Origin of the sequence: Paenibacillus sp. FSL H8-0537 (assembly GCF_038051995.1) — a bacterium.
Classification (GTDB): domain Bacteria; phylum Bacillota; class Bacilli; order Paenibacillales; family Paenibacillaceae; genus Pristimantibacillus.
In genome coordinates this window covers 1,969,457-2,084,799 of sequence record NZ_CP150290.1, presented here as the reverse complement: position 1 = coordinate 2,084,799, position 115,343 = coordinate 1,969,457, and the positions used below count along the sequence as shown (strand labels likewise).

At 49.3% G+C, this 115,343-nt stretch carries 105 protein-coding genes, 1 tRNA gene, 1 riboswitch and 1 other annotated feature (2 of these 108 running past the window's edge); of the genes, 16 read left to right on the top strand and 90 right to left on the bottom strand.

The window, feature by feature from the left end; all coding sequences use genetic code 11:
- Positions 1-270 carry the 3' end of a hypothetical protein gene (locus MHB80_RS08785; RefSeq protein WP_341281789.1) on the top strand. Its footprint begins 411 nt before the window's first position, so the window shows 270 of its 681 coding nt (coding positions 412-681); its start codon lies beyond the left edge, outside the window; the stop codon is at positions 268-270.
- A gap of 36 nt (positions 271-306) precedes the next feature.
- On the opposite strand, the gene dtd is transcribed toward MHB80_RS08785, so the two are convergent.
- The 8 genes from dtd to MHB80_RS08745 all read right to left on the bottom strand — a co-directional run bounded on the left by dtd (position 307) and on the right by MHB80_RS08745 (position 9,637).
- Entirely contained in the window at positions 307-753 is a 447-nt protein-coding gene (gene dtd, locus MHB80_RS08780) for a D-aminoacyl-tRNA deacylase (RefSeq protein ID WP_341281788.1), read from the bottom strand.
- A 414-nt stretch (positions 754-1,167) separates the two neighbouring features.
- Positions 1,168-3,348, bottom strand: a complete 2,181-nt coding sequence (locus MHB80_RS08775) for a bifunctional (p)ppGpp synthetase/guanosine-3',5'-bis(diphosphate) 3'-pyrophosphohydrolase (RefSeq protein ID WP_341282910.1) — start codon at positions 3,346-3,348, stop codon at positions 1,168-1,170.
- Between the two features lie 241 nt (positions 3,349-3,589).
- Positions 3,590-4,102 (bottom strand): adenine phosphoribosyltransferase, encoded by a 513-nt coding sequence (locus tag MHB80_RS08770; RefSeq protein ID WP_338556641.1) that lies wholly within the window; start codon positions 4,100-4,102, stop codon positions 3,590-3,592.
- 55 nt (positions 4,103-4,157) lie between these two features.
- Positions 4,158-6,191, bottom strand: coding sequence for a single-stranded-DNA-specific exonuclease RecJ (gene recJ / locus MHB80_RS08765; RefSeq protein ID WP_341281787.1), 2,034 nt, complete (start codon positions 6,189-6,191; stop codon positions 4,158-4,160).
- Between the two features lie 31 nt (positions 6,192-6,222).
- Entirely contained in the window at positions 6,223-7,152 is a 930-nt protein-coding gene (locus MHB80_RS08760; RefSeq protein ID WP_341281786.1) for a cation transporter dimerization domain-containing protein, read from the bottom strand.
- A gap of 20 nt (positions 7,153-7,172) precedes the next feature.
- Complete coding sequence (gene secF / locus MHB80_RS08755) at positions 7,173-8,093, bottom strand: protein translocase subunit SecF (protein ID WP_341281785.1); 921 nt, start codon at positions 8,091-8,093, stop codon at positions 7,173-7,175.
- Positions 8,083-9,315: a protein translocase subunit SecD gene (secD, locus tag MHB80_RS08750; protein ID WP_341281784.1), complete on the bottom strand. Its 1,233-nt coding sequence runs from the start codon at positions 9,313-9,315 to the stop codon at positions 8,083-8,085. The genes secF and secD overlap by 11 nt, the downstream gene beginning before the upstream one ends.
- Positions 9,316-9,397: 82 nt before the next feature.
- Positions 9,398-9,637 carry a post-transcriptional regulator gene (locus MHB80_RS08745; protein WP_341281783.1) on the bottom strand — a complete coding sequence of 80 codons (240 nt, stop codon included), beginning with the start codon at positions 9,635-9,637 and terminating at the stop codon, positions 9,398-9,400.
- Positions 9,638-9,797: 160 nt separating this feature from the next.
- On the opposite strand from MHB80_RS08745, the gene spoVB reads away from it, so the two are divergent.
- Positions 9,798-11,363, top strand: coding sequence for a stage V sporulation protein B (spoVB, locus tag MHB80_RS08740; RefSeq protein WP_341281782.1), 1,566 nt, complete (start codon positions 9,798-9,800; stop codon positions 11,361-11,363).
- Between the two features lie 56 nt (positions 11,364-11,419).
- Here the strand turns inward: spoVB and MHB80_RS08735 are convergent, their stop codons facing one another.
- Positions 11,420-12,244 carry a DUF421 domain-containing protein gene (locus MHB80_RS08735; protein WP_341281781.1) on the bottom strand — a complete coding sequence of 275 codons (825 nt, stop codon included), beginning with the start codon at positions 12,242-12,244 and terminating at the stop codon, positions 11,420-11,422.
- Between the two features lie 137 nt (positions 12,245-12,381).
- Positions 12,382-13,698, bottom strand: a complete 1,317-nt coding sequence (locus tag MHB80_RS08730) for an ArsB/NhaD family transporter (protein WP_341282909.1) — start codon at positions 13,696-13,698, stop codon at positions 12,382-12,384.
- 153 nt (positions 13,699-13,851) lie between these two features.
- Between MHB80_RS08730 and MHB80_RS08725 the strand changes: the two genes are divergently transcribed.
- On the top strand, positions 13,852-14,244 hold the full coding sequence (locus MHB80_RS08725; RefSeq protein WP_341281780.1) for a TIGR04086 family membrane protein: 393 nt from the start codon (positions 13,852-13,854) through the stop codon (positions 14,242-14,244).
- A gap of 142 nt (positions 14,245-14,386) precedes the next feature.
- On the opposite strand, the gene yajC is transcribed toward MHB80_RS08725, so the two are convergent.
- The 14 genes from yajC to MHB80_RS08655 form a co-directional block, all read right to left on the bottom strand.
- Entirely contained in the window at positions 14,387-14,707 is a 321-nt protein-coding gene (gene yajC / locus MHB80_RS08720; protein WP_341281779.1) for a preprotein translocase subunit YajC, read from the bottom strand.
- A gap of 15 nt (positions 14,708-14,722) precedes the next feature.
- Positions 14,723-15,859: a tRNA guanosine(34) transglycosylase Tgt gene (gene tgt / locus MHB80_RS08715; protein ID WP_341282908.1), complete on the bottom strand. Its 1,137-nt coding sequence runs from the start codon at positions 15,857-15,859 to the stop codon at positions 14,723-14,725.
- Between the two features lie 38 nt (positions 15,860-15,897).
- Complete coding sequence (queA, locus tag MHB80_RS08710; RefSeq protein ID WP_341281778.1) at positions 15,898-16,944, bottom strand: tRNA preQ1(34) S-adenosylmethionine ribosyltransferase-isomerase QueA; 1,047 nt, start codon at positions 16,942-16,944, stop codon at positions 15,898-15,900.
- Between the two features lie 10 nt (positions 16,945-16,954).
- Positions 16,955-19,051, bottom strand: a complete 2,097-nt coding sequence (locus MHB80_RS08705; RefSeq protein WP_341281777.1) for a SpoIID/LytB domain-containing protein — start codon at positions 19,049-19,051, stop codon at positions 16,955-16,957.
- Position 19,052: 1 nt separating this feature from the next.
- The gene (locus MHB80_RS08700) at positions 19,053-19,520 is read right to left on the bottom strand and encodes a DUF393 domain-containing protein (RefSeq protein ID WP_341281776.1); all 468 of its coding nucleotides are present in this window, start codon (positions 19,518-19,520) and stop codon (positions 19,053-19,055) included.
- A 1-nt stretch (position 19,521) separates the two neighbouring features.
- The gene (gene ruvB / locus MHB80_RS08695) at positions 19,522-20,526 is read right to left on the bottom strand and encodes a Holliday junction branch migration DNA helicase RuvB (protein WP_341281775.1); all 1,005 of its coding nucleotides are present in this window, start codon (positions 20,524-20,526) and stop codon (positions 19,522-19,524) included.
- A 20-nt stretch (positions 20,527-20,546) separates the two neighbouring features.
- On the bottom strand, positions 20,547-21,185 hold the full coding sequence (ruvA, locus tag MHB80_RS08690) for a Holliday junction branch migration protein RuvA (RefSeq protein WP_341281774.1): 639 nt from the start codon (positions 21,183-21,185) through the stop codon (positions 20,547-20,549).
- Complete coding sequence (gene ruvC / locus MHB80_RS08685; protein WP_341281773.1) at positions 21,182-21,685, bottom strand: crossover junction endodeoxyribonuclease RuvC; 504 nt, start codon at positions 21,683-21,685, stop codon at positions 21,182-21,184. The genes ruvA and ruvC overlap by 4 nt, the downstream gene beginning before the upstream one ends.
- Before the next feature lie 178 nt (positions 21,686-21,863).
- The gene (locus MHB80_RS08680) at positions 21,864-22,571 is read right to left on the bottom strand and encodes a BofC C-terminal domain-containing protein (RefSeq protein WP_341281772.1); all 708 of its coding nucleotides are present in this window, start codon (positions 22,569-22,571) and stop codon (positions 21,864-21,866) included.
- A 118-nt stretch (positions 22,572-22,689) separates the two neighbouring features.
- On the bottom strand, positions 22,690-23,523 hold the full coding sequence (locus tag MHB80_RS08675; protein ID WP_341281771.1) for a dipeptide/oligopeptide/nickel ABC transporter ATP-binding protein: 834 nt from the start codon (positions 23,521-23,523) through the stop codon (positions 22,690-22,692).
- The gene (locus MHB80_RS08670) at positions 23,520-24,296 is read right to left on the bottom strand and encodes an ABC transporter ATP-binding protein (protein WP_341281770.1); all 777 of its coding nucleotides are present in this window, start codon (positions 24,294-24,296) and stop codon (positions 23,520-23,522) included. Before MHB80_RS08670 ends, MHB80_RS08675 begins: the two co-directional genes overlap by 4 nt.
- A 1-nt stretch (position 24,297) precedes the next feature.
- Complete coding sequence (nikC, locus tag MHB80_RS08665) at positions 24,298-25,125, bottom strand: nickel transporter permease (RefSeq protein WP_341281769.1); 828 nt, start codon at positions 25,123-25,125, stop codon at positions 24,298-24,300.
- Between the two features lie 15 nt (positions 25,126-25,140).
- On the bottom strand, positions 25,141-26,070 hold the full coding sequence (nikB, locus tag MHB80_RS08660; protein ID WP_341281768.1) for a nickel ABC transporter permease: 930 nt from the start codon (positions 26,068-26,070) through the stop codon (positions 25,141-25,143).
- Between the two features lie 19 nt (positions 26,071-26,089).
- A complete protein-coding gene (locus MHB80_RS08655) occupies positions 26,090-27,664 on the bottom strand; it encodes an ABC transporter substrate-binding protein (RefSeq protein WP_341281767.1) in 1,575 nt (524 codons plus the stop codon).
- A 281-nt stretch (positions 27,665-27,945) separates the two neighbouring features.
- Positions 27,946-28,215, bottom strand: a riboswitch (cobalamin riboswitch).
- A 274-nt stretch (positions 28,216-28,489) separates the two neighbouring features.
- Between MHB80_RS08655 and MHB80_RS08650 the strand changes: the two genes are divergently transcribed.
- Entirely contained in the window at positions 28,490-29,521 is a 1,032-nt protein-coding gene (locus MHB80_RS08650; protein ID WP_341281766.1) for a hypothetical protein, read from the top strand.
- Between the two features lie 72 nt (positions 29,522-29,593).
- On the opposite strand, the gene MHB80_RS08645 is transcribed toward MHB80_RS08650, so the two are convergent.
- The 14 genes from MHB80_RS08645 to rplU form a co-directional block, all read right to left on the bottom strand.
- Positions 29,594-30,589, bottom strand: coding sequence for an ABC transporter substrate-binding protein (locus MHB80_RS08645; protein ID WP_341281765.1), 996 nt, complete (start codon positions 30,587-30,589; stop codon positions 29,594-29,596).
- A gap of 116 nt (positions 30,590-30,705) precedes the next feature.
- On the bottom strand, positions 30,706-31,866 hold the full coding sequence (locus MHB80_RS08640; RefSeq protein ID WP_341281764.1) for a helix-turn-helix domain-containing protein: 1,161 nt from the start codon (positions 31,864-31,866) through the stop codon (positions 30,706-30,708).
- A 303-nt stretch (positions 31,867-32,169) separates the two neighbouring features.
- Positions 32,170-34,140 carry a LysM peptidoglycan-binding domain-containing protein gene (locus MHB80_RS08635; protein ID WP_341281763.1) on the bottom strand — a complete coding sequence of 657 codons (1,971 nt, stop codon included), beginning with the start codon at positions 34,138-34,140 and terminating at the stop codon, positions 32,170-32,172.
- A 282-nt stretch (positions 34,141-34,422) separates the two neighbouring features.
- Positions 34,423-35,316 (bottom strand): prephenate dehydratase, encoded by an 894-nt coding sequence (gene pheA / locus MHB80_RS08630; RefSeq protein ID WP_341281762.1) that lies wholly within the window; start codon positions 35,314-35,316, stop codon positions 34,423-34,425.
- Entirely contained in the window at positions 35,313-36,290 is a 978-nt protein-coding gene (gene thrB, locus MHB80_RS08625) for a homoserine kinase (RefSeq protein ID WP_341281761.1), read from the bottom strand. Before thrB ends, pheA begins: the two co-directional genes overlap by 4 nt.
- 35 nt (positions 36,291-36,325) lie before the next feature.
- Positions 36,326-37,612 (bottom strand): homoserine dehydrogenase, encoded by a 1,287-nt coding sequence (locus MHB80_RS08620; protein ID WP_341281760.1) that lies wholly within the window; start codon positions 37,610-37,612, stop codon positions 36,326-36,328.
- Between the two features lie 45 nt (positions 37,613-37,657).
- A complete protein-coding gene (locus MHB80_RS08615; RefSeq protein ID WP_341281759.1) occupies positions 37,658-38,095 on the bottom strand; it encodes an ACT domain-containing protein in 438 nt (145 codons plus the stop codon).
- 217 nt (positions 38,096-38,312) lie between these two features.
- Positions 38,313-38,870: a hypothetical protein gene (locus MHB80_RS08610; protein ID WP_341281758.1), complete on the bottom strand. Its 558-nt coding sequence runs from the start codon at positions 38,868-38,870 to the stop codon at positions 38,313-38,315.
- 116 nt (positions 38,871-38,986) lie between these two features.
- A complete protein-coding gene (locus MHB80_RS08605; RefSeq protein ID WP_341281757.1) occupies positions 38,987-39,514 on the bottom strand; it encodes a hypothetical protein in 528 nt (175 codons plus the stop codon).
- A 265-nt stretch (positions 39,515-39,779) separates the two neighbouring features.
- On the bottom strand, positions 39,780-41,099 hold the full coding sequence (obgE, locus tag MHB80_RS08600) for a GTPase ObgE (RefSeq protein ID WP_341281756.1): 1,320 nt from the start codon (positions 41,097-41,099) through the stop codon (positions 39,780-39,782).
- A gap of 13 nt (positions 41,100-41,112) precedes the next feature.
- Positions 41,113-41,850, bottom strand: a complete 738-nt coding sequence (locus tag MHB80_RS08595) for a Spo0B domain-containing protein (RefSeq protein WP_341281755.1) — start codon at positions 41,848-41,850, stop codon at positions 41,113-41,115.
- Between the two features lie 126 nt (positions 41,851-41,976).
- Positions 41,977-42,288: a 50S ribosomal protein L27 gene (gene rpmA, locus MHB80_RS08590; RefSeq protein ID WP_046229372.1), complete on the bottom strand. Its 312-nt coding sequence runs from the start codon at positions 42,286-42,288 to the stop codon at positions 41,977-41,979.
- Between the two features lie 14 nt (positions 42,289-42,302).
- Positions 42,303-42,638: a ribosomal-processing cysteine protease Prp gene (locus MHB80_RS08585; RefSeq protein WP_341281754.1), complete on the bottom strand. Its 336-nt coding sequence runs from the start codon at positions 42,636-42,638 to the stop codon at positions 42,303-42,305.
- A 10-nt stretch (positions 42,639-42,648) separates the two neighbouring features.
- On the bottom strand, positions 42,649-42,960 hold the full coding sequence (gene rplU / locus MHB80_RS08580) for a 50S ribosomal protein L21 (protein ID WP_046229374.1): 312 nt from the start codon (positions 42,958-42,960) through the stop codon (positions 42,649-42,651).
- 369 nt (positions 42,961-43,329) lie between these two features.
- Here rplU and MHB80_RS08575 point away from each other — a divergent pair, with 369 nt between their 5' ends.
- Positions 43,330-44,208, top strand: a complete 879-nt coding sequence (locus MHB80_RS08575; protein ID WP_341281753.1) for a GyrI-like domain-containing protein — start codon at positions 43,330-43,332, stop codon at positions 44,206-44,208.
- 96 nt (positions 44,209-44,304) lie between these two features.
- Here MHB80_RS08575 and MHB80_RS08570 read toward each other — a convergent pair whose 3' ends face one another.
- The 37 genes from MHB80_RS08570 to MHB80_RS08390 all read right to left on the bottom strand — a co-directional run bounded on the left by MHB80_RS08570 (position 44,305) and on the right by MHB80_RS08390 (position 86,944).
- Positions 44,305-45,552, bottom strand: coding sequence for an Rne/Rng family ribonuclease (locus MHB80_RS08570; RefSeq protein WP_341281752.1), 1,248 nt, complete (start codon positions 45,550-45,552; stop codon positions 44,305-44,307).
- An 86-nt stretch (positions 45,553-45,638) separates the two neighbouring features.
- Positions 45,639-46,520 carry a M50 family metallopeptidase gene (locus MHB80_RS08565; RefSeq protein ID WP_341281751.1) on the bottom strand — a complete coding sequence of 294 codons (882 nt, stop codon included), beginning with the start codon at positions 46,518-46,520 and terminating at the stop codon, positions 45,639-45,641.
- Positions 46,513-47,451 (bottom strand): M23 family metallopeptidase, encoded by a 939-nt coding sequence (locus MHB80_RS08560; protein ID WP_341281750.1) that lies wholly within the window; start codon positions 47,449-47,451, stop codon positions 46,513-46,515. Before MHB80_RS08560 ends, MHB80_RS08565 begins: the two co-directional genes overlap by 8 nt.
- A 157-nt stretch (positions 47,452-47,608) precedes the next feature.
- Positions 47,609-48,754 carry an FtsW/RodA/SpoVE family cell cycle protein gene (locus MHB80_RS08555; protein WP_341281749.1) on the bottom strand — a complete coding sequence of 382 codons (1,146 nt, stop codon included), beginning with the start codon at positions 48,752-48,754 and terminating at the stop codon, positions 47,609-47,611.
- Positions 48,755-48,761: 7 nt separating this feature from the next.
- Positions 48,762-49,553 carry a septum site-determining protein MinD gene (gene minD, locus MHB80_RS08550; RefSeq protein WP_046229380.1) on the bottom strand — a complete coding sequence of 264 codons (792 nt, stop codon included), beginning with the start codon at positions 49,551-49,553 and terminating at the stop codon, positions 48,762-48,764.
- Positions 49,554-49,556: 3 nt separating this feature from the next.
- Positions 49,557-50,222 (bottom strand): septum site-determining protein MinC, encoded by a 666-nt coding sequence (locus tag MHB80_RS08545; RefSeq protein ID WP_341281748.1) that lies wholly within the window; start codon positions 50,220-50,222, stop codon positions 49,557-49,559.
- A gap of 65 nt (positions 50,223-50,287) precedes the next feature.
- Positions 50,288-50,821, bottom strand: a complete 534-nt coding sequence (gene mreD, locus MHB80_RS08540; RefSeq protein ID WP_341281747.1) for a rod shape-determining protein MreD — start codon at positions 50,819-50,821, stop codon at positions 50,288-50,290.
- The gene (gene mreC, locus MHB80_RS08535) at positions 50,818-51,699 is read right to left on the bottom strand and encodes a rod shape-determining protein MreC (RefSeq protein ID WP_341281746.1); all 882 of its coding nucleotides are present in this window, start codon (positions 51,697-51,699) and stop codon (positions 50,818-50,820) included. The genes mreD and mreC overlap by 4 nt, the downstream gene beginning before the upstream one ends.
- A gap of 52 nt (positions 51,700-51,751) precedes the next feature.
- The gene (locus tag MHB80_RS08530) at positions 51,752-52,786 is read right to left on the bottom strand and encodes a rod shape-determining protein (protein ID WP_046229382.1); all 1,035 of its coding nucleotides are present in this window, start codon (positions 52,784-52,786) and stop codon (positions 51,752-51,754) included.
- 42 nt (positions 52,787-52,828) lie between these two features.
- Positions 52,829-53,518 (bottom strand): DNA repair protein RadC, encoded by a 690-nt coding sequence (gene radC, locus MHB80_RS08525; protein WP_341281745.1) that lies wholly within the window; start codon positions 53,516-53,518, stop codon positions 52,829-52,831.
- A 40-nt stretch (positions 53,519-53,558) separates the two neighbouring features.
- Complete coding sequence (locus MHB80_RS08520) at positions 53,559-54,167, bottom strand: Maf family protein (protein ID WP_341281744.1); 609 nt, start codon at positions 54,165-54,167, stop codon at positions 53,559-53,561.
- Between the two features lie 25 nt (positions 54,168-54,192).
- Positions 54,193-54,435 carry a DUF4321 domain-containing protein gene (locus MHB80_RS08515; RefSeq protein WP_338555257.1) on the bottom strand — a complete coding sequence of 81 codons (243 nt, stop codon included), beginning with the start codon at positions 54,433-54,435 and terminating at the stop codon, positions 54,193-54,195.
- A 63-nt stretch (positions 54,436-54,498) separates the two neighbouring features.
- The gene (locus MHB80_RS08510) at positions 54,499-55,971 is read right to left on the bottom strand and encodes a hypothetical protein (protein ID WP_341281743.1); all 1,473 of its coding nucleotides are present in this window, start codon (positions 55,969-55,971) and stop codon (positions 54,499-54,501) included.
- Positions 55,972-56,507: 536 nt separating this feature from the next.
- On the bottom strand, positions 56,508-57,908 hold the full coding sequence (gene murC / locus MHB80_RS08505; RefSeq protein WP_341281742.1) for a UDP-N-acetylmuramate--L-alanine ligase: 1,401 nt from the start codon (positions 57,906-57,908) through the stop codon (positions 56,508-56,510).
- Between the two features lie 7 nt (positions 57,909-57,915).
- The gene (locus MHB80_RS08500) at positions 57,916-59,289 is read right to left on the bottom strand and encodes a folylpolyglutamate synthase/dihydrofolate synthase family protein (protein WP_341281741.1); all 1,374 of its coding nucleotides are present in this window, start codon (positions 59,287-59,289) and stop codon (positions 57,916-57,918) included.
- A gap of 29 nt (positions 59,290-59,318) precedes the next feature.
- Complete coding sequence (locus MHB80_RS08495) at positions 59,319-61,979, bottom strand: valine--tRNA ligase (protein ID WP_341281740.1); 2,661 nt, start codon at positions 61,977-61,979, stop codon at positions 59,319-59,321.
- 75 nt (positions 61,980-62,054) lie between these two features.
- Positions 62,055-62,287: a binding site (T-box leader), on the bottom strand.
- A 102-nt stretch (positions 62,288-62,389) separates the two neighbouring features.
- Positions 62,390-62,635 (bottom strand): hypothetical protein, encoded by a 246-nt coding sequence (locus MHB80_RS08490; RefSeq protein ID WP_341281739.1) that lies wholly within the window; start codon positions 62,633-62,635, stop codon positions 62,390-62,392.
- A gap of 390 nt (positions 62,636-63,025) precedes the next feature.
- Positions 63,026-64,501, bottom strand: coding sequence for a LysM peptidoglycan-binding domain-containing protein (locus MHB80_RS08485; protein WP_341281738.1), 1,476 nt, complete (start codon positions 64,499-64,501; stop codon positions 63,026-63,028).
- 117 nt (positions 64,502-64,618) lie between these two features.
- A complete protein-coding gene (locus MHB80_RS08480; protein WP_341281737.1) occupies positions 64,619-65,593 on the bottom strand; it encodes an RluA family pseudouridine synthase in 975 nt (324 codons plus the stop codon).
- A 54-nt stretch (positions 65,594-65,647) separates the two neighbouring features.
- Positions 65,648-66,949, bottom strand: coding sequence for a glutamate-1-semialdehyde 2,1-aminomutase (gene hemL, locus MHB80_RS08475; protein ID WP_341281736.1), 1,302 nt, complete (start codon positions 66,947-66,949; stop codon positions 65,648-65,650).
- Positions 66,950-66,952: 3 nt separating this feature from the next.
- Entirely contained in the window at positions 66,953-67,951 is a 999-nt protein-coding gene (hemB, locus tag MHB80_RS08470; protein ID WP_341281735.1) for a porphobilinogen synthase, read from the bottom strand.
- Between the two features lie 215 nt (positions 67,952-68,166).
- The gene (cobA, locus tag MHB80_RS08465) at positions 68,167-69,714 is read right to left on the bottom strand and encodes a uroporphyrinogen-III C-methyltransferase (protein ID WP_341281734.1); all 1,548 of its coding nucleotides are present in this window, start codon (positions 69,712-69,714) and stop codon (positions 68,167-68,169) included.
- A 5-nt stretch (positions 69,715-69,719) separates the two neighbouring features.
- Positions 69,720-70,691 (bottom strand): hydroxymethylbilane synthase, encoded by a 972-nt coding sequence (hemC, locus tag MHB80_RS08460; RefSeq protein WP_341281733.1) that lies wholly within the window; start codon positions 70,689-70,691, stop codon positions 69,720-69,722.
- Positions 70,692-71,336, bottom strand: a complete 645-nt coding sequence (locus tag MHB80_RS08455; protein WP_341281732.1) for a bifunctional precorrin-2 dehydrogenase/sirohydrochlorin ferrochelatase — start codon at positions 71,334-71,336, stop codon at positions 70,692-70,694. It lies immediately after the preceding gene.
- 16 nt (positions 71,337-71,352) lie between these two features.
- The gene (ccsA, locus tag MHB80_RS08450) at positions 71,353-72,165 is read right to left on the bottom strand and encodes a cytochrome c biogenesis protein CcsA (RefSeq protein ID WP_341281731.1); all 813 of its coding nucleotides are present in this window, start codon (positions 72,163-72,165) and stop codon (positions 71,353-71,355) included.
- Positions 72,166-72,211: 46 nt separating this feature from the next.
- The gene (gene hemA / locus MHB80_RS08445; RefSeq protein ID WP_341281730.1) at positions 72,212-73,594 is read right to left on the bottom strand and encodes a glutamyl-tRNA reductase; all 1,383 of its coding nucleotides are present in this window, start codon (positions 73,592-73,594) and stop codon (positions 72,212-72,214) included.
- 188 nt (positions 73,595-73,782) lie between these two features.
- The gene (gene speD, locus MHB80_RS08440) at positions 73,783-74,181 is read right to left on the bottom strand and encodes an adenosylmethionine decarboxylase (protein ID WP_341281729.1); all 399 of its coding nucleotides are present in this window, start codon (positions 74,179-74,181) and stop codon (positions 73,783-73,785) included.
- Between the two features lie 197 nt (positions 74,182-74,378).
- Entirely contained in the window at positions 74,379-75,041 is a 663-nt protein-coding gene (locus tag MHB80_RS08435) for a YjgB family protein (protein ID WP_341281728.1), read from the bottom strand.
- A 235-nt stretch (positions 75,042-75,276) separates the two neighbouring features.
- A complete protein-coding gene (locus MHB80_RS08430; RefSeq protein ID WP_341281727.1) occupies positions 75,277-75,867 on the bottom strand; it encodes a non-ribosomal peptide synthetase module in 591 nt (196 codons plus the stop codon).
- 275 nt (positions 75,868-76,142) lie between these two features.
- Positions 76,143-76,730, bottom strand: coding sequence for a ribosome biogenesis GTP-binding protein YihA/YsxC (gene yihA / locus MHB80_RS08425; protein WP_341281726.1), 588 nt, complete (start codon positions 76,728-76,730; stop codon positions 76,143-76,145).
- The gene (gene lon, locus MHB80_RS08420) at positions 76,727-79,258 is read right to left on the bottom strand and encodes an endopeptidase La (protein ID WP_341281725.1); all 2,532 of its coding nucleotides are present in this window, start codon (positions 79,256-79,258) and stop codon (positions 76,727-76,729) included. The genes yihA and lon overlap by 4 nt, the downstream gene beginning before the upstream one ends.
- 37 nt (positions 79,259-79,295) lie before the next feature.
- On the bottom strand, positions 79,296-80,999 hold the full coding sequence (gene lonB, locus MHB80_RS08415; RefSeq protein WP_341281724.1) for an ATP-dependent protease LonB: 1,704 nt from the start codon (positions 80,997-80,999) through the stop codon (positions 79,296-79,298).
- Positions 81,000-81,269: 270 nt separating this feature from the next.
- A complete protein-coding gene (gene ispG / locus MHB80_RS08410) occupies positions 81,270-82,382 on the bottom strand; it encodes a flavodoxin-dependent (E)-4-hydroxy-3-methylbut-2-enyl-diphosphate synthase (RefSeq protein ID WP_341281723.1) in 1,113 nt (370 codons plus the stop codon).
- A 94-nt stretch (positions 82,383-82,476) separates the two neighbouring features.
- Complete coding sequence (clpX, locus tag MHB80_RS08405) at positions 82,477-83,733, bottom strand: ATP-dependent protease ATP-binding subunit ClpX (RefSeq protein ID WP_046229405.1); 1,257 nt, start codon at positions 83,731-83,733, stop codon at positions 82,477-82,479.
- A gap of 23 nt (positions 83,734-83,756) precedes the next feature.
- Positions 83,757-84,341, bottom strand: coding sequence for an ATP-dependent Clp endopeptidase proteolytic subunit ClpP (clpP, locus tag MHB80_RS08400; RefSeq protein WP_056039867.1), 585 nt, complete (start codon positions 84,339-84,341; stop codon positions 83,757-83,759).
- A 217-nt stretch (positions 84,342-84,558) separates the two neighbouring features.
- On the bottom strand, positions 84,559-85,866 hold the full coding sequence (gene tig / locus MHB80_RS08395; protein WP_341281722.1) for a trigger factor: 1,308 nt from the start codon (positions 85,864-85,866) through the stop codon (positions 84,559-84,561).
- Between the two features lie 88 nt (positions 85,867-85,954).
- Entirely contained in the window at positions 85,955-86,944 is a 990-nt protein-coding gene (locus MHB80_RS08390; protein WP_341281721.1) for a hypothetical protein, read from the bottom strand.
- A 211-nt stretch (positions 86,945-87,155) separates the two neighbouring features.
- On the opposite strand from MHB80_RS08390, the gene MHB80_RS08385 reads away from it, so the two are divergent.
- Together MHB80_RS08385 and MHB80_RS08380 are read left to right on the top strand one after the other, a co-directional pair.
- Positions 87,156-87,229 (top strand) — tRNA-Arg (locus MHB80_RS08385).
- A gap of 253 nt (positions 87,230-87,482) precedes the next feature.
- Positions 87,483-88,682 (top strand): acyltransferase, encoded by a 1,200-nt coding sequence (locus MHB80_RS08380; RefSeq protein ID WP_341281720.1) that lies wholly within the window; start codon positions 87,483-87,485, stop codon positions 88,680-88,682.
- A gap of 347 nt (positions 88,683-89,029) precedes the next feature.
- Here the strand turns inward: MHB80_RS08380 and MHB80_RS08375 are convergent, their stop codons facing one another.
- From MHB80_RS08375 to MHB80_RS08360, 4 genes are all read right to left on the bottom strand, one after another.
- Positions 89,030-90,601 (bottom strand): trypsin-like peptidase domain-containing protein, encoded by a 1,572-nt coding sequence (locus tag MHB80_RS08375; protein WP_341281719.1) that lies wholly within the window; start codon positions 90,599-90,601, stop codon positions 89,030-89,032.
- Positions 90,602-90,814: 213 nt separating this feature from the next.
- Complete coding sequence (locus tag MHB80_RS08370) at positions 90,815-92,074, bottom strand: TraB/GumN family protein (RefSeq protein WP_341281718.1); 1,260 nt, start codon at positions 92,072-92,074, stop codon at positions 90,815-90,817.
- 402 nt (positions 92,075-92,476) lie between these two features.
- A complete protein-coding gene (locus MHB80_RS08365; protein ID WP_341281717.1) occupies positions 92,477-92,611 on the bottom strand; it encodes a hypothetical protein in 135 nt (44 codons plus the stop codon).
- Positions 92,595-92,975, bottom strand: a complete 381-nt coding sequence (locus tag MHB80_RS08360; RefSeq protein ID WP_341282907.1) for a hypothetical protein — start codon at positions 92,973-92,975, stop codon at positions 92,595-92,597. Before MHB80_RS08360 ends, MHB80_RS08365 begins: the two co-directional genes overlap by 17 nt.
- 159 nt (positions 92,976-93,134) lie before the next feature.
- On the opposite strand from MHB80_RS08360, the gene asnB reads away from it, so the two are divergent.
- Complete coding sequence (gene asnB / locus MHB80_RS08355) at positions 93,135-94,982, top strand: asparagine synthase (glutamine-hydrolyzing) (RefSeq protein WP_341281716.1); 1,848 nt, start codon at positions 93,135-93,137, stop codon at positions 94,980-94,982.
- 153 nt (positions 94,983-95,135) lie between these two features.
- Here the strand turns inward: asnB and rdgB are convergent, their stop codons facing one another.
- From rdgB to MHB80_RS08340, 3 genes are all read right to left on the bottom strand, one after another.
- Positions 95,136-95,771 (bottom strand): RdgB/HAM1 family non-canonical purine NTP pyrophosphatase, encoded by a 636-nt coding sequence (rdgB, locus tag MHB80_RS08350; RefSeq protein WP_341282906.1) that lies wholly within the window; start codon positions 95,769-95,771, stop codon positions 95,136-95,138.
- Positions 95,771-96,520 carry a ribonuclease PH gene (gene rph, locus MHB80_RS08345; protein WP_341281715.1) on the bottom strand — a complete coding sequence of 250 codons (750 nt, stop codon included), beginning with the start codon at positions 96,518-96,520 and terminating at the stop codon, positions 95,771-95,773. The genes rdgB and rph overlap by 1 nt, the downstream gene beginning before the upstream one ends.
- Positions 96,521-96,687: 167 nt before the next feature.
- Positions 96,688-97,749, bottom strand: coding sequence for a GerMN domain-containing protein (locus MHB80_RS08340; protein ID WP_341281714.1), 1,062 nt, complete (start codon positions 97,747-97,749; stop codon positions 96,688-96,690).
- Between the two features lie 139 nt (positions 97,750-97,888).
- Between MHB80_RS08340 and MHB80_RS08335 the strand changes: the two genes are divergently transcribed.
- Both MHB80_RS08335 and MHB80_RS08330 read left to right on the top strand, forming a co-directional pair.
- A complete protein-coding gene (locus MHB80_RS08335) occupies positions 97,889-98,428 on the top strand; it encodes a phosphatidylglycerophosphatase A (protein WP_341281713.1) in 540 nt (179 codons plus the stop codon).
- 601 nt (positions 98,429-99,029) lie between these two features.
- Positions 99,030-100,856, top strand: coding sequence for an APC family permease (locus MHB80_RS08330; protein WP_341281712.1), 1,827 nt, complete (start codon positions 99,030-99,032; stop codon positions 100,854-100,856).
- On the opposite strand, the gene MHB80_RS08325 is transcribed toward MHB80_RS08330, so the two are convergent.
- Positions 100,841-101,830 carry an MBL fold metallo-hydrolase gene (locus MHB80_RS08325; protein ID WP_341281711.1) on the bottom strand — a complete coding sequence of 330 codons (990 nt, stop codon included), beginning with the start codon at positions 101,828-101,830 and terminating at the stop codon, positions 100,841-100,843. The two genes, MHB80_RS08330 and MHB80_RS08325, sit on opposite strands and share 16 nt — an antisense overlap.
- Complete coding sequence (locus MHB80_RS08320; protein ID WP_341281710.1) at positions 101,830-102,579, bottom strand: class I SAM-dependent methyltransferase; 750 nt, start codon at positions 102,577-102,579, stop codon at positions 101,830-101,832. The genes MHB80_RS08325 and MHB80_RS08320 overlap by 1 nt, the downstream gene beginning before the upstream one ends.
- A 169-nt stretch (positions 102,580-102,748) precedes the next feature.
- Between MHB80_RS08320 and MHB80_RS08315 the strand changes: the two genes are divergently transcribed.
- The 3 genes from MHB80_RS08315 to MHB80_RS08305 are packed head-to-tail and all read left to right on the top strand — an operon-like array spanning position 102,749 to position 106,280.
- A complete protein-coding gene (locus MHB80_RS08315) occupies positions 102,749-104,080 on the top strand; it encodes a spore germination protein (RefSeq protein ID WP_341281709.1) in 1,332 nt (443 codons plus the stop codon).
- On the top strand, positions 104,077-105,177 hold the full coding sequence (locus tag MHB80_RS08310; RefSeq protein WP_341281708.1) for a GerAB/ArcD/ProY family transporter: 1,101 nt from the start codon (positions 104,077-104,079) through the stop codon (positions 105,175-105,177). The genes MHB80_RS08315 and MHB80_RS08310 overlap by 4 nt, the downstream gene beginning before the upstream one ends.
- Complete coding sequence (locus MHB80_RS08305) at positions 105,174-106,280, top strand: Ger(x)C family spore germination protein (protein WP_341281707.1); 1,107 nt, start codon at positions 105,174-105,176, stop codon at positions 106,278-106,280. The genes MHB80_RS08310 and MHB80_RS08305 overlap by 4 nt, the downstream gene beginning before the upstream one ends.
- Positions 106,281-106,319: 39 nt before the next feature.
- Here the strand turns inward: MHB80_RS08305 and fni are convergent, their stop codons facing one another.
- On the bottom strand, positions 106,320-107,399 hold the full coding sequence (gene fni, locus MHB80_RS08300) for a type 2 isopentenyl-diphosphate Delta-isomerase (RefSeq protein ID WP_341281706.1): 1,080 nt from the start codon (positions 107,397-107,399) through the stop codon (positions 106,320-106,322).
- Between the two features lie 166 nt (positions 107,400-107,565).
- Between fni and nagB the strand changes: the two genes are divergently transcribed.
- From nagB to MHB80_RS08285, 3 genes are all read left to right on the top strand, one after another.
- Complete coding sequence (gene nagB / locus MHB80_RS08295; protein ID WP_341282905.1) at positions 107,566-108,291, top strand: glucosamine-6-phosphate deaminase; 726 nt, start codon at positions 107,566-107,568, stop codon at positions 108,289-108,291.
- Position 108,292: 1 nt separating this feature from the next.
- Positions 108,293-109,486, top strand: coding sequence for an N-acetylglucosamine-6-phosphate deacetylase (gene nagA, locus MHB80_RS08290; protein ID WP_341281705.1), 1,194 nt, complete (start codon positions 108,293-108,295; stop codon positions 109,484-109,486).
- A gap of 201 nt (positions 109,487-109,687) precedes the next feature.
- The gene (locus MHB80_RS08285; RefSeq protein WP_341281704.1) at positions 109,688-111,187 is read left to right on the top strand and encodes a glycosyltransferase family 39 protein; all 1,500 of its coding nucleotides are present in this window, start codon (positions 109,688-109,690) and stop codon (positions 111,185-111,187) included.
- Positions 111,188-111,318: 131 nt separating this feature from the next.
- On the opposite strand, the gene MHB80_RS08280 is transcribed toward MHB80_RS08285, so the two are convergent.
- The 5 genes from MHB80_RS08280 to recQ all read right to left on the bottom strand — a co-directional run.
- A complete protein-coding gene (locus MHB80_RS08280; protein WP_341281703.1) occupies positions 111,319-111,891 on the bottom strand; it encodes a TetR/AcrR family transcriptional regulator in 573 nt (190 codons plus the stop codon).
- A gap of 142 nt (positions 111,892-112,033) precedes the next feature.
- On the bottom strand, positions 112,034-112,831 hold the full coding sequence (locus MHB80_RS08275; RefSeq protein WP_341281702.1) for a DeoR/GlpR family DNA-binding transcription regulator: 798 nt from the start codon (positions 112,829-112,831) through the stop codon (positions 112,034-112,036).
- Positions 112,832-112,833: 2 nt separating this feature from the next.
- Positions 112,834-113,790 (bottom strand): sugar kinase, encoded by a 957-nt coding sequence (locus tag MHB80_RS08270; RefSeq protein ID WP_341281701.1) that lies wholly within the window; start codon positions 113,788-113,790, stop codon positions 112,834-112,836.
- Positions 113,791-113,870: 80 nt separating this feature from the next.
- On the bottom strand, positions 113,871-114,302 hold the full coding sequence (locus tag MHB80_RS08265; RefSeq protein WP_341281700.1) for a hypothetical protein: 432 nt from the start codon (positions 114,300-114,302) through the stop codon (positions 113,871-113,873).
- 238 nt (positions 114,303-114,540) lie between these two features.
- Positions 114,541-115,343 carry the 3' end of a DNA helicase RecQ gene (gene recQ / locus MHB80_RS08260; RefSeq protein ID WP_341281699.1) on the bottom strand. It continues 1,405 nt past the right edge of the window, so 803 of the gene's 2,208 nt are visible here — the last part of the coding sequence; the start codon falls outside the window, past its right edge; it ends in the stop codon at positions 114,541-114,543.

Here is a 115,343-nt window from a genome sequence, read left to right as displayed (position 1 = left end):
GTCTTGTTTTTGAAAAAAGCACAGACTAAGGATGTGTTTGGCCCCTCTTCAGTACCCTTTCAAGTGGAAGTGGATTCTTTTGGCAGCGTTGCTTTGAAAGTGAATACAGAAAACAAGGAGCTTTCCTTAACAACTGAGCAAAACGATACGATCCATTTCCAAACGGAACAGATTGAACTAGCCTCTATTGATAAAATAACCGGTTTGACTAAAGAAGGATTATTTACAGAAATTAAAACGGAGGTTGCTGCCAAAGAGGAAATGAATTAAGGAATTCCTCTGCGAATGCAATTCTTCTTTACGGCTCTATTCCTTGCTGTCCAAAATCAATGTAACAGGCCCCCAATTGACGAGCGATACATCCATCATGGCGCCAAAACGCCCCGTCTCCACTTGCAGCCCATGCTGCTGGCGAAGATAGGCATTAAACTGCTCATAGAGCGGCTCAGCCTGTTCTGGGCGTGCAGCAGCCATAAAGTTAGGTCGTCGGCCTTTGCGACTGTCTCCATACAATGTAAACTGCGATACGGACAAAATAGCGCCACCGGTTTCGACGATGGACAAATTCATTTTGCCAGCCTCATCTTCAAAAATGCGCAGGCCCGCGATTTTATCGGCCATCCATTTGATGTCTGCTTCTGTATCTTCGTGGGTAATCCCAACAAGCAGCACGTATCCGAAGTTGATTGCTCCTGTTATTTCCCCTTCGACGGTCACGCTCGCCTGCTTGCTTCTCTGAATCACAACCTTCATGCTTTCCCATCCTCCCTTAAAAAAGAAGAAGGCGGCTAAGTACGCCGCCATCCCTCTGTCATTCTTCCCTGCTTTGCGCATGCGAAGCAGGTGTAATCAATGTATGCCTATTGAACTACACAATAACAGTCAACTAAGTGTAGTCATTATCTTTTGGCTTTATCTTTATCTTTATCTTTAGCTTGTTGCCTACTGGCAATAGCTAAACTTGCTTTTTAAAACCTTTTCGGGGAAGAGGAGGGGGAGAGAGTGGAGTGAAAGGTTTGGGATAGAGGAGCGGAGCGTTCGCTTTTGCTGATGGATTTTAACCGCTACGGTTATATTCCAAAATCCATCAGCAATGGCGACCGAAACCCAAACCTTTCACGCAGCGTCCCCCCGCCCTTCCCCACCAAGGCTTTTACAGCAGTAAAATCAGCTATTCATAATCCTTTGGACGGAATATATATCCTGCACCCGTTTAATCTTCTCCACCACAGATGAGAGATGCTCAACGTTCTTAATCAGCACGGTCATATGAATCATGACCATTTTATTTTTCACGGAACGACCGGTTACTGCTGAAATATTCGTCTTGCTGCCGGATACGACTTGCAGCACTTCATTGAGCAGACCATTACGGTCATGGCCGGCAATTTCAATATCGACGCTGTAATTAGCCTCGACAGATTCTTCCCACTCCACCTCAATGACGCGATCAGCTTCCTCTCCGTCCATGCCAAACGGAATGTTCTGGCAATCCATACGATGCACCGAGACGCCGCGTCCACGCGTAATGTAGCCAATAATAGCGTCGCCAGGCACCGGATTGCAGCAGCGAGCAAAGCGAATGAGCAAATTATCAATGCCTCGTACCGTAACGCCAAGGTGCTGGCGATTTTTGCGGCTGACTCCCGATTTCGCATCTTTATCCGTTCCGAGCTCAATCGTATTGTTTTTCTCAGCTTCCTTGCGCAGCTTCTCCGTTAGACGAGTACAAATCTGTGCAGCGGTCACGCCGCCAAAGTTAACGCCTGACAGCATGTCCTCCACATCGTTAAATGAAAACTTGGACGCAACCTCCTGCAGCTTGTCCTCGGTCAGCCAAGCCGAAGGCTCTAGACCAAGGCGCTTGAGCTCACGCTCGACAGCCTCACGACCCTTCGCCACATTTTCCTCGCGCTGCTCCTTCTTGAACCACTGCCTGATTTTGCTGCGGGCATGCGACGATTGTGCGATTTTCACCCAATCCTGGCTCGGTCCATACGAATGCTTAGAGGTGAGAATTTCAATAATATCACCCGTTTTGAGCTTATGATCAAGCGGCACAATACGGCCGTTCACCTTGGCGCCAATCGTGCGGTTGCCAACCTCCGTGTGAATGCGGTAAGCAAAATCCAGCGGCACAGAGCCGGCTGGCAGCTCAATGACTTCACCGCTCGGCGTAAATACAAATACGAGGTCGGAGAAGAAATCCATTTTCAGCGATTCCATAAACTCCGATGCGTCGCGAGCGTCATTTTGCAGCTCCAATATTTCGCGGAACCAAGACATTTTATCTTCAAAATTGCGGTTTGGCACGACCGTGCCTTCCTTGTACGCCCAATGCGCCGCAATCCCGTATTCTGATGTACGATGCATATCCCATGTCCGAATTTGCACTTCGGTCGGCTCGCCATTCGGCCCTACAACCGTCGTATGCAGCGACTGGTACATATTCGCCTTCGGCATCGCGATATAATCCTTGAACCTTCCCGGCATCGGCTTCCACAGCGTGTGGATAATGCCGAGCGTCGCATAACAATCTTTAATATTTTCGACAATAATCCGAATCGCCATGAGATCATAAATCTCATTAAACTGCTTGTTGCGGTCGGTCATTTTTTTGTAAATGCTGTATAAATGCTTCGGGCGCCCGGAAATATCGCCTTCAATGCCCATTTCGCCAAGCTTCTCTTCAATTCGCTCAATAACATCGGCAATAAACTGCTCGCGCTCTGCCCGTTTTTTCTTCATCAAGTTGGCGATGCGATAATATTGCTGCGGATTTAAATACCGAAGTGCAATATCCTCCATCTCCCACTTAATCGCGGAAATACCTAGCCGATGCGCAATGGGGCAAAAAATTTCCAGCGTCTCATACGCAATCCGCCGCTGGGCTTCCTCTGACTGGAATTTCAGCGTCCGCATATTGTGCAGGCGATCGGCAAGCTTAATCAAAATAACGCGAATATCCTGCGCCATCGCCACAAACATTTTTCGATAATTTTCGTTTTGCTGCTCTTCCTTGGAACGAAAACGGATTTTCTCCAGCTTCGTCAGTCCGTCAACCAGCATCGCGCAGGTTTCGCCGAATTTCGACCGAACCGTCTCCAGATCGACTGTCGTATCTTCAACCACGTCATGCAGCAAAGCTGTAATAATGGACAGCACATCCATCTGCATATCCACCAATATATCTGCTACGGCAATCGGATGTAAAATGTAAGGTTCGCCTGATTTCCGCACTTGTCCATGATGAGCCTGATCTGCAAAATGATAGGCTTCCCTTATGCGTAATAAGTCCTGTTCCTTCATATAGGCCGATGCCTTTTCAATTAACTGCTCTATGCCCATGAACATCCCTTTCCGAAATGAGCCCTGCTTCGGCTCCCCTTCGCGCATTTTCCGAGTTTTCTAATATTATGCCTGTAAGCATAGCATGACGTCAACTACGCTGTCGATTGAAGTGTCGATTTAAGTCATGGAAATTTAAATTTTTCAACCGGTAACGCGGACTTTATAGTGCAAAAGCCAACCAGCAGCAGCTGGTTGGCTTAAACGTTCAAACGATTTTATTTCATCCTTCAAGATATTTCTAGTAAGTAACGAGTGAAACGACGTCCATATCGCCAAGCTTCTCACGGCCTGTCAAATAAGAGAGCTCGATGAGAAAAGCCGAACCGACAATTTCCCCGCCAAGCTGACGAATCAAATTAATGGAAGTTGCGATCGTGCCGCCCGTTGCAAGCAGATCATCGGCAATTAGAACGCGCTGTCCCGGCTGGATGGAGTCCTTGTGCATAGCGAGCACATCTTTGCCATACTCCAGGTCATAGCTCGCTTCAATCGTTTCGCCGGGCAGCTTGCCGCTTTTGCGAATGGGCGCAAAGCCTACGCCTAGTGCAAGAGCAAGCGGAGCGCCGATAACGAAGCCGCGTGCTTCCGGTCCTGCAACGATATCAATTTTCAAATGCTCAACCGCTTTGCGCATTTCTTCAATGGCAGCACGATAAGCTGGGCCGTCCTTCAGCAAAGTAGTAATATCCTTAAAGCGAATGCCTGGCTGTGGGAAATCGGGAATGACCCGAATGTAATCTTTAAAATTAATTTGTGACTCGCTCATCAATTATTCGTCCCTTCTGTCTATCGCCATTGCGGTGCTGTCAAACCAATATTGTAGCTGCAAAGAGTGGAGATTGCAATTGCTCTGCTTTACTTTTTGCCTCCTGATAGGAAGGCGCCGTGCTTAGCTCTCGCTTCTCCGGTGCCTCTGCTACGATTGCAATTCCATCCTCAATGCGGATAAACGCAAGCTCGGTAAACACGCGCAGCATAACCTCGGTCATTTCCTGCGGCCATCCGCTCAGCTCCGCGAGGCGCTTCGCAAGCCCCTCAAGCGGTGCCCGCTTCATTCTCCGCAGCATTTGATACACTTGACCGAAATGCTCACGTTCAGGAAATTTTGCATACACGCCTCCGCTGAACAGGTCATGAATATGCAGCTGCGGCTTGCGCTGGCCGTTCCATTCATTGATTGACAGCGCGCCTACCAGATCGACCGTGCTGCTCGCAATCAGCCGGTCAGCGATAGCTCCCATGCTGAAGCCTACCGCTTCCAGCACAGCCTGCCCACTCTTCACCGTCAGCTTGAGATGCTTCGCTTCCTTGCCCATCGTTCGCTTGTCTGCAAGCGCGGCGCCCTGAAAGAGCAATCGTGGCGATGGATTGCCCGCCCCGAACGGCTCCAGCTGCGCTAGCTCATTGATTGTTTGCAAATTAGCTTCTTCAACCTTGCACTCTAGATCAATGCCCGTTTTTGGAATCCAATCCTGCTCGCTGAGCCATTCCAAAGCAAGCTCCCCCAGCTGGCGTTCAAAATCAGCCAGCTGGTCACGATGCAGACTCATGCCTGCCGCCGCCTGATGGCCCCCGTAATGGTCCAGCAGCTCATCGCAGGCGGTAAGCGCTGCATGCAGGTCGTAGCCTTCAATGGAGCGCGCAGACCCCTTGCACATGCCGCTCTCTCCATCTATGCCGAGAATAATGACGGGCTTGTAATGGCGTTCCAGCAGCTTGGAGGCTACAATGCCGATAACGCCCACATTCCAGCCTTCACCCGCAAGCACTATGACTGCCGGCTCTGCTTCGCCCGCTTCCAAAGCTTGCGCTTGCTTCTGCGCCCACAGCTCCTCCGCCTCTTTGACGATGCCTTCCACAATGCGCTGCCGCTCGCGGTTCAGCATATCGAGCGAGGTCGCCGCCAGTATAGCCTCATCGTAGTTATCGCTGATGAGCAGCTCGACAGCGCGCCGCGCATGATCGAGCCTGCCAGCCGCATTAATGCGCGGTGCCATGCCGAAGGCGACGGTCGTAGATGTAATCGACGGCAGCTCAATGCCCGTCGACTCGGCAAGCGCGAGAAATCCGGTATTCGTCGTCTGGCGAAGCCGTTCCAGCCCGCTTTTGACTAAAATCCGGTTTTCGCCAGTCAAAGGCATTAAATCAGCAATCGTTCCCAGACAAACGATGTCCGTCAGCTCCATAGGTGGGCGTTCCAGCAGCGCTTGCGCCAGCTTGAATGCGACACCAACGCCTGCCAGCCCTTCAAATGGATAAGTGCAATCATGACGCTTCGGGTTAACAACGGCGCAGGCATCCGGAATACGTGCTGGCGGTTCGTGATGGTCGGTGACAACGACATCTAGCCCAAGCTCCTTGGCGTAAGCAATTTCATCGTAAGCGCTAATGCCGGTATCAACGGTCACGATTAAGCCAACGCCCTCAGCGGCCGCCTTCTCCAGTGCCGCCTTGTTTAATCCATAGCCCTCGAGCGCCCGATGGGGAATATAATAATCAAAATGAAGGCCGAGCTCGCGAAAAACATGCACGAGCAGCGAGGTGCTCGATACGCCGTCGGCATCATAATCGCCATAAATACGTACTTTTTCGCCAGCTGAGGCCGCCTCCCGAATACGGGCGACAGCCTCCCTCATATCTTTTAGCAAATAAGGGTCATGCAAATGCTCAGAGCCGCCTCTTAAAAACTGCTCCGCCTGTGCGACCTCCCTGTAGCCGCGCTGCACCAAAAGCTTGGCGGCAAGCGGCGACAGGCGCAGAGCTGTCGAAAGCTCCTGCGCCGCCGCGTCTGCCTGCTCGTCCCAAGGTGCAAGATTCCAACGTGTTTTAGCTTGAATCACGCCGACTTCAACTCCTTTCTGCCTTGCTGCGCTATTGCAGCAGCGTAGGCATATGTTCCTGATTCGGATCGTGATTGGATTTATAAGGATAACCGGGGTCATACGGCTCGACATGAACGGTTGCGTCCGTTAGGTGGGTAAAGCGTGTCAGCAGCAGTCGTTTCACCCTTTTCGCCACTTCATGGCCCTCAAGTACGGTCACGCGCGGATTAACACTGATAACGGCCTCCGCAACGACATAATGGCCCTGCTCGCGAGCGTTCAGCGACTGTACCGTGACGACGCCTTCCACCCGTTGAACGAGCTGCATGAGCTCCTCGGTATTTTCGCTATATACCTCTGTTGATGCTTCCTCCTTGTGAGAGGACGGCACAATAATACGATAGCCGCCATTCATGACGATAACCGAAATGACGATAGCTGCTGCCGAATCAAAATAATAAAGCACTGGAAGCGAAATCAGCTTGCCCAGCCACGCGGTCCCTGCACCAATGAATACCGCAAGCGTCGCATACAAGCTGCTGCCATGCTCCCTCTGTTTCCAGATGAGCTCCTTCACGAGCAGGCAACTAGCCAAAGCAGCAAGCGCGCTCCAATGAGGCGGCTTGCTGATTCCCTCAGCAATGTCGCGAACGGCCGAAATGCCAATCTCCAAACCAATTAGAAGCAGGGCTGCTGCTAAAACAACATTCATGAAGGTTTCTGTCTTCCTTGTTTCCTTGTGCTTTATAGCAGCAGCGCTGCCAGAAGATGTTTCGCTGCCTTTGCCACTGCGCTGCGTAACGACCTTTTCCGCGAAAATAGCCGCCGCCTCCGCCGCAGATCGGCAACCATCTGCAAGCAATGCTTTGCTGCCGGACAGCCAGCCTGCTGCCCCTTTCAACAACGCCAACGCCGCATTACCCCATATTCCTGACCAGTTGGCCGGTTCTGCTTTTGTATATCGTTGGTTCATTGTCATGACTGCCTCCTCCTACGCTGTTAGACCGCAGTCTTGGCAGGCTGCTTTGCTTTAGGCTTTTGTTTGCTTTTAAGAAGAAGCCAAAGCGGGCTCGCAATACAGATCGACGAGTATGCGCCGCTTGTCAGACCAATAATTTTTGCCAAAGCAAACAGCTTGATCGACTCGCTTCCAAATAGGAACAAACAGACCGCGATAATGAGAACGGCAAGCACCGTATAAATATTACGCGCCATCGTCTGCCATAGGCTCTGATTGACCATTTCTGCGAGCTGGTCACGCGTTTTCAGCTTGCCAAAACGAAGATTTTCACGAATTCGGTCGAAAATAACGATTTTATCATTAATCGAATAACCAATTGTCGTGAGCACCGCCGCAATAAACGGCAGGTCGACTTCCAGACGGAAAATGGAAAACACAGCGACTACAACAAAAGCGTCATATAAAATGGCAATATTCGCTGCTAAAGCAAAGCGCCATTCGAAACGAATCATCACATAAATCATGATCGCAATACTTGCAATAATAACGGCATAAATCGTCTTGAAGCCTAGCTCACGCGCCATATCTGGAGATACGACACTGACCTCTGCAGATACTTGATCGCCAAATTTTGCTTTAAAGGCATTTTGAATTTCTGTTACCTTCGCTTGCTCCAATACTTCTTCAAACCGAGCGGAAACGCGGTCGCCGTTCGTGCCGCCAACCGTCGGTGTAACGTTCGTAATGCCAGCTGTGGCCAAAACTTCCTTCGCATCCGCTTGGGTAAGCGCTTTGCCGACTACGATATCCATATTCGTACCCGCTTTAAAATCGACGCCATAGTTCAGATTAAACAGGAACAGCGAAATAATTCCTATAACCGTTAAAATAATAGAAGCCATGAAAAACTTTTTGCTATGCTTGATAAAGTCAAAATGCACCGTTGTTTTAAAGTTCACGGATGTCCGCCTCCTTCACGCCGAAATAGCTAGGTTTAGTAAACAGGTTGCTGCGAATCAGCAAATGAATCAGCAGGCGTGAGAAGAAAATGTTTGTAACGATACTGACCAAAATACTCAAAATCATCGTCAGTGCAAAGCCTCTGATCGCACCGTTTCCGATGTAATAAAGCACGCCGCAGGAAATCATGTTTGTAATATTCGCATCCATAATTGTGCGGAACGAGTTTTTGGAGCCGGCTTTAAGCGAGGAAAGCAAGCTTTTTCCGCTGCGAATTTCCTCTTTAATCCGTTCATACATAATAATATTCGCGTCAACCGCCATCCCGATCCCGAGAACAAATGCGGCAATACCAGGCAGCGTTAAAGTCACATTCAACATCTCGAATACGAGAACCAGCATCCAAGTAAAGGTAATAACCGTAATACCTGCTACAACGCCCGGTATGCGGAACAAAATAATCAGGAACACCAAAATGATCGCCGAGCCGATGATGCCGGCACGAACGGTATCTTCAAGAGACTGCTGTCCAAGCTTTGCGCCTACGCTTTGCGTGTATTTCTCAGTCAGCTTAAGCGGAAGTGCGCCCAGATTAATCGTATCTTTCAAGTTATTTGCCTCATCCAGCGTGAAGTTACCGCTAATTTGCGCGCTTCCGCCGCTGATTGGCTGGTTGACGTTCGGATTCGACAGCATTTCATCGTCGAGATAAATGGCTAGCGTCTTGCCTGTCAGTCTCCTCGTCACATCCTCAAACTTCTTTGCATCTTTCAGCTTAATCGAAACGACCGGATTATTCAGCGAATCATATTCGACCGTAGCTGCATTTTGCACAAAATCATCACCTTGAAGCTCTACCGTGCCATCTGGCGCTTTAAACGTCAGATTAACCGGCTTTTTGATGATGTCTCTTACCTCATCCTCATTCGTCACGCCAGCAAGCCTGACGCGAATGCGGTTCGTTCCTTCAGTCGTAATCTCCGGCTCGGAAATACCGATCTTGTCGGCACGAGCCTCCAGGCTTTTCGCCGTATCCTTCAGCAAAGTAGGCGTTACTTTATCGCCGGCCGTAAGCGGTTCTGCCTCATAAAGCACCTCGAATCCGCCCTTCAAATCCAGGCCTAGCCGAATGCCGTTTACCAGCGATGGGCTCGTCCAAGCGATCACGCCAAACATGATGACTACGATCCCAAGGAAGGCAAATAATCTTTTCCCGTTCATATTTCCTAAGTCCCCCTTATGATCTCAATATTCCTATTATACTTGCGAGCAATTTTTGAGTCAAAAAAAAGAAACCCTTCCCTTAGAAATGGGTTCCCCGGTAAGCGCTAATCGTCAAAAAGTTCATAAAGCTCGTCACCTTCAGCGACAAAATGTCGTTGACCAGCTTGTGCAGCTCTGGCTGCCCGCTCTTTTTATAACCCGCGCTTACGCATGCCCAAATATCTTTGCCATTCGCATGTTCATAGCCAATAAGCCGAAACTCCTCTGCCTTGCTGTTGCACAGCTGTTCAATTACCTGAGCCAGGTCCTGTTCCTCCATAGCCGCGCCTCCCGTGCTTTTTCGCCTTGACTGCTACTATTCGCTGCCTAGGGCGCATATTCCTGCACACGGAGAGATGTTCATAATCCAATCATGATTCGGACATGCCGTGCATAACTATGATACTGCAACAATATGGCTAATGGAATGAGGGGCGAGTATGACCAAGCAAACATTTATAAAAGGGGCCATGATTTTACTTGCGGCGGGCGTCATTAATCGAATTCTCGGCTTCATCCCGCGCATCGCGCTGCCGCGAATTATAGGCGCCGAAGGCGTGGGGCTTTATCAGCTGAGCTATCCGTTTTTGGCCGTCATGCTGACAATTATTACCGGCGGCATTCCGCTCGCCGTTGCCAAATGGATTGCCGAAGCCCAGTCAAACGGGGACGAGGGACGGGTCCGCCAAATTTTTCGCAGTGCGATGCTGCTTACGATCTTTCTTGCCATTACGCTGACCAGCCTGCTGCTGCTATTCTCGCCTTGGATAACCGCGCATTTGCTGCCGGACAAGCGTGTACAGCGCACGTTTCTGTTCATGACTCCGATGCTGCTGATCGTCGGAATTTCATCTGTATTTCGCGGCTACTTCCAGGGCAAGCAAAATATGATTCCATCTGCGGCCTCCCAAATTGTGGAGACGGTGCTGCGCATTATTTTCTCGCTTGGCTTCGCGATGCTCCTCATGCCCAAAGGCTTGGAATGGGCAGCGGCTGGCGCCATGCTTGGCGTTGTGGTTGGAGAAATAGGAGGCCTAGCTGTACTGCTATGGAAATACGCAAGGGAAAAAAGGACTCCCGCTCAGCTGGCTGAGGCAAGCAAGCCATCTACAACTGAAGATAAGGCACCCATTATGGGCAAGCTGCTTAGCCTTTCCATACCCGTTACAGCCAGCCGCCTTGTCGGCTCGCTCTCCTATTTGCTGGAATCCATTTTCACCGCTCGCAGTCTGGCTACGGCAGGTATCGCTACAGGCATTGCTACAGCGCAATACGGGGCGCTGCAAGGAATGGTCATACCGCTCATCCTGCTGCCTACCGCTTTGACCTACTCCCTTGCCTCCTCGCTTATTCCGTCGCTTTCCGAAGCGGCGTCAAGGGGGGATATGGCTACGATTCATAAGCGTTTGCATCAATCCATGAGGCTGGCACTTGTCGCAGGAGCACCCTTCGTCGTTATTCTTGGCCTATTTGCCGAGCCGATCTGCCGGATGCTGTACAACCACAGTGAAATTGCTCCTATGCTGCAACTGCTTGCCCCTGTAGGCCTTTTTATTTATTTGCAGGCTCCACTGCAAGCCACTCTCCAGGCGCTGGATAAACCGGGAAAGGCGCTTATGAACACGTTAATAGGGGCAGCTATTAAGCTGGGCTTCATTATTTATCTCGCCTCCAAGCCCGAATTTGGTATATACGGCGCTTTGATTGCGATTAATTTGAATATTGTACTAGTCACTGCGCTGCATGGCATTAGCGTTCTCAAGCTAATCGGCTTCCGCATGAAGCTGCGCGATTTTATGAAGGTCATCTCTGCTATGGTGATTATGGGGGCTGCTGCTCGCTTCGTCATGAACCGGGAGCCGCTCGCCGCGGAATGGGTGAATTTGCTCGTTGCTTGTGCATGCGGGGCTATTGTATATTTGGCGCTAATGGTATGGACCAACATTATTGACCGGCATGACCTCACCCGCCTGCCCAAAATCGGTCATTGGTTTTCACGGACCTAGGGGCATACATGTACAAAAAAAAGCCGCGAACAGGTTGGGACATTATGGCTCCCAAACTACCTTCGCGGCTTTTTCGTTTTATCCAAAAACAGCTTGCCTTTATGATCTATTGTACACAGGAATACTTCCTTGAAGTCGGTCACACCTTCTTCCTGCAGTACATTTTTCAACCAAAAACGGGTTTTTTCCAGCTTCTCCAAATTTTCATCCTGTACTTTGCCATCCATAATGAGCGGAATGGGCAAAATTTCAAAACGATATTTAGGCGGAATGACTTTAGATTCTTGCCTTGTGCTAAGCTTGCTTGTTAATTCCTGAATTTGCTCAGTCCTATTGCCTTCTTCCATCCGCAGCTGATGCTCTGCTTCGCTGCTGCTCAGCTGCGGCTCAGCATTCAAGCGCTCCTCCGACATTTCTGGCGGGGCCCCATCCGTATTTTTAGGAATAATCGACAGCTTGCCGCTCGTCTCCAAAATCGCAAATTCCACATCCGAGATCCTTGTAATTTGATTTTCTCTAAGCTGAAGCATAAAATCATCCAGATTGTAGCGCTGCTTGCGCATCACATCGCGATTGAGCTTGCCCTTCGCCATAATGATGCTGGGCTTTCCGTCAAACAAGAGCCGCAGCTTGCGATTTTTCAGCGCCACAAAAGCCATGCCCACCTGCACGAGCATTAAAATAACCATCGGCACAATGCCTTCCCACATCGTTCGATCCAAATCCTCTATAACGATCACGGCTATTTCGGCAATCATGACCGAGATAACCAGGTCAAAAACCGACAGCTTGCCGATTTCCCGTTTCCCCATAAACCGCATAATGAGAAATACGATGAAATAAATCAATACGGTACGCAGCACAAGGGTCAGAAATTCCAAGTGATCCCGCCTCCTTCATCGCTCGCGCCTGCTGCATTTTGGCCTGAGCAGTCTGTACACGTATTCTCACCTGCCGCCATGTCCCTCATACGAAACGGCCAGGCACGAATTTATGGTAAAGGCGGGAAAACATAAAATTATGGAATCAGAATAAAATACACATAAGCTGTGGAGACAAGCAGCGACATGAATGCAATCGGCGCTCCAACTTTAAGAAAAGCTCTAAAATGAAAACTTTTTCCTTCCCGCAGAGCAAGGCCAGCGGCAATTACGTTTGCGGAGGCGCCAATAAGCGTGCCGTTGCTGCCGAGATTTGCACCAAGCGACAGCGACCACCACAGCGGCTCCATTTGACCCGCGCTCAGTCCAAGCTCAGCACCCATCGCGTGAATGACTGGCACCATTGCCGTCACAAACGGCACATTATCCATCGTAGCGGAGGCAATACCGGAAATCCACAATAGCAGCACTGATGCTATATCCGCATTACCGGAAGTCATTTGCAGCAAAACCAAAGCGATTTGGCTTGTCCAATTCGTCGCCGAAAGCCCCGCTACCATAATAAATAAGCCGATAAAAAATAAAATCGTGCCCCAATCCACCATGCGGAAGGCGATTTCTGCCTCCTTGCGCTTTAAACCGATAACCATGAGCAATGCCGCGCTGCCGAGCGCAATAGCCGCCGGCTCTATGCCTAATATCGAATGGAGCGTAAAGGCAATGATGGTTAGCAAAAATACGATGACTGATTTGATCATCAGCGGGCGATTTTTAATATAGGAGCTGGCGGAAAGCTTCATTAGCTCGTCTGCTTCCTTGCTTTTATGCGTAGGCTTAAAATGCTTGCGGTACACGAACAAAAATAAACCAATAGTAACGATCAAAATAAACAACGATACGGGTCCTAAATGGACGATAAAGGCATTAAACGTCAACTGCTTGTTGGCAGCGCCAATAATCATATTAACCGGATCACCGATTAAAGTAGCAGCTCCACCAATGTTCGAAGCCGCAATTTCTGCAAAAATAAATGGGTAGGGATTCAGCTTAAGCAATTTTGTAATCGACATCGTTACCGGAATAACGAGCAGCATAATCGTTACATTGTCCAAAAACGCTGAGCTAATGCCAGTTAAGGCAATGAGCAGTATAAATATTTTCCACGAGCTTCCTTGGGCCCACTGGGCCAGCTTAATCGCTATGTATGGGATGACGCCTGCTCGGTTCAAAATGCCGACAAGCAGCATCATGCCGATGAGCAGCATAATAACGCGCCAGCCGACCGCCTCCGTAAATGCATACCGCAGATCCAATATGCCCAGCACCAATATGAGAAATGCGCCTGCCAGCGCCGCCGCTGCCCGATTGATTTTATCCGTAATGACAAAGGCATAGGTTACCAAAAAAATAACTGCTACTGCGATAACCTGCCAAGCCGCCGGATTGTAAAGCATTCCTGCTGCCTTGGTTTCCATCTCGCTTCACCCTTTCTTATCCCTCACATTATACGTAATCGGATAGAATTTCGTCCACCCTCCCACTTGTTTGTACTATTCCACACAGCCTGGCCATATGGTTTAAGTAAAAGGAATTTAAGGAGGAAATCGATGAATCCCATTAAACATGTGCCGCGGCCGCCCCAGATCGCTTCGCCTATGCTGGCGGGTCTCCTTTATGCCATCGTTTGGCTTGCTTTAGGCGCTTTGCTGCTCTCGCTTCTGCTGCACTTCGGCAATATGAAGGAAAGCAGCCTGCCAACCTTCGCAACGTGTATTCATGGCTTGTCCGCTTTTGCCGGCGGATTAACGTCGGGCAAGCGTTCCGGTATGAAAGGCTGGTACCAGGGCGGATTGCTGGGACTGCTCTATGGTGTGATCATATTGTTAATCGGCTTTCTTGCTGCCGATGCCGGCTTTTCCCTGCATACCGCGATTGTGCTTGGCATTACTTTGCTGCTTGGTGCTTTCGGGGGCGTTATTGGCGTCAATCTCAAGAAGTAATTCGGTGGCTGGCAAAGCTAACATTTCGAGGTTGAAACATAAGCCCATTATAAGGGAGTAACTTATACTTGTTTATATCTTAAAAAAAGCTTGCGCCTTGAAGGTTAGACCTTCAAGGCGCAAGCTTTGTGGAGCTATCCTACTAATCTTTCGAAATCGTAGGCGCACTGCTAACGACCGAGCTAATTGCGCTGCGTTCAAACGTCAGCTTAACCGTATCACTGACGCGAAGTACGACTGTGTCATCCGTCAATTCTGTGATTGTACCGTGCATACCGCCGATTGTTGAAATTTTATCGCCTTTTTTCAGTTGCGACAACAGCGCTGTACGCTGCTTCTGTTTCTTCTGTTGCGGACGAATAAGCAAGAAGTAGAACACGGCGAACATGAGTAGTATCGGCCATGCCATTCCCCAAATGCTATTCGTAGGCGCTCCAGCTGCATCTGCTAACCATAGTGACATTGAAATCCCCCCTTTCTAAAATCCTTTATCGTTATCCCGCAACCCATAGCTGTCAAAAAACTCATCGCGAAAATCAAGGAGCCGATCTTCGGTAATCGCCTGACGCACATCCCTCATGAGTTGAAGCAGGAAATGTAGATTATGATAAGTCGTCAATCTCATACCGAATGTTTCATCGGCCTTCATCAAGTGGCGAATATAAGCGCGTGAATAATTCGTGCATGTGTAGCAAGAGCATTTTGGATCAAGTGGCCCAAAATCCTCTGCATACTTGGCATTGCGAATAACGAGTCTTCCCTCGCTTGTCATCGTAGTTCCGTTGCGCGCAATTCTCGTAGGCAGCACACAGTCGAACATATCGATGCCGCGAATAGATCCTTCCAGCAGCGCATCGGGCGAACCAACTCCCATTAAATACCTTGGCTTGTCGGTTGGAAGCAGCGGTACCGTATACTCAAGTGCTTGATACATCAAGTGTTTCGGCTCTCCGACACTTAGTCCTCCAATAGCATACCCCGGGAAATCCATGGAAGTCAAATCTTTCGCACTCTGGATGCGCAGGTCCTCATACATGCCTCCCTGGACGATTGCGAACAGACCTTGGTCTTGTGGACGAGCATGGGATTCAAGGCAGCGCTCAGCCCAGCGTGTCGTGCGCTCAAGCGACTGTTTTACATAAGCATGCTCAGCCGGATATGGCGGGCATTCATCAAATGCCATCATAATATCAGAGCCGAGCGCATTTTGAATTTCCATCGCCTTTTCCGGTGACAAAAACATCTTATCTCCGTTCAAATGGGAACGGAACTGGACGCCTTCCTCGGTAATTTTACGCATTTCGCTCAAGCTGAACACCTGAAAGCCGCCGCTGTCAGTCAAAATCGGACGGTCCCAGTTCATAAACTTATGCAATCCGCCTGCGCGTTTAATCAAATCATGTCCGGGACGCAAAAACAGATGGTACGTATTGCTCAAAATAATATGAGCATCCATTGTCTTCAGCTCTTCCGGGCTCATTGTCTTTACCGTCGCCTGGGTTCCCACCGGCATAAAAGCCGGCGTCTCGATTACGCCATGGGGTGTATGGACGCGGCCGAGCCGCGCTCCAGACTGCTTGCACACTTTTAACAATTCATAGGTTACAGCCACAATTCACGCTTCCTGTCCTCTTTAATTTTGTTGCTCTACTATTAATAAATAAACATCGCATCGCCGAAGCTGAAAAAACGGTATTCCTCACGAATCGCTTCCGCATACGCGCCCATTACTGCATCGCGCCCAGCAAGCGCGCTGACGAGCATAACCAGCGTCGACTTGGGCAAATGGAAATTGGTCAGCAGCGCATTAACAAGCTTAAAGGAATAGCCCGGAAAAATAAAAATATCAGTCCAGCCGCTGCATGCCTGAATGAATTCATTCTCAAAGCGGGTCGCAACGGTTTCCAGCGTCCGCGCAGAGGTTGTCCCTACCGCAACGATTCGCGCGCCCTCGGCCTTCGCCTGATTCAGCAGCGCCGCCGTCTCCTCGCTAAGCTCGTAATATTCCGAATGCATGACATGCTCTTCCACAACGTCAACCGACATCGGCCGAAATGTTCCGAGTCCTACATGCAGCGTCACATAGGCAATTCGCACACCTTTATCCGCAAGCTGCTTCAAAAAATCGGCTGTAAAATGCAGCCCCGCCGTCGGTGCGGCTGCCGAGCCATCATGCTTGGCATAAACGGTCTGATAGCGCTCACGCTCCTCCAGACGTTCCCGAATGTAGGGGGGAAGCGGCATTTCGCCAAGCCGCTCCAGCAGCTCCTGAAAAATGCCGGAATAGGCAAATCGAATCGTGCGGCCGCCCATATCGCCTTCCTCTTCTACAAAGGCACGCAGCAGAGGCTGGCCGCTGCCATCGTCGCCAAACCAAACCTCTGTACCGATCTTCATGCGTTTGGCTGGCTTCGCGAGCGCCTCCCAGCGGTCTCCTTCGAGCTGCTTAAGCAGCAGAAGCTCGATCTTCGCCCCCGTATCCGCCTTCGCACCAATTAAACGAGCAGGCAGTACCCTAGTGTCATTAAGCACCAGCACATCGCCGGCATGCAAATGCTGTGCCAGATCGGTGAAGCTTTCATGGTTCACCGCGCCATTGCTGCGATCCAACGTCAAGAGCCTTGATGAGGTCCGCTGCAGCAGCGGCGTCTGAGCGATTAAATGCTCCGGCAGTTCAAAATCAAACATTTCTACGTTCATCTGTCAGTCATCATTCCTTAGCGATAGTTACATCATTATAATAGTATTTCAGAATATAAGAGTAGTCATACCCTTGCTCGGCAAGGCCTAGCGCCCCATATTGAGACAAACCGATGCCATGACCGAAGCCTGTGCCGACGAAACGGAAGCTCGGCGTCTTGGTTGCTTCACGGACTTGGCCTTTGCTGCCCATAATATACAGCTTGGCATCCATTTGCTTCACTTCGCCGCCTGCCCCAACCGTATAGACCGCACCTGCGCTCTCCGGCTTTGTTGTCGTTTTCTTATTCGCTCCAATTACGGTCACACGTGCCGTCTCATCGATTTGGAACAAGGTGCTTGGCAAGCTTCCAAGCGCCGTCCGCAGCATATCTGGATATTTGACCTCCAGCTTTTTGCCGTTTGCCAGCAATTCCGTAGCGCGTCCAGACTGCCCTGTCTTGCTCACTTGAAGCGAATGAATCGGTCCGGATATCGTGGTGACGCTTTTGAGTGAAGCAACCAGCTCTTCTGAGCTGAACGGGCCTCGTACCCAAGACATCGGGCCCGATTGCACCGATTTTTCCAAAACGACAACCTTAGCGCCCGAATTAACCTGGCCTACTAGCGGAACATCATCCTGAATGAGCGGTATTTTCCGTACCTTTACGCCGTCCGTATTAACCTTCATCAGCTTAATTCCTGCAGGATTCGTTTCGCTTGTTGCCGTAAGCAAATCCTCGCGAATATAGCCTGTCAAGCCGCTTGGGAGCACCACGCGGTACCAGCTGAACAGCCCTTTTTCCGCCGAGCTGTCGGTCGGGCTTTTGACGCTGGTCAAATAGGGGACTGCATTGCCCCATACTTCCTTCGCATCCGCTGTAGCGCCGCCGCCATTAGAGGAATAAAGCGCCTCGATCAGCTTGCCCTTGTACAGTACAACCTCGCCTTGCGTCGCATCTACCGCTTGAATCGTTGATTGCTTCTCCGTGCTTGTGCCAGCATAGGCTTGGCTGCTCACACTATCGACCACATGGGCGATTTGAAAACCCGAGCCCTGATAGAGTGCATACGTTCTAGCGGCTACCGCCTGAGCTTTCAACGCCTCCTGGGGCCAAGAGGAAACCATTTCCGCACCTACAACCGAATACAAATACTGCTCAAATGGAAGTTCATTTACGACTGCAAGCTTGCCATTAAAATCACTGAATTCAAACGCTCCGCGATACGTGCGGCTGTAACGCTCCGTCAGCTTAATGGTTTCTTTGCCTGCCGGCTCTACCCACACTTTGGCGCTTGTTACAGGGAACGTATACATCGTAAGCGGGCTTCCCGCCTTGCCTGTCAGCGTGTGATCGCTCTTCAGCAGCAAATACGGCGTTTTTACATCGGCCTGCAGCAGGCTGATGCCAGCTGCTCCAGTCGCTACCTTAATAAGGTCCAGGTCAGCACTGCTCGCAGCAGCACCTACCATAACCGAATAACGCAGCCCGCTTGCAGGCTTGCGTACAGCGATATACGTATCAATACCTGCTGCCTCGAATGCTTCGGCCGCCTTGTCAGCCGCAGCTTTAGAAGCGTAGCCTGTGCTTTCCAGATGAAGCGGACCTTGCAGCTCCGGCTGGGAGCCGCCGGCAAGCTTCGTTAGCTCGCTGTCTGTCTTCCATTTGCTTAGCGCTGTTTTCGCTTCGTCAACGGTTTTGTAGGTACCTTCTGTTACCTGGTACACCGTCTTGCTTTTCTTCGTTAAGGAAGTAATAAAACCGCTGCCCATGGCCGTTTGCACTCGTTTATATGCGCTTAGGGCCGTTTCGAAGCTGGTCGTTTCCAGCACCTTGACCTTATAATCATCCTTGGCAAATCGGGCCTGTACATTGCCTGATTCCCGCAGCCATTCCTCCGCGCCGGATGGCTGCTTCACGCCAATGGACAAGCCGCCCGCCGAGCTGAGTGTAGCCGCGGCCGTATTCACCTGATATTTCCCCGGAAATTGCAAAAAAATAGCGACTCGTATCGAATCAAGCTGAGGTACGGCTCCTTGTGAAGGCTGTACATGCCACATTGAAATGAGCAATAACCCAGCTAAAGTTAGAAGCGACAGCCGTCTGATCGAAAAGCGGGTGTTCATCTCACCTTCCCCCTTCTGGGTGATTATTGTTCTGCCTTGGCGGCTTATATTCGCAGCCGTCAACCGAGCAGCTTTGCTCCGTTCTGCCAAACCATTCATAACGTCGGCTCGCAATGATGCGATAAATAGCATCCGCTATTCGGCTCATGCCTGGTATTCGGTAAAGCAGAGAAAGCACGCCCAGACCTTTAACCGTCCGCAGCACACGAATAACGCCATCTGCTCCGGCATATAGCACCCCATTGCTGTCCGCAACATGCATTTTCTCATAAAGCTGCTGCACACTCACCTGCTGAATGCCGGGGACGCTCACCGTCCCTTGCTGCTCCAATTGCTGAATTTGCACAAATTGCAATTCGGCCCGCGACGGTAGCTCCTTGAGCCTTGCAACCGTCGCAATACAGAGATTGCACTCGCCATCGTAGACGACAAATAGCTTTTCTGCTAAACGCTGCCTTGCTCCAGCCATTCTAATTTCTCTCCGGATAAGGAATGCCTAAATGGCGATAAGCCTGTTCGGTCGCCATCCGTCCGCGCGGTGTACGCTGGAGGAAACCGATCTGCATTAAATAAGGCTCATACACATCTTCTATTGTCTGGCTTTCCTCGCCAATTGTAGCCGCAATTGTATCCAAGCCTACTGGGCGCCCGGCAAATGTCGTCATCATGGATTGCAGCATTTTATGGTCGATGCTGTCCAGGCCCATCGGATCCACCTGCAGCAGCTCCAGAGCTGAGCTTGCTATTTCGTCTGTTATAATGCCATCGCCGCGCACTTGGGCAAAATCCCTTACCCGCTTAAGCAGGCGGTTGGCAATCCGCGGTGTTCCACGGGAGCGCAGCGCAATTTCTTGAGAGGCTTCGCCTACGATGGAAATATCAAAAATTTCCGCCGAGCGCGAAATAATATAAGCAAGCTCATCGACCGTATAAAACTCCAGCCGGCTGATGACGCCGAAGCGATCCCGCAGTGGAGCGGAAAGCAGCCCCGCCCTTGTCGTCGCGCCAATCAGTGTAAAAGGCGGCAAATCAAGCCGTACAGACCTTGCGCTTGGGCCTTTGCCAATCATAATGTCGAGCGCGTAATCCTCCATTGCCGGGTAAAGCACTTCCTCCACTGTACGGTGCAGCCTATGGATTTCATCGATAAACAGCACGTCGCCCTCCTGCAAATTCGTCAGCAGAGCAGCGAGATCGCCTGGGCGCTCAATGGCTGGTCCCGATGTCGTGCGCAGGTTTACGCCAAGCTCATTGGCGATGATGTTCGACAGCGTTGTTTTCCCAAGTCCGGGCGGTCCGTAGAGCAATACATGATCGAGCGCTTCCTTGCGAAGCTTTGCTGCGTCTATGTACACTTTCAAATTTTCCTTCGCCTTCGATTGACCGATATATTCAGCCAAATAACGAGGACGCAGACTTAGCTCCACCGCCTGATCATCCATCATAAGGTTGGCGGAAATAATTCTTTCGTCCATCCGTGCTCAGCTCCTTTTCGTCAACCTTTAAACAGCTGCTGCAAAGCGCGCTTCATGAGGGAATCGACCGTCTCCTCTGGAACAACCGTCTGCTGCAAGCCATGCCAAGCCCGATCAAGCTCCGCAGCTGTATATCCGAGCGCTGCGAGCGCCTCACGCGCCTCTTCCCAAGCGGTTCCCGCTCCCTGGCCGCTGCCGCTTTGGAATAAATCGGGCTCCAGGTAAGCGCCCGCCGCCGACAGCACCGCCGCATCGCTTGCGATGCCCGCAAGCTTGTCCTTCAAATCCAAAATCATCCGCTGCGCCGTCTTCTTGCCAATTCCGGGCAGCTTCGTAAGAAACGTAATATTTTCCTGCTGAATGGCAGCAATAACCGTTTCCGGCTTGCCTCCTGCGAGTATGCCCAGCGCCACGCGCGGACCAATGCCCGATACTTCCAGCAGCTTGCGGAACAGCGTCTGTTCCTCGCGCGTTGCAAACCCGTACAACAAAATCGCATCCTCACGGACGGAATGATGAATATAAAGGGTGACGGCTTCTTCCTTTTTCGCTAACGCATACGAATTCGGCGTAAACACCCGGTAACCGACATCCCGTACATCCAGCACCACATACTCCAGCTCGACATGGGACACTATACCTCGTAAAAAATCAATCATGATCGTCCCGCCTCATTTATTTTTTGGACTAAAACCGCCGAATGAGCATGGCAAATAGCCACTGCCAGCGCATCTGCTACATCATCGGGTTTCGGAATGGCCGATAAATTCAAGAACATTTTAACCATCTCCTGCACTTGGCGCTTCTCCGCCTTGCCATAGCCTACAACGGCCTGCTTAACTTGCAGCGGCGTATATTCCGCAACCGGAAGCCCGCGCTGCGCCGCCGCCAAAATAATAACCCCGCGCGCCTGCCCAACCGCAAACGCCGTTGATACGTTCCGGTTAAAGAACAGCTTCTCCACCGCAACCGAATCGGGCTTGTACTTATCCATTAGAGCAACAGCTGAATCATAAATTTGAATGAGCCGCTCCTCGGGCGGCGTATGCGCCTCCGTCTGAATACAGCCATACTGAACGGGCTTAAGCTTATGACCCTCTTTATCAATGAAACCAAAACCCGCTATCGCAATACCGGGATCTATGCCTAGAACGCGCAAACCGCCAACTCCTTATTCCTGCCGTTTATTTCTCCTATTATACCAAAAGACAGAAAGGATGAGAACATGCGTTTGAGGAAAGTGCTTAGGAGCAGTCGCTTTTCTTTGCACCATCATTCATTATACAACAAGAAGAGGACGTCCTCTATAAGAACGTCCTCCGGGCTGCTATTTTCATCTAATAAGCCGATCGTTTAGTGGATTTGCCATGTCCCAGCTCATAGTCGCTAAAGGTAGACAGGACGCTGTTAAATTCATCGATGTCATTAATTTTAATCCCATGCGACAGCTGTTCTACTTTATCACGAGGCAAGCTGCTTTCCATATACCGAATATCCAGTTGAAAAAAAGTTCGCAGCACCTTCTCCTGCTGGGGCGCCCCTTCAAACAGCGATAAATTCCCCTGCTTATCTACGCCCATATACGCTTCATTCTGGCAATGCTTCGAAAACTCATCCACCGTCTGCTCCACCAGCACCCGGTTCTTCGTTTTATCGAAGGTGGCGTGCCAACCGCTATTTGCCTCCAGCAGCCGGATCAACTGGAGCGAGGTCATACGGCCAAGCGGCCTGCTCTCCTGCCCACATAAATAGTAGCGGCGCAGCATGACGCTCACTGGCTCCTGCTGCTCTCGCAGCTCGCGCCGCAAGTCAGCAGAGGGGCCGCTGACGGCTCCTGAACTAAAAGCTGCTCCTACGGCATTAGCCACAGACGCTGAATCGGCAAAATTGGCGACGACGCTTGTCAAGTGGACGGCGGCAGCCGCTTTCCCAAGAGGCCAGACAGCACCCGCTAGCGTTATGGTAAGCAAGGCGATACTGCCCAGCGTCCATAGCGGACGGCGGCGAAGCTTTCTTTTTAGCTGCTTCCATAAGCTCATTAGCATTATGATTGAACCCCTTTGTGCTCTTTTATTGCATAGGGTTCCACTGAGCTTCCAATATTATGCGCGTAAGAGAAACGCAGCGGGCGAGCTAGCTTTTCTTCGTTCTACCGACAACCTTCTACTCAGCGTTTTCCACGTATTCAGCAGAACCCACATTTACAGCCTCAGCAAGCGTCGCAAATAAAGCATGGGTATACGGATGCTTGAGCTTGCCTTCCTCCCACTGGCTAAACGTTTCTACGATTTCGCCCTGATACATGACGGCAACTCGGTCGCACAGCTGACGGGCAAGCCCCAGATCATGCGTAATGAATAAGTAGGACAGCTCTTTCTGCCGCTGAATTTGCTGAAGCATCTTCACAATAGATGCCTGCGATAAAGGATCGAGACTGGCTAACGACTCGTCGAAAATAATTAAATCCGGCTGCACGGCCAGCGCTCTTGCGATGCATACACGCTGCTTCTGTCCGCCGCTTAGCTGATGCGGCAGCTTCTCCAAGAAGCTTTCATCCAAGCCGACGGCACGTATAAGCTGCACGCTGGCCTCCCGAATTTCCGGCGGACGCTTCGCGTCAAAATTGCGCAGCGGCTCCGCAAGTACTTCCTTCACAAGCATTCGGGGATGCAGCGAGGATGCAGAATCCTGAAGCACAAGCTGTACGCTTTTGTATACCTGCAGATCCTTCATATGAGGTCCATGAATAGACTGGCCGCCGAGCAAAATTTGCCCGGAGCTCAGCGTTTCAAGCTTCATAATGAGCTTGGCCAATGTGCTTTTCCCGCTGCCGCTTTCTCCAACAAGCCCAAGCGTTTCACCAAGGTGCAGCGCAAGATCTACCTGCTTCACAGCTTGAACGGACGCCTTGCCATCCTTCGCCTTGAGCCCGCCCCGCCTTCTGAGCAGCCGCAGCGGATATGCCTTGGACACCTGACGCAACTCCAATATGATCATAGGGCGCTTCCTCTCGCTTGGACTGAGGTTATCCCGCTGGGCTGCATCGTAATCACACGATCCGCGAATTTGCGGACGCTTTGCTCGTCATGCGAAATGAGCAGCACCGTCAGGCCAAAATCCGCCTGCAGCTGCTTTAGCAAAGCTAAAACCCGGTCGCGATTGAGGGCATCCAGCGCCGTCGTTGGCTCATCGGCAATAAACAGCGTCGGCTCCGTGCTCAGCATCATCGCAAGCAGCACCCTCTGGCGCATGCCTCCGCTTAGCTCAAAAGGGTATGCGTCCAATATCAGTTCAGGGTCCGCAAAGCCAATACGTTCCAGCAGCATATACAAATACGATTCCATTTCTTTGCGCGATCGCTTCGCCTGCAGCTTCAGCGTCTCGACCATCTGCTTGCGCACCGTGCGGATCGGATCAAGTCCGCTTAGCGAATGCTGAATGAGCAAGGCGATTTCCTCTCGGCGAAGCTGCTGCATGCGGCGCTCATCATAACGGGAAATATCATCGCCCCCGTAAAAAATTTGCCCGCCTGTCAGGCACAGCCCGGTTTCCAGCAGCCCGACAAGCGCATGGGCCGTCATGCTTTTGCCACAGCCGCTCGGCCCTACAAGCGCAGCCATTTCACCAGCATGAAGCTCCAAGGAAACATTTTGGACGATAGGGCACCATTTTCCAGCCTGCTGCCGGGAAATTTCTATATTTTGAACGCAGAGCAGCGGGGCATCGTTAAGGCCCACGCTATTGATAATGTTCGTGCTGCTTTCCGCCATCTTACACCTCTTTCGGAACGTAAGCGTTCTGCTCTTTAAATCGGTCGCCAATTAATTGGCATGATAACACGAAGCTCACGATCGCAAGCCCCGGAAAAATCATGACATGCGGCGCCAGCTGAAAATAACGTGTAGCATCATGCAGCATGACGCCCCATTCAGGAGTCGGCGGCTGCACGCCTAGGCCAAGGAAAGATAGACCGGCGATGAGCAGCACGATTTTGCCAATGTCCAGCGTACTAAATACAGCAATTGGCGCTGCAATCTGCGGCAAAATATAACGGCGCATAATTCGCAAATGCGAATTACCCGACATGCGCGCTGTAATTAAGTAATCCTCCTTGCTCACCTTAAGCACAAGCCCGCGGATAAGCCGGACATAATTGGCCCACCTCACGATAACAATCGCAAGGATCATATTCGTAAACCCGGGTCCGAGAATGCCCACAATCGCAATCGTCAGCACAAAATCGGGAAAAGCGAGCGTGCCGTCCATCAGCCGCATGAAAAAATGATCGGTGCGTCCGCCAAAATAGCCGGTCAACAGCCCGATCGGCAAGCTAATGCATAAGCTCAATCCCAAAATAACAAAAGCAATCGAAACAGTCGTCCGAATGCCGTATAAAATACGAGATAAAATGCAGCGCCCCAAATGATCGGTGCCGAAAGGGTATTCGCCGCTCGGCGACAGAAGCCGATTGGATAAATTGACCTGCAGCGGGTTATGAGGCGCGAGCCATGGGGCAAGCAAGCCCAGCAGTACGATGACTGCAAATAGGCCGATGCCAAGCAGCAGGCTTGTATTCTTTTTCTGAAAAAGGGTCTGCATAAAAAAGGGTACCTCCTAGCTTGCCCGCAGCCGCGGGTCCAAGCGCACATAAAAAACTTCCACCGCTAAATGGATCGCGACAAACAAGAAGGAAGTGAATACCACATAACCTTGAATGACCGGATAATCCCGCGCCGTTATCGCTTCAATAATATATTTGCCTACGCCGGGCCAAGAGAAGATCGTCTCAACGATCACATTCCCCCCCAGCATAAAAGCAAAGCTTGTCCCCAGCATCGATAAAATCGGCAAAAATGCATGCTTAAACACTTGGAAGATTAAAATCCTCCCCTTGGACAAGCCTCGCGCACGCGATGCCTTGACGAAGTTCTGGCTGTTCATCTCGAGCATATTCGTCCGCAAAACCCGGGCATATACCGCACCAAGTCCGAGCCCAAGCGTAACCGCCGGCATTAAGAGGTGAGCAAGGCCGCCGCGTCCCATGGAAGGCAGCCAGCCAAGACGGACCGAGAAAAAATAAATCAATAAAAAACCGAGCCAAAAGGAGGGGATCGAGGCGCCAAGCAGCGCCATCAATCGGCCCATCCGGTCAAGCAGCCCTGTTGAAAAGATTGCGGTGGCGAGGCCGATGAGGCAGGTTGCCAGCAGCATGACAAATGCACCAGCCGAGGCCAGCTCCAGTGTGGCGGGCAGCCTTTTAAGCAATTCGCCGGCAACTGGCTCCTTGGACATATAAGATGTCCCCCACTGCCATGTAAATACATCGCCAAGCCAGCGTATATATTGGCTCCATAAGGAGTCTGTCAGCCCCATTTCCTCCCGCAGTGCGTCAATCGCCTCCTGAGAAGCCGGGATATTGTGCGTGGTCAGCAAAATTCTCGCCGGATCGCCCGGAGATACCCTCATTAAAATGAAGGTCAGCGTCGCTACGCAAAAAATGACAAGCAGCATTTGCATGGCGCGTTCGAGCCAAAAACGAAGCATACTTAGGTACACCCTTTACTTAGGTGATATCAACTTCAGCTGTCACATAATAATATTCGATCGGATGCGGAATAAAGCCCGTTACCCCTTTTTTCACGCCAAATACATTGTCGGGGTGTACGATAAACGACTGCGGCAAATCTTCATTAATAATGTCCTGAGCTTCTATCGCAAGCGCATTGCGTGCTTCTGTAGCAGACGTTTCGTTCAGCTTGTTAATAACCGTCTCAAGCGGCTTCGATACATAATGGCTGACATTCGATTCGCTAGCTGATTGATAGAAAATGTTCAAGAAATATTGCGGATCGCCTGTATGTGCTGTCAGCATGCTGTACATAGCAAGATCCCAATCGGACTTCGCAAGCTCAGCATCAATATTTTCAACCTTGCGAATTTTCACGGTAATGCCTTCATTAAGCAGTTGGTTCTGAATAACCTCTGCCATTACGGACAGCTCTGGGCGGTGCGGGAACGTAAGGAGCGTCGCCTCGAATGGCTTGCCTTCCTTCTCCCACATGCCTGCAGCATTTTTCTGCCAGCCGCCAGCGCTCAGCAATTGCTCCGTCGTTTCCCCTGCTGCTTGCTCCGCTACTTTGCCAAATGGCAAAATTTCCGGGAACGGGCTTTTCGCTTTCGTGCCATAGCCACGCATAACCGATTCAATAATCGCCTCGCGCGGAATGGCTTGATCTACAACCTCGCGGTTCGCCTTTTCTTTAAACAAAGCAGAATTCATATTAAATAATACCATATGTGTACGAACCGATGGTGCAGACAGCACTTCCAGCTTACTGTCCTTCTCTACCAGCTCAATGCTGTCAATCGGAATGTCCGTTGCAACATCTACTTCGCCAGCTTGCAGCGCCATCAGTCGGGTATTGCCATCGGTTACAAACTTCATTGTCACTTCCTTAAGCTTCGCCGGTTGTCCCCAATACCCATCATAACGCTCAACAACAAGCGATACGTCTTTCGTAAACTGCTTGATTTTGAAAGCTCCCGTCATGGCCGGGTAGCTGCCCGCTTCCTTTATGCTGTCGACATCAAGAATAATCGTGCTTGGATCAGCCAAGCTGGAAATAATAGCCGAGTTCGGCTGTGTTGTTATAATTTTCAGCTCATCCGGTGCAACCACTTCAATATCTTTCACCAGCAGCAAATCCTTCGCCAAATGGCTATTTTCAATGGAACGAAGCAGTGAAGCTTTCACGCTTTCTGCATCCATCTTTTTGCCGTCGTGGAACGTTACGTTGTTCTCCAGCTTGAGCGTCCACGTGTTAGCATCCTCCTGCTTCCACTCCTTCGCAAGCCAAGCAGCCGGCTGCAGCTGCTCATTCAATTTAATAAGCGTTTCCCCTGCGCCAGAGCGCATAACGTCCCAGCTGTCATCGCCATGCGGGTCAACGCCTGCTGGGTTCCAGGTGTACGCCATTGTCAGTGTTTTATTTGCGGCAGAAGCATTGTTTTCCCCGGCAGCATTGGTGCCCTTCCCTGTGTTTGAGTCAGCATTCGTGCTGCATCCTGCAAGCACCAGCATCAAGCAAACGATCATCATTCCAAGTGAAAAGCTAAATGGCTTCTTCGTGTTGTTCATTTTTCTTTTGTCTCCCCTTTAAGTAAGCGTAAACGGCCGAAAGCCGTCCTGTGGCGGCAAAGCTACCGTTTCGCGTAGAAATATAGAGAAAGGATAGAAAAATCATATCCTTTCCTATATTTAAAAAAAGCATCCCCGACCCTTAAGAAAGCAGTCAGAAATGCTTTTATGATAAATAACTAAACCTTATCTGCGTCTGCTCGTCATGGAGCAGCAAATAATCGTTAGACATTTTGCAATAAATGGGCATAACCAACCACCTCCCTAAGCACCGTAGGTCAAACAGTGATGTTAAAACAGGCAGGTCTCCTGACTTGGGGCCTCCCTCTCTTCCCTTCCCGGCTAGCGCGAGCCTCTGCAATTCGTCCTGCGACGAAAAGAAGCTCATCAGCCAGTGGTTCATTTGTGAGGGGAGCGCAGCTTAATTAATGATTAGCTGCTGCCCTATACAGTGGCGGGTCCGTGTCGGCCTTTAACCGAACTTCCCTTTTAAGCGAACTAAGGCGTATATGTCCTTGCCTTCGTACCGCACCTATTTTCATTCAATTATGAAGTTTTGCAGGCTAATCAGCCTGTCTTGTCCGTAATCCACTCTTAATCTTAGGGAGGAAGTGCTGATCTGTCAACATTTTGATTTAAGTAAGCTATAGCTCCATCATAATGCACACGCCCCAGTGCCTTAAACAAGCTAAATGAAAGTATTTTCAATATAAAACTTTCATATTTTTTCCAGTAATGATATATTGAAAATACTTCACGCATGATGAGCTTATTTATTAAATTAGTCCAATAGGTACTCTATCAATTAGAAAAGGAATGATCACATTGTCGGTGAAAATCCTTCCAGTCGAAGTAAAGCAAATTATTGATTCCTATTGGTTTTACAGTGATTTTTATTCGATTATATCTCGCGTAGATTCGAAAAAAATGTGGTTTATGAATAATTATATTAATTTATTCGATATTCCAGATCCAAACCAATTATATACCTTTTTCTACAATGGTTATTATAGAGATAAAATGGTTGAGTTTTATGACTGCCCTTTTATTGATTTTCAGCGGATAGCGATAGACAGGCGAAGCTCGACTATTTTGAATAATGACCTGCTTGATTTTATTAAAGCATCGATTGACGGCGGCTATTATGTGATCGTTATGATCGACCGTTTTTATATAAAAGAATATGAAATTACTGCGAAGTCTCCACATGAAGTCATGATAAATGGGTATGATGATGCCAATAAAAAGCTGTATTTCTGCGACAATAATGCCAATGGAAAATACACAACGAATATCACCTGTGATTACGAGGCTTTTAGCAGAGCGTTTCATTTATTGGAAATTGAAGCCCATGATTTTAAACAGCATCTTTATTTATTGAAGCCTCTCGAAAATAACGACTATGCTTTTTCTCTAAAATACGTAAAAAATACGATGAAAGCCTATCTCTTGTCCAGGTCACATACAGATGAATATTACAACGAGGCTTTAGGCACACCTGGGCTAACCTTTGGCATTAATGTATACGACAAGGCCTCCGACTATTTAAAATATTTGGCTCAAGAGGAGGTAGTATTTGATATTAGATCGTTTCACCTGCTTTACGACCATAAGAAATGTATGACTATGCGATTAGACTACATGATTAATAACAAGCATTTGATTGATGATAATCAAATTTTGAACAGATGGAGAAAGCTCGAGGCGGATGTGCATGCTCTAAGAAATTTCATTTTAAAATATTTGTTTACTCGAAGCTCGGATGCTTTGTACAAGCAAATGGAGCAATTGCATAAATTAAAGGAGACGGAAATGGTTTTGCTTCAAGAGGTTGTGGACCAGTTGAAGGATGGCTAGAAGACCGTTTATGGTGACTGCATGGCTTCTATTAGACGTTTTAGGCTAAGTGAATGATGAGCATGGACGAGTTTACTTTTTCCCACCAGAAGCTAGCAAGTCAGCCACTTCTTTCATCGTTTCTCTAATTGTAATACTGTCTGCCAGATAATATTTGTCTTGGTCGAGTAGATATACATTTCCATTCTTGACTGCCGGCAATCCTTGCCATAAGCCTGATTTCAGAAGCTCATTGTAGTCTTCCTCATCCTCTACAATGAGCAGCAGATGATCCCCAACATACTCTGGAAGCAGCTCCTGCGAGACGACAACCGCATTTTTCCAACGATCCTTATTCATTTCTGCCTGAACCTTATCGACTGCTTTGGCTTGCAAGGCTGTCCTCACGACATACCCGCCAAAGTTTGTACTCAAATAAATTCGCAGTCCGCCTTCCTCGATAAGGAGAATAGAAACCGATTCATCTCCGATGGACTGTTTCACCTTCGCTCGCAAAACATCCCTCTCTGCCTCGTAATCTTTGATCCAACCACTCGCTAACGACTTCTTACCCAATACATCCGCAACTTTAGGAAAAACATCATAAATCGGATCGCTGAACTTGATGTACACAATCGGAGATACTTTTTCTAATTTATCCATAATATCTGGATAGATTTCTGGATAGACAGAACTGAAAATCATTAAATCCGGCGAAAGCTCTACTATTTTCTCAACATTTGGCGGATCACCGATAGAATCAACGCCTGCCAGTGATGGTTTTATGAACGAGTTAAGAAAATCATTATCGCAAACCGCAATCGGCTGAATGCCAACCGTTATGGCCACCGAAGAAAATTCGCATACAGCAACCTTTTGCGGCGAGACTGGAATTTCTACATCCCTCCCCATATCGTCGGTGAATACTCTTGTCCCCGCAGCCGCATCGGCTTGTGCTGCGTTCAGAGCAGTGTTGCTTCCTCCGTCCTCCAACGGCTTGTCTGTCATTGAACCACATGCCGCAATAACGAATAAAATGACCAGCATTCCTGCTATATATAATCCTCTGCTGCTGCTTAACTGTTTCATTTCTTCTTATTCCCCTTCAGTCCTATGATTAATAATGATTATCATAATCGATTATAGGGCTTCCTTCTTGATAATATCCATACACTATCATGATTGCTGATGGATTGTTATGTATCTTATTCATATTCTTCTCCCTCAATTCCTGCGCCTAATAGCACAGCCGCTTCTTCCATTTGCGCCATAATAGACAACGGATCATAAGCCAGCCACTGGTGTACATCAACTTGATAAATATTGCCGCTGCGCACGGCGGGGAAGGATAACCATACAGAAGACTCTTGAATGTCGGCCCATACTTGGCGAGTCTCCTCATCAGGCTGCACGACGACGATAAGGTGATCCGCCCTGAAAAAAGGCAGCTCATCCAGATTTATGACTGTGGAGTGATAGCTACCGTTTATTTCGAATTGCTTCGCAAGCTTATAAGGTGGTGTCAAACCAAGCGAATGGTACAACGAATAGCCCATAATTTGGTTTCCATACATTTGAAGAAAATCAGCCCGAACACGGAAAACCGCAATCGTCTGCCCTTCCATCTTCCTAAACAACCTGTTTCTAAGCTCAAGAGCTCTCTCTTCATAATTCCGCAGCCATTCCTCTACCTGTCGCTCCAAACCTAAAGCACTTCCAATTGCTTTAAATTGAATATATAAAGGATCTTTTTTGTCATCCACCTCTATAACCTTAGCTCCGCACTGCCCACGCTGCAGCCAGGAAGGTGGACCTATCACAATATCGGGCTTTAATTGATCTGTTGCATCCGAGTCATAATAGGGGAATTCATCTATTCCTACATCTAGAGCATCATCAGACCAGTCCGCAAGCAGCCCTCTAAGTCCGACCATGCCTGCGCTGACACCTACAGGACGAATACCAAGCGCTCGTATATGCCCATAGTAGTCAACCGCTACAACACGCAATGGCTTTTCTTGTTTGTACGCTGAAGGTGCGGCGCCCGTATTTAACTTAAAGCGGCGGCTAAAATAATAAGGATCGTCGAAGCCAACCATTCTTCCAACCTGTTTGACTGTGATGCCCGGACGCTGCAGCAGCAGCTTGGCTGCCTGTATTCGCAGTTCCGTCAAAAAGTCAACGGGAGATTGCCCCTTATATGTTTTGAATAATCTTGAATAATGCTCTGGATTTAGCCCAGCCATTTGTGCAAGTTGATTCCTTGTCAATCTATCGCCAAAATGTGCTTCCATATACAGAGCCGTTTCCTCAATTCTATCCTTTAACAATCTTTTTGTTCCTGTCGTTTTTTCACCTTTACTCATTGCAACCATGCTAACCTCCAAGTCAACGAAGCTTCTGTCAGTTGTCCAAGTAGAATGCCGCCATTTACAGTGGTTTGAGCTTTCTAATGACTTGATTATAGCATCAACCTCATGAACAGTATCAAATAAATGAAACTAAGCAGAATCGAAAATGACATGCGCTTCTAAACCGTTGTGATCCGCAAAGAAAATGAAACAAGCTGTCTTCGGTTCGATACCGAAGACAGCTTGTTGGGCAGCGCTCTTGTTAATGGTCTGCCAGTTGTAGACTTGACTAGGAGACAAGATGCTTCATTACGTTTTTTAACGGCTAATCCAAGGGCTGCTGTTTTGCTTACTCGTTCTCGAGCGAGGGGCAACGGTGCGAATAACCGCTTTTTTATTGGATTTGCGTTGCGTATTGTTTTTGCCGTTTTTCACATTGATTGTCGTTATTTCTTTTACTTCCTCATCTTCTTCACGCTTATCCTTGCAGCCGCAATTGCATGGTTTTTGTGTCTCTACTCCAGCGGTTTGCATAGGATAATATCCGTACGGTGGGAATGGAGGAAATGCTGAAACGGGATAGCCGTTGCAGTTGTTGCCAATTGGCGATACGGCTCCACCATAGCCATAGCCTTGCGTGTTCGCTGGCGATACGGCTCCGCCATAGCCGTAGCCTTGCGTTTCTGACGGCGATACCATTCCGCCGTAACCTTGCGTGCTTGCTGGCGATACGGCTCCACCATAGCCGTAGCCCTGCGTTTCTGACGGCGATACCATTCCGCCGTAACCTTGCGTGCTTGCTGGCGATACGGCTCCACCATAGCCGTAGCCCTGCGTTTCTGACTGCGATACCATTCCGCCGTAACCTTGTGTGCTTGCTGGCGATACGGCTCCACCATAGCCGTAGCCCTGCATTTCTGCTGGCGATACCATTCCGCCGTAACCTTGTGTGCTTGCTGGCGATACGGCTCCACCATAGCCGTAGCCCTGCATTTCTGACGGCGATACCATTCCGCCGTAACCTTGCGTGCTTGCTGGCGATACGGCTCCACCATAGCCGTAGCCCTGCGTTTCTGACGGCGATACCATTCCGCCATAACCTTGCGACTCCGCAGGTGATACCATTCCACCATAGCCGTAGCCTTGCGTTTCTGACGGCGATACCATTCCGCCGTAACCTTGCGTCGCCGCAGGTGATACCATTCCACCATAGCCGTAACCTTGCGTTTCTGACGGCGATACCATTCCGCCATAACCGTAACCATGTGTCTCAGCTGGCGACACTTGACCGCCATAACCGTAGCCACCGGCGCCGATACCACCTATCGGATACATGCCTGGAGGACATGGATTATAGCCTCCTCCCTGGCTCGCAGGGCTAACCATAGTTGGCTGCTCCCAATGACCGTAACCGCCTGTTTGGGCAGGTGATACCGTCGTAGGCATGCCGTAGCCACCGTATTGCGGCCAAGCAGGAGCAGTTGCAGCGGGAGATACAGTCGTAGTCGGATAAGTCGATGAGGCTTCTACCGCAGGCGTGCCATATTGCATAAACAAGTCAACGCTTTGCTGATGATGGGAATAAACCGGGTACGTCTTTTTCTCCACTGGCTTCTCAATTGGCAGCGGTTTTGGCTGTGGTGCAGGTGCTGCCTCCTGCAATGTAGGCGTCACAATGGGAGCGGTTGGCGTCTTCGTTATTGGCGCGGTGGGCATCTTCGTTATTGGCGCAGTTGGTGTCTTCGCAATAGGAGCGGTTGGCGTTTTTTCGGTTACTGGCGCAGTCGGCGTTTTGCCAGGTATTTGCCCTGTCGGTTTTTTACCGCCAACCCATTGCTGTACGCCTTGCATGACCGACAGCGGATGCAGGGCATGATGTCCTGCATGACCGCCGGTTCCAGCTGCAGTCGTCCCTGCTCCCGTAGTCCCCGCGCCTGTATCCGGTGTAGTCGTCATATGGCCTGCTTTAGGCACATTGACAATTTCGCCTGTCATAAGCACATTGGGATTTTTAAGTTGAGGATTCGCTTTGATCATATCGGCGAGCGGAACTCCCCATGCTTTGGATAGCTTCCACAGCGTATCCCCCTGCTTCACCACATATTGGTGCATAATGTCCATTCCACCAGTTCCATGGGATGAGGATGGGATTTTAATTTTCATGCCCACCTCAATGACGTCTGGATTCGTAATGGAAGGATTAAGCTTCAAAATCTCCTCAACCGTAACATGATGCTTCTGACCGATTAAGTAGAGGGAATCGCCTTTCTTCACTACATAAATTTTCACTTCCCGACAACCTCCTGTCACGTTCTTTAAATAACAAGCATAAATACTGCCGTGCATGTTTGCTTGCTATCAATCTTTATATCCTATGCAGCACATGGGCAGGTGTCCCCCACTTTGTAAAAAAAATAGCGAGCCGCAGCCAGCTTCCCAGAAGCTGTGCGTCTCGCTATTAGCAAAAATCAATTGCCTGGGCCTAATTCAGCCATTTAATCTATCCTTACAGCTAAGAAGAGATGCGGTAACTTGCCGCATTCCCCAAATCTGTTACCCGAGCCCGAGCTATTATCCTTTCGACTGCTGGAGCTGCTCATACGTAAAGCTTGGATAACTGCCCAGCACGCGTACCTGACAACCAATAGCTTCAATTTCAGAAATCGCAGCCGGCAGCAGCACGGTATCAAGCGACATCTCAATGTCGATATAAAAATAGGAATTACCCAGCTTTTTCTTCGTCGGACGCGATTCAATACGCGACAGATTGATGCGGCGCCATGCGAAAGCTGACAACACCTGATGCAGCGCACCTGGATAGTCATCCGGCAAATTCACCAAAATACTCGTCTTCTTGAAATCCGACTGCCGCGCCGTATAAGGCTGCTCACCCACGAGTAAAAATCGCGTATAGTTGTTGCTGTGGTCGGTAATGCTCGCCTGCAAAATATCAAGCTCATTGTTTGCTGCCGCTCTTGAAGTACCAATCGCCAGCCAGCCTGCTCCCGGATTGTCACGTACGATACGCACCGCTTCAGATGTACTGCCGACATGCTCGGTCTCAGCATGTGGAATTTCGCTTCTAAGAAACTGCAAGCACTGCGCCATTGCCACCGGGTGGCTGATTACCTTTTTCACACGGGAATAATCTACGGCGCCATACTCATTCGTCAGCTCTAAACGCCTGCCGATTAAATTTTGAATGGAAGGATACACCCATTCGGCCTGAATCGGCAAGTCCACTTCATGAACCATCCAGTCCATATGCAGACTAACCGAGCCTTCAATTGTGTTCTCAATCGGAATAATGCTGTAGCCGCTTTCCCCTTTAACCGTCGACAGAAACACATCGGCAATGAGTCGATGATGCTTCCACGCTACTTCTTCTCCAGTAAAAAACTGACGTGCCGCTTCATCTGATACAGAACCTGCTGGCAGTAAAGCAACCGATTTAGTCGTACTCATACGGCCTCTCCTCTAATCCGCTCAAGCAAGCCCAGCGATTCTGTGCCAGCCTCTGCCTGATCTATCGTAACTACCGGCCCTTCCGCACATGGCTTCAGCCATAGCGTCTGCGCTTCAATCCCTTCCTGCTTCAACGTTCCCAGCAGAAAATTCTCCAGCTCCTGCTTGCGAGGGCTGTCCGACTCTACAAAAGCGATCAGCGTCGGGCCTGCGCCGCTTAAAGCTGCTCCCAGCGCGCCATAATCGGCCGCTTTGGCCAAAATTTCCGCCATGCCGGGAATAAGCGCTGCCCGGTATGGCTGATGCAGGCGATCCCGCATCGCATGGCGAATGAGCCCTAGCTCGCCGCTGGCAAGAGCCGCAACGAGCAGCGAGCTGCGGCTCACATTAAATACCGCATCCTGCATGCTGATTTGTTTCGGCAGCGCATGACGAGCCTTCTCCGTAGACAGCTGGAATGCGGGAATTGCAACGAGCGCCTCCAGCTTCTTATGCGGCGCCAGACGAACATAATCTGCCCGCTCTCCATCCCAAGCGGACACGACAATGCCGCCAAACAGCGACGCGCCAACATTGTCCGGGTGGCCCTCCAGCGCTGTCGCCATCTGAAACAGCTTATCATCAGACAGCGGACTGCCGATTAACGCATTGGCGGCAACCAGCGCACCTACGATCGCCGAAGCGCTGCTGCCAAGTCCGCGTGTAAGCGGAATATTGCTGTACATCGCAATGTCCAGCTCTGGTACCTGTACACCCGCTTCCTTAAATACAAGCTGCGCCACTTTATAGATCAAGTTCGACTTATCCTCAGGGATGCCTGTCATTTCGTCTCCGTATAGGCGCAGCACCGTACGCTCGGCAACTGACATTTCAACCCAGGCATAAAGGGATAGCGCCATGCCCAGCGTATCGAAGCCTGGACCCAGATTAGCGGTGCTCGCAGGCACCTTTACAATTACACGACGGTTATTCATAACGTTATAAAGCTCCTTCGATTGCTAGTGTTGGCTTAACCTTCAACGCGATACACGCTCTTCACCTTGCGGATAACATCCAGCTCTTCAAAGGTTTGCAACACCTTCTGTATCGCTGCTTTATTCGCATCGTGCGTAATGACGATAATTTCCGCTTCTGGATTGACGGGGTTCGGCTGCTGCAGCACCGATTCCAAGCTCACCTCAAAGTCCGCAAATACTTGTGTAATACGGGCAAGCACGCCTGCGCGATCTGCTACATGGAGGAGCAGGAAATACTTCGAGGAAATTTGCTCATCGGTTTTGAGCTTCTTCTCCTTATACGTCATAATGCCTTGCTTGCCGTTAACGCCAAGCTTCAAGTTTTTCACAACTGCCACGAGATCGGCAACAATCGAGGTAGCCGTAGGCATGCCGCCAGCGCCCGGGCCATAAAACATCGTTTCTCCAACTGCTTCGCCATGTACATATACGGCGTTGAATACGCCATTAACCGACGCGATAGGATGCGTTTGCTTCACCATCGTTGGCTGTACACTAATGCTGAATTCATCATCTTGACGCTCTGCGATGCCAAGCAGCTTAAGCTCATAACCCAGACGCTTCGCATATTGGATGTCTTCACGGCTGACCGATGAAATTCCTTGAACGGATACATCATCCAAGGCCACTTTGGCACGGAAGCCAAGCGTCGCCAAAATCGTCATTTTGCGCGCAGCATCCAGTCCCTCAACGTCAGAGGTCGGATCGGACTCCGCATAGCCGAGTGCTTGAGCTTCCTTAAGCACATCAGAGTACGAAGCACCTTCCTGGCTCATTTTCGTCAAAATATAGTTCGTCGTGCCGTTAACGATACCCATAATTTTAGTAATCCGGTCGGAGGAGAAGCCTTCGATCAAAGTACGGATAATCGGAATGCCGCCAGCTACGCTCGCCTCATAAAGCACATCGCAGCCATGCTCCTGAGCAACTGCCAGAATTTCCGTACCATGCAGCGCCATCAAATCTTTATTGGCAGTCACGACGTGCTTGCCGCGCGATAAAGCTTCAATAATATATGGCTTCGTCTGTTCAATTCCGCCCATGACTTCGACGATTACATCAATTTCGGGATTGTGGATAATTTCCCAAGGGTCCTCTGTCAGCTTGGATGGATCGATTGAAATATCGCGCGCTTTGTTTTTGTTGCTGACGAGCACCTTCGCAATTTCAATTGCCGAACCGGTCTGGCTTTGCAGATCCTCCTGATGTCCTTCCACGATGCGGACGACACCTGTTCCTACTGTTCCAAGCCCTAGCAAGCCTACTTTAATTGGTTTCATATGATTCCCTCCATTTATACTTCAATAAAATAACGTTCTATTTCATCAGCCTTGCCCGATTACGGCGGCTTTACGCACGCCCTGCTGGCTGCGAATAACATCCATTAAAGAGTCCAAATCCCCGCTGAGCTGGGAAACGTCAACTGAAATGACCACATGGGCAAGTCCTTGCAGGGGAATGCTTTGGTTTATCGTCAGCACATTGCCTTCATGCGCCGCCACGAGCGACAGCACCTTTGACAGCACGCCCGATCGATGCTCCAGCTCCATGGAAATGGTTACTAGCCGCTCACGATTAATTTGATGCATCGCATAAACGCCATCTTTATACTTGTAAAAAGCGCTCCTGCTCAGGTTCGCCTTCTCGGCCGCCTCATGCACCGTTGCCGCTTCGCCTCTGGCAAGCATCTCCTTCACCTGCAATGTCTTGAGAATGGCTTCCGGCAGCATATCCTCCCGTACAGCAAAATACCGCTGCGTCACTTCCGTCCCCCCTAAAAAGACATTTGTTCTTCTATAAAGGACATTATAGCGGAATCATAGGGCTGGGGCAATAGGTTTAAATGATAATCCGCTTTTTATCTAGAATCGTCCTCAAAAAAACGTTCCCCGCAAAGTTAAGCTTCGCAGGGAACGAATTCAATTTCATCATTACTTTGTGGTTATCACGGCAAAACGTCCGCCTCGCGCGCTGCGCAGCCTACTGCTCTGTCCAAGTGACAGTCAGCTCGGAAATGCCTTCCTCGGAAGCCAGCTTGCCGCCGATGATCGATATAAATTCAGAGCCGGAAATCGTTCCCTGAATCACAATATTTTTATCATCTATCGTCTGGGCACCGTCCTTCAGCTTCTTTTCATTTACATAATCTTTGTACAATTGGCCCAGCTTGTCGAAGCTTTCCTTCGTCTTGAAAACAAGCAAAACCGATTTTTTGCCGTCATCGATATTTTCCGTCGAATTTATAATAACCGCATCATCGGGAATCGGGAAATCGGCGGGCAAATAGCCGGGTCTCACGCTTTCAGACGATTCTCCTCCGCCTTTACCCTCATCCGAAGGAGATGGGGATGACGCAGCAGCATCGCTTGGCGTCGCTTCTGCTCCAGGGCTTGCGCTTTCCGCTGTATTTCCTGGAGCTGCACTCGTCGTTTCCTGAGGAGCTGTATTTGTCCCGTTCGCGGCATTATCGCCGCAGGCGCTCACGACACCCGCTATAATAACGACCGACAATAAAGAAAACCATTTATTTTTTTTCATGTTTTAACATCCTCTCACTCAAAGTAAAAATCATCATCACAGCAGCTCATGCAAGGAATCTTCATGCAAGGCTGCATCCAGCTTAATAATTGCTGCTAATTGCTGCTAAACGCTAGTCAATTTTCCGACCAGGTTACTGTAATTTGTGAAACGCCCGCTTCTGAAAGTGTAGTGCCCAGCAGCCATATCGAATGCGTTTTATCAATCGAGCCCTCAATCATAAGCTTCGAATCCGTAAACGTCACGCTGCCATTTTCCAGCTTTTTATCTATCGTATAGGCTTGATAAAGCTTAGCAAGCTCATCCATCGACTTTTTTGTCGTAAAATTGAGCAATATCACTATCTTGCCCTCATTTACCGAATTGGAGGAGGTCATGATAACAGCGTCATCGGGAATCGGAAAATCTTTTGGCAGATCAGCCGGTCTTGCAAGAGCCGAAGACGGTTCACTGCCATCTGGCAGCTCGGTTTGCTTCGGTTCCGCCTGCCTCTCGTGCTGACCCGCCGCTGCCTGCGCAGGCCATGTCCGGTCCATCGCTGCTGAGGCGCCACTGCCGCCATCCCCCGTATCGTCGCTGCAAGCACTGAGCCATACGGAAATACTCACCATCGTAATTAAGGAGAGTACTTTGCTTCTTCTCATTACATTAAACATCCTTTCAACTACAGTTTTCCATGGCCTCGCAGTCTCTGCTGCCTGAGCCATGCTCGCTACTGATTCAGCATACCTCCTAACCCTTATCTCCACTTGTTTATGCCTTAAATAGGCCGAATCAATAAGCTGCTCTGTATAGCTATTACACCTTTTTCAGCAGGTTATAACAGCTTTAGCGCCATTTTGTGAAAATAGGGCTGGTTGAGCATATAAAAAAGACGGCTTGCGCCGTCTCCTTGTGCTGCATATTTGATTAAGCCATATAGTCGCTGCCTTCGAAAAATTCAAAGGTGAAATCGCCAATTTGCACCGTATCGCCATCTTTAGCGCCGTGCTTGCGCAGCGCTGCATCGACGCCCATTTTCCGCATAATTTGGGCAAATCGCATGACCGAGTCATACGAAGTAACCTTCATACGCTTCAAATATTTCTCGATGCTTTCGCTTTCTACAACATACAGCTCGTTTTCTTTGCGAATCGTATAGCTGGATTCTTCGCGTTTCTCGAACGTAAACACCTTACGCTCCGTGACATCCTTCACTTCTTCGATTTCCAGTTCATCTGGAACCGACTCCAGCGTATCCATCGCCTTGTACAATAGCTCCTGTACACCCTGTTTCGTTAAAGAAGAAATCGGCACAATAAGGTATTCCTTTTCGCCGCGCACCTCATCCAGCTGCTGCTTAAACATCTCAAGATGCTCTGCCGCTTCCGGCATATCCATCTTGTTAGCCGCAATAATTTGCGGACGGTCGGCCAGCTTCTCATTGTAGAGCACAAGCTCTTCATTGATTTGCAGCCAATCCTCAAAAGGATCGCGACCCTCGGAGCCGGACATATCCAGCACATGGATGATGACGCGGGTCCGCTCGACATGGCGTAAAAACTCATGTCCCAGACCAACGCCTTCATGCGCGCCTTCGATTAATCCCGGTAAATCCGCCATCACGAAGCTGCGGTCATCGCCAACGTCCACAACCCCTAAATTCGGCGTTAACGTTGTAAAATGATACGCGCCAATTTTCGGCTTGGCCCCGGATACGACCGACAGCAATGTGGACTTGCCTACGCTTGGAAATCCGACAAGACCTACGTCTGCCATTACCTTAAGCTCAAGCACAATCCAGCGTTCTTGGCCTTCTTCACCAGTCTCGGCAATATCCGGAGCGGGGTTGTTAATTGTTGCAAACCTTGTATTGCCGCGTCCGCCGCGTCCGCCCTTTGCGACTATAATTTCCTGGCCATGACGTGTCATATCGGCAATGATTTCCTGCGAGTCATCGTCAATAATGATCGTGCCTGGAGGAATGCGTACAATCATATCATCTGCACCCGCACCATGCATGCTTTTCACTTTGCCGCGCTCGCCGCGCTCGCCTTTAAAATGCTTCTGATAGCGGAAATCCATCAGCGTACGCAAGCCTTCATCCACGCGGAAAATAATATTTCCGCCTTTACCGCCATCGCCACCGGCAGGTCCGCCCTCCGGTACATACTTCTCACGGCGATAGGAAACGATTCCGTCGCCGCCGTTGCCGCCTTTTACAAATATTTTCGCTTTATCGACAAACATGTTGTGCCCCCGTTCAAGCGCGCTTTTCCGCCTTAAGCCGTATTTCCTCCTGCGGATGTTCAATATCGACCGCCTGCAGAGTCGCGCCTTTCAACTGCTGTTTTATTTGATCCTTCAATTGTTGCTCATCCATTAGCTCGCCCTCAAGTTCGAAAGCAACGTGAAGCTGCTGCCCGTCCCAATCAAGTACCAGAGTAAGCACGGCGACTTCGCCAAAACCAGGCTTAACCGCCAGACGATAGCTATTCATTATGCCAATTAATGCTTCGGAAATTTCATGGCTGGCAAGCGGCAGCTCATTAAAATTCAAGTCCTGCTCTATGTCCACCTTCAGCTCAAGGCAGCTTGTCAGTGTACGGAAGCCCTGAATGTAGCTGACGAGCGCTGGCTCCCCTAGCTTTGAAATTTGACTCTCCGTAAGCATCTTTGCCCTTATTCTCTCCACATATTCCACCGTTTTATCCGGTTTCTGCATCCGCGTGTAGCCATATATCACTTGCAGGTCGTTCATCCAGTCATGCCGATGATGGTTTAGCGTTCTCATCCCTGCGGCCTGGAGGCTGTGTATCGTAAGCGCAAGCTGCTCTGCATGCACGCGCCGCTCCGAGCGAATCCAGATGACTGCAGCAGCCGTAAACCAAAGCATGAAAAGCACTAGCAACCAGACTGACGAAGGCCATACAAGCATAGCCACAGCCGGTAGCACAATAGAAAAAGCTGCGATGTGCTTTGCCGATTTAATGCGATCCATTTATTGATCCCACTTTCTTCCGCATGTTTCCCAGCTAATTCAGTATAACATGCCGCTGCATTAGCCGATAGGTCTTTAAGCAGCAAATGCCCCGACCTACACGCGAGGCCGGGGCATTTGCTGCTATTATGCTTCTACTGCTGCGGCTACTGGAGCCAGGTCCACTGGATACACGCTCACTTTTTTGCGATCGCGTCCCCAACGCTCAAACTTCACAACGCCTTCGACTTTCGCATAAAGCGTATCGTCTTTGCCGATGCCTACGTTAGTTCCTGGGTGAATTTTTGTTCCGCGTTGACGGAACAAGATGCTTCCAGCAGATACGGTTTGACCGTCAGCACGTTTAGCGCCAAGACGCTTCGATTGACTGTCACGTCCGTTCTTTGTGGAACCTACACCTTTCTTCGAAGCGAAAAGCTGAAGATTCAGTTTCAACATGAGATTTCCCTCCCTCATTCAAGAGATTGTTGTTTAATCACAACATATTTTCCGTAGGACTGTGCAATCGTATTAAGCATCACCATCATCGACTCCAGCAGCAGCTGCACCTTATGATCGGTTTCCTGATCAGCTAAAACCGGAATATCCGATGATAACCATCCATTGTCCATTACATAAGGAAGCTTCACATCTGCCAAAGCTTCAACCGAGTTGACCGTACCGACTGAGATAGCCGACACACCAGCGCAGACAATGTCTTTGCCGAGCTTCGCATACTTCGCATGTCCTTTAATCTTAAACGATGTAATCCGCTTGTCAGCATTTCGTACAATCGTAACCGTGATCATAATAATCCTCTTATGCTTGGATTTTGCCGATCGTTACTTTTGTGTACGGTTGACGATGACCTTGCTTACGACGGTAGTTCTTTTTGGCTTTGTATTTGTAAACGATGATCTTTTGGCCTCTGCCTTGTTTTTCAACAGTAGCAGAAACAGTAGCGCCGGAAAGAACTGGAGTACCAGTTACAAGACCGTCTGCACCGGATACAGCCAACACGCGATCAAACGTTACGCTTTCGCCTGCATTGGCGTTCAGTTTTTCGATGAAAAGCACATCGCCTTCCTGAACTTTGTATTGCTTGCCGCCAGTTTCGATAATTGCGAACATTGTGAGTGCACCTCCTTATTGTCGAAGACTCGCCTAATCCAGGTGAATTGCAGCATGGGCTGCCATTGCTTGTACCCGATCGGAGCGGTATCTGCAAGTCCGCTGTATATAACAATCAGACATACTTGAACATTTTAGCATACAAAATCGAATCAAGCAACCTCTTTTATACACGATTGCCTATAGCATGCCCTCTTGCAGCACATTCCATTGTCTCCATTTTTTTTATTTTGTATAATAAGACCAATCTTAAGGAACGGATTACGACAATCATCATTCAGTTTAATCTGTCTGAAGTCAGCACGCAATGACAGGCAGCCCTCTGTTAAATGATGCTACAATATTGAGAGCAAAGGAAGTTGATGCGGCATGGAAGCTATTCTTCGAATGAAGGTTGCACTCGACCTGATGGAGCAAAAAATGGAGGAACGCCTCGACATCGCCGATATCGCCAAGGCCGCCTATGTGTCGCCGTTTCATTTTCAGCGCATGTTCCACATGCTTACTGGAATGACAGTCGCGGAATATATCCGTAAGCGCAAGCTGACACTTGCGGCACAGGAGCTGACGTCTACCACCATAAAGGTCGCAGACGTTGCCTTTAAATACGGTTATGATACTCCCGAGTCATTCTCCAAGGCCTTTCTCCGCATTCATGGCATTTCGCCTTCGGAAGCGAGAGCACCCGGCGTTACATTGAAAGCATTCCCCCGCATTTCATTCCAGCTATCGTTGAAGGGAGACAAGGACATGGATTATCGTATTGAGGAAAAGGAAGCTTTTCAAATTGCAGGCTTGTCCTATGAAGTGAGCTGTAAGGACGGACAAAATTTCATCGATATTCCTAAGCTGTGGGAGGTATTCAACCAAAGCGAAGCGCCCGCTGAGCTTTATGCCAAAGGGGATGGGGCAATTATTGGCGTCTGTCTTGACGGCCAGCCCGATAAGGAGACATTCACCTATATGATTGCTACCTCCGTTGATGCCAATGTGGCTGACAAGGAAAAGAAATATACGGTCCGTACCGTTCCCGCAGCTACCTGGGCCATATTCACCTCGACCGGCCCATTGCCTGATTCGCTTCAAAATGTATTTCGCCGGATTTTCCAAGAGTGGTTTCCCGGAACCGGCTATGAGCATGCCGGAGGCCCTGAGCTGGAGGTTTATTACGAAGGGGATACTTGCGCTGAAGATTACCGCAGCGAAGTATGGATTCCGATTTTGAAAAAAGAAACAACCGGCGCTTAGCTCGCTAAACCTAAGCAAAAACGACCGATGAAGGCTCCCCTTCATCGGTCGTTCTATTTGTCGTGCACCCAAACGCTATACCACTTTTTTGCACAGCTAGACTTTAACTTGCCCCTGCCTGCCGCTTCCTCCGCAGCACGGACAGCGCTCCGTTAGCTGGCCCGCAGCACCCTCCCGCGCTTTTTTGCGGGTCACCTCCATAAGCCCTAGTCTTGTCCAGCCAACGACCGAGCATTTTGTCGGGTCCAGCCTCGCCCATTCATTCAGGCGCGCGATAATCCGCTCGCGGTTTGGTTCATTTTCCATATCGATAAAATCAATAATAATGATGCCGCCCACATCACGCAGCCGCAGCAGCCGGGCGATTTCATCAGCCGCCTCCATATTCGTACGGAAGACGGTATCCTCTAAATTCGTAGCGCCTGTGTATTTGCCCGTATTTACATCAATAACGGTTAGAGCTTCCGTCTCTCCCCATACTAGCGAGCCGCCGCTTGCCAGCCGAATATTCGGTTGAAACGCTTCATGCACCTGCCGAGTGACGTCAAAAGCATCAAATAGAGTAAGCGAAGCACCCCGGTCATACAGCTTGAGCCGTTTTTCGAGCTGCGGCGTCATTTCCCGCAGCAGCGCAGCCGCTTCCTGCAGGCGGGATGCATCATCAATCCATACCTCTTCCACTTTCATATCAAGCGTGTCGCGGACGATTCGCCGCAGCAGACCCGCCTCCATATGTAGGCCTGCTGGTGCTTTCGCCTCCGCGGCCTGGCTTATTATACGCTCCCAGCTGGCGCGAAGCTGGGCAACATCAGCCGCAAGCGACTGCTCGGACTCACCTGAGGCAGCCGTCCGGAGGATGATGCCTTCCTCGCCTTGAAGCAGCTGCTCTCCCACATCGCGCAGTCTGGCACGCTCGCTGTCGGCAGCTATTTTTCGTGAAACGCCTACGTACCCAGCCTGCGGCATGAGCACCAGCCAGCGCCCCGGCAATGTGAAGTGGGTCGTCACCCTGGCTCCCTTGCCGCCAAGCGGCTCCTTCATCACCTGTACAATCAGCTCTTGGCCTGGCCGCACCAGCTCTTCAATTGAAGGCTTTATCTCCGGCTGCTTCTCCAAATTGGGATGCAATAAATCATCTATATAGAGAAAAGCGTTTTTGCCTAGTCCAATATCTACGAACGCCGCCTGCATGCCAGGCAGCACATTAATGACACGCCCTTTGTAGACGTTGCCTACGAGGCCGCTTTTCTCCGACCGTTCCATAAAAAATTCCATGAGCCGGCCATCCTGCAAAACAGCTGTTTGAAGCATTTCTCCGTCACTGTGCATCAACATTTGCTTCATCTCTCAAACATCACCCGCCAGCTCTCACGTTTTCTTTTATATTAACACAAGTCGCAGCGGGAGTTCCTTATCTGTTTTTTGTCCCCTTAAGGAAGAAGCTCAATAACAGGGCGGTTCGGATTGCGCTCAAGCAAATAACGGTCAACAACACGCTGCTCTGGAGCTACCCTGGCGATGCTGGAGCCTCGCTCCATAATATAAAACAAGTGATACCGCTCGCGCCAAAGCAAACGAACGGCATATGCCGCAGATTGCCTGCCATCCACCACGATAGGGCTGGCAAGCACGCCTTGCGCCATTTTGCGGATAGCTACCTGGTCGCGATGCATGAGAAACCGAATGAATAAATACGGGATGCTCCGATTATAGGTCCAGTTCGTCATAAACAGAAACGTTCCAATGATGAGCAGATTGAATTGAATAGCGCCGCCGGGACGCAGCAGCCCTAGCAGCGAAACGCCGATCATTAAGCTGCTGAGCACAAGGCTGATGCGTGCCGTCCAGCGCATAACGCTGAAAAAGTTCAAGCTATAGCTAAGGGCCGCTTGCAGCAGCTTCCCGCCATCAAGCGGATAAATCGGCAATAAATTAAATAAACCAATCATCATATTTGCCTGAACGACATAGGCCGACCATTCGGGGTCCCATAATCCCAGCTGGCCGAGGCCCCAAGCAGCTAGTCCCATCCATACATTTTGCAGCGGTCCGGCTATTGCTACAAGCGCATCCTCTCCTGCTGGAAGGCTGCCCGCATCCTCCACTTCAGCCACACCGCCGAAAGGCAGCAGCTTAACCTCTCGAATATGCCAGCCGAAAAAACGCGCCACCAGCACATGGCCAGCCTCATGGACCATTACGATTAAAAACAAGGTGAACAGCTCGACAAAATAACCTGTTAATACGGAGGCCGCCATTACCAGCACAAACAACGGATGCACCGACCAGCGAATGCCCCTCCATTTAACCAAGCGGGATCACGCTTACCGGATCAATATAGCGGTCGTTTTGCTTAATTGCAAAATAAAGCAAGCTAGGCTCCTCACCGCTTGCTCTGCGCAGGCTCCCGACCTGATCGCCCGCTTCCACCCAATCATTCACGCCAACTGATGCATACCCTAGCTTGCCATATACGCTGACTCGTTCATCCGCATGCTGGACTACGACGGTTACTCCATTATCCGATGGCTCCGAGACAACAAGCACTCTGCCTGTCTCTACCGCATTTACCGCTTCCTCCGATGAGCCAGCAAGCTCGACACCGTTTAGCAGCTCGGCAAATGTACGTACGATAGCACCGCCCTCAAGCGGAGCAACGATAGGCAGCTTGACTGCACCTTCTGCAGCAGTTGCCTCCTTCTGCTCCTCTTGGAAAATCGGAATAAACGTCGGCGCTCCGGCAAACGTTTCTTTATACCATTTTGCCGCACTGGCAAAATCCAGCTCATCATGAAGCACCTGCGCTACATAAGCTCGGCTTTCCATTGCCCACTTCTCATCAATCTGGTATAAGCCCCATATGCCAGCGAACAATACAGCAGCCGCAATTATTTTCCAGCGCAGTTCGCGAAAGAAGGGATTTGGACGGCCACCTTTTGGCGGTTCCGCATACGGCGGTTCTCCTGACGGATGACCATAACGATAATCCATGCGGCTCGTCCGGCTTCGCTGATCATCCTGTATCTGTGTCCATCCATCCCAAGGATTAGGGCTTTCCTTCCACATTTTCTCTGGGTCCCGCTCCTCCTCATCCAATGGTGGATAGAGCGGAGGCGCAGCGGGCACGCTGTATTCCGCTCTTGAAAGCCGCTCTTGCATGAATCCATCCCGAACGGGCTGCTCCATTAATCGTCTAATTTTCTCTTCACGGCGCCTTCGCACCGCTTCCTTCGTATCCATCATCCGTTCCTCCCCCTCTCGATTATCAGAGAGCTTGCTTCCTTCTACATCCTTATGAGGAAAAACGGACAAGTATGCAAATTCAGCAGGCAAAAAGAAAAAGAACGCTGCTTTCTCTTCCCAGAGAATTGCAGCGCCCTTCCAAGCAGCAGCTATGTGGTTATTCAGCCAGCTCATACACTTCCTGATGAGCCTTTATACTAAATACAATGCCGATACAAATCATATTCAGCAGCAGTGAAGTGCCGCCGTAGCTGATGAATGGCAGCGTGATGCCGGTAATCGGCATTAGTCCGATCATCATGCCGATATTTTGGAATATCTGAAATACGAACATAGAGGCAATGCCTATCGTCATATAGGCAGCGCGCAAATCATGACATTTGAAGGCGATTATGATAATTCGATAAATGAGCAGGAAATACAACAGCAGCAGCACGGCTGCACCCTGAAAACCAAATTCCTCGCCGATAACAGCAAATATGGAATCGGAGTACGGATAAGGGATGAACTTCCCGTTTTTCATCTCGCCCTGCAAATAGCCATCACCCGTAAGCCCGCCTGAGCCTATGGCAATTTTGGCATTTTGAGATTGATAGCTCGCATCAGCAGATGCTTCCTCTGGATGCATGAACGTATTAATCCGATTGTACCAGTGCGTTAATTCTTTTTCTTTCAGATAAGTATATATTTCCGTATTGAACATATTAAACAGCGTCATGAACAGGATCAAACCGCCAACAACGACAGCAAGCCCTACAAGAACATGCTTATATTTAACATTGCCAATCCAAAGCATTCCGAGCACGATAACGAGATAAATAATCGCATTTCCTAAATCAGGCTGCATCATGACGAGCGCAAACGGCAATAGGGAAAAAGCCGCTATCGGTAATAAATCTTGAGAAAAGCCTAATCTATCGCCTTTTCTTCGGCCCATAATGTAGGCAATCCCGATAATCAGAAAAATTTTCATGATTTCAGCCGGTTGAAAGGAGAAGCTTCCGAGCTTGAACCAGCCTTTTGCTCCATTGATGACAGATCCAAAAAAATACACGGTGATCAGCAAAGCGACGCCAAAGCCATATAAGATATGCCAGGTTTTGAGCAAAATCCGGTAATCAAAAAGAGCGGCAAAAATCGTGATAAAAAAACCAACCCCATAAAAAATAGCCATTTTTTCAGTTGATGTAGCATATTGCGAATTGTCCCAAGTAGCACTATATATTACAAACAAGCTGAAAACCATGAGACAAACTAAAATTGCGACGATGCCCCAGTCAATTTTTTTGAATTTATTCAGCACAATGCAATCATCCTATTCCCAAAAACTTGCGGAACCGTTTGAAGGCGCCTGCCTTCTCATCTAGCAGCATAAGAGGAACCATATCGCCCAAAATGCGGCGGGCAATGTTGCGATAAGCAATCGCCGCGCGCGACGAAGGGTCCATCACCGTCGGCTCGCCTGTATTCGCGGATTTGATAACCTTCTCATCATCCGGCACGATACCGAGCAAATCAACGGCGAGCACCTGACAAATTTCATCAATATCAAGCATTTCCCCGCTTTTCACCATGTTCTGACGAATACGGTTAATGATGATTTTGGCAGCGATACCCTCTTTCTCAAGCAGGCCAATTACTCGGTCCGCATCGCGAACAGCAGCATTTTCTGGCGTTGTAATAACAATAGCCCGGTCTGCGCCGGCAATCGCATTGCGGAAGCCCTGTTCAATTCCGGCTGGACAATCAATAATGACATAATCAAATTCCTTCTTCAGCTCCAGCACCATGTCTTTGACCTGTTCGGGCGATACATCATTTTTGTCCTTCGTTTGGGCAGCCGGCAGCATGTACAGCTCATCAAAGCGCTTGTCCTTGATCAGCGCTTGATTCAAGCGGCAGCGGCCTTCAGCCACATCGATAAGATCATAAATAATGCGATTTTCAAGTCCCATAACAACATCCAAATTACGCAGTCCGATGTCGGTGTCAACCATACATACCTTCTTGCCAAGCAGAGCCAATGCCGTTCCTAGATTGGCAGACGTAGTCGTCTTGCCAACGCCGCCTTTTCCAGATGTGACAACAATCGCTTCTCCCATAAGTTACACCCCTCTCAACATAATCGGATTATTGCGTAAACGGTATAATTGCGAAATTTTATCCATCTGCATCGTTCCCTCATTCAAAAAAGCAAACTCCATCGCTGGATCGCCCGACATCCATTCCTCCGGCGGCCTGCTAATGATATCTGCTATGCGCAATTGTGTCGGCCGCATCAGTGATGCCGCAATAATAACATCCGTTCGGCCGTTAACACCAGCATGAGCGACACCACGCAGCGCGCCCATCACATAAATATCGCCGGTACTGATAATCGTTCCTCCCGGGTTCACATCCCCCGTCAGCAGCAAATCGCCTTCACGCTCTATCGTTTGACCCGATCGGATAATTCCGTTAATGAGCTGAATGCCAGGTGGCGGAGCCTGCGGCTGGCTACCTGCCGCCGGCTCCGATTCTACCGATTGTACAATCAGATTGCCCTGCGCGCGAATAACCGATCGAATCCGTTCTTTATCCTCATCGTCAAGCTGCCTGCTTCCTAGCTTGACATGGACGTGCACGAGCGGGCCGGTGAGCAGCTGCTGATGGGTTTTCTCCAGCTTGTAGTGCAGCTCATCGAGTAATAAATCAAGTTCACAACTATCGTCGAGAAGGAACACGAGACCTTCCTTGACGCCTTTAATCATAATATGCTGCTTTTCGGCCACGATTGTCCCTCCCCAACGTATTGCATTCTTTTCGAAACAATCGAATTCCTGCTTTAACCGCCAATTTATTCCTCATCCTGGTCCTGATTTAGCTTCGCATCCTGCTCATACAGCTTGCGAACAGGCACGTAAATAACCAAAGCAAAGGCAAGCTGCAAAAATAAGCTAGGCAAAATATGATCCAGCAGCGCGAAAGCATACGACTCCTCCGTCAACCGGAAAAGCGAATAAATAAAATAAACGGCTGAATCGTAAGCAATGCACGCAAAGCCAATGACGGACAGGCATGTAAGCAGCGTGCTGCGGCGGCGATCGAACAGAAGTCCGGCAAAATAACCGATTAGCCCCATCATGAACGTATGTACACCGAGCAAATGACCATAGTAGACGATATCCTGAATAAGTCCAATACCTATGCCAAACATCAGTGCCCGATGGCGACCGCTATACAGAGCAGCATATAATACAAAGACAAAGCTAAAATGCGGAATAATTTTGCCAGCATAATCGACCGGAATGATCCAAGGCATGACGCTGCCTTCAATAACAAAAAGGAAAAACAACAGCAGGATAAGCCGATTCGTGCTCATCATACTCATTTCCCCGCATCCTCCGATGCAGACACCTCGACGACAAACACTTCTTTAAGCTGGTTCAAATTTGCCGCCATCTCAATTGAAGCTGTGTACGTCAAGCCAAAATTGCCTACTTCCTTTGTCTCTACCGTTCCAATAACAAGACCGCGCGGGTAGACGCTGTCGCTTCCTGAGGTAACGACCAAATCACCGACGATCATTTTGTCGTTTTCGCCGATTCTTGTCATAATCAATCGCTGCGTCTCATCATCGTAGCTGGTAACCATTCCGAAAGAGTCACTCTTGCCAAGAATAGTCGCCGCAATCGCATTTGAAGTGGGCGACTTTTCATCTAGCTCCGTAATCGGCATTACCGTTGCCGTATTCGGCCTTACCTGGCTGACAATACCGATAATGCCGTCAATGGTTGTAACCGCCATGTTCTGCTTGATGCCATTCAGCGAGCCTAAATTGATTTCCAGCGTCTTGCTGTACGGATTATTGTCAACGGCAATGACATGGGCAATGCGGTAGTTGTAATTGTTTATTCTTTTCTGCTGCTCTGTAAAATTCAGCTCTTTCTGCAAACGCTCATTATCTTCCTGCAGAAAGTTATAGCCGATTTTGTCGCGGGCATAAGCCGCTGCTGTCAGTCTAAGGTACTCATTCTCCTCATAAATCGCCCGGAGATTGCCAATATCCTCAAAGAAACCCGCTATTGAAGCAGCGGGCACATAAAACCATTGCTGAACGAATCCGACTGAATCTCCGATAAACTTCTCCGGCATACTCAGCTCCTTACGGTCACTTAGCGAGAAGCCGATGACCACAATGAACAGAATAAACCCGAACATAAGCATAAACATGCGCTTATTTCTAAACAGCTTAAACAGCTCGATCACCTGCCTGTTCTAATCACATTTTCATTTCTTGCCAAATTGGCAGAAAGCTCTTCTAGCGTTTCGAACGGCCGCCTGAGCCGCCTCTGCTCTTGAATAAATGAATATGGTCAAGCGAACGGCCGGTACCTATAGCTACGCAGTCAAGCGGATTGTCCGCTACAATGACCGGCATGCCAGTCTCGCGCTGCAGCAGCTTGTCCAGATTGCGAAGCAGTGCTCCGCCGCCTGTCAGTACAATACCGCGATCCATAATATCTGCCGACAGCTCTGGCGGGCATTTTTCAAGCGTGATTTTAACGGCATCCACAATAGCGGTCACCGTATCCGCAAGCGCTTCGCTTACTTCATCCGATGTTATTGCAAGTGTCTTAGGCAAGCCGGATACGAGATCGCGGCCTCTAATTTCCACCGATTCTGGCGGATCAAGCGGCAGTGCTGTACCCAGATCCATCTTAAGCTGCTCTGCCGTACGTTCCCCAATCATCAGATTGTAGAAGCGTTTAATATATTGGATAATGGACTCATCCATTTCATCCCCAGCGACGCGAATCGAACGGCTTGTTACAATCCCGCCGAGCGAAATCACTGCAACCTCTGTCGTTCCGCCGCCAATATCAACGACCATGCTGCCCGTAGGTTCCCAAACCGGAAGATCGGCGCCAATTGCTGCTGCGAACGGTTCTTCAATCGTATAAGCTTCACGTGCACCTGCTTGCTTCGCAGCATCTTCAACCGCACGCTTCTCAACTGCAGTAATGCCAGACGGCACGCAAATCATGACGTTCGGATGGCGCGGAAACAAAGATCTTTGCTTTTGCGCTGAACGAATAAAATATTTAATCATCGTTGCTGTCGTTTCAAAGTCAGCAATGACGCCATCCTTCATTGGACGTACGGCGCGAATATTGCCCGGCGTTCTGCCGATCATTTTTTTCGCTTGCTCGCCAACTGCTTCTATCGTTTTCGTATCGGTACGCAGGGCTACCACAGACGGCTCCCTCACGACAATTCCTTTTCCTTTTACGTATACAAGAGTATTAGCTGTTCCCAAGTCAATGCCAAGATCTTTCGATAAACCACCAAACATGTTAGTGCTCCCTTCTGTAATGCCACAATCCTTCTTATTATATTACATGTAGCCTTGTTCCTTCAAACTAATAAACCTTCCATCCCCAATAACGAGATGATCCAGCACTTCAATGCCTACCAACTCTCCAGCAGAAACGAGCCGCTTCGTCAGCGCAATGTCTTCAGGACTTGGCGTAGGATCACCGCTCGGATGATTATGCACACAAATGAGCGAGGCGCTGCTGCATTTAATAGCCGCACGAAATACTTCCCTTGGATGAACGAGCGAGGCATTCAGCGTGCCCATCGATAGCGTCTCTTGGGCAATAATGTGATTTTTCGTATTGAGAAAAAGACAGACGAAATGCTCTTTTTTCAAATGACGAAGCTCATCCATGACATAATTCGCCGCATCTTCTGGTCTCTTCACCGTAACAACCTCGCCATTGCCCGTACGAGACACTCTGCGTCCAAGCTCAAGTCCCGCCCGCAATTGAATCGCTTTCGCCGGACCGATGCCGCGAATGGCCGTCAGCTCTTCCAGACTCATATCCATCAAGTTGCGCAAATTACCGCATTCCTTCATGATATTACCCGCAAGATGGACAACTGATTCCTTTTTCGTGCCTGTTCGCAAAAGAATGGCCAGTAATTCCGTGTGACTGAGCGCTTCGGCCCCATATTTCATTAATCGCTCTCTTGGACGTTCTTCCTGTGGGACATCACGAATGAATTGGCGCTGCGGCTCCATGCCCATCCCTGCTTTCGTAAGTTAGCTTGAAATACGTGGATCAAAATACATGTATGCGATACGCTGCGAGCATATCTGACAGCAGTGACAGCGGCAAGCCGACAACGTTGAAATAACAGCCCTCGATCCTCTCAACAAGCGTGGCCCCATAACCTTGAATGCCATAAGACCCCGCTTTGTCATACGATTCCCCGGTAGCTATATAACGATGAATCTGTTCATCCTTAAGCGGCCTCATATGCACCTTCGTCATGCGATGAGCCGAGGATTGTTCACCATTATCCGTTAAAACACAAGCAACACCTGTATATACTTCATGAGCTCTGCCTTGTAGGCTGCTCAACATAGCAAAAGCATCTGCCTCATCCACTGGCTTGCCCAGTACATGGCCATCCACAACGACAATTGTATCCGCGCCTACGACGATAGAGGATTCCGTATTCCCCTGCTTCCGCAAAAGTTCAGCCGTTGCCCGCGCCTTGCGCAAGGAAAGCTGTTCCACAATTTGCTCGGGGCTCCAATCGGACGGCACACTTTCGTCCGCTTCTGAGGACAAAATATAAACCGGCAAGGAAAGGTCAAGAGAGGCGACCAGTTCCTTCCGGCGCGGAGACGACGATGCCAGCACAAACTGGCTGATCGGATTCATAGGTATAGCTCTCCTTCGTTTAAGCTTACATTTTGCGATAAAGCCATATAGCCACTATAACACCAATAATACTGAATAAGCTAATTTGGAAGTTAATCGTCATTGTAAAGCTCAGCACATATAAATCAACGGCAGGAGACCATGAAGCCTGAATCGCTTTGGTCAAGAAAGTTATTCCCGGAATCGACTCCAGCCAGCGTGCCACCAAGGCCCCAGCAAGCAGACCAAGCACTAGGAAAAGCAATAACATCCAGCCGTTTTTCTTCATAGTTCAACGCCTCTCGCCAAGTAATGACAACTGCTCACTATTATACCTTAGTATGATTTCCGTTTACAATGCGCGTATAGTCTCAAACCATGTTTTTTGTGTCAGGATCGCTTCCATTAGCGCTCGCTGTACCGACCACAAGTGTGCCTGAGAAGGGTTTTTATCATATTCCGTAAGCGACGAAGCCGCCGTATTTACCGCTTGGACAACCGCCCCCATTGAAGCTTTACCCGTCTCGCCTTGAATGCCGGACTCCATCGCCTTTATGCTGAGCGTCCATTTTTGATGCTCCTTCCTCCAAGCCTTCGCCGCGTTCTCGCCAAGTGGTGCAAGAACTGGCTGCTCCAGCTGGGCCAGCGCCAAATCATCCAGCATGCTTATCAAGGCATTCGTCTGTTCAAAAAAGCGGTTTGCCTCTGCTGCATCCCCTTTAAATGGAAATTGCTGCGGCGCCTGAATGATAAGCTCCTTCACATATACCTCGGTGCCAGGCAGCATTTTGCTCAGCGCAATTGCCCTGCTGCGGTCACCCGCCATCCCCGCATATACCCGGTAGTCGTCTGCTGTTGTCGCAGCAGCAGCTGCAAGCCCCTTGCTAGCCAACTCCTCCATTGCGGCATCCTTGCCTTCCGAGTTGCTAAATACGCCATATTGCAGCAAATGGTAGGCCTGTGGCTGGATAGCCACTTCTACCGTTTCAAGCGGCGCAGCTGAACTTGCCCCATTCCCCGCACCTGCTTCCGTGCCCAAGCCATTTTCCGCACTTTGCGCAGCTGGATTTCCGCTAACCGCGCTTGACTGCCCGCCCGAATTAGAGGGGTCTGCCGAGGAGGAATCCAAAAATAAAGACAGCAGCAAATAACCGAATAATGCTCCCGTTGCCAGCGCCCCAGCGACAGATAAAAAAACATTGATCCATGATGGCGAATGTCCAAGCTTGCGAATAGAGCGAACCGGACGGTTGCCCAGCTCAAGCTCAGGCGAATGCCGCTCGCCGTCATTTGCCCATCCATAGTGGGCATTTTCTGGCCCATGCTCCGCTCCATTGCCATTCCATTTTGAGCCGCTGAAAGAAGGTGCCTGCTGCTGGTGAGGATCATTTGATAGCGGGACCCCTTCTTGCTCTTCCATCTGAAACTGCTCTTCAGAAATATGAACAGGCGGCTCTTTATCTACTATATGTTTCGGCGCTTTCGAAGAAATGGGCGAATCGGCATGCGAACGGATTCGACTAGCCGTCTTTGTCTTAGAATCTTCAGGCAAGTGATGATCCGACTCGCGAATCAATTGCTCCAGCTGATCCATATCCTCCCCGGCCTGGCTGCTCCATGGACTGAACTGCTCATCTGAATAAAAGGCTGCAGTTTTATATAAGGGGATGACTTCAGCAAAACCTCCCTGCTTCGAAGCACCTGGCTGCGCAGAAGCAGCCGGGATTTCCACAACAGGCTGCGCCGCGGCCATCTGCTTGTTTTCGGAGCGCGAAGCTTGTCCGGCTTGGTCGAAACGGTACGTAATGCGGTTTTTTGAGTTCATGTCATTCTCTCCTTGTCTCATTCTTCTATTCCTACTCTATGAGACAATTAAGAGATTTATGATTATGAACAAACGGATACGCAAGCAAAAACGACTTCGTCGTCCTTCTAGGACGAGCGAAGAGCTTTGCCCTAGAATTCTAAGCGGATATAAGGATGAAACTTATATATTCTTAGAATTCAAGGTGAAACGGCTATCGCCGTCCTTTGGCGGCGCGGCTCGTTTCATTCCGAGAAATATAAGCCCATTTATAAGTGCAAAACTTATAAATTCTTATATTTTAAATAACATTCGCAGCTTACCTCAAGTTTCGTACAGTCGACAACCTTTTTTGCTATAAAAAGCTAAGGGAATTGTATCCATCATAAAAAAGCGGTGCTAGTTCAATTGAATGCATGATGTAAATATCTTCAAAGACATTTGCATCGTTTGGGCGCAGCTCCTTTTTGCAACGAAATAAAAAACGCTGGAAAACGATTTTAACGTTTTCCAGCGTTTAATGGAGTCCATATGCCCTTATGCAAGGGATACCAGCTTTATTTACGGCCTGCCTTCAGCCATTTAGCCAAAGCATCCGCTGTTTTCCAAATATCGCCGGCTCCCATCGTAATGACAAGATCGCCAGCAGAAGCAGCTGTCTTCAAATACTCCAGCACTTCTTCCTTTGTCGCAATAAACGTCGTATTCGCATTGCTGTTCGTCTTAATCAGCTCGACCAGCCTCTCCGAATTGACGCCCTCAATTTGCTGTTCGCCAGCTGGCGAATAGATATCGGTAATAATGACCTCGTCCGCTTCCGGAAACGCCCGGCTGAACTGGTCGAGAAGGAAATAGGTACGCGTGTAACGCTGCGGCTGGAACACAGCTACAATCCGTTTGCCTGTCGCTTTGGCAGCACTGATCGTTGCGCTGATCTCGGTAGGATGATGGGCATAGTCGTCAATAACGAGAATGTCCTCTACTTCGCCGAGCACTTGGAAACGACGCTTCGCCCCAATGAATTCACGAATAGCGCCTGCAATTTGCGCAAATGGCAGCCCTGCTTCCAGACAGGTAATAATGGTAGCCATCGCGTTATATACATTATGTTTACCTGGTACAGACAGTTCAACCTGGCCCAGCAGCTTCCCTTGGTGGGTAAGCTCGAACGATACTTTGCGATCACCAAGCACGACTTTCTCTGCCTTGTACTGGGCTTCACCATCAATGCCGTAAGTAACGAGCTGTGATGGGTCGAGCGATTGGCTTGCATACAGCTTGCTGATGATCTCGTCAATATTGTCATCGTCCGCGCATACGATAGCTTTGCCATCCGGCTTTACCTGCGACAGAAACTGAACGTAGGCAGCCTTCAGCTTGCCGAAATCCCCGTCATAGTTTTCCAGATGATCCGGTTCAATATTAGTTACTATCGCAATAGACGGGTGATAATGCAGGAAAGAGCCATCGCTCTCGTCGGCTTCCGCTACGACGTATTCCCCTTTTCCCGCCTTTGCATTCGTGCCGACGTTTACAATCTCGCCACCAATAATATACGTCGGATCGGTGCCGCAGTTTTCCATAACGAGCGCGATCATCGACGAGGTCGTCGTCTTGCCATGAGCGCCAGCAACAGCGACGCCCTTGCCTTCATTCATAAGCTGAGCCAGCATTTGCGAACGATGCAGCACCGGAATATTGAGAGCTTCCGCGGCGCGGCGCTCTACATTATCCTTCGTTAGCGCAGTGGAGTAAACCACCAGCTCCGCACCTTTAATATTTTCCGGCTCATGTCCGATATAGATTTTTGCGCCTTTCGCCGCCAGCTTCTCTGTGAGTTCCTGACGAGCGACATCAGAACCAGTTACAGTATAGCCCTTCTCCAGCATAACGCGGGCGATAGCACTCATCCCGTAACCGCCTATTCCGATGAAATGAACATGTTTTGCTGTATTCAAAGACGGTTCACCAACCTTTTTCAGAATCAGAGTTGTACAATAAGCGGGCGCGAACGTCCGCTATTAAATAAAGCGTTCCGGTCACAACCCCAAGGTCTGTTTCCCCGGTCAAATGCTGCAGCTGCTCAAGCGCTGCTTTCCAGTCAGGCTCCACAATCAGCTCAAAAGCCTCGTCCCCCTGCACAGCACGTACTAGATCAGCCAGCGCCTGCGCATCTTTTTTGTTGCGAAAATCAGGCTCGGTCACAATTAGCGTATCTACTATTGGCAGTATATGCTTCATAACCTCGCGATGATTCTTATTATCCAGCATACCCATCATTAGGATTAAACGATCATAACGATAGGTTGATTTTAATGCGGCAGCAAGCGTCTGTGCTCCCTCAGGATTATGCGCGCCATCGATGAGAATACGCGGGGAATGCGACACCATTTCCAGGCGCCCGGGCCATGCAGCAAGGCGCAGCCCCTCCTCCAGCGCATCATCCTCCACGATAAGAGCCGCATATTGGCGAAGCACCTCAAGGGCCATCACTGCGACCGCTGCATTCGTGCGCTGATGGGCGCCGTTCAGCGTGATCGTCAGTGGATGAATCGGACGGAAAAGCCCATCAAAACGGAACGTTTGCTCATCCTCGCGGACCGAAAGCGCCGTCTCGCTGAACTGCTCGCCTAACAAATACAGCGAGCTTTTGCTGTCGATCGCTTTTTGCCGAATAACTTCGATCACTTCTGGCTGCGTAACCGCACTCACGACGGGAACGCCAGGCTTAATAATGCCTGCCTTTTCCGCCGCTACCTTCTCCAGCGTATCTCCAAGGCGATCCATATGGTCATGCCCGACATTGGTAATGATGGAGAGAACAGGCGTCACAATATTCGTAACGTCCATTCGTCCGCCAAGCCCCGTTTCCCATACGACATAATCGGGATAGGTTACCTTAGCGAAGTACAAGATAGCCAGCGCCGTAGACACCTCGAACATCGTTGGAGAGCCCAGCTCAGTTGCCGCAATTTCCTCAACGATAGGCTTTAGCACATTCGACAGCTCAAGCAGTGTCTGCTCTTCAATATCAGCGTTATTATATTGAAAACGATTCGTAAACTTCGTAATGTATGGCGATGTAAACGTACCTACATCATAACCGCACTTAATGAGCGTGCTCGTCAAAAAAGCACAGGTGGAACCTTTGCCGTTCGTTCCAGCGACATGGATAAACTTCAGTCTGCGATGCGGATTGCCCAGCCGCTCCATCAAGAATAGGGCCCGCTCAAGACCAGGCCTTATTCCGAATGGAATAAGACCATTTATCCAATCTACTGCTTCCTGGTACGACTGCAGCCCGCCGCTTTCCGGCTGGCCTGAGAGCTGATTTGTCATCGTAGAAACGCCTTCTTTCTTCCCGGTGTCTATCCGCGCAAATCCGCGATTCTAGCTTGAACCTTATCGCGTTTGTCCGCATAATCCTTCATTTTGGAGCGTTCCTCTTCAATGACCTTCGCAGGCGCCTTCGCTACAAAGCCCTCATTGCCCAGCTTCTTCTCAATGCGGGTTACTTCGCCGTTCAGCGTCGCAAGCTCCTTCTCAAGTCGGGCGATTTCCTGCGAAATATCAATCAGCCCTGCAAGCGGGAAGTACAGCTCCGCGCCCGTTACAATACCGCTCATCGCCTTATCCGGAGCCAATAAATCAAGACCAGTCTCAAGCTTCGAGGTTCCGCAGAACCGGCGGACAAACTCTTCATTGCGAGTCAGAATTACCGCTTCGGCTTCGCCGCTCGGCTTAATCAACAGCTCGATTTTTTTGCTCATCGGCACGTTTACTTCCGCACGGACATTACGCACGGAACGGATGATATCCATCAGCAGCTCCATTTCCTTCACTGCTTCAGGCGCTTCCAGCGCAGCATCGTACTGCGGCCATTCGGCAAGCGTAATCGTCTCGCCTTCATGCGGCAGATGCTGCCAAATTTCCTCACTGATGTAAGGCATAAACGGATGAATCAGGCGCTGCGTGCGGTCAAGCACATATGCGAGTACCGACTTTGTCGCTTGCTTCGCTTCTTCATCGTTGCCATAGAGGTTAAGCTTCGCAAACTCGATATACCAGTCGCAAAGGTCATCCCAGATGAAATTGTACAGCTGGCGTCCAGTCTCTCCAAACTCGTAGCTGTCCATCAAACGGGTTACTTCGCGAACCGTTTCATTCAGGCGGTGCAAAATCCAGCGATCCGCCGTACCCAGCTTACCGCTTATATCAATGTCGCTCGCTGCGAAGCCTTCCAGATTCATCAGCGCAAAACGCGACGCATTCCAAATTTTATTCGCAAAGTTGCGTGCCTGCTCGACCTTCTCAAAGCGGAAGCGCAAATCCTGCCCCGGTGTGCTGCCTGTCGAAAGCATATAGCGCATCGCATCGGCGCCGTACTGTTCAATGACTTCGAGCGGATTGATGCCGTTGCCAAGCGACTTGGACATTTTGTTGCCGTTCGCATCGCGTACGAGACCGTGAATCAGCACGTCCTTGAACGGCTTTTGCTCCGTAAACTCCAGCGCGGTAAAAATCATCCGGGATACCCAGAAGAAAATAATATCGTAGCCCGTCACCAAAACATTCGTTGGGTAGAAGCGTTTTAAGTCCTCGGTCTGCTCCGGCCAGCCAAGCGTCGAGAACGGCCACAGACCCGAGCTGAACCATGTATCCAAAACATCCTCATCCTGGCGCAGCGCCGTGCCACCACAAGACGAACAGCTCGTTACTTCTTTATGGTCTACATGCATTTCACCACAGGCGTCGCAATACCAGGCCGGAATACGATGTCCCCACCACAGCTGACGGGAAATACACCAGTCGTGTACATTTTCAATCCAGTGCAAATAAATTTTCTCAAAACGATCCGGAACGAATGTTACACCGTCGCTGGATTTTTGCGCTTTAATCGCCTGCTCAGCCAGCGGCTTCATATCAACGAACCATTGCGTCGATAAATACGGCTCAACTACCGCGCCGCTGCGCTCACTGTGGCCCACCTGATGCACGTGATCCTCGATTTGAACGCACACGCCCTGCTCCTGTAAATCCTTCACGAGCTGCTTGCGGCATTCGAAACGATCCAGTCCCGCATAAGGGCCAGCTTCCGCATTCATCTTGCCGGACTCGTCCATAACGATAATTTGCGGCAGATCATGACGAAGGCCTACCTCGAAGTCATTCGGATCATGAGCTGGCGTAATTTTCACAGCCCCGGAGCCAAATTCCTTGTCTACGTATTCGTCGCCAATGATCGGAATTTCGCGTCCAATGAGCGGTAATACGATCATTTGACCAATTAGGTGCTGGTAACGCTCATCTTCAGGATGAACAGCAACCGCGCTATCGCCCAGCATCGTTTCCGGACGCGTTGTCGCAACCGTAATATGCCCTGAGCCGTCCTTCAGCGGATATTGCAAATGGTATAAATGACCGTTCAGCTCTTTATGCTCAACCTCAATATCGGACAAAGCGGTTCTCGCAGCCGGGTCCCAGTTGATGATTTTTTTGCCGCGGTAAATGAGGCCCTTCTTGTACAACTGCACAAATACCTCGCGAACAGCCTTAGACAGCCCCTCGTCAAGCGTGAAGCGTTCGCGCGAATAATCGAGCGACAGCCCCATTTTTGCCCATTGGCCGCGAATCGTCCCCGCGTATTGTTCCTTCCAATCCCATACCTGCTCCAAAAAAGCCTCGCGTCCGAGATCGTAGCGGGATTGTCCTTGCTCGCGCAGCTTCTGCTCCACTTTCGTCTGTGTTGCAATGCCTGCATGGTCCGTTCCCGGCAGCCACAGAGCATCAAAGCCCTGCATCCGCTTAAAGCGAATGAGAATATCCTGCAAGGTGAAATCGAGCGCATGCCCAATGTGCAAAACTCCCGTTACATTCGGCGGGGGAATAACGATCGTATAGGTCTCGGCCTCTGGGCGCTTGCCCGCTTCAAAAAATTTTCCATCCATCCAGAAGTCATACCACTTCATTTCAGCGGCTTTCGGGTCGTAGGTCGTCGGCATCGACGGCGTCGTTTGATTTTCAGACATAAGCTCCATCCTCCACATATCGCATAATGGCATCCATACATAATTTTGAATACAAAAAAACCTTCCGCCCTTATAGCAAAGGACGAAAGGTTAGCTTCCGTGGTACCACCTTTGTTCCGCGCGTCTTGCAGCTGCACGGCACTCAAACAGATAACGGCTGTGGCCGGCTTGAATTAACGAATAGCAATTCGTTTGATTCAAGCAACTCCAGGGCGACTTGTACGAGTAAAATCCTGCGGAACTCTCAGCACTAACGGCTCCGCTCTCTGAAGGCTTGGCTGCGTACTCTTCCCCTTCAACGTCGTTCGTTGACTTTAAGACATATTTATCTAATGATACACTCTTTGTGAGAAAAAGTCAAACAAGGCTGGCACGCTATTCTGGAACTCTTCTCACAATTGCTAGTCCTATTAATCGTTAAACTGCTCCTGCAAACCAAATCCATTTTTCCGCTCAGCATCAGATAAGGAAAGTTCATTATTCCAAAGGGATTTTTGAAGACTTTGCACTTTCAAGCCCAACTCTATATTCCATTCACCTAATGGAACAAATGTATTGTTCGTCAACTGAATAACACCACTATCCTTAATCGGCAGCCTTGCTGTACGACCATTTCTTGTGAATACGATATCTGTTTTGCTGATGCTATAATTCAATTTAAACCCTTCAGAAGTCGCCTTGTACTCAGAGTTATATTTTTTTTATAAGCTTTAGCGACTTCAAATCATAATAAATTTGTACCGCATGCCTGATCCTTTCTTCCTTCCCTGCACTGCTTTGACTTACGGCTGCAAAACTAGTGGATGGTAGTCCTATAATTAAAATAATTGTAATAATAAGCTTGTACATTTTAACCATTTAACCCACCCTATAGTATGTATTTAAATAGAAAAAATATCACTTATTATACCTTTTGAAAAATGAGTTTACAATTAATTCTTAATACATTAACTGATTGAAAGTAATGTAAATGCAAACAACGTTCTTCAGCTGCCTAATATAGGCGCTGAAGAACGTTGTATTTTGATTAGATAAATTAAAGTGAGCTACGGAATATAAAGCAGCTGTCCTTCCTCCACCGTCGACTCATTCAAGCCGTTGTACAGCAAAATCTCCCGCGGGTTCAAGCTGTAGCGCACCGCAATTGAATCAAGCGTCTCATCGCGCTGCACGATGCATACCCGGATTTTACGGAATTCCCGCTCATCGGATTGCTTCAAAAACAAATTGCGCCACTCGATTTCATCGCCTGCGGGCTGCTGCGCCTTCGTCTGCTCCAGCGCATACTCCGCCGCCTCCTGCTCCGCAGCTTGCCGCGCCAATTGCTCGCGCTTGCTCGTTTGCAGCAGCGTCACAAGCCCCACGCCTGATGCAGGGGATACCGCTGCTTCCGGCGCCTTGCTGCCAAATGCTATTCGCATCTCCTGCTTCTCTGGCTCTGCTTGCGGCTCCGCACTTGCTTCCTCCGCCTCCTGCCACTGGCTTAAACGCTCCTGCTCGCTATCCTGCCACGGAGATGCATCGTAGCTGCTCTGCTCTGCCGCCGCCGGGATGTAAGGCTCCTCTGACTGTTGCGGTTGTCCCCCCGGACTCCAGCCAAAGTCCTCCGCTTGCTGATAGGCAGAAGTTCCCTGCTGCCTCTCCTGCGCGATGCCATGACCCAGCCCAGTTACGGCTGGCTGCTGCGCATAAGCAGGCGGCGAACTAAAATTTGCGTTAAAGCTCGGCTGCGACCCAGAATGCTCCTGCTCCTGAAACCACTCGGCTGCCGACCAGCCTGCATCACGCGGCGAAGGCGAAATCGTAACCCCAGCCTCCGGCCCTTCTGCTTCCTCGCGTTCATCTGCCTCTTCATACACCCGCTCATTATAAGCATTGTAAGCTTCAATCTCGGAATCAGACTCATCGAAAGCTGGAGCCCCATTAAACGCCTGAGCTTCTTCCTGCTCTACCCTGATAGGCAATTGCCCTTCCTGCCTTGCAAAATAAGGCTCTGCTTGCGGTCCCAAAGCAGCCTGGGCAGCCTCAGCAGCAGCAAAGGGTTCGCCACCACTCCGCCGAAGCTCCTCTTCGAGCGAAGCCTGACTCGTATCTACACGATCATGGACGACGGTGAATGGCTCCTCGCGCCACGCTTCCTCCGGCTCCTGCTGCGGCTCCACGAGAATACCGCGAAGCGACAACACTCCGGTAATGTTAAGCGTTCTCGATGATAGCAAATCGACGTCGAAATTATCAATTTCCACCGTCACATCGTCCAGCCGTGAAATCCGGTTGAGCGGCATTGTAATTTCGACGGGGATGAAATGCTCCAGTGCCTGAAGCGGGGCGGCTTCATTCGTACTGCGATATACTCCGCTTAGCAGCAGCTGGCCTTTTAATACTGCGTGCTCCCCCTGCTCAACAACCTGAATGCGAGGCACAAGCTCAATTTCTTCCAGCTCATCGATATCGGCAACTTCATCCGACAGATGCACGCGTTCATACACGTCAAAGCGCAAGCCTTTCGTTTGATCCGTCACGCTCAAGTCCTCCCTCCCTATACTGACCCATTTAGACAATGCTTGGGCTAAAAATGCTACTCTCACTAATTATCTATATGGGCTAATGGGGGAGAGCATGACTATCTTTTGCAGCAGCTACAATTTAGCTCGCAATTCAGCAAGCCAATCGGGCTCCGGGGCTGCAACTTCCACAGGCAAATCCGTCCACGGATGGGCAAAAAGAAGTCGCTCGCCATGCAGCGCCTGCGTCTTCAGCAGCTGCACAGAGCCTCCATAAAGCGCATCGCCAAGCAGCGGGTGGCCCAAGTGGCTCATATGGACGCGAATTTGATGCGTTCGTCCCGTCTCCAGCTGCAAATGGACAAGCGTAGCCGCTGCATAGTTTTCGGCCGCTTCATAGTGGGTTACAGCGGAATCGCCGCCCGGCGCAACACGCCGTCTGGAGCGATGATGGCGGTCCTTGCCAATCGGAGCATCAACGGTGCCCGCGGCCGGGCGCAGCCGCCCTTGAACAAACGCAATATAGCGGCGGTCGATCGCCTTGCGGCGCATCGCTTCGTCCAGCTTCCACTGGGCGAAATCATTTTTGGAATAAAGCACGGGACCCGATGTATCATCATCGAGACGGTGGATGTGGCGGACAGGCAGCGGATCTCCCTGCAGCAGCATATGGCGCGCCGCCGCTTCATCCAGCGTTCCCGCCTGATTGGCGCCTGTGCCATGCACAGCCATACCTGCCTCCTTATAAAGCACGAGACAAAAGTCATCCTCGAAAAGAACAACAGGACGGGCACTGCCTTGCGACAGCTTCGCTTGACGATACAATGGATCGCTAAGCAGATCGGCCGCGGGAAACGCGAGCAACCGAATATGCTGCCCATCAAAACGGATGCCACCGATGGAGAACAGCCGATTAATCCATTTTTCTGGAAAAAGAGAACGGGCCAGCAGCCACTGCCGCACTTGATGCGGATGACTGCCGGCCTCTAATGTTCCGGTGCGTTCTCCAGGTTTCCCGTCGTTATTTGGTGCAGACCATGAGCCTTCTGACAGCTCCTGCCAATCCAGCTCAAGCCACTCCCCCGCCCGCTTATAGTGAAGCATTGGCATGGAATGAAACCTCCTATTTTCGAATGCAATCGCCTAGATGGCTGCTTGCTAGAACTACAATCTGCTCAAAGCAGCCGCGTTGGCAGCAATCGTTGCATCAATATCTTCATCGGTATGGACAGCCGATACGAACATGCCTTCAAACTGCGATGGAGCGACGCTCACCCCAAGCTCCAGCATAGCGGCAAAATACGCCTTGAAGCGCTCTAAATCTGCTGTTTTGGCTGTATCATAATTGATGACATGCGTTTCGGTGAAAAACGGGCATACCATCGAGCCGACACGATTGATCGTCGAAGCAATACCAGCCGCCTTCGCATTCGCTTCGAAGCCGCGCTGTAAGCGGACCGCTTGGCGCTCAAGCAGCTCATATGTCTCTGGCGTCAGCAGCTTGAGCGTCGTATAACCAGCAGCCATCGCCAGCGGATTGCCTGACAGCGTGCCCGCCTGATAAATCGGACCACTCGGCGCCATAAGCTCCATCAGATCGCGTCTGCCGCCATAAGCGCCGACCGGCAATCCGCCCCCGATCACCTTGCCAAAGCATGTGATATCTGGCTTAATGCCATACAAACCTTGCGCACTGCTGTAGTGAACGCGGAAACCGGTCATTACTTCATCAAAAATAAGCAGGCTGCCGTATTGCTCCGTTATATCGCGCAGGCCTTGCAGAAATCCCGGAAGCGGCGGGACTACGCCCATGTTGCCGGCAATCGGCTCGACGATGACGCAGGCAATTTCCTCGCCGTATTTTTCAAATACGAGCTTCATCGACTCGATATCATTGTATGGCACGGTAATCGTCTGCGAGGCAATGCTTTCTGGAACGCCAGGACTATCGGGCAAGCCAAGCGTCGCCACACCGGAACCCGCTTTAATGAGCAAGCTGTCGGCATGACCGTGATAAGAGCCTTCAAATTTGACGATTTTGCTGCGCTTCGTAAACCCGCGTGCGAGACGCAAAGCGCTCATCGTCGCTTCTGTGCCAGAATTGACCATTCGGACCACCTCAACCGAAGGCACGCGCTCGCACACCAGCTCCGCCATAAGCGTCTCCAGTTCTGTTGGCGCTCCAAAGCTGGTGCCTTTTTCTGCGGTACGCTTGATCGCTTCAACGACTTCAGGATGCGCATGACCCATAATGAGCGGTCCCCATGAAGCGACATAATCGATATAGCTGTTGCCGTCGATATCAAATACGCGGCTGCCTTGACCGCGCTCCATATAAACCGGGTTCAATCCTACGGATTTAAAAGCGCGAACCGGACTGTTCACACCGCCAGGAATGACTTGCTTGGCCCTTGCGAATGCCTCGCGTGAGCGTGTATCACTTCTGCCTGTAGATGAATGATTCATCGACTATTCAGCCCCTTTCAACCAACGTGCCGCATCCTTCGCATGGTACGTAATCAAAATGTCCGCACCCGCGCGCTTCATTCCGGTCAGCGTCTCCAATACGACGGCGCGCTCGTCAATCCATCCATTTGCCGCTGCCGCTTTTACCATCGCATATTCGCCGCTCACATTGTACGCCGCCACCGGCAGGTCAAAATGCTCCTTCAGCAGGCGAATAACGTCCATATATGCAAGCGCTGGCTTAACCATCAGCATATCCGCGCCTTCAATGACGTCGGACTCCGCTTCCCGCAGCGCCTCGCGCGCATTGGCAGGGTCCATCTGATACGTCTTGCGGTCGCCGAATTGCGGTGTTGAATGCGCCGCTTCACGGAACGGACCATAAAAAGCAGAAGCATACTTGACCGAGTAAGACAAAATCGGAATATGTGTAAAGCCCGCTTCGTCTAAACCTTCGCGAATAGCGCCCACGAAGCCGTCCATCATGTTGGATGGAGCGATCATATCCGCGCCTGCCTCAGCTTGGGAAACTGCTGTACGAACGAGCTGTGTCAGCGAAGCATCATTATCAACCTCTGCGTTGCCTGTACGCTCATGTACATGGATTAGGCCACAATGACCGTGATCTGTAAATTGACAAAGGCAAGTATCCGCTATAACGAGAAGCTCTGGCACCCAGCCCTTTACCGCACGGATTGCCTCTTGCACAATACCATCAGGAGCAAATGCGGAGGTGCCTTCGCTATCTTTGTCAGCAGGAACGCCAAACAGCATAACGGATGGAATACCCAGAGCCGCAACTTCTCTGATTTCCTCTTCCAAGCGGTCCAATGAAAAATGATAAACGCCCGGCATCGATGTAATTTCTTCCTTCACGTTCGTGCCCACCGTTACAAATATAGGATAAATAAAATCATTAGCAGAAAGCGCCGTTTCCCTCACCATGCTGCGAAGAGCGGCGGATTGCCGCAATCTCCGATGTCTTACGACAGGAAATGCCATCTTCCATTCCTCCTCCAACTGTTTTGTGAGGCTTGTGTCGCGCCAATTACGGCTAGCATTTGCCTCATTTGTTAGCTACACCAAGTATTTGCCCATCTATACAAGCGTAAACAGCTGTCTTTGTACTCGGCGGCAATGCTACCGTTTCGAGGATGAAATACAAGCTGATCTTAAGTGTGAAACTTATAAATGCTTATATTTAGAAAAATAATGCCTTATGCCCGTTCCGCGCTGCGGTACTTAATCATCGCATCGATTAGCGAAGGTATCGTCGCCTGCTCGGCCTCAGCGGCTACACGCAAGCCCGCTTCTTTCATGGTAGCTGATGTCAGCGGTCCAATGCTGATCGCCGGAATGTCCAAAATCGCCTGCACAGGATCGCTAATGCCGCTGCGGCGCAGCTTCTCCAGCAGGTTCGTCACCGTCGAAGAGCTGGTGAACGTAATCATGTGAATCTGCTTCTCGTCGATCCATTCCAGCACCTGATCATCCTGCGTATCGGCAAGCACGGTTTCGTATACGTCAATTTCCGTTGGCAGCAGTCCCTTGGCTGCCAATTCGCGCGGCAGCACCTCGCGCGCCAAATCACCGCGCGGCAGCAGTACCCGCTCGCCAGCTTGCAGTTCTCCTGCAAGCTGCTCCAGCAGCCCTTCAGCCTGAAACTTTGCCGGCAGCAGCTCGACAGTCAGCCCGCGATTTTCCAGCGCTTCGGCTGTCTTTGGGCCAACGGCGGCGATTCTCGCCTTATGGAAGCGCCGGATATCGATGCCGAATCGCCGCAGCCAACGATAGAAATAGTCCACGCCATTTACGCTCGTGAACATCAGCCAGCCATATTGCTCCGCTTCCGAAAGCGCAGCACGCAGTGTAGCGACCGCTGCGGCCTCCTGAGGCTCGCGGATATCAATGACAGGATATTCGCATGGTTCGCCGCCCAGCTCATCTACAAGGTCAGCCAGCTCGCTTGCCTGTGCTCTCGCTCTCGTTACCAGCACGCGCGTGCCAAACAGCGGCTTGCTTTCGTACCACTGCAATTGCTCGCGCTGCAGCACGACATCGCCAACGACAATGACAGCCGGCGGCTGAAAATGAGCCTCCCGCACAATTTGCTCGATCGTAGCAAGCGTGCCGACAACCGTCTGCTGCTCGACTCTCGTTCCCCAGCGCACAAGAGCAACAGGCGTCGTGCCAGGCTTGCCATGTTTCATGAGCTGATCAGCAATATAGCCAATCTTCGCTACGCCCATCAGGAAAATAAGCGTTCCTGTAGCATTCGTTACCTTGTCCCAATATATCGAGCGATCCAGCTTATCGGGGCTTTCATGTCCCGTTATGATCGAGAGCGAGGAGGCAAAATCGCGATGCGTTACCGGAATGCCAGCGTAGGCAGGGACAGCAATCGCAGAAGTAATACCCGGCACGATTTCAAAGCTTATGCCGTTTTCCTTAAGCAGTCCCGCTTCCTCGCCTACGCGGCCAAAAATCGTCGGATCGCCGCCCTTAAGCCGCGTCACTACCTTGCCTTGCAAAGCAAGGTCCACAAGCAGCTGGTTAATTTCCTCCTGCTTCATCGTGTGGCGATCGGGAAGCTTGCCTACGTATACTTTCTCGGCGCCCGGCTTCATATGTGCAAGCAGCCTTGGGCTTGCCAAGCGGTCATAGACGACAACATCGCTTTTCTTCAAATATTCCAAGCCGCGCAGCGTAATCAGCTTGGCGTCACCCGGACCCGCACCAACCAAATAAACGATACCTTTCCCCATCACTACTATCCCCCGATTTCCGCTAAAATGCGGTCCGCTCCTCTTGCTATGAGCGCTGCGGCCACTTCCTTGCCCAGCACCTCTGGATCGCTGCCTGTCTTGATTTCCTTCAGCAGCACTTCTCCATCCGCCGAACCTACAATTCCCGTTAGCGCAAGCTCAGCGCCTTCCAGCGTACCGTCTGCACCTTTACGCACAACCGCATGCGCGCCAATCGGAATTTGGCAGCCGCCATTAAGCGCGCCAAGAAAGCTCCGCTCGGCCCGAACGGCATAAGCGGTTTCGGCGTCATTAAATAAATCAAGCAGCTCGCGAATCTGCACGTCATTTCCTCGGCATTCAATACCAAGCGCGCCTTGCCCAACAGCTGGCACCGATACATCCTCCTGTAAAAAGGCAGATATGCGGTTTTCCCAGCCCATTCTGCTGAGACCGGCCGCTGCAAGCACGATCGCATCGAACCCTTCCGTTTCCAGCTTGCGAATACGGGAATCAATGTTGCCTCTAATGGATTCTACAACAAGGTCAGGGCGCAGGTTTTTGAGCTGGGATGAGCGGCGCAGGCTGCTTGTTCCAACTTTTGCGCCTTGCGGCAAAGCAGCGAGACTGTCTCCCTGCTTCATAATGAGGCAATCGCGCGGATCAACGCGCTTCGGAATCGCCCCGTTCACTAACCCCTCAGGCAGCTCATATGGCATGTCCTTCATGCTGTGGACCGCCATATCTATTTCGCCATCCAGCAGCGCTTGCTCGATTTCCTTTACGAACAATCCTTTTCCGCCAACCTTCGATAACGTCACATCGAGGATTTGATCTCCTTTTGTGACGATTTTTCGAATTTCAAACGAATAGTCGAAGCCATGCTGCTCACTGATTCGTTTAAGCTCGTCAATCACTTGTCCCGTTTGCGTAAGCGCCAGTGCGCTTTGGCGGGTTCCTACGGTAATGGTACGCTTTTCCTTATTGTTTGCTGCCATTTATGTATTCCTCCTGTCAGTTGCTGCGATGAGCCGCTCAATCCAGGCCTCTACATCGCCGTCTTCCTCGCCTTGCCATGGCGCTTCGTGCGCCGCAAGCTTCAGCACTTCGCGTCGCAGCCTGTGATCGCCAATTGTGAGCTTCACCCGCTCACGAAGCTCCTTCAGCCTAGCTGTACTGCCAATATATTCCGGTCCATACTGCTGCGCCAGCTCCTCCCGAATACGCGAGGATAACGCCGGGCTCGCTCCTGATGCAGACACGGCAACGACCAGCTCGCCGCGCCTCACAACCGACGGATTAATAAAAGTTCCTGCCCCGGCCTCATCTGCACGATTAACCCAGATGCCTGCTTGCTCGCCATCCAGCGCAATTTGGCGATTCAGTTCCGCCTGATCCGTAGAGGCAAAAAGAAGCCGCGCAGCCTTCGCATCCTCGCTCGCATAAGCTCTCGCTTTCGCCTCGATATGACCGGCACGCGCAAGCTCCTCTAGCTGCGGGGTAAAAACAAGCGCAATAACTGTCACCTGATCGGCTCCCGCCTCAAGCAGCCCCAGCACCTTGCGCTCGGCAATCGGGCCGCCGCCAACAACGATGCAGCGGCTTCCTTGAAGCTTTAGCATTACCGGATAGTAGCCGTTCATAAACATCACCTAACTTCTAATGAAAATTAGATACGTAGCTTGCCAGCAAATTGAGAACTAGAAAGCTGAACGCCGCAATATGCAGCTTCGCAAGCTGCGTACTCGTGCGATTAAGCAACGACCGGTTTACTACAAAAATAATATATACAATCAGAGCGAGGAAGGAAGTGATCACTTTCCAATCCAGCAGCAGCATCGAACGTCCCTCAATAAGCAGCAGCGTCACTGCAAGAGACAGCGACAAAGCAAGCAGTGGAACACCGATAATGACAGCGCGATCAGAATATCTTTCAATTTTATCAAGGCTTGGCAGCCTTCTCACATATTTGGACCAGCGTTTCTCCCTCAGCTCCCGATGCAGAAAAATGTACATCCCGGCGAAAATAACGCCTATGGTCAATGACACGTAGGAAACGAGCACAAGGCTAATATGCACAATCAGCAGCTCTCTTGCTGTTGTAGAAATCGCAAACATCGCCTCATTGCCCGGCTTGCTGTAAAGATTAAGGGCCAGCACGGAAAAACCAACGACGTTTACAAGAAACACAATAAACTCTATTTTGAAGAACCGGCTAATGACAAGCGATATAGAGACCAAGAGCCAGCAAAACCCCAGCCAATATTCAAAGGTTGATATCGTCGCCACTTCAAAGTGCGACACGATTCGCGAAATCAGAAATAACGTCTGTAAAACCCATACAAAAATAAGTAGCCCTGTACCCATCCGTTTCGCTCTCCGGCTTGCGTCCATAAAATCGGAGAAATAAAACAGAAGGCTCAGGGCGTATACATAAAGTATCGCGTCATACAACCAGTTTAGCGTTGCCATAAATGCCTCCACATCGCCGCCCTATGCGTCTGTCAAGAGCGTGCTTCTACCGAAGGGCAGAAGCCAATGCTGCCGTAGCTGCAGGTGATTGCACATTTTTCATTTTTGCTGCAGCCGCCTCGGCAGCTTCCGCTTTAAGCTCAGCTTGCTGCGACTTGTCCAATTGCTCTTCCAATGCAAAAAGCTTTACAAACATGTCCATCGCCTCGTCAGCACGTCTTTCTCCGGCCATTTCCTTGATCCGCAAAATAGGGTCCTGCATCATTTGATTGACAATGCTCTTCGTCAGCTTTCTAATTACTTTAAGCTCATGCTCTTCCAGATCCGGGAGCTTGTTCGTCAAGCTGTTGAACGTCTCCTCATGAATCTCTGCTGCTTTCGTCTGTAGCGCCCGAATAAGCGGCACGACACCCAGCGTTTTGTACCATTGCTCAAACAGATCCATTTCCTGAGCGATCATCGTTTCGATTTTGGCGGCTTCCTTGCGGCGCTGTTCCAAGTTACTTTCCACAATGCCCTCCAAATCGTCAATGTCATATAAAAAGACGTTGTCCACCGCAGCAATCGTTGGATCAAGATCCCTTGGAACGGCGATATCAATCATGAATAGCGGCTTTGATCTCCGGCGCTGCATGGCGCTTGCGACTACCTGACGCGTAAGCACGAAGTTGTCAGCACCCGTCGAGCTAATCACGATATCAGCTTCATGCAGCCTATTCGTCGCTTCATCCATAGAGCAAGCTATTCCATTAAACTTGTCCGCCAATTGAACGGCACGCTCATACGTCCGGTTCACAACGATAACTCTATCAGCACCATTCGCGTACAGATGCTTCGCGGTTAGCTCACCCGTCTCGCCAGCCCCAATCAGCATGACCGTCTTCTTGGAAAATTGACCGAATATACGCTTGCCCAGCTCAACAGCAGCATAGCTGACCGATACGGCTGATTCGCCAATCGTCGTCTCCGAATGCGCCCGCTTCGCCATCGTAATCGCCTGCTTAAACAACGTATTGAAAAGCGTTCCCGTCGCTTTCTGCTGCTGGGCTAGTGCAAAAGCATCCTTCACTTGACCGAGAATTTGCGTCTCGCCGATAATCATTGAATCCAGTCCGCTCGTTACGTGGAAAAGATGATCGATTGCCTTCTCATCCTCATACATATATAAATGATTCGTAAATTCTTTCCTCGGCAGGTTAAACCACTGCTCCATAAAGCTGCGAATATGATGCCCGCATAATTGATGCCTGTCCACCACCGCATACAATTCTGTCCGATTGCAGGTCGCCACAATGACACATTCCAAAATGCTGTCTGTATTCATAAGCTGTTTGACAGCTTCCGGCAGCTCTTTTTCCGAAAACGCAAAACGTTCTCTTACTTCTACTGGAGCTGTACGGTAGTTAAGACCTACTGTAATGATGTGCATGTGTGTCACCTGCCTCCCTTATCAAATTGCCGCGTTCTTTCTTTCTACGCCATTATAGCACAGTTCGACATTCATACTTCCTTCATTTATGAATAAAGTTTGAACCACAAATCCATTATTCCCTAATCATACAAAGAAATAACCATGGAAGCTTCCATGGTTATTTCTGTATCATACATGTGAGAGCTTTAAACGAGCTCGATTTGTTTCAATTTCGGTTCTTCAACTTGCAATTCGCCCATACCACGTATCAGCTTTTTCGCATGAGTTGTTGTTGGCTTCAGCACAGCAATCATATAATCGATAGCCACCTGTGGATCCACGGTTTCGCCGCAAGTATAACAATCAAGCGCGGCAAATCCTCTCTCAGGATACGTGTGAATAGAGAGGTGACTCTCTGACAGCAACACGAGTACGGTTGCTCCTTGAGGCTCAAATTGTTTGGATTGCACCGACATTACAGTAGCGCCACAGCTTTCAGCAGCCTCCACCATTTGGGCTTGCAAAAATTCAGCGTTGTTCAGTAGATCGAAATCTACTCCCCAAGTATCAACAGCAACGTGTCTTCCGAAAGTTGAGTATTCCATCTTCCGGTTCCCCCTTCCTAGGAATAAAATGTTTAAAAATTTCATCCGCTAGGACCTACGTCATTCACTTCCCGAGGGAATAATCTCTCGCAACATAACCATGTCCTGAGTGAATCCTGGTTCCTATTATTGTGTTAAACGATGTTTTCAACGAGATTAAAAATAACATCTATCCGAAAGAATTGCAACCTTTTTTTTCAACCGGCCATATTATTTTTTGCATCCTGCGGACTGAATACGGAAATATGGTCGACCTTTCCGGTTGCCTTTGGGATAATGAATTTGAGCTGGTACTGGTCGTTAACCTTATACACGCAAATCTGATCGTCCCCATTCGTCGCCGTTTCATCGGCTTTGCCCAGCGATTTCTCAATATCAGCATAAGACAACTGCTGCAAATTGGTCGCGTAGGAACGCATATCAAATACCTTCATACCCTTGTTGAAGCCGATCGTGACGCCCCGTTTTGTATACGCTGCATAAATTCCTTTTCCGGCAGCCTCGGTACTGTCAGCCTTGCCCCAATCCTGCTCAATCTCGTCAAACAGCGCAATGTGCGCCGCATAATTCACCTCGGGAATTTTGCCTTCCTTCGCCAAAGCAACAAGCTGGCCTATGCTGGGCGTTTCACTAGCTTGGCCTGCCTGTCCGCTCTGACCTGCTTGTCCATTAGCAGGCGAGCTTGCTGGCGCTGTTTCCTGACCGTTAGCGGATGTTTCCTGGCCATCTGGCGTACTGCTTTGAACGGCAGACGACGCAGTAGGCCCACCATTCCCCGCTTCGCTGCAAGCAGCCAGCAGCAATATAGAAGCGGCTGCGAGCATACAGGACAATGTTTTGAATACCGTTGTTTTAAACATGCTGTATACCTCCAGATTCACTTGAAGCTCCCTGCTTCTTTTACTTGTAAAAGATTGCTCTTCGTTATTATGGACTATTTCTGTAAGCGAAATGTTGCAGTATGCAGCTTATCCCAAAAATTACCACACTATAATTTTGCCTCAAAGCAGCCCTTCCTGCTAATAAAAAAAAAGGAACCGCGGCTGCGATTCCTATAAGCTTATGTTTACTATTTGCTTGCCATGCATACTTTAATTACGCCTCAAGCATAAACAGCTTGTGCGTATGCATAGCCAAACGCTCATCAATAGCGGCGATTTCGGTCTGATTTTTCGTCTGATTCCGAAGATCAAGCAGTTCATTAATGGCATTATTAACCATCGAAATTTCGCGTTCAATCAAACGGCTGCGGAATACCCGCTCCAGTTGCCCGATCGTATCCTTGTACTCGAACACAACACGTGCGCCGCTCTTCGTTGTTTCAACGATTTTACGAACGGCTCCCTGTATATAGTGGTAGGTCATTGTATAATGGCTGTAAATGCGATTAACAACGGCGTCCCCATGGAATGCTGAAACAGCTTTGCGCATAGCATTGGTTAGCTTCTGGTGAACAAGGCGGCAGGTGAGCACACAAACGTAACGGTCTTGTTGACGCTCAAAGATCAGTCTGATCTCTTCCCTCCCTGCTACGTCTTCGAGAACCAGCTCCTGATTGCCGTTATCGAGCACCATCACTTGTAGGTGAAGCTGCTGATCATCAAAAAAACGGACAAATTGGGTCATCTCTTCATTCGTTAACTGCAGTTTGGCATTTACATACTCTGTGGCTAGCCGCTGAGCCATAAAAATCTCCTCAATTCTTTAAACTTGCAATTGGATGCTACAATCAATTCTATTCTTCTATACCCGCTTTACGCGAAATTGAAACGAATCCTTCAAATGACCATTCGCCCTTTCACGCTCGCTTACCTATATTATACGTGATTGCATCCAATTATTCCTGCCGCTCAGTGCCGAAATTCTCGCATATTTCAGAAAAAACGGGAAAATTATGCGAGGAGACCCACAAATCTTCCTGTATTCTCTTCTTTATGTGAAAAGTTGCCGTACTTGCTCGCTTATGTGGATATCGTCTCCGTAATAACGCTCCATAATTCATCGCGGCCTTGGCCAGTCTCCGAGGAATAGAGCACCACTTTATCACGAGGATCCGCTTGCAGCGTCGTCTTGATCATTTTAATATGCTTGTCCCATTTGCCTTTAGGGATTTTGTCCGCTTTCGTAGCCACAATGCAGGTGCGAATATTGTAATGCTTGAGCCAGTTGTACATAAGCTGATCATCCTTGGATGGCTCATGACGAATGTCGATAATAAGCAATTGCAGCTTTAGCTCCTTGCGATCGCGAATGTATCTTTCAATCATTTGGCCAAAAGCTTCGCGTTGGGTTTTGGAAACCTTGGCATAGCCATAACCGGGGAAATCGACAAAATAAATGCTGTCATTGACGCGGTAATAGTTAAGCTGCTGGGTTTTACCAGGCTGCGAGCTTGTTCTTGCCAAGTTTTTACGCATAATCATTTTATTAATTAATGAGGACTTCCCGACATTCGAACGCCCTGCCAGAGCAATCTCTGGCAAGGCATCCTCCGGGTATTGATGCGGCTGAACCGCGCTTATAATAAAATCTGCTTGTGTAATCTTCATAATATAGGTGTTCCTGCTTTCTCTTCTGTCTTGGCCGGAAGCAGCGCATGCAGGAGGACTTCATCAATATGCCCGACCGGGACAAACGTTATCTCACTCCGCACACTGTCTGGAATGTCACGCAGATCGCGTTCATTGTCCTTCGGCAGCAATATTTTCTTAATGCCTGCACGGTGGGCGGCAAGCGATTTCTCCTTGAGTCCGCCGATTGGCAAGACGCGTCCGCGCAGCGTAATTTCACCTGTCATCGCGACCTCTTTGGACACATAACGTCCAGTCAAAGCCGAAATAAGCGCAGTGGCAATCGTGATGCCCGCGGACGGACCATCCTTCGGAATCGCACCTTCCGGAATATGAATATGAATATCGTTTTTCTCATGGAACTGAGGGTCAATGCCAAGCTCCAGCGCCTTCGAACGCGTATAGCTGAACGCGGCCTGCGCCGATTCCTTCATGACATCACCGAGCTGCCCCGTGAGCGTCAGCTTTCCGCTGCCTGGCATAACGGTCACTTCAATAACGAGTGTATCGCCGCCGACCTCAGTCCAGGCTAAGCCTGTAACTGCACCGATCTGATTTTCGGCCTCAGCCATGCCGTAGCGGAACTTCGCAGGTCCCAGCCATTCCTTAAGCAGCTCCAGATCAACGTGGAGCGTCTTCACCTCGGCTGGTTGCTCTGTCTCTGCAAGTTGCTCAGACTGCAAGGCAGCCTCTTGCTGCTTCTCCAGACGCCCAGATATAGAGGCAGCTTCTCCGCCTTCGCCAAATGCGGCTTCCAATACATTCAATGCTGGCTCATCTTGAACAGCTGCTTCCTCTACCTTTATTGGAACCGTACCCGATGCAACAATTTGCTTGGCTGCCTTGCGGCAAATCGCAGCCATTTGCTGCTCCAAATTCCGCACGCCGGATTCGCGCGTGTAATCGCGAATAAGCTGAAGCAGCGTTTCCTCGCTCACCTGCAGCTGCTCATCTGTAAGGCCATGCTCCCGCTTCTGCTTCGGCAGCAAATAGCGCTGAGCGATTTTCAGCTTCTCAAGCTCGGTATAACCGGGAATGTACAGCACTTCCATCCGATCCAGCAGCGGGCGCGGAATATTATGCATGGCATTCGCCGTCGTTACGAACATGACGCTCGACAGGTCGAATGGAACCTCAACAAAATGATCGCTAAACGTATTGTTTTGCTCCGGGTCCAGCACCTCAAGCAATGCAGAGGCCGGATCGCCGCGGAAATCCATTGCCATCTTATCGATTTCATCGAGTAGAAATACCGGGTTACTAGAGCCCGCAGTCTTCATGCCTTGAATAATACGTCCTGGCATAGCACCCACGTATGTACGGCGATGCCCGCGAATTTCTGCTTCGTCCCGAACGCCGCCAAGCGATATGCGGACGAATTTACGTCCCAGCGACTTCGCAATGGAGCGGGCGAGCGACGTTTTACCCACGCCTGGAGGGCCGACTAGGCAAAGAATCGGTCCTTTAAGCTTTTTCACCAGCTGCTGGACCGCAAGGTACTCAAGTACCCGCTCCTTCGGCTTTTCAAGTCCATAATGATCCTGGTTAAGAATGTCTTCCGCCTTGGACAGACTGAGATCGTCCTCAGTCTCCTTGCTCCAGGGTAACGATAAGAGCCAATCAATATAATTGCGTATTACGCCGCCTTCAGCCGAGGTAGTCGGCATTTTTTCCAGACGGTCAATTTCTTTCTCAATCTTTTCTCTCACTTGGTCAGGCACGTCAGCCTGCTCCAGTTGGCTGCGCAGCTCCTCAACCTCGCCGGCGCGTCCTTCCTTCTCGCCAAGCTCCTTCTGGATCGCTTTCATCTGCTCACGCAAATAATATTCCTTCTGCGTTTTCTCCATCTGCTTCTTGACGCGCTGGCTGATTTTGCGCTCGAGCTCCAGCACTTCCCGCTCATTGTTCAAAATATCGAGCAGCCGCTCAAGCCGCTGCCGGACATCAATCGTCTCCAAAATATCTTGCTTGTCTTTAATTTTGAGAGATAGATGGCTTGTAATAACATCGGCCAAGCGGCCTGGTTCGTCAATATCCGAGACAGCCGCATGCGTCTCTGGCGTAATTTTTTTGGACAAGGACGTATAATGCTCGAATTGGCTGAGCACCGAGCGCATGAGCGCATCCACCTCAGGGTCAGTCGTTTCCTCTTCCGGAAATTCCTTAACCATAACCTCATAAAACTCTTCAGTCGGCAAATAATCAATAATTTCCGCGCGCAGGACGCCTTCCACCAGCACGCGGATCGTTCCGTTAGGCAGCTTAAGCATCTGCCGTACCTTCGCAATCGTGCCGACTCTGTATATATCTTCCTCGGTCGGCTCCTCTATGTTCACTTCCGATTGCGAGCAAAGCAATATCATATGATCGTCAACCATCGCGCGTTCTAGCGCACGAACCGATTTGTCCCTACCCACATCAAGGTGTAGCACCATGCTGGGATATACCAGTAGCCCCCTGAGCGGAAGCAAGGGCAGCCGACGGTTTTTCGTTTTTCCGGGTCCCACACCAGCACCTCCAAATGTTTAAGTCTCCCTTATTTTATCATTCTGCGGAATCAGCCTGCAAATAGGGAACAGCCGCCCCCATATACCGCTCGTTTGGAACGTGGTTTTCCACTTCGTTTACGACGGTATTTCCTAAAGGGAACACCAGATTGAATACTTCATCTACACGTTCCACAGGAATGACCTTCAAACCTTTTAAATCCGCAAAGATGGCCTGCCAGTTTTCACGCGGAATAATGACCGTGTCCGCCCCTGCCTGAAAAGCCGCCTCGACCTTCGCCAGCACGCCGCCAACAGGCTTGACGTCGCCATGGATGCCAACTTCTCCTGTCATAGCCAGCTTGTTGTCGATTGTCTCGTTTTTGATCGCTGAAGCGATTGCTGTCGCCATCGCAATTCCTGCAGACGGGCCATCGATCGGCGTTCCACCCGGGAAGTTGATATGCAGGTCATAATCCTGCGGATTGAGACCATATCGGCGCAGCATCGTCATGACGTTTTCAACAGAGCCCTTCGCCATGCTTTTGCGGCGCAGCGTACGCGAGCCTCCGCCTAGCTCTTCCTCCTCGACTACACCGGTAATCGTATATTGCCCTTTGCCACTGGCAGCCGGAATAGCACTGACCTCAACTTCGAGCAGCATGCCCATATTCGGGCCATAGACGGCTAGACCGTTGACGATGCCCACTTGCGGCGCTTCTGGCACCTTCCGTTCTGGACGCGGTGGAATTTGGCTGCTGTTCACAACCCATTCAACATCGGCAGCTGAAATGCGATCCCTTTTCTCGGATAAAGCAACACCTGCTGCCAGCTGAATGACGTTTACCGCTTCACGGCCATTTGTCGCATAACGCTGCACAACCTCTACAGCCTCAGGGCAGGGGGAAAACCCAATTTTCCGAACTGCATTTTCGGCAATGGAAGCAATCTCACCTGCGAGCAGCGGACGAAAGAAAATTTCCATACAGCGTGAGCGAATCGCGGGCGGCAGCTCCTGCGGCGAACGTGTCGTCGCACCAACAAGACGAAAATCGGCAGGCAGGCCATTTTGAAAAATATCATGGATGTACGAAGGAATATTAACGTCCTCGGAATTATAATAAGCACTCTCCAAATATACTTTGCGATCCTCGAGTACCTTTAACAGCTTATTCATTTGGACGGGATGCAATTCCCCGATTTCGTCAATGAACAAAATACCGCCATGCGCCTTCGTAACAGCGCCAGCCTTCGGCTGAGGGATACCGGCAACTCCCATCGCCCCCGCGCCTTGATAAATCGGATCGTGAACAGAACCAATCAAAGGATCAGCAATGCCGCGCTCATCAAATCTCGCGGTAGTCGCGTCAATTTCCGTAAACTTCGCTTCAGGCAAAAATGGCGAGGCTGCGTTTTTCTTCGCTTCCTCCAGCACGACGCGAGCGGCTGCTGTTTTGCCAACGCCCGGCGGGCCATAAATAATGACATGCTGCGGATTTGCGCTGCACAGCGCAGCTTTAAGCGCACGCAGGCCATCCAGTTGGCCAACGATATCCTGCATCGCCTGTGGCCTTGTCTTCTCGGCCAGCGGCTTCGTCAGCGAGATGGAACGCAGCTTGCGCAGCTTATCCATTTCCTTGCGGGACTCCCGGTCAACCGCAGACCGATTCGTTTTTTGATTGCGCAGCAAATTCCAGAAGTACAAACCGATAACCACTGCAAAAAACACTTGAATCAGCATCAAAATAATACTTAAACTCATACGTTACCCGCTCCTCTCAAAGGCACACTATCCGGCAATAAAGTTCATAACTGGTAGTATTGCCTCATCGGGAGAAAAATAACCGTCGATATAAGCGTAAATGGCGTTGCCTTCCGTTGGCGGCAACGCCCGTTTCGCGGTGAAATTGAAGCTGATTTATAAAAAACTTATAAATGTAGAAATATAGAGAAAGGATGGAAACATCATATCCCTTCCTATATTTTCAAAAAAACCGTGCCGTCGTTCACATGAACAACAGCACGGCCATGTTTATAAGGCAGGCGTATGATGCTTGCGGCCAGGAATTTCTCCTGTTTCTTCAAAAGCGCGTACGATAATATCAATTTCCTTCTTTAGCTCGCTGAGCAGCTCAGCTTCCGGAACTTTGCGAACCAGCTCTCCGTAACGGAACAACATCCCTTCGCCTCTAGCTCCCGCAATACCGATATCTGCTTCACGTGCTTCACCAGGACCGTTGACGGCACAGCCAAGCACCGACACCTTGATCGGCACCTTGATTTTCGAAATGTATTCCTCGACCTCATTGGCGATAGTAAACAAGTCAATATCAAGCCGGCCGCAAGTTGGACATGAGACGAGCGTTGCCGCATTCGTAATCAGTCCAAATGTTTTCAGCAGCTCCCGAGCTACCTTTACTTCTTCTACTGGATCAGCGCTTAAGCTAATACGCAGTGTATTACCAATGCCAAGCGTCAGCAGCGCACCAATGCCGGCAGCACTTTTGATCGTGCCCGTATGCAGCGTGCCTGCTTCCGTAATGCCAAGGTGAAGCGGGTAACGGATCTTCTCCGCAGCCATTTTGTAAGCGGCAATAGCCATAGGAACGTCGGAAGCTTTGAGCGACACAATAATATCATGGAAATCTAGCTCCTCCAAAATACCAATGTGGAACAAAGCGCTCTCCACCATTGCCTCAGGCGTCGGATAGCCGTATTTCTCCAGCAAATGATTTTCCAAGGAGCCGGCATTTACACCGATGCGAATTGGAATACCTTTTTCCTTGCAAGCTTTAACGACCGCTTCGACACGCTCGCGGCGGCCAATATTGCCGGGATTGATTCTAACCTTGTCAATGCCGTTTTCAATTGCAGCAAGCGCGAGCCTATAATCAAAATGGATATCGGCAACAAGAGGAATATGAATCCGCTTCTTTATTTCCTTAATCGCTTCCGCCGCTTCCTTATTGTTGACGGTCACGCGAACGACCTGACAGCCCGCTTCCTCGAGCCGAAGTATTTCCGCAACAGTTGCCTCTACGTCTGCCGTTTTGGTCGTGCACATACTTTGAATGATGACTTCGTCGCTGCCGCCAATCGTCAAGTTACCGACTTTGACAGGCACCGTATCTCTACGTGTGTACATACAGTGATCTCTCCCATGAACGTCAAAGTCCACCCTCTTGATGCGAGCTATGAAGCCGCCCAGCGGGTGGAACAATGACGGTGATGAATATTATTTAGGCGCTTTCTTCCTTCTTCTTGCCCTTCTTCGCTGTCAGTTCAGGCATAATTTTGTCCCGAACTGCCTGCTCCGTAACGAGGCAAGTGTTGACATCATCGCGCGACGGAATTTCATACATCACATCAAGCATAATACCCTCAATAATAGCACGAAGGCCACGGGCACCTGTATTGCGCTTGATTGCTTCCTTAGCAATTGCTTCCAGTGCGCCTTCTTCGAAGTCCAATTTTACATTGTCCATCTCCAGCAGCTTCTGGTATTGCTTAACGAGTGCGTTTTTTGGTTCAGACAAAATCCGTACCAAAGCCGGCTCATCAAGCGGCTCCAAAGTCGAGATAACAGGAAGACGGCCGACAAACTCGGGGATAAGACCGAATTTGAGCAAATCCTCCGGCAAAACCATCGACAAGTATTCGCCCGCCTTCAAATCCTTCTGTACTTCGCCAGTAGAATTGAAGCCGATCACTTTTTTGCCGATACGACGTTTGATTAGCTGCTCCAGGCCGTCGAAAGCACCACCGCAAATAAACAAAATGTTCGTCGTATCAATCTGAATGAACTCTTGATGTGGATGCTTGCGACCGCCTTGTGGCGGTACAGAAGCAACCGTACCCTCAAGAATTTTCAGCAAGGCTTGCTGCACGCCTTCACCCGATACATCGCGCGTAATTGAAGGGTTTTCGGATTTACGAGCCACCTTATCAATTTCGTCGATATAAATAATTCCGCGCTCTGCTTTCTCAACGTCATAATCTGCCGCCTGAATAAGCTTGAGCAAAATGTTCTCAACGTCCTCGCCAACATAACCCGCTTCAGTAAGCGAAGTTGCATCAGCAATTGCGAAAGGAACGTTCAAAATTTTAGCCATCGTCTGCGCCAGCAGCGTTTTACCAGAGCCTGTAGGGCCAACAAGCAAAATGTTACTCTTTTGCAGCTCAACGTCTTCGATTTTGCTTTGTGAATTTACGCGCTTGTAGTGATTGTAAACCGCAACTGCAAGCGACTTCTTAGCAAATTCCTGTCCAATAACATAGGAATCAAGAATACCGCGAATATCTTGCGGCTTCGGAATGTCTTTCAGGTCCAGCTCTTCTTCATGACCTAGCTCTTCCTCTACAATCTCCGTGCAGAGCTCGATACATTCATCGCATATATAGACGCCGGGACCGGCAACCAATTTACGCACTTGCTCCTGCGATTTGCCGCAGAATGAGCATTTCAACTGGCCCTTCTCATCGTTGAATTTAAACATGGAATCACCCCTTCTTCAAAATCTTATATCGGCGTGGTAATAACCTTGTCGATCAAGCCGTATTCAAGCGCTTCTTGTGCACTAAGGAAATAATCGCGATCTGTATCGCGGTCGATTTTATCATAGGGCTGGCCGGTACGCTCCACATAAATATTATTCAGCTTATGCTTGGTTTTAAGAATCCAGTCGGCATGGATTTTAATATCCGTTGCCTGACCTCTTACACCGCCGAGCGGCTGATGAATCATAACTTCACTGTTAGGCAGCGCGAAACGCTTGCCCTTGGCTCCAGCTGTCAGCAGAAGGGAACCCATGCTCGCAGCCATACCTACACAAATCGTAGACACGTCCGGCTTAATATATTGCATCGTATCAAAAATGCCCATGCCAGCCGTAACGGAACCGCCAGGGGAATTGATGTACAGATGGATGTCTTTCTCAGGATCGTCGGCCGTTAGAAAAAGCAGCTGTGCAATGATGGAGTTTGCAACATCGTCATCAATCGCACTTCCGAGAAATATAATTCTGTCCTTGAGCAAACGCGAGTAAATATCGTAAGACCTCTCCCCGCGATTCGTTTGTTCGACTACGATAGGTACCAGATTCATCCGACCAACCTCTTTTCGTTTATGGCTTAATTTCCAACTTTATTGTAACACGCCAAAAGCTCACTGTCATTTTTCACTACTACCTTATGCGAACGGCGATGCTTGATATGTACGGAGAACTGCCCCGCGCTTAAATGTACCATTATGTAGTTTGAAAATAAGGCACGTGGGTAGACGTGCCTTATTCTCAGGTTAATGCTTATATTCAGTTGATTAATTAAGCTTCTTGAACTGCTTCAACGATCTTACTGTTGTCATTCAAGAGTTTGATTGTTTTGCGCAGTTGAACATCTTGCTTCAGGCTATCGATGTTGCCGTTTTTCGTGAACAGTTCACGAAGTTCTTCAACTGGACGGTTGTAAGAAGTCGACAGTGTTTCAAGCTCAGCTGTCAAATCCTCGTCTGTAATCTCGATGCCCTCTGCTTTAGCAATAGCTTCAAGAACCAGGTTGTTGCGAACGCGTTTAGCTGCATCGCCTGCCATTTGCTCACGAAGCACGGACTCGTCTTGACCAGAGAACTGGTAGTACAGGTCCAGCGTCATGCCTTGCATGCGAAGACGGTTTTCGAAATCGCGAAGCATGAAATCCACTTCAGTATCAACCATCGGCTGAGGAATTTCCACTTGCGAAGCTTCGCTTGCTTTTTCAACGATTTGAACTTCAAGCGCTTGCTCTGCATCTTTAGCTTTCTTTTCTTTCAGCTTGCCAGCAAGATCTTGCTTGTACTCTTCAAGCGTATCAAATTCGCTGACATCTTTAGCGAACTCATCGTCAAGAGCAGGCAGGCTTTTGCGTTTGATTTCGTGCAGCTTCACTTTGAAAATCGCTTGCTTACCAGCAAGGTTTTCAGCGTGGTAGGTTTCCGGGAACGTTACTTCAACATCTTTGAAGTCGCCGATTTGCATACCAACTACTTGATCTTCAAAGCCTGGAATGAAGGAATTCGAGCCCAGCTCCAGCGAATAACCTTCGCTTTTACCGCCTTCGAACTGTTCTCCATCTACATAACCGTCAAAATCAATGACAGTTGTATCGCCGTTCTCAGCTGAACCTTCATCAAGAACAGTCAGCTCAGCATGGCGTTGCTGCAGGCGCGCAAGCTCAGCAGCGATTTCTTCTTCGCTAACTTCTGTGCTTGCAGCTGTAACTTCAAGGCCTTTGTACTCGCCAAGCTCAACTTCTGGCTTAACGATAACTTTAGCTTTGAATTTGAACGTTTGGCCTTTGCCAAATTGCTCAACATCGATTTCAGGACGGTCAACCGGCTGAAGATCGTTTTCTTCGATTGCGTTTGTGTAAGCTTCAGGCAGCAAAATGTCGATTGCATCCTGATACAGGCTCTCTACGCCAAAGCGCGATTCGAACATGCCCCGTGGAACTTTACCTTTACGGAATCCAGGAACGTTAACCTTTTGAACGACTTTCTTAAACGCCTCATCCAGTGCTACTGCTACTTTCTCAGCACCAACCTCAACATCAATAGAGATGAGGTTCTTGTCTATTTTTTCCCAAGTTGCTTTCATTTTATGCTTTCCCCTCCAAAAATACGCATACATCCGTAGATTTCACGTTTCATAAACCATTCTATTATAATAGTATTGAGCTTTTTAATCAAGGCTCTGGATCTTCATCCCCTGGTTGCTGTACAACGGCCACCTGACGAAGCGTCCGGCAGGCCTGTTCGTAACGGAATCTAAGTGCTTCTGTAATGCCGTATGTATCACGAATATCATCATCATTGACGGTGCCGTATACGGTAATTAACAAAGTCTGGTGCAGCGCTCCTGCGTAGCAATCCACCGTCTCCTCATCATCCCGCAGCATCCAAGTGTAAGCGGTCGTGCCGTATAAAAATTGCAGACTGTCTTTCCAAAGCTCTCTCGCAAAATGTGGAAGCGATGGATCATCCGCCTCCGTAATGCTCTCCACGCGCTCCAAAATGCGGTTGACGGGCTGTGGAAAATCATCCATTGCAAGCGGCGTCGCGTCGATCTCCAGCTCTGCCTGCTCGCCTAGCCGCTCCATAACGAGCCGTCCGGTCGCTCCTCGCTTGCGCAAGCATTGCAGCGCCTTGAACTGCACGATAGGATGAACGTCTGACGCTGTGGTGAGCCACTGTGAAATGATATCATTCACCTCGGTTGCCCGAATGAATACCGCCCGCTCCAGCGCTAAAATCTGCTGATCAATCATCGGGTGATGCTTCATAATGTAGAGCACCTGTTTCACATAACCTTCATCCTGCTCAGCAGGATTGAGCAGATCTTCACGTATCGCTTGCTCATCGGCTTCCTGCTCTGCTGGATTTAAAGCCTCCTCTTCACCAGGAACGCGATATTCCGGAAAAGCCATATCGAGCCAGGAAAGCAAGCTTTCCCATTCCTCATAGTGGCGCTCGTCCTCGCCTTTGCAGGAAAGCAGGAACTGCAGCAGCCGCTTGGCTTCACCATATTGCTCGGCTTCAAGCATCCGGGTCAATTGAATTTGATACTGATCCAACATTCGCGGGAACAAATACACGTTTTTTCCTGTGCCTTCATTATGCGAGTCATTGGGAGTTGTAATGGTACCACCACCTTGTCGGTCAAACTCCAGCTTCATCTGTCCATTGCTTGCGATAGATTATACCACGGAAGCGAGCAATATAAAAATATACGTTTATCCAGCAGCATAATTATAAAAAAAGCTTGCCCTGCTCATTGAAAATGTGTATATTAATTCATGTGGCTTTTTTACCCAAATATTTTCAAGCAGAAACATAAAATTGCCTATTGCGTAAATACAGGCCGCCATGCTATACTCATTCTTACGTGTCCCAGTAGCTCAGCTGGATAGAGCAACGCCCTTCTAAGGCGTCGGTCGGGAGTTCGAATCTCTCCTGGGACGTATTTCAATCAATAAGTTTATTGAATTGCAATTTAGTTAAGGGCTATCTTAAAGTCATGAAAATGACCTCAGGATAGCCCTTTTTATTTTCTACTGTAAGAACTGTAGGAATGGCTTAATTTATATACGCCTCAAGCAAGCACTTACATAATATGAACTCAACAAAAATATATGGTTATCCCATTCCAGCTTACTTCCGTATAACTTTAGAGTATAATAAACATATAAAAAGATAATTTTGGAGGGACTTCTTTTGAGGGTTGCGAATTTAACAGATCTATACAGATTAATCGGGTGCTTTGCAATTATTTGGTTTCACAATTCGTATTACGGTTCAATGTCTCCTGATCAGCAGAGTATTATCGACCAAGCTAAGCTTTTTGCATTTTGTTGGGCAATGCCCTTTTTTTATGTTGTATCAGCAAGATTTGCTCTCAAATCATTCAATAAAAAGCCGTTGATGATATTTACGAGAGTTAAAGAAATTGGACTTTTATTACTAGCATATGTTGTCTTGTATGATATTCCAAACTACATATTTTATGAAGGCTATTGGCGTTATCCGTTTCATTTGTTTTTAAGCGGAACCGACGTAAATTCTATTTTAAAGGATGGATTCAGCACCCTGAAATCAGGTAACTATAGCCCCGTTTATTATTTATATCAATTAATAATTATATATAGTTTTGCATTTGTTGTATCAATACTTATAAAAAAAGGTGGGTTTATAAAACGACTCACAGTTTTAGGGCTTACTCTTATGATTTTTTTAATTACTTTTGTAGATACCACGAAAATGGAGTCGATTAGTAACCTTTTACAATTAAATAAATTAGCTTTAGGAATAACTGTTTTAGCCTTCTTGTATGAAATTAGCGGGATCTCTAAGCATCTCCCAACCATTAAGCTTTCTTCCCCTATAAAATTAGTATTCATTTTATTTGTACCTTTAATAGCAATGGGATACGTATACGGAATTTTAAAAGGTGGGGAATTCTCTTCAGTACCCTTAAAAGCTTCTTTACCGATTTGGCTATCTCTTTCTTTCCTTTTCCTTGGTGATATTTATAGTAAAATTGAAATTCCTTTTGCCTCAAAATTATCTACTCTAGGGCAACGGTACTCTTTAGGAGTATTTCTATTACATTTCTTCGTTTTCATTTGGATTAATAAATTAATAGACTATGCTACAAAGTTAACAGATTCCAATATTAATAACCTCAGCTTATTTATTACTTCTAGTTTACTTGGCTTTTTAATTAGTTTGCTGATGACAGCTATTCTTAATAAATTTAGAATCTCTTCTTGGTTAGTATCCATTAGAAGTAAGCATTCTGAAATTGATGAAAAAATGAATAATATTCTTCTTGCATATTTAAAACACAGGAACGACTCCAATTCAGATCCTTTCATTTCAAAAGTGAAATTGAGTTTATCCGACAAAAACAATTAGTAATTAGACTTTTGAAACGTGCGCTCGCTGCTTTTTGATATTCAATCCAAAAAAGAGTAACTCCTCCACGAGAGAAGTTACTCTTTTCAAATTGTCGAGAAACCCTACGTCTCATCTCAAGACGTTCAGAACGAATACCGTAGAAATACCCAGAAAGATTATCTTGAAAAGAACAAGCGGATCAATGATCTTACGCCCGTTATCATTTGAAAACAAATTAACGCGGTGTCGTGTTAAGCTAAATATTTATAAAAAAAGCTGTCGATACTTTCTCGACAGCCTGAGAGCGGTTTCCCAGATGAGGATCCATTCCTTTGTTTTTACTATCTATAGCGAGACAATGCTCACTAAATTCGGACGCTTATAAAGTCATCATCACCGTATAAATCTAAAGTATAATACATTTTCTTTTCTTTAAAATCAACCGTTCCAAAAATAAAATTATGGAATACGCCATAACCCGAGCCTTCCCTCTCAATAGAATCGGCAGGGAACTGGCTAGGATACGTTTTGGAATAAGTGGCGAGATACAATCCGATAAATGCGCCTTCCACCTTCAAATTATCATAAAGCTCTTCAGAAATGTAATACATAATATCCGGTATAGACATATCATCCTTTTTCTGAAGCTTCATCAAATCCGAATAAACAGCAGTATCGTTAATTACTCCGCCAATTATAATATTTTTTTTATCCTCAGCAAGCGAAGCAAACCATGTAAACTCAAATTCCAAACCTTCATAGGTAATGTAGCTATATTCATCATTTAGAAAATTCTCAATTTGTTTCACCGTAGCAGCTTGAGTACTTCCAGACGTTGATTCTCCTGGCGCGGCAGCAGTATAAGATTTAGATTGCTGAGGCTTTTTCAAAAAAGTGCTCACATCTGTTGAAGGAATAGCTAGATTGATGGCTGCAGAGCTTTCTACAAGCGCAGTTGTAATGCCTACCAGCTCGCCTCTCAAGTTAAACAAGGCTCCACCGCTGCTCCCATGATCGATAGGCGTAGAAATTTGGATATAATTTTGGCCGTCAACCGTTCTGTTCTTCGTACTAACAACGCCTGAAGTGAGCGAGTTGGTGAAACCAAGCGGGGACCCGATTGCCACGACAGATTCGCCCAATTTCAGCTTGGAGGAATCGCCAATCGTAACGGTTGGCAAGTTCAAATTAGACGAATCTATTTTGATCAAAGCCAGATCTCTATCCTTATCGGCATTTAAAACAGTGCTGGATTCATATTTCACTTCATCACTTGTATAAATAACCGCTTTATGAGCGCCTTCAATAACATGATAATTGGTTATAATTTCGCCCTTTGATCCGACAATAACGCCGCTTCCGCTTGCGATTGCTTTATTATTTTGATCAACTACCTCAATATACACAACTCGATCGGACAGCTCGCCTATTTGTTCAATCGTCATATCTTGCGTTTTAGCAGGATCAGTTGGAGTTGGAGTTGGTGCCGGCGTAGTTGTAGGAGTTGCCGTCGTTGTACTGCCAGCATTCAGATATATTTTTTTGCTTTTCACTTCAATGCCATAGCCTAACGTTTCACTTACAAAACGAAGCGGCACATACGTTACACCCGATATCGACTTAGGAGCCACATTCAATTTAAAGGATGCCCCATTTGAATAGGCTACCGGATTATTAATTGTTAACATAATTTCTGTATTATCTTTCTTCGCATTAATCGTTTTCGTCTTGCCATTGTAGCTAATGGTTGCCCCTAATGCTTCAAACAAATTGCGGAAGGGCACAAGCGTAGTGCCTTCACTAACAAATGGAGAATTACTGAATGACAGCTCTGTACCATCCAAATATACTTTCCATTTCCCTTCTGCTGCATAACTTGTTGTAGCACTTGGAATAAATAACGAAATCATAAGGATAAAAAATACTATTTTCTTCACTGCAAACATCCCTTCAGTTTATATGCTTCCTGCTTATTGAAGTATATTACAACAATGCCACGCAAGTAAAAGATTATTTTTTAAAAATAAATAAATTTTACGAATTATAGAATTCATTATTTACTTACAAAAAGAAAAGACACCACTTCTTCCCCAATTAACGGGAGAAATGGTGTCTTTCATTCCTACTCATTCGATTATAGCAACGATTTACTACTGTCTTTCAACGGTAAAGCCATCTTTCTCAAGCAGCGTCACGATACCGTCAGGACCCAACATATGCAATGCCCCTACTACTACAAAATAGGTCGATTTATCAGTACCGTTCAAAAATCCTTTTACTTGATTCGTCATACCAACATTACGGTCTTTAATCAAAGCATTGTAATATTCAGGCTCTTTTTCAACTTCTGCTGTCAATGCAACGAGTTCATCGTCGCTGCCACTTACCCACATATCGGTTAAAGCATCGATGCCTGTAGGCTCCGAAGTTGCTGGCTGGCTTACTGCATCAAGAGTTTGAACCAATTGCTTCTCCTGCAATTCTTTTGAGAAACCTTCAAACATGGACAGTTGACCCTCTGCTGTCTCAAGAGAAATGACAGGAACATTCGCTTTATTCGCTTTTTCTGTGAAATAAAGATCTATGCCATTGCTAGTATTGTAACCAGTACCCTGCATACCCATCGCAGTAATGGTTTGTGTTACGATCCATGGCTTATAAGGATCAAAGGTATTTTCCGGCAATTTATTTGCTTTCAACAGAGCTGTAATTTTTGCATATGTCTCCGCCGAGATATGATCCTTGAGCGTCGTACCATCCGAGTAAGTACCCAATTTGTTTGCATAAGCCTGCAAGGCTGTAGGATCAAGCTTTGTCAAGTCAACCTCTACCGCCAGATGCTGTGCTGCTTTGAATGCCTCTTCAATTTCCGGACGAAGCGGATACATGCTGTCTTTCGCCACATGAATCGAGCCAAGCAGGTAAACTGTATTGCCATTTTTTTCTACTTTCCACAAGAAGCCTTTGCTGCCTTCGGCATTAACCTTAATCGTAAAGGTAATCGTGCGAAGCGCTTTGCTCCAGTCTACTTGATAGCCAGTTGCCTCGCCAATGAAGCGAAGCGGAATGTACGTTACGTTTTTGATTGTTTTTGGAGCTACTTCAAGCTGTTTTTTCTCGCCGTTGACCGTAGCCGTTTTGTTGCCAATTTGCAGCGACAGATCTACGCCTTCTTTGGTAGCGGTTACCGTTTGCGTGCTTTTGTTCCACACGACCTTCGCATCAAGCTCTTCCAAAATCGGACGCATTGGCACGAGGGTGCTGCCCTTTTCAATAACAGGCTCAAAATTGTCAAACTTGACTTCGCTGCCATTAATAACGACGCTTATTGGCTTCTCAGCCGCATGTACAGGAGTAAACAGGGAAAAAGCTACAAATAATGACATGAGTAAAGCACTAATTTTTTTCATTTGGACTCCTTATAAATCAGTAGTAGTAGAGAAGAATGCTGCTTGCTCGTTTTAAAAACTCCCCCCTCCATATTCTGCAAACGAACTGCAGCAAAGCTGCCACGACCGTGCGTTTTGCTGCATGGATATATGCAATCATTCAATCTCTCTTGGTAAGTTTACCCTCTACACCCACAGGTTTCAATACCTGCCTTCACTCGAATTGTAAATTAATTCCATATTTATGCAAATGAAAATAAAAGGCTTACTTATATGAAACAAAAAGCGAACGCTTACTGCATTGTAACCGCCTTATCGGTTCGCTACTTGACGAATCCATAAGACGAAGCAGTAAAGCATTCGCTATTCGTTTATAAAAAATAGTCGCACACAGCCTCAGTCCAGCTAACATCAACAAATGGCTTATCTTCGGTTGCCGCCACGATTGCCTGTCGGGTTATTTTGTGCATCATGCTTGGGATTTTTGTCGACAACCTGCTCGGCAAACTTCGGGTTCACCTCAAATTTCTGGCTTTTATCCTTAGGTGATTGACTCATCTTCTGATCCCCCTCCCATCGTCGCCTCATGAAGCGGCAGTCCCATCTGCTTAATATGGAGTTTCGTTGCTTCTGTGCCATACTCATGCAATAGCCCATAAATTTGCACAATTAAAGAATCGTACCCGTAATTCATTTCTTCATCACTGGCTGGGCTGAACGGCGTTTTGGCAAAATGGAACGTCTGCAATTCATCCATGCTCGAAAGCTCCTCAAATAGCTCCTGCAAGCGGATAAACTCCCGTTCGTTTGCCATAATCTCCAGCTCATAGGCTGCAGCGCCTTGATCCTCAAGAATTTGCCCTGCCTGGACGGATACATAATATTTTCGGCGGGTATGATCTAATTCATCGCCTTGTCTCATATGCAAGCTGACACTCCCTTCCGAATTAATGCCATAATCACAGCTGCTTGCCGCGCCGCCATCCTTAGCTTCCCCAGATGGACAGACATTTTATGCCTTTTTTCAGCATATGACTATTATTATCGCGACTGGAGTCCTGCAAAGAGAGGGATGAGGGCAATGTGTGGAATAACCGGCTGGATTGATTGGACGCGCGATCTGACCCAAGACAGCAGCATTTTGGAAAAAATGACAAAAACACTTGAGCTTCGCGGCCCTGACGCCTCTGGCACATGGATATCAGCGCATTGTGCGCTTGGACACCGGCGGCTCAGCGTTATCGATCCGGAAAATGGCGCCCAGCCGATGATTCGGCGCACCGAAGATGATGATTTATTTGTCATCGTCTATAATGGCGAGTTATACAACGCAGGAGAGCTGCGCAAGGAATTGGAGGCGGCTGGAAGTAAATTTACAACGACATGCGATACAGAGGTGCTGCTCCATGCTTTTATGGAATGGGGCAAAGCTTGCGTAGAACGCTTTAATGGCATCTTCGCCTTTGCGATATGGAATGTGGAGGAGCAGGAGCTTTTTTTGGCCCGTGACAGACTTGGCGTCAAACCCTTGTTTATCAGTCAGGCAAACGGGCTATTTTTGTTCGGATCAGAACCAAAGGCGATTTTGGCCCATCCTGACGTGCTGCCGGAGGTTGGCGCAGAAGGGCTTGCCGAGCTGTTTATACTTGGCCCTGCGAGAACGCCCGGTCAAGGCGTCTATAAGCATATTACCGAGCTGCTGCCAGCAGAGTGCATGACGGTGTCTCAAGCGGGGATCCGACGAACAAAATATTGGAGCCTCGAAAGCTCGCCCCATACGGAAAATGTTCAAGAAACGGCCGAGCATGTCCGCGACCTGCTTCGTGATACAACCGAGCGCCAGCTCGTGTCGGATGTCCCGGTGTGCACCCTGCTGTCTGGCGGACTGGATTCCAGCGCCTTGACGACGCTTGCGGTGCAATATTATGAGCAGACAAAGCAAGGAAGCGTCCATACGTTTTCCGTTGATTATGCGGATAATGCCAAGCATTTTAAGGCTCATGCCTTTCAGCCGAACAGCGATGCCCCATGGATCGAGCGGATGACCACCTACCTTGATACCATCCATCACCCGGTGCAGTTTGATACGCCGGAGCTGGTAGCCGCTTTGCGCGATGCCACCTTCGCCCGTGACCTGCCAGGCATGGCGGACGTCGATGCTTCGCTGCTTTTGTTTTGCCGTGAAATCAAAAAAGAAGCGACCGTCGCCATTTCTGGTGAAGCGGCCGATGAAATTTTTGGCGGCTATCCATGGTTCCACCGCGAGGATGCGCTGAATGCGTCCACCTTTCCATGGTCGCTCGCCTCTGATATGCGCGCGAGTCTACTCGCTCCGGATGTAAAAAAATGGATTAAGCCGCTTGATTATATCGGCGACCGCTATGCCCAAGCGGTTGCAGAAGTGCCGCATCTGGACGGCGAAAGCGCAGCTGTGCGAAAAATGAGGCAAATGTCATACCTCAACATTACCCGCTTCATGCCAACGCTGCTGGACCGGAAGGACCGGATGAGCATGGCTGCGGGACTTGAAGTGCGCGTCCCATTTTGCGACCACCGGCTCGTGCAGTATGTATGGAATATTCCATGGGATATAAAAACATCCGGTGACCGCGAAAAAGGCATTTTACGCAAGGCGCTCCGCGGCGTATTGCCAGACGACGTGCTGACACGCAAAAAAAGCCCCTATCCGAAGACGCATAATCCGAATTATTTGGCCGCTGTCAAAGGGCTGCTGCTTGACGTATTAAACGATTCCTCTTCCCCGCTGCTGCCGCTCATTGATGTTAAAAAAGTGCGCGAGCTCGCCGAGTCCGCTGACGCCAGCTCCAATATTCCCTGGTTCGGCCAATTAATGTCCGGCCCTCAGCTGTTCGCCTATTTGTATCAAACGAACCTTTGGCTGAAGGAGTACGGCATTACCATTAAGTAATCACAATTCTAGGTTGAATCAAAATAACGCCTTGTCGCCGTCAATTAAATATATATAAAGCCTACGAATCCAGATTACACATTGGATTCGTAGGCTTTATTGTTACTGCGCTGAAAGCTGATCTACATTTTGATAAACCCTATGCACTCTGAATTAAACCAACTTCGGCAAAAGTTTCTTCAGCGCATTTCCGCGATGGCTGATCTGCTGCTTCTCTTCCTTGGACAGCTGCGCCATGCCGCGAGCAAGCGTTGGCAGCCAGAACAGCGGGTCATAGCCGAAGCCGCCAGCACCGCGCGGCTTGTCCATAATAAAACCATCAACCGTTCCTTCGGCTTCCATAAACTCGCCTGTCGCTGGATCATACAGCGCCAGCACACATACAAATTGGGCACGGCTCAGCAGCCTTGTGCCATCCTCCAGCGCCTCAGCCGCTTCTGTCAGCGCCAAACGGTTCAGCTCAGCAAGCAGCTTTGCATTATTGGAGCTGTCTGTAGCCCCTTCGCCAGAATATCTGGCCGAATATACACCAGGAGCACCGGCAAGCGCCGCTACGCTCAAGCCGGAATCATCGGCGAGCACCGGCACCTGAAACGCATCCCCAGCCGCCTTGGCTTTAATTCGCGCATTTGCCGCGAAGCTATCCCCATCCTCCACAATATCCGCAAAATCCGGATATTCATTCAGGCTGACTACACGCTTGCCAAGCTTGGCGAAGGCATGGGCAAATTCCTTGACCTTGCCCTCATTTTTCGTAGCAATCAGAATGATCTCGCTGCTCAGCTCCATCATTTCTCTGCTCCTCCTCCGATCAGCCCCGCTGCTTCCCCAAGCACCTCGCGCTGCTTAGCAATCAGCTCAGCAATGCCGCCTTCTGCCAGCTCTAGAAGCTCACTCAGCTCCTTGCGTGAAAATGGCGCATCCTCCCCTGTACCTTGAAGCTCCACAAATTGGCCGCTTCCCGTCATCACGACGTTCATGTCCACCTTCGCCTTGGAGTCCTCGTCATAAGCAAGGTCAAGCATCGACTGATCCTGAATAACGCCAACGCTCACAGAAGCCAAATAATCCGTTATCGGATATTTCGCAAACGTTATGTTCGTGGATAATTTATTTACTGCCAAACAAAGCGCGAGAAAAGCGCCAGTGATCGAGGTTGTGCGCGTACCTCCATCTGCTTGAATAACGTCGCAATCCAGCGTAATCGTTCGTTCTCCAAGCGCCTGCAAATCCACGACAGATCGCAAAGCTCTGCCAATGAGACGTTGGATTTCCATTGTACGGCCTGTCAGCTTTCCTTTAGCCGATTCCCGATGATTGCGCGAATGGGTTGCTCTGGGCAGCATCGAATATTCCGCCGTAATCCAGCCTTTTCCCTGATTTTTCATAAAAGGAGGCACACGCTCCTCCACACTTGCTGTACAAATAACTTTCGTTTCTCCGACCTCAATCAGGACGGATCCTTCCGCATATTTATTTACGCCGGCCGTAATTGTAACCGGTCGCAGCTCATTTGTTTGACGTCCATCTGTTCTCATCGTCATGCAGCCTCCTAGCTATGTTTCAACACAATACTACCCATTTTACCAAAGTAAAACTAGAAAAGCATCCGAAACCGCAAAAAGAGGGCGCATATACGCCCTCTGCCCTCTCCTTGCCCTGAAGCTATCACATCAGACACCAACCCATTGCTTATATTACCCTTTTATGACTTCATCGCATTCACATGATGCGGTCTGCCGACTGGCTCGCTGTAAGAAGTATTTTGATCATCCACAACGTTCGCCTCGCCATTCAACCGGATTTGAACTTTGGCTGCCCCTGTATTCTCCGTCACAGATAGTACAACAGCCTGCAGCATTTCAGCTGGGGCATTTTGGCCGCTCTCATATGCGGTATCTTGAAGATCTACCGTTACGGTATCATCCTTTTGCTCTATGCTTGTAACCTGAATGTCATTCGTCATCACACCATTCAGCTGTTTGCGGTTAAGCGGACCGGCTATCAGCTCCTCCACCGCTGCTTTCACCGTCGATTCGGGCCTTGCGATCAGCCTTGTAACGGGCACATAATATTGCTCTTCGTTGGACGTTTGTGAGGAGAAATACAGCGTCACTGGTGTTGAATAGGCCGAGCTGACGCCATCCGCTGTTTCCAGATTAATGCCGACTGAGCGAGTAAGCGGACGGTCCAGCGGGAAACCATCAACCGGCATTTCGCTCAGCTTGCTTCCCTCGTACCAGAGCTCCACCTTTTCAATTCCTGTCATCGCCGTCAGCGTCCACGTGATCGCTTCAACGATCTCCCGCTCTTTCGTTGCCGTATAATCTGCAAAAGGAGCGGAAAACTCTACTGTCGCCAGCTTCAACTGCGGATCAACATGGTAGGACTTAATTTGAGTACCTTGTGGAATCACCGCCTGAAAATCTTCCGGCAATTGGCTCGCATAAGCGCCGCCATCGACCATCATTTCCAGCGCCTTCTGCCCGGCTGTTTCTTTGCCGCCAAGCGTCGTAAGCAGCGAGATTGGTGCAAGATACCCGTTTTTGTCCTCCAAGTAGACGGTCAATTGCGTTTCTTCCCCTTGTGGCTTTACGCTGCTTGTCTGTCCTGTATTCGTACCGTCAATGACGTTGGTTGATTCCGTCTGAGGCGGGTCAATCTCCTTGCTTGTCTCCGTTGAAAAAATCCCGCACCCTGCGGTCAGCAGAGGCACAACCATAACACCGCTTATCGCGGCAAGGCGAATCCATTTCGTTTGAACCATTTTATTTTTTCCTCCTCTAGTGATTTTTGCCGCATGCGGCTTTGTACAACTCTCATTTTGTAGTAATATGTATACGAGCCCTTCCCCGTTTTAGACCAGTTTTGTCCACAAAATTACATCCAATAAGGGGGACACCAAGATGACAACACCACAACCATACAGCTTGAACAGCCGCAAGGTTGCCGAGGCGACGGAGGAGTGGCTTGTTAAGCGCGGCATTACGAAGATCGCCGTGGCCCAGCTCGTGCATTTTTTGCAAAAGGATTATTTTCCTGAGCTAACGATCGATGAATGCATCGTAAATGTTGACGCCGTTCTATCCAAGCGCGAGGTGCAAAATGCAGTGCTCACTGGCATCCAGCTCGATATGCTGGCCGAGGAAGGCAAGCTGCTGACGCCGCTTCAGGAAATGATCAAAAACGATGAAGGACTGTACGGCTGCGATGAAATTCTCGCCCTGTCCATCGTCAATGTATATGGAAGTATCGGCTTCACAAACTTCGGCTATATTGACAAGCTGAAGCCCGGCATACTGAAAAAGCTTAACGATAAATCGAGCGGTGAAGTCCACACCTTCCTCGATGATATTATCGGTGCCATTGCGGCCTCAGCCGCAAGCCGCATTGCCCATCGGAAGCAAGCGGAGCGTGAAGGAGCAACTAATCCCCCGCTCGATTAAAGTCGGATATTTAACGAACAGGCGCCGCGTCTTACCCAAGACGCGGCGCCTGTTTTATGACTATCGACTAGCCCGTTAAAGGGCAGATGCACCCTTTAGATACACCTCATGTCCCCCTTCTGCCCTCAACCACCCAGCATTCTCTTTTCAGCTTTACAAGCTTTTTCATGAAATAATATCCGCTTTTTTTTGCTTTACGCTGTTATCCCCTTAGCTCAGAATTTGGGCTTGCCTATGCAACTAAACTTTTCTGAGCTGAGGGGATAACGCCTCAAAGCAAATAAAAGAGCAACCATACAGGATGATTTCGAATCATGATTTTTGAAAATAAGGCAATAATCATTCCTACCGCAAGCTACACCTCGCGCCGCTAAACAGCATTTAATTGTAATCGCTTACATGGTCAAAAGGGAACCTTTCCGCCTCTTTTCAGCTGAAAACGAGATTTTACAAACAGCATGCTGGAGGACTATGATCATGCGGAGAGATTATGCAGCTTTTTTTTCCATGGTGAAATAACTTATAACAGGAGATAGTAGCAATAACGTGCTCTGCAAAATTACCTTAGACTTTTACGACTAACAGCTGGCGGTGACCTGAAATGATGACTATTTTAAAACGGCTTTTAATCGGACGGCCGCTCAAATCCAATGAATTGGGCGATCAGAAGCTGAACAAGCTGAAAGCGCTGGCTATTCTTTCGTCGGATGCTCTATCCTCCGTTGCCTATGGACCCGAACAAATTTTGATTGTGTTAATAACCGTAAGCGCTGCTGCGTTCTGGTATTCCATCCCCATTGCCGCATTCGTGCTCATTTTGCTGCTGGCGCTCATCCTGTCTTATCGGCAAATTATTTTTGCCTATCCGCAGGGCGGGGGCGCGTATGTCGTTTCCAAAGAAAATCTCGGCATTTTCCCTGGATTAATTTCAGGCGGCTCCTTGCTAGTAGACTACATATTGACGGTAGCCGTCAGCGTCTCCGCTGGAACCGATGCGATCACATCGGCATTTCCCAGCCTGCATGAGCATAATGTGTTGATTGCTGTTATTTTCGTCATTTTAATTACGATATTGAATTTGCGGGGTGTAACCGAGTCGGCCTCCATTCTCGCTTATCCGGTGTATTTATTCGTCCTTGCGCTGTTTATTTTAATTGGGGCAGGTATTTACAACATTGTAAACGGCCACGTGCCGCCTGAGCTGCATACGCCGATTGGCACGCCAGTTGCAGGCATTAGCTTGTTCCTGCTGCTGCGCGCCTTTGCTTCTGGCAGCTCCGCGCTCACAGGAGTAGAGGCCATTTCCAATGCGATACCAAACTTTCGCGACCCGGCTCCCCGCAATGCTGCAAAGACGCTGGCATCGATGGGCATATTGCTGGCCATTCTCTTCTCTGGCATTGTGTTTCTGGCCTATTTTTACGGCATTAAACCGACGGCAGAAGTTACGGTTGTTTCGCAAATTGCTGAGCATACTTTTGGACGGCATTTTATGTATTTCTTCATTCAGGGCACAACGGCGCTGATTTTGATTTTGGCAGCAAACACTGGCTATTCGGCCTTCCCGCTGCTTGCGGTGAATTTGGCTAAAGACAAGTTTATTCCGCGGATGTTTACGGTCAGGGGCGATCGCCTTGGCTATTCCAACGGCATTATCAGCCTTGGCGTGCTGTCCATCCTATTAATTATTGCTTTTGGCGGTCAGACCGAGCATTTGATTCCGCTTTATGCAGTCGGTGTGTTCATTCCATTTACCCTGTCCCAGACGGGAATGATCGTAAAATGGGTACGCCAGAAGCCGAAGGGCTGGGTCGTGAAGCTGCTTATTAATTCGGCAGGAGCGCTCATTAGCCTAATCGTCACGATGATGTTCTTTTTGACCAAGTTCGCTCAAGTATGGCCTGTGCTCGTGTTTCTGCCGATTATTATTTATGTGTTTCACCGGATTAAAAAGCATTACAACGCCGTCGGCGAGCAACTGCGGCTCACAACCTGCGAGCCTGCCATGACGATTGAAGGCAATGTATTGATTTTGCCTGTGGCCGGCATGACGCATGTTGTTGATAATTCCATTGCCTATGCGAAGTCATTGTCAGTGAATCAAATTATCGCGGTGTATGTGCCGTTTGAGCGAGAGGAAGGCGAGGCGTTCGAGGAAAAATGGAAGGAGTGGCAGCCGGACATACGGCTCGTTGTGCTGCATTCGCCTTATCGTTCTGTCATGCAGCCGCTGCTGAAATTTATTGATACGGTGGAGCGCAAGGCAAGCCAGTCGAGCTACCGCGTGACGGTCATTATTCCGCAATTTATCCCGAAACGCGGCTGGCATAATATTTTACACAACCAAACGAGCTTTATGATTCGCGCCCTGCTGCTGCACCGCAAAAACGTCGTCGTAACGACCGTTCCCTATCATTTAAAAAAATAAATAACGCCCGCACGCTCCGTTCGCGATATGTTGCCTGACAGCTCCAGCTCATACAAATGGGCAAGCGTCTCGGCCATTGCAAAACGGTGCTGATGCGGGCTTTGTTGTACCCGTGCACCGAAAGATCGTTCACACACCTCAAAGCCTGTGAGCGGCTCCTGCAGCATCATTCGCATTTGCTCCAGCCGCTGCACATGATGCTGCTTGATTTCGGCGATCCGGCTGGCAAACGTAGTAAATGAATCATAATGACCTGGAAAAGCGCGCTTCACCTCGTATTCGCTTAATCGATCCAGACTTGCCAGAAAATCGCCAAGCGGATTTATCTCCTCACCTGGCATGATGCTAATATTAGGGGTAATGCGCGGCAGCACCTGATCGCCGCATATCATCCATTGTTTATTTGCTTCATAAAAGCAGAGCTGGCCATAGGCATGTCCTGGCGCATCTAGCAGCTCCCACTGCGAACCGCCAAGCATAAGCGTCTCTCCAGCCTCAATATAAATGATTTGCTCTTGCTGCGGCTGCGGCGAAACTTTTTCATGAAAGCTGCTAAAGTTGCTGCTAATTTCATCTATATCGTGCTGCGGCATGCCATGCAGCGCAAATAAATCAGCAAACTCCTCTGTCATTGTGCTGCCCTCTCCCCATAACCGTTTGGCATAGTTATGGGCGCGCCTTGACATCAATACTGGCGCGCCGCTTAGCTCGGCAAAATAGCCCGCCAAACCGTAATGATCGGGATGCTGATGCGTGAGGATGATGCGCGAAATTTGCTCTGGCGCAAACGAATGGTCCGCAAACACCTCTCCCCAAGCCGCAAGCGTCTCCTCCGTTCGAAGACCAGGATCGATAAGTGTATAACCCCCCGCAGGCTCAGTAAATACGTAGCTGTTTACCGTTTTTAGTGCAAAGGGCAGCGGAAGCTTCACTTGCAGCAGTCCATGCTCCCATTGCACCGCTTGAGCCGCCATTACGCAAGAGCCCTTCCGAGCATAATGAGGCGCGGCGAATTCAGCTCATCAAAGGCTGAGCCATCGACATTGCCGAATGTTTTCTCCAGCACAAGGCCTGCCTCGGCGAAAGCCCGCTCAAACCACGTGAGCGAATACAGGCGAACCTGCTCATCATAATGGCGATTTTCCGCCTCATTGCTGCTTACGGCAATTTCGATATGCTTTTTGACCCAACCATCCTCAATTTTACGCTGCTCGCGAATGATCCAGCCTGTAGCTGCATCCTTGCGCTCCGATGCCGCAACGAGATTACGCTCGACATAAGCCGGATTCAGAAAATCAATTAGAAATGGCGCGTTTGGCTTCAGCATGCGGCGAATTTCCCGCAGCACCTGTACGTTCTCTTTTTCATCTGCAAAATAGCCAAACGACGTAAATAAATTAACCGTCCCCTCAAACGTACCCGATTCGAAAGGGAGCTGGCGCATGTCGCCTTGCACCCAGGTTACGCGCTGCAACGCATCATGCTTCCTTGCTTCGCTAAGCAGCGGCTCAGACAAATCCATCCCTGTAACCTCGTAGCCGCAATCCGCCAGTGCCAAAGCATGACGACCCATGCCGCAGCCAATATCCAGCACCTTTGCTGTAGCCGGCAACTGGAGCCACTGCGCCATCAGTTGTACTTCCTTGTAGGCATTATCCCAATCCCGATGCTTATAAACAACCATATAATCGTTTCCGAAACTCTGCTCAAACCAGTTGGACATATGTATTCTCCTCTACCCTAGCAATTCACTTCTCATCCCTTCATTGTACTGCACTTTATGCTGCTTAGGCAAAAGGATACCCTGTAATGTTTCACTCCAATGGGTATAATTACTGGTCGCCTGGCGCACCTTAAGCCCGTGAGCGACAAGCTGGAAGGAGGGAAGCCCTGTGATCGAACACATTCGCCTGCTGTTTGCCCAATCGGTTGACTTGAAGGTGCAACAACTCAAAAATGATGAATTGAGTATTGAAATTGCCTATATTTCCTCTCTATGCGACGAGCAAATGATCAGCAATTATGTGATCGTTCCTTTTATGAAGGAAGAGGTGCCTTACGATAAACAGCTGCGTACAATTAGCGATTATCTAGTCGTTGACGATTCAGCTACATGGACCGATTTACTGCTTAAGGGCAATATCTTAATCGAAGCGCAAGGTATTGTTTACTCGCTTTACACAGCGAAAATTATTAGTAATGAAAGTACCCAAACCCAAGTAGAAAGCGCGATTCAAGGGCCTCAACTAGCATTGAACGAAGATTTGAAAAAGTCGCTCAACCTCATTCGCAGCATGTACCACTCCCCTGAGCTGTGTGTAGAGAAGCATACCGTAGGCTCGCTGTCGAAGACGGAAATTATTGTGCTGTTTGACCAGCGCCGCGTCGATCCTACGGTATTGAATCAATTGAGGCAAAGACTGACGAAAGCACAAACCGAAATGCTGCAGGCAGCAGGCGAGCTAGAAACTATTTTAACTGGAAAGCAGTGGCATTTGTTCCCTACCGTCCTGATCACTGAGCGCCCAGACCGCATTACGACCGCCATCTCCAATGGTAAAATCGCCATTCTCATAAAAGGAAATATGTTCGCTTTAGTGCTTCCCGTCACCTTTTTCGATTTTATGCATGCTGTCGAGGATAATTATGAAGCCTTTTGGATGACCCGCACGCTTATTTTACTGCGGTATGTTGCGGTTGTATTGACTATAACGCTGCCAGCTCTCTATGTATCCATTATTTCTTATAATCCAGAGCTGTTTCGGGTACAGCTGGCGCTCTCCATCGCTGGAAGCCGCTCGGCCGTTCCCTATCCGTCCTTCATCGAGGTAATGGTCATGCTATTTATGATCGAAGCACTAATAGAGGCTAGCATTAGGCTGCCTCGCTATATTGGCTCAACCGCTACGACCGTCGGCGGTCTTATTTTGGGACAAGCTGCCCAGCAAGCCGGTCTCGTCAGCAGCATTATGATTATCGTGACCTCCGTTGTCGCTATTTCCAACTTTGTCGTTCCCGTTAATTCCTTGTCATTTGCGATACGCTTTTTAAAATACCCGCTCATTGTGATGGCCATCTTTTTCGGTATTACCGGTGTTACGGTAGGTGCTTTCATGTATGTGGTGTATTTATGCAATTTGCGCAGCTTTGGCAAGCCTTATTTCCGCATGTTTGCAGGCAGAAAACCGCAGTCGGGGGACATTGGGCAGGTGAAGGTGGAATGACGCGCTACTTCTTTTACAACTTTTTTCTGACCAGCTTCGTTAACTTGATGCTGTATGTACCGCATATTTTGATCGAACATCGCTACACCGGCGCTGTCTCTTCAATGCTGATTTCCGGAGTCATCGGAACTTTGCTGACCTATGCCTACACGGCTGCGCTATCGCATTTTCCCGGCATGGGGCTGCCTGAAATTTTACGCGCCTATTGGCCTCGTTGGCTCGTCTCTCCCATTATGTTTTACGTAGCGATTATTTGCTTCATTTCGTCTACTATTGTCGTGACCGCCTTTGCGGTCATGATTAACCGCTTCTTCAATCCAGAGCTGAATCCGCTGGCCGTTTTATGCATGCTCGTTATTGCCTGCGGCTATGCAGCTTCGCGTTCGACGTTATCCGTCCAGCATATCATTGAGGTTGGGCTGCTGCTCAATGCTCCGATTATTTTTTTCGTGCTGTTCAAAATGGTGAGAAACCCGCAGCTGAATTGGGATGCCATTCATACCGTTGCCAATTTTGTCATGGTGCGTCCGGAGCTTGGTTCTATTGCAGCCGGAGTATTTGTATTCACCGGATTTTTCAATCTGTCGATTTTCAACCGTCTGCTGCCGCCGAATTTCAGCTATACGTACCGCTGGCTCGTTCCGATTTTGGGCATGATTATTTTGAGCATTTCCTTCTTCGTACCTATTGGGTTTCATGGTACAGAGGCAGTAGGCGAATATCTCTATGTCTGGAGCATGACTGCCGACGCGATTACACTGCAATACGGCTTCATCGAACGCGTATTGTTTCTGTTTCTGATTATCTATTTGAATCTATCGCTCATTTATACGATGAGCTGCTGGCATCAAGCGATGGAATTTATTAAAAGCTGCTTCCCCAAGCTGAAAATGGCAACCGACTTCGAGGAAACGCCGTTTATCAACTATATCATTTGCGGCGTGTTTGCTATAGCTGCCGTATTTTATTTATTTTTCAGCGATGAACGTTTGGAGTTTATATTTACGCGCTATTGGCTAACCGCGATGCTGTTTTCTTATATAGCCATCGTTATTTCTGTGTTCATGCTTAGCCGAAAGGAGCGTAAATCCGCATGAAAATGCGCTGGTTAAAGCTCACGCTGCTAGCTTTGTGCTTGCTATTGGTCTGTACAGCATCAAGCGGCTGCGGTTTTAAGGATATTGACAAACGTTATTTTATCGTGGCGATGGGTATCGATTACAGCGGCAAAAAACAAAACCCTTATCTCATTACACTGCGCCTCGCCATCGCCTCACCTAAAATCGAGCCTGGCGCTGGCAAAGCGCAAGTCGAAACCATTGAAGCTGCAAGCATCGCCGAAGGTGTGCGCATGCTGAAAGCCCATGTGGACAAGGAGCTGGACTTTGGCCATTGCAAAATTTTCCTCATTGGCGAGCGCGTGGCCTGGAAGGATTATTCCCCTGTGCTGGATTGGATGAAAAGACGGAGGGATATACAAAGCATTGCGAATTTGGCGATCGGCAAGCCGGATGCGCGGACGATTTTGCAAATAAATCCCATGGCAGAACGCTATCCAGGAAATGCGCTGTTTCTAAGCTTCGGAGCAGATGGAACGGATAATCCCTATACCTATATAGAATCGCTTTCCGATCTGTCCAGACGGGTCATGGAACAAGGTCTCGATCCTGTTATTCCGATTATTCGGGGCGAGGGCAGCAGCGGCTATATTATTAACCGTACTGCGCTGCTGGATAAAACGAAAATCAAGCTCGTCCTGAAGCCGGAAGAGTCACAGCTCTTTAATCAGTTGGCCAAAAACTTTGAGAAATCCTCCATTCAAGGAAGCTTCTCGAGCAATCGGCTTGTGGGGGCTGTCAGCAGAATTAAGAGCCGCTATTACTTCAGCGATAATAATGGCAAGCTGCAATTAAACATGGATGTTCGCATTAAAGCGCTTATGGAGGAAGCTCCTTCCAATCTATTTGAGCAAAGCTGGGGGCCCGTGGAAAAAAAACTAAGTGCAGATTACTCTAAATCGACGGAGAAGCTGCTAAAAAAAATACAACAGGCTGGCGTAGATCCCTTTGGCTTTGGCCTGCGCTACCGGGCAACCCATGCGGGCGAAGCAGCCTGGCAGCAATGGCAAAATATTTACCCGACGCTGCAAATCGCCGTCAATGCCCGAATCAAAATCGAAGGGACCGGCCTAGTTAAATAGGCTGCGGTCCCTTCGTTTGCTGTGTGGGCTATTTCATCATTATTCGGCTTTCGAAGCTAGCCGATCTGTCTGGCGAAGCTGCTCAATCGTGCGGACGCCAATGCCGAACATCGCCGCCTTCAGCTCAAACTCAATTCGCTCAAACTGCTGAGTAAGCTGGCGAATCGACAGGTCGGTTGTCCCATGCACCGCTTGCGGCAATAAGACACGCCCAAAGCCAGCGAGATTCGCCCCAAGCGCAATCGCTTTAGCTGCATCAACACCATGCCTTAAGCCGCCGCTCGCAATGACGTTCATATGCGGCAATGTACTACGAATGGCGCTAACGCTTTCCGCTGTCGGAATGCCCCAATCCGCGAACGCCTCCGCAGCTTGTCGGCGCAGTCCATCACCCGCCCGGTATTTCTCGACCTGGCTCCAGGATGTGCCTCCCGCTCCTGCCGCATCAATAAAGGAAATGCCTGCATTCGCAAGCATTGCGGCAGTGCCAGCATCAATGCCCCAGCCTACTTCCTTCACGCCGACTGGAACAGGGAGCGCACGGCATACCTGCTCGATTCGCGCCAGCAAGCCGCGGAAGTCCGTATTGCCTTCCGGCTGAAAAACCTCCTGCATGCTGTTGACGTGAAGCACGAGGGCATTCGCCTCTGCAATGTCAACCGCACGCAGGCAATCATCCGTACCGAAGCCGTAATTTAGCTGTACGGCTCCCAAATTGGCAATGACCGGTACCGAGGGCGCCTCCATTCTGACATGGAAGGAGGACGCCAAGTCCTCGCGCTCAATAGCTGCCCGCATGGAGCCGAGTCCAATCGCCCAGCCTCGTGCCTCGGCAGCCTCCGCCAGCCGGCGGTTAATAGCCCCAGCCTCCGAGGTGCCTCCGGTCATGGAGCTGACGAGCAGCGGCGCTTTCATCGGCGACTTGAACCACTCCGTCTTAAGCTCAATTTCCTCAAATGACAGCTCAGGCAGCGCATTATGACGGAACCGCAACCGATCAAGCCCTGTATCGATATGCTGGCCGTTCACTTCCTCCTGCAAGCAAATGCGGATATGCTCATTTTTGCGCTTCGCGGTTTTCTCCGCTTCCTCCGCCTCCGTACGCTGCGTTATCGTCATTGCCCTTACCTCCTGCGAATATTCTATCCGTCCATCATAACATATGCTGTAAGCCCATGTTAAATTGATTGTAAAATTCATTAATATGAATTTTACAATCAAAATTATTGTTAAAAAGATAGTTTTGGTTTAAAATAAAATCATAACCTGAAGGAGGCGCTTCATGATGCAAATCATTCACTTTAACGACTGGGAGCTGCTTGACGCTTATGCGGCCCAAACCATTATTAATAAAATCCAGGAGAAGCCGGATGCAGTGCTAGGGCTCGCTACAGGCTCGACACCTCTCGGCATCTATGCCAAAATAATAGAAGCATATCGCAGCAAGGAGGTATCCTTCGCCAAGACGACTACCGTCAATTTGGATGAATATGTAGGCCTTCCTCCTGAGCATGAACAAAGCTATGCTTATTATATGAAGCAGCATTTATTTTCCCAAATTGATATTGCAGACGACCATTATCATCTACCTAATGGGCTGGCTGAAAATTTGGAAGCCGAATGCGGCCGTTACGACCAGCTGCTGGAGCAAAACCCGATCGATATTCAGCTGCTTGGGCTCGGACATAACGGACATATAGGCTTTAATGAGCCTGATGCGTTGCTATCCGCAGGCACCCATGCCGTTCAATTAAAGGCAGAAACGTTGGAAGCGAATGCCCGTTTTTTTGAATCGGCCGCAGAAGTTCCGAAGATGGCGCTGACGATGGGTGTTGGCTCCATCCTGAAAGCACACACCATAATACTCGTGGTTCGCGGCGCAGATAAAGCGGAGATCGTGAAGCAAGCGTTAACCGGCCCTATCACAACCAATGTACCGGCTTCGCTGCTCCAGACGCATCCCCGGGTTATCGTGCTTCTCGACCGCGAAGCCGGAAGGAAGCTGAAATAATATGTTCAACTCGCCCGCCTCATGGGTGATACATCACGTCCATATTGTCTTGGAAGACCGTATTATTACCGGCAGTGCCGTTATTAAAAATGGCCTCATTCACCGTCTGCTGGAAAATGATGCTGTTCCTAGCGCTGAGGAGCTGGCGCTGCCAACTATAGATGGAGCCGGCGGTTATTTATTGCCGGGCTTTATCGACGTCCATGTGCATGGCGGCTTTGGCGCCGACTTTATGGATGCCAGCCGCAGCAGCTACGACACGATTACCCGTTTCCACGCCTCCCAAGGCACAACTGGCATGTTGGCGACTACGATGACAGCGTCTAAAGAAGCTATCGAAGCTGTTTTGCAAGCAGCAGCGGATTACAGAAGCGGCGACATGCCCTATGCTGCGCTGCTTGGCGTCCATTTGGAAGGGCCTTTTCTGAATGAAAAATGGATCGGTGCGCAAAATCCCGCTTACCTCTCGCCTCCTCGGCTTGACTGGCTGGAAGCATGGACTGCAGCGTTTCCCGATTTAATTCAAATTTTGACGCTTGCCCCTGAACGGGAAGGCTCTCTTCCCCTCATTGCCTGGCTTGCTGAAAATAACATCGTTGCCGCTTGCGGCCATACAGATGCTACCTACGCGGATATGGAAGCCGCAGCAGACGCTGGGCTGTCCCACGCCGTCCATACGTATAATGCGATGCGTCCGCTGCATCACCGGGAACCGGGAACCGTCGGCGCTGTTCTCAGCGATCCACGGATTTACGCCGAGCTGATTGCCGACGGCCATCATGTCCATCCGGGAGCGATCCGGCTGCTTACAGCTGCCAAACCGGCAGACAAGCTTATTCTCATTACCGATGCCATGTCGGCAGCGGGCATGCCCGACGGGAACTACTCGCTCGGCGGCTTGGCCGTCGAGATGAAGGATCAGGTTGCCCGCCTGCAGGGCAGCGGCAGTCTCGCAGGCAGCAGTCTGACGATGCTGCGCGCCTTCCGGTACATGCTGGCGAACACTAAGCTGTCCGTCGCTGAAGTCAGCCGCTGCGCGAGCGGCAATGCGGCTAAGCAGCTTGGCATCTATGAGCAGACGGGCTCCATCGCTTGCGGCAAGCAAGCAGATGTCATCCTGACGGATGCTGATTTCTCCGCTGTGAGCCGCACCTGGGTAGGCGGCAAGCTTGTGTTTCATGCTTCCGACAAATGAACCCTATCCTGAATAGATGTAAGCCGCCCTTGCCTAACAGCAGGGGCGGCTTTATTCGTTTGAGATACATAGCACAGCATAGGCTTCGGTTTAATAATGCTTATTTCTGCCGGTTTTAATCAAATCCAGCTCGCCGCTAGCCTCATTACCCCTTTTCGGATAAACTTGGAGAAGTCAGTCCGCTAAAAGAAAGGAGAAGCTATGCGTTTATTCCACTCATTCCAATCGATTCGTTCTTTATCTGCTCAAGCACTCACTTTTATAGGAGGCTTGTTTTTCGTTGTCGTTTTCACTGCTTCCTTTATGAATACAACGCAGCTGCTCCAAAATCCCTTGCTCGCCGCTAGCGGCATTTTACTTACGCTCATCCTCATACTTGCCGCCTCTCGGCTGCTTGGGCGCAGCCTATCGGCTAAAGGCTATTTGCTTGCACTAATGGCGGTCAGCCTGCTAACCCGGCTTGGCTGGATGATTTGGATCGATACGCCTCCCGATTCCGATTTCCTATTTATGTATCATGCTGCCCAGCTCGCAGCAGCAGGCGATTTTTCATTTAATCAGGATGAATATTTCCTTAGTTGGGTATACCAGTTTGGCTTTACGATGTATGAAGCGGGCATGATCAAGCTATTTGGCGGAGCAGCGCTGTTCATGCTTAAGCTAGTAAATGTACTATTCAGTACAGCAACCGCGCTGCTCGTTTATTATGCTGCGCTAGAGCTGTTTAACGAGCATACGGCGCGAATTGCAGGACTGCTTTATGCCTTATATATTCCTACTATCATCATGTGCTCGGTGCTGACGAATCAGCATTGGTCGACCTTTTTTTTCACACTCGGCTGCCTGCTTATTATAAATAAACGCTTCGAAACCAACTATGGCTGGCTGCTAATCGGGCTCGCCTTCGGACTAGGAAACATCATGAGGCCGCTCAGCCTCGTTTATATAGCTGGCTTTGTTGCCTTTCTACTGTTATTTCGCTTGCTTAAAGCTAACTCGGATGATTGCAGGCCTGCCGGGCTATCGTTAGGCAAAGTCTCTACCGGAATGCTTGCCCGTGCCGCTGGGGTGCTTATTATATTTTACATGGTGCAATCTCTGGCCAGCTTTGCACTCGTGCAAAGCGGAGCCTCGCAATACCCACTTTCTAACCGGGAGCCTTACTGGAAATTCGTCGTGGGGCTAAATGCAGAAACCGATGGCAGATGGTCGCTTGAGGATGGCAAATATGTACTGCAATTTAAGCTTGGCGAGGAGCGCGATGCAGCAGAGCTGGCATTAATTAAGGAGCGTCTCAGTGATCCAGTCGCCGTCGCCTCCTTGTTCGCACGCAAGCTCACTGTTTTTTGGGGCGAAGAGGATTCAGCGGTCATGTGGAGCTTGAAGGATATGAACCGGATAGAGCTTGCTGTTACCCTTAAAATAGCGGAGCGTTTCCTCTTCACGGCTATGAGCGCAGCCGGGGTGTATTCGCTGTACAGCTTATGGCGCAGCCGATTTGCGCTGCAGCAGAAAGCCAGCTATATGCTGTTTCTGATTTTACTGCTAGGCTATGCGTTCGTGCAGCTTTGGATTGAAATACAGGCAAGATATCGGCTTGATCTGCTCCCTTGCTTTATTTTATTACAGAGCTACGGTATGTATTTAATGCAATCAAAACTACCTGCGCGGCGTAAAATAAAGCTCGGCTCCCTTGAATAAAGGCAGCCGAGCTTTAAATACCGAACAGGAGCAGTGGAAATCGTCTTTGGACATGCATTATTCGGTCTAAAAACGATATCCACAGCTTCTCATATAATAAGTGAATGATCATTTATATAGCGTCAAAAAACTTATCTCTTTATAGCGTCCCAGCTCATTTTAATCGCTATATCCAGCTTTTCAGGCGTAAACTCAAAATCACCTTTAAACTGCTCTTTAGCCAGTTCAGCTATCGGCAAAATAGAGTAAGTAATAAGCATATCATTATCTACATCCTTGAACAGCTGCTGCTGCTTGCCACTCTCAAAAAACTCATATATAGGTAAATAAAGCGCCGCGGTTTCTTCCAGGCACCAATTTTGCAGCAATGGAGAGTTTGAGATTTGTTCCATAAACAAAAAATAGGATTTGTGCTCCTGTATAAACTGGATAAAATTGCGAATGTACAGATCAAAGAGCTGCTGAATCGGTGCGGAATGGTCGACCCCATTAAACAGCTTATCGCTCATTATTTTCTTCGCTTTTAAATACGTCTTGCCGAGCATATCCTCCTTATTCTCAAAATAAATGTAAATCGTAGCCGCAGACACATTCGCCCGTTTGGCGATTTTAGAAATCGACGTTTCCGAAATGCCAATTTCATTAATCAACTGAATCGTAGCTTCAAAAATTAATTCGATTTTATTTTCATCTCTTAGTCTCATGCGTCAACAATAAACGATCGTTTATTTATTGTCAATACTAAACGAAAGCTAATCGTTACAATGCCACCCTTACATGGGGCAGGCTAATTCATGCAAAAGGAGGCAGCAGGAGCCACCTTTCCAGCTCCCGCTGCCTCCCCTGCTAACCATTCGTATCTGCTACATAAACGTCAATATTCAGCTGCTGTGCCGCTGACTTAAGCTCGCCTTCAATCGGCTGGTCTGTAATGAAAGCCTGCAGCGCTGCAAGCGGCGAAATCGAGAATAGTGACATTTTGCCAACCTTCGTCTGATCGAATACGGCATACGTCTGGGTGGAGCGTCTGATTAACGCTTTGGCAATTTGTGCTTCCTGTTCCGAATAAGTAGTAATGCCCCCGCCTGCCGATACGCCATCGACGCCAATGAACATTTTGCCAATATTCAAATGCTCGACCATGCCTTCTCCCAGCGGCCCGCAAAGCTCAAAGCTGTTATGGCGCATAATGCCGCCCGTTACAACGACCTGGATTGGGCTTCCCGCCAGCTCCATCGCAATATTGACCGCATTCGTTACGACGGTAATACCGCTTCTGAGCTTAAGCTGCTTAGCGATCAAATAATTGGTCGTGCCGCCGGACAGGCCGATGACATCGCCCTCCTGAATAAGCGATACCGCCTTCGCGGCAATTCTCTCTTTTTCGAGGTACGAAATATCCTGCTTTTCCGAAAAACCCATATCACGTACGACGCTGAGCCCGTCATACATCGCCCCGCCAATCGTCCGAATTATCGGATAGCTGGCCTCCATTTGCTCTAAGTCTCTTCTTGCGGTCGCCTCCGAACAATCGAATTGCTCCACAATCTCGGAAATCGTAACGCGCCCCTGCTGCTTAAGCAGCTGCAAAATCGCCTCGCGGCGGCGCTGTCCTTTAGACGACGGAACATTCGGTTCTGCCATAATTAACGCTCCACCCACGCTTTATCGCTCATTCGCTGCTCGACAACGCTCCATTCTGGAAGCGCCTCCCAATCTCCACGCATTTGAACGACGAGTGAGCCATTGATGCTGGCAAGCTTTACAGCTTCAACAGGCGTCATGCCCTTCATAATGCCAGCCAAAAAGCCAGCGCAAAAACCATCGCCCGCTCCGACCGTATCAATGACCTTCTCCGCCTTATAGAAAGGAACAGCCGTCTCCTCGCTGCCCTCCAGCACAATTGTCGCATCATCTTTGCCTTTAATGATCGTCACCGCATCCAGCTCAAGCAGCTTTTGCTTCACCGCTTCGTAGCTATCTGTGCTGTACAGCAGCATCAGCTCATCCCAGCCCGGCAAAAAATAATCTGCATCCGCAGCGAATGGCAGCAGCACTTCCCGCGCTTCCTCGATCGACCAAAGCTTCAACCGCAAATTGGGATCAAAGCTTACTTTGACACCCGCATCCTTCGCAATGTCGATGGCTCTGCGTACGGTCCGGCGGCAGCTATCGCTAAGCGCCGCTGTAATTCCTGTTACATGCAGCAGCTTCGCTCCCTGAATATACGCCTCATCAAGATGCTCAGGCTCCATTCGGCTGGCAGCGGAATGCTTGCGGTAATAATGCACTGCCATACGGCCAGCTACCGTCTCGCGGAACATCATACCTGTCGGTGCTTCATCACTCAGCCTAACGCGGGTTACATCTACTCCTTCACCGCGAAGCGTTTTCAATATAATCCGGCCGAAAGGATCATTACCAAGTGCGCCGAACCAGCCTACCGAGCTGCCTAAGCGTGAAAGACCAATGGCGACATTGCTTTCTGCACCGCCGAAGCCCTGCTCTAGTGTAGTCGCCCTTTCAATCGCCTTATGCTCCTGCGGCATAAATAGCGCCATCGATTCTCCGAATGTAATGATGTCTGGTGATGCTTGTCCCACATTCTCCGCCCCCTGCAACGTTGATTTGAGCTTACTTTCCTTCCATAGTCAAACAAACATTGTATTCACTTGCCGACTTTCTACATGGTAGTCATAATTGGATAACGCATAAAATAAATGACAACCACATACAGCACCAGCACGATAAGGCTCATGATGCGAGCTTTGCCGATATGTGCGGAAGCGCTTTGACCTTCACGAATAGAGGACACAATTCGCTTCAGCGGCTTTGTAATAATACCTCCGAGTGCGGCAATCCCCAAAAACAAAAGCGTTACAATAATCATCCAAATAACCGCATAATCGCCTTTCGACATCATGTATCCGCCTGTCAGCAGCTGGACAATGAGAAAATATTGCGCGATCCGATTTGCCGAAAGCAGACCCTCAGCGAGACCCTCCTGTCCTACTCCAGCAAGCTTCGATGCGCGGCCAATCATAATCGGAAGCACGATATAAAAACCCATCCCCCCTGCACCCAATAAATGCAGCAAAACCATTACGTCATACATTCAGCTTTCCTCCTAAAAAATATTGCGGGGCAGCATGCGCTTGGCAAGCATAGACCTAATTCTCGCATGGCAAAGCTTACGCAAGTCGCGTAAGCTTCATGGTTGCATTGCGAAGAGTGCCCGCCAGCGCTGCACTTGCACCGTTTTTCTACTAAACACAGTATACTAAATGAACCTATCAAATACAAAGAACTTCCATTAAGCGATTCGCTTTATTCGTTAAAAAGTGATCTTCCGCTCAATCCTCTGCCTTCAGGCCATATTTAAAAATAACGGCATGGATCGCAAAATAATCGACATCATCCGGCAGCGCATCTTTAATCGGACGCAGCTTCTCGGGACTCAGCTCCATAATAGCTGCTACAATCTCCTCTTCGCGATGGGCAGGAATAATACGGCTAAAGTCCAACTCATAGCCCTCCTCCGCACAGCGGATAATATGCCCTTCCACCGTTACCCGGCTGAGGCCGCGCTCTGCGGAAATGTCCTGCGGCGATTTGCCTTCATTAAACAGCTCTAGAGACAGCACATGGCTAGGCGTTTCATCGCTCGCCGCCTTGCCAGGCGACTCTGCGGAAGTCGTCCTAGATGGACCGCCACCAGACGCTTGTCCGGAGCCATAGGAAGCGGATCCGCCTGCTGCACGACCAGCTGCTTCATTAGGCTTGCCTGCATGCTCGCCTATAATAGCCAGCACCTCCGCGCCATACTTCCGCGCCTTGGCTGCACCAATCCCTTTCGTTTGCAGCAGCTCATCTTCCGTGAGCGGCCTTGCATCGGCCAATTCCTTGAGTGTTGCATCAAAAAACAGCATAAACGGCGGCACATTTTCGCGGGCTGCCGTCTCCTTGCGCCACTGCTTCAGCGCATCGAACAGCGGCGAAGCCATTCCGCCCTGCCCCGAATCCCGACGCTTCACCGTTGTCCGCAGACGCTGCATGACCGTCTCCTTGCCTTCGAGAACAGGCAGAGCATTCGTCGTAAGCGAGACGGTCGGATATTGCCCATCGCTCATCCGCAAATAGCCTTCGGCTACAAGCC

Excerpts from the sequence above, each read along its gene's own strand:
- dtd (WP_341281788.1), bottom strand. The coding sequence starts at position 753 with ATGAAGGTTGTGATTCAGAGAAGCAAGCAGGCGAGCGTGACCGTCGAA.
- MHB80_RS08775 (WP_341282910.1), bottom strand. The coding sequence starts at position 3,348 with ATGGGCATAGAGCAGTTAATTGAAAAGGCATCGGCCTATATGAAGGAA.
- MHB80_RS08760 (WP_341281786.1), bottom strand. The coding sequence starts at position 7,152 with ATGACAATGAACCAACGATATACAAAAGCAGAACCGGCCAACTGGTCA.
- secD (WP_341281784.1), bottom strand. The coding sequence starts at position 9,315 with ATGAACGGGAAAAGATTATTTGCCTTCCTTGGGATCGTAGTCATCATG.
- MHB80_RS08745 (WP_341281783.1), bottom strand. The coding sequence starts at position 9,637 with ATGGAGGAACAGGACCTGGCTCAGGTAATTGAACAGCTGTGCAACAGC.
- spoVB (WP_341281782.1), top strand. The coding sequence starts at position 9,798 with ATGACCAAGCAAACATTTATAAAAGGGGCCATGATTTTACTTGCGGCG.
- MHB80_RS08730 (WP_341282909.1), bottom strand. The coding sequence starts at position 13,698 with ATGCTTTACAATCCGGCGGCTTGGCAGGTTATCGCAGTAGCAGTTATT.
- MHB80_RS08725 (WP_341281780.1), top strand. The coding sequence starts at position 13,852 with ATGAATCCCATTAAACATGTGCCGCGGCCGCCCCAGATCGCTTCGCCT.
- yajC (WP_341281779.1), bottom strand. The coding sequence starts at position 14,707 with ATGTCACTATGGTTAGCAGATGCAGCTGGAGCGCCTACGAATAGCATT.
- queA (WP_341281778.1), bottom strand. The coding sequence starts at position 16,944 with ATGAACGTAGAAATGTTTGATTTTGAACTGCCGGAGCATTTAATCGCT.
- MHB80_RS08705 (WP_341281777.1), bottom strand. The coding sequence starts at position 19,051 with ATGAACACCCGCTTTTCGATCAGACGGCTGTCGCTTCTAACTTTAGCT.
- MHB80_RS08700 (WP_341281776.1), bottom strand. The coding sequence starts at position 19,520 with ATGGCTGGAGCAAGGCAGCGTTTAGCAGAAAAGCTATTTGTCGTCTAC.
- ruvB (WP_341281775.1), bottom strand. The coding sequence starts at position 20,526 with ATGGACGAAAGAATTATTTCCGCCAACCTTATGATGGATGATCAGGCG.
- ruvA (WP_341281774.1), bottom strand. The coding sequence starts at position 21,185 with ATGATTGATTTTTTACGAGGTATAGTGTCCCATGTCGAGCTGGAGTAT.
- MHB80_RS08680 (WP_341281772.1), bottom strand. The coding sequence starts at position 22,571 with ATGCTAATGAGCTTATGGAAGCAGCTAAAAAGAAAGCTTCGCCGCCGT.
- MHB80_RS08675 (WP_341281771.1), bottom strand. The coding sequence starts at position 23,523 with ATGATCATATTGGAGTTGCGTCAGGTGTCCAAGGCATATCCGCTGCGG.
- MHB80_RS08670 (WP_341281770.1), bottom strand. The coding sequence starts at position 24,296 with ATGGCGGAAAGCAGCACGAACATTATCAATAGCGTGGGCCTTAACGAT.
- nikC (WP_341281769.1), bottom strand. The coding sequence starts at position 25,125 with ATGCAGACCCTTTTTCAGAAAAAGAATACAAGCCTGCTGCTTGGCATC.
- nikB (WP_341281768.1), bottom strand. The coding sequence starts at position 26,070 with ATGCTTCGTTTTTGGCTCGAACGCGCCATGCAAATGCTGCTTGTCATT.
- MHB80_RS08655 (WP_341281767.1), bottom strand. The coding sequence starts at position 27,664 with ATGAACAACACGAAGAAGCCATTTAGCTTTTCACTTGGAATGATGATC.
- MHB80_RS08645 (WP_341281765.1), bottom strand. The coding sequence starts at position 30,589 with ATGAAACAGTTAAGCAGCAGCAGAGGATTATATATAGCAGGAATGCTG.
- MHB80_RS08640 (WP_341281764.1), bottom strand. The coding sequence starts at position 31,866 with ATGAGTAAAGGTGAAAAAACGACAGGAACAAAAAGATTGTTAAAGGAT.
- pheA (WP_341281762.1), bottom strand. The coding sequence starts at position 35,316 with ATGAGTACGACTAAATCGGTTGCTTTACTGCCAGCAGGTTCTGTATCA.
- thrB (WP_341281761.1), bottom strand. The coding sequence starts at position 36,290 with ATGAATAACCGTCGTGTAATTGTAAAGGTGCCTGCGAGCACCGCTAAT.
- MHB80_RS08620 (WP_341281760.1), bottom strand. The coding sequence starts at position 37,612 with ATGAAACCAATTAAAGTAGGCTTGCTAGGGCTTGGAACAGTAGGAACA.
- MHB80_RS08610 (WP_341281758.1), bottom strand. The coding sequence starts at position 38,870 with ATGAAAAAAAATAAATGGTTTTCTTTATTGTCGGTCGTTATTATAGCG.
- MHB80_RS08605 (WP_341281757.1), bottom strand. The coding sequence starts at position 39,514 with ATGAGAAGAAGCAAAGTACTCTCCTTAATTACGATGGTGAGTATTTCC.
- obgE (WP_341281756.1), bottom strand. The coding sequence starts at position 41,099 with ATGTTTGTCGATAAAGCGAAAATATTTGTAAAAGGCGGCAACGGCGGC.
- MHB80_RS08595 (WP_341281755.1), bottom strand. The coding sequence starts at position 41,850 with ATGGATCGCATTAAATCGGCAAAGCACATCGCAGCTTTTTCTATTGTG.
- rpmA (WP_046229372.1), bottom strand. The coding sequence starts at position 42,288 with ATGTTGAAACTGAATCTTCAGCTTTTCGCTTCGAAGAAAGGTGTAGGT.
- MHB80_RS08585 (WP_341281754.1), bottom strand. The coding sequence starts at position 42,638 with ATGATCACGGTTACGATTGTACGAAATGCTGACAAGCGGATTACATCG.
- rplU (WP_046229374.1), bottom strand. The coding sequence starts at position 42,960 with ATGTTCGCAATTATCGAAACTGGCGGCAAGCAATACAAAGTTCAGGAA.
- MHB80_RS08575 (WP_341281753.1), top strand. The coding sequence starts at position 43,330 with ATGGAAGCTATTCTTCGAATGAAGGTTGCACTCGACCTGATGGAGCAA.
- MHB80_RS08570 (WP_341281752.1), bottom strand. The coding sequence starts at position 45,552 with ATGAAGCAAATGTTGATGCACAGTGACGGAGAAATGCTTCAAACAGCT.
- MHB80_RS08560 (WP_341281750.1), bottom strand. The coding sequence starts at position 47,451 with ATGATGGATACGAAGGAAGCGGTGCGAAGGCGCCGTGAAGAGAAAATT.
- minD (WP_046229380.1), bottom strand. The coding sequence starts at position 49,553 with ATGGGAGAAGCGATTGTTGTCACATCTGGAAAAGGCGGCGTTGGCAAG.
- mreD (WP_341281747.1), bottom strand. The coding sequence starts at position 50,821 with ATGAGTATGATGAGCACGAATCGGCTTATCCTGCTGTTGTTTTTCCTT.
- MHB80_RS08530 (WP_046229382.1), bottom strand. The coding sequence starts at position 52,786 with ATGTTTGGTGGTTTATCGAAAGATCTTGGCATTGACTTGGGAACAGCT.
- radC (WP_341281745.1), bottom strand. The coding sequence starts at position 53,518 with ATGGAGCCGCAGCGCCAATTCATTCGTGATGTCCCACAGGAAGAACGT.
- MHB80_RS08520 (WP_341281744.1), bottom strand. The coding sequence starts at position 54,167 with ATGAATCCGATCAGCCAGTTTGTGCTGGCATCGTCGTCTCCGCGCCGG.
- MHB80_RS08515 (WP_338555257.1), bottom strand. The coding sequence starts at position 54,435 with ATGAAGAAAAACGGCTGGATGTTATTGCTTTTCCTAGTGCTTGGTCTG.
- MHB80_RS08510 (WP_341281743.1), bottom strand. The coding sequence starts at position 55,971 with ATGAACTCAAAAAACCGCATTACGTACCGTTTCGACCAAGCCGGACAA.
- MHB80_RS08500 (WP_341281741.1), bottom strand. The coding sequence starts at position 59,289 with ATGACAAATCAGCTCTCAGGCCAGCCGGAAAGCGGCGGGCTGCAGTCG.
- MHB80_RS08495 (WP_341281740.1), bottom strand. The coding sequence starts at position 61,979 with ATGTCTGAAAATCAAACGACGCCGTCGATGCCGACGACCTACGACCCG.
- MHB80_RS08480 (WP_341281737.1), bottom strand. The coding sequence starts at position 65,593 with ATGCCAATGCTTCACTATAAGCGGGCGGGGGAGTGGCTTGAGCTGGAT.
- hemL (WP_341281736.1), bottom strand. The coding sequence starts at position 66,949 with ATGAATCATTCATCTACAGGCAGAAGTGATACACGCTCACGCGAGGCA.
- hemB (WP_341281735.1), bottom strand. The coding sequence starts at position 67,951 with ATGGCATTTCCTGTCGTAAGACATCGGAGATTGCGGCAATCCGCCGCT.
- cobA (WP_341281734.1), bottom strand. The coding sequence starts at position 69,714 with ATGGGGAAAGGTATCGTTTATTTGGTTGGTGCGGGTCCGGGTGACGCC.
- hemC (WP_341281733.1), bottom strand. The coding sequence starts at position 70,691 with ATGGCAGCAAACAATAAGGAAAAGCGTACCATTACCGTAGGAACCCGC.
- MHB80_RS08455 (WP_341281732.1), bottom strand. The coding sequence starts at position 71,336 with ATGAACGGCTACTATCCGGTAATGCTAAAGCTTCAAGGAAGCCGCTGC.
- ccsA (WP_341281731.1), bottom strand. The coding sequence starts at position 72,165 with ATGGCAACGCTAAACTGGTTGTATGACGCGATACTTTATGTATACGCC.
- hemA (WP_341281730.1), bottom strand. The coding sequence starts at position 73,594 with ATGCACATCATTACAGTAGGTCTTAACTACCGTACAGCTCCAGTAGAA.
- speD (WP_341281729.1), bottom strand. The coding sequence starts at position 74,181 with ATGGAATACTCAACTTTCGGAAGACACGTTGCTGTTGATACTTGGGGA.
- MHB80_RS08435 (WP_341281728.1), bottom strand. The coding sequence starts at position 75,041 with ATGTTTAAAACAACGGTATTCAAAACATTGTCCTGTATGCTCGCAGCC.
- MHB80_RS08430 (WP_341281727.1), bottom strand. The coding sequence starts at position 75,867 with ATGGCTCAGCGGCTAGCCACAGAGTATGTAAATGCCAAACTGCAGTTA.
- yihA (WP_341281726.1), bottom strand. The coding sequence starts at position 76,730 with ATGAAGATTACACAAGCAGATTTTATTATAAGCGCGGTTCAGCCGCAT.
- lonB (WP_341281724.1), bottom strand. The coding sequence starts at position 80,999 with ATGAGTTTAAGTATTATTTTGATGCTGATTCAAGTGTTTTTTGCAGTG.
- ispG (WP_341281723.1), bottom strand. The coding sequence starts at position 82,382 with ATGTACACACGTAGAGATACGGTGCCTGTCAAAGTCGGTAACTTGACG.
- clpX (WP_046229405.1), bottom strand. The coding sequence starts at position 83,733 with ATGTTTAAATTCAACGATGAGAAGGGCCAGTTGAAATGCTCATTCTGC.
- clpP (WP_056039867.1), bottom strand. The coding sequence starts at position 84,341 with ATGAATCTGGTACCTATCGTAGTCGAACAAACGAATCGCGGGGAGAGG.
- tig (WP_341281722.1), bottom strand. The coding sequence starts at position 85,866 with ATGAAAGCAACTTGGGAAAAAATAGACAAGAACCTCATCTCTATTGAT.
- MHB80_RS08390 (WP_341281721.1), bottom strand. The coding sequence starts at position 86,944 with ATGAAGCTGGAGTTTGACCGACAAGGTGGTGGTACCATTACAACTCCC.
- MHB80_RS08370 (WP_341281718.1), bottom strand. The coding sequence starts at position 92,074 with ATGAAAAAAATTAGTGCTTTACTCATGTCATTATTTGTAGCTTTTTCC.
- MHB80_RS08365 (WP_341281717.1), bottom strand. The coding sequence starts at position 92,611 with ATGAGTCAATCACCTAAGGATAAAAGCCAGAAATTTGAGGTGAACCCG.
- MHB80_RS08360 (WP_341282907.1), bottom strand. The coding sequence starts at position 92,975 with ATGAGACAAGGCGATGAATTAGATCATACCCGCCGAAAATATTATGTA.
- asnB (WP_341281716.1), top strand. The coding sequence starts at position 93,135 with ATGTGTGGAATAACCGGCTGGATTGATTGGACGCGCGATCTGACCCAA.
- rdgB (WP_341282906.1), bottom strand. The coding sequence starts at position 95,771 with ATGGAGCTGAGCAGCGAGATCATTCTGATTGCTACGAAAAATGAGGGC.
- rph (WP_341281715.1), bottom strand. The coding sequence starts at position 96,520 with ATGAGAACAGATGGACGTCAAACAAATGAGCTGCGACCGGTTACAATT.
- MHB80_RS08340 (WP_341281714.1), bottom strand. The coding sequence starts at position 97,749 with ATGGTTCAAACGAAATGGATTCGCCTTGCCGCGATAAGCGGTGTTATG.
- MHB80_RS08335 (WP_341281713.1), top strand. The coding sequence starts at position 97,889 with ATGACAACACCACAACCATACAGCTTGAACAGCCGCAAGGTTGCCGAG.
- MHB80_RS08330 (WP_341281712.1), top strand. The coding sequence starts at position 99,030 with ATGATGACTATTTTAAAACGGCTTTTAATCGGACGGCCGCTCAAATCC.
- MHB80_RS08325 (WP_341281711.1), bottom strand. The coding sequence starts at position 101,830 with ATGGCGGCTCAAGCGGTGCAATGGGAGCATGGACTGCTGCAAGTGAAG.
- MHB80_RS08320 (WP_341281710.1), bottom strand. The coding sequence starts at position 102,579 with ATGTCCAACTGGTTTGAGCAGAGTTTCGGAAACGATTATATGGTTGTT.
- MHB80_RS08310 (WP_341281708.1), top strand. The coding sequence starts at position 104,077 with ATGACGCGCTACTTCTTTTACAACTTTTTTCTGACCAGCTTCGTTAAC.
- MHB80_RS08305 (WP_341281707.1), top strand. The coding sequence starts at position 105,174 with ATGAAAATGCGCTGGTTAAAGCTCACGCTGCTAGCTTTGTGCTTGCTA.
- fni (WP_341281706.1), bottom strand. The coding sequence starts at position 107,399 with ATGACGATAACGCAGCGTACGGAGGCGGAGGAAGCGGAGAAAACCGCG.
- nagB (WP_341282905.1), top strand. The coding sequence starts at position 107,566 with ATGCAAATCATTCACTTTAACGACTGGGAGCTGCTTGACGCTTATGCG.
- nagA (WP_341281705.1), top strand. The coding sequence starts at position 108,293 with ATGTTCAACTCGCCCGCCTCATGGGTGATACATCACGTCCATATTGTC.
- MHB80_RS08285 (WP_341281704.1), top strand. The coding sequence starts at position 109,688 with ATGCGTTTATTCCACTCATTCCAATCGATTCGTTCTTTATCTGCTCAA.
- MHB80_RS08280 (WP_341281703.1), bottom strand. The coding sequence starts at position 111,891 with ATGAGACTAAGAGATGAAAATAAAATCGAATTAATTTTTGAAGCTACG.
- MHB80_RS08275 (WP_341281702.1), bottom strand. The coding sequence starts at position 112,831 with ATGGCAGAACCGAATGTTCCGTCGTCTAAAGGACAGCGCCGCCGCGAG.
- MHB80_RS08265 (WP_341281700.1), bottom strand. The coding sequence starts at position 114,302 with ATGTATGACGTAATGGTTTTGCTGCATTTATTGGGTGCAGGGGGGATG.